Source organism: Pseudomonas sp. GW822-FHT02G04 (assembly GCF_058802085.1).
The window spans coordinates 112,855-224,228 of the sequence record NZ_JBXANU010000001.1 but is presented as its reverse complement, the minus strand read 5'-3'; the positions used below and the strand labels follow the sequence as shown (position 1 = coordinate 224,228).

Sequence of the window (111,374 nt, the reverse complement as noted above, 5' to 3'; positions counted from 1 at the left end):
ACGTCGCAACGCCCGGTCATCGGCCTTGTGCGGCCAGCACAACACCGCCCCGCAACTGCCCGAACGCAGGCATTGTTCCGCCGCCCACAGCGCATCGCGCTCGCTGGCCTGGATGATCGACAACTGGCGCAGATCGACCCCGGCGTTCTGCCAGGCCTGGGGATACGGCACGTAAGGCGGCGCCACCAGCACGATGCGCTCGCCCGCCGCCGACAGCCGTGCCAGCGTCGGCCACACCAGTTGCAACTCACCCACGCCCTGCCCGGCCAGGAGGATTTCGCTCAGCGCCGCTTCCGGCCAGCCACCGCTCGGCAACGCCGCATCCAGCGCCGCATGCCCCGTGGGTTGCGGGCTGACGGTCGGTGGCGCAGGCCGGCCCTTCCAGACCTGGCCGCCATTGAACAGCGTATCCAGCGCAACGACGGCGCCCATCACCCTTGCCTCACCAGACCACAGAACACGCCTTCGATGGCCAGCTCCTGATCGGCTCGAACAATGATCGGCTGGTAGGCCGGATTGCGCGGCAACAGGCGAACGGCATCGCCGACCCGTTCGAAACGCTTGATGGTGACTTCGCCGTCGAGCCGCGCCACCACGATCTGCCCGTTGAGCGCTTCAGGATTGCGCCGCACGCCCACCAGATCGCCGTCGAGAATGCCGTCCTCGATCATCGAATCGCCTTGGACCCGCAGCAGGTAATCCGGCACCCGCGAGAAGATCGACGGATCGAGCAACAAACGGCTGTGGACCTCGGCATCGGCACCGATCGGCGCACCGGCCGCCACGCGGCCCAGTACCGGAACGTCCAGCAGCTCGGGCCGCGGCGGCTGGTTCAACAAGCGGATGCCGCGCGCCTGATGCGGATTGACCTCGATGAAACCCGCCTCGGTCAGCGCCAGCACGTGCTTGCGCGCCACGCTGCGGGAGGCGAAACCGAAGGCCTCGCTGATTTCAGCGAGGCTCGGGGGCTGACCGTGTTCGGCGATGCGATCGCGGATGAAGGTCAGGATGGCGGTACGGCGGGGAGTTAAAGTCGTCATGGAGTACATTTGTACTCTTTCGGCTTTTTCCTGGCAAGGACCGCCAGTCAGCTCAACCCGACGGGGGCAGAAAAGTTAGGCGATGCACACGACTTTGCGCACTTCCGTGTCGCCGTCGTCTTGCGTCGCCTGCAATGGCGGGATGGCATCTTTATCGTTCAATTCGCCGAGGGCCAGGGTGGCTGCCTTGCGCAAATTGCTGATGCGGTGGCCGAGGGCTTCGATCAATCTTCGAAGGCCGGAGCGTAGCGCAAACGGCAAAGGCTTCGGGTGGCGCGCAGGCGGACTTGCCAGTAATCGTCGCTCAAGGCTTCGACCAGGGCTGAACCTGCGTCGGCGTGTCCGACTTTGCCCAAGGAAACTTTGTGGCGAGGGAGCTTGCTCCCGCTCGGCTGCGCAGCAGTCGTAAAAAAATGTGCACGCGGTGTGTCTGATGAAATTCGGCCGCACAGTAATGGGTCCGCTTCGCGCCCCAGCGGGAGCAAGCTCCCTCGCCACAAAAGCAGATCAGCAGGTGCGCTTGAGGATCTGGTCCATCACCCAATCGGTTTTCAACGCCTGCTCGGCCACCGCCGGGTGTTGCGCTTCGCCACGGATGTGGGCGTTCATGCCCAGCACGTGGTGCCACTGGATGTGTTCGTGATGCTCGATGTGCAGGTTGAGGTGTTCATCGGCCTCAAGCTGCACCGGGTGTTCGTCGAACACCGAAAAGCTGATCCGGCCTTGACTGCCGATCAACTCGACCCGGTCCTCGCGACGGTCCGCCACGAAGCTCCAGCAGCCCATGCCCAACGCCCCGGACGCAAAGCGCCAACTGGCGCTGACGGCGTCCTCAGCAGCGTAAAGGCCAGCCTGGTGCGCGGTGAAACCGGCGACCTCGACGATGTCGCCCAGCAGGTACTGAAACAGGTCGAAGCCATGACTGGCGAGGTCGGCGAAGTAACCGCCGCCGGCAATCGCCGGGTCGGTGCGCCAGTTGTCTGTGCCACCAAGATCGTTCGGCGAAGGCGCTTTGGTCAGCGTCCAGCTCAGGTGCCGGACGTCGCCGATCCGCCCCTCGGCCAGCCATTGCCGCACTTGCTGGAAACGCGGCAATGAACGTCGGTAGTAGGCAACGAACAGGTGCAATCCCGCATTGGCAAAGACCTTTTGCATCTCACGGCTTTGCCCGGCATTCAGCGACATCGGTTTTTCGACGCAGCAATGTTTGCCGGCGGCGGCCACTTGCAGGCTGTAAGCGTGATGGCTATCGGGTGGCGTGGCGATGTACACCGCGTCCACTTCGGGATCATTGATCAGAGCGTCGGCGTCGGTGTAGACCCGGGCAATGCCGTGGCGCGCGCCGTAATCGGTCACCGCCTCCAGACGCCGCCCCATCACCGCCACCAGCGCCGAGCCGGGAGCCTTGTAGAAGGCCGGCCCGCTCTTGCGCTCGGCCACACTGCCACACCCAATCATGCCCCAGCGCACCACGTTCATCGTCACTCCCCGCTATTTAGCCAACGCGCAATGCGCGCAGGTCGAGGCGACCGTCCTTGAGCGGCGGGCACCAGTAGTAGCCGCCAGTGATCGGTCGGCTGATGCGGTACAAACCGTCGGTGATGCCGTCTTCCAGACCGCTCATGCGCCGCAGCTGGGCTTCGAATGCATCGAGGGAAAAACCGAACGCCAGGAACATCAGGCCGGCGCGATCGCCTTCGATCCACGGCATCGAGCGACGGACCACGAAGGCTTCAGGTGCGAAGCTTTCCTGGGCGGTGCGTTTGACGTGGGCAGAGATTGGCGCATCGTCGAGTTCTTCGTTGTCGCTCAGGCGCCGCCCCATGATGTTGTCCTGCTCATGGGACGGCATCGCGCGGAAGCCTTTCAAGTCATGCTGCCATTGCTGGATCGCGGCGAAGCTGCCACCGACCAGCCCCTCAGCGCCCTCGCTCAGCAGCGCGGCGGCTACAGCGGCCTCATCATGAGGGTTTTCGGTTCCGTCTTCGTAACCGGTCAGGTCGTTACCGGTCATGTGGCGGAAGGTTTCGTTCATCTGCACCAGACGCAGGGCCGGTGCCAGCGCGGCTTCGATCGCGTGGCTGCGATTGAGCAATTCGCCACGGTCAACACCGTGCAGCCAGCACCAGAGCGCGTGTTGGGTCGACGGGTTGTCGACGCCGACACCAACCAGCGCAGGAAAGGCGCGCAAGCCGTCGATCTGCGTGTGCAGCGCCTTGACCAGGGACTCACCGAAACCGACCACCGCCGACTTCCCGTCCACCAGGCGCATCAGGTTATCCAGCGCTGCCGGCAGTGCCTCGGCGGATTCGAGGGCGAAGAACATATGACGAGCTTGAGGCGGAACTGGGGTGGCGAGAATGCCCGGCTGGTAGTAACTCATATGAACTCCTTTAGAAAGAGCGTGAAGTTTAACCGGGGGATCATTACTTGTGTGCTTTCAAGGACAAAAGATCGCAGTTGCTACGGGCACTTTCATGCGCAGATGGCCGACAGATTCACGATCCACAACGCCGAGCAAAAAAAACCATAAGATGAGTCATGACAAGCAAGGTAGAGGTCTGCTAAAACGATTCATCAGTGCATCACCCAATCCAGACGGGGTAGCGACATGACCACAGCATCGATCCTTGGCAACCTGTTTCCCACCGCCGACAGCATCCCGGAAAAGTACCGCCTCAACGGCCAGACCGAACAGCGCGAATACCTGGTCGACGGCGAACTGAAAACCTGGTCCGGCCCCCTCGCCCAGGTGCGCAGCCCGGTGTACCTGAGCGGCGCGAATGGCGATGAACAAGTGATCCTCGGCAGCACGCCGCTGCTCGATGCCGACACCGCACTGACCGCGCTCGATGCGGCTGTCCGCGCCTATGATCGGGGCCAGGGCCTGTGGCCGACCATGCGCGTGGCCGAGCGCATTCAGCACGTCGAAACCTTCCTCGGTCGCATGCGTCAGCAGCGCGATGCGGTGGTCAAGTTGCTGATGTGGGAAATCGGCAAGAACCTCAAGGACTCGGAGAAAGAGTTCGACCGCACCTGCGACTACATCGTCGACACCATCAACGCCCTCAAGGAACTCGACCGCCGCTCCAGCCGCTTCGAACTGGAACAGGACACCCTCGGCCAGATCCGCCGCGTTCCGCTGGGCGTGGCGTTGTGCATGGGGCCTTACAACTATCCGCTGAACGAGACCTTCACCACGCTGATTCCGGCGCTGATCATGGGCAACACCGTGGTGTTCAAGCCGGCCAAGCTGGGGGTGCTGTTGATTCGTCCGCTGTTGGAAGCCTTTCGCGACAGTTTCCCGGCCGGGGTGATCAACGTCATTTACGGCAGTGGTCGCGAGACCGTCAGCGCGCTGATGGCCAGCGGCAAGATCGATATCTTTGCGTTTATCGGCACCAACAAGGCCGCCAGCGACCTGAAGAAACTCCACCCAAGGCCTCACCGCTTGCGTGCGGCGCTGGGCCTGGATGCGAAGAACCCCGGCATTGTGTTGCCTGAGGTGGATCTGGACAACGCGGTCAGCGAAGCCGTCACCGGCTCCCTGTCGTTCAACGGTCAGCGTTGCACCGCGCTGAAAATCCTCTTCGTCCATGAAGACGTGGTCGAGGCGTTCATCGAGAAATTCAACGCCAGGCTCGCCTCACTGAAACCCGGCATGCCGTGGGACAGCGGCGTGGCCCTGACACCGCTACCGGAGGCGAGCAAAGTCGATTATCTGCATTCGCTGGTGGCAGACGCGGTCAGCAAAGGCGCCGCTGTGGTCAACCCCAACGGCGGTGAAGCCCGCGCGTCGTTCTTCTACCCGGCCGTGTTGTACCCGGTGACACCGCAGATGCGCGTCTATCAGGAAGAACAGTTCGGCCCGGTCGTGCCGATCGTGCCTTACCGTCATCTGGACACCGTGATCGATTACGTCCTGGAATCCGACTTCGGCCAGCAACTGAGCATCTTCGGCACCAACCCGGTGGCGGTCGGCAGGCTGGTGGACACCTTCGCCAACCAGGTCGGCCGGATCAACCTCAACGCACAGTGCCAGCGCGGCCCGGACACCTACCCGTTCAACGGCCGCAAGAACTCCGCCGAGGGCACGTTGTCGGTGCACGATGCGCTGCGGGTGTTTTCGATCCGGACCCTGGTAGCGACCAAGTTCCAGGAAAGTAGCAAAGAGCTCATCAGCGAGATTATCAGCGGCCGGAACTCGAGCTTCCTGACCACCGACTATATTTTCTGAGGACACCAAAATTTTCTGAGGACACCAGACCTGAGCATCATCAAAGGCCTTCGACTGCCACCGCTGTTGCGCCGAATACTGCGTCCATTGCTGGACCCGTACCGGCGCTACCGCCACGCCAAACTGATCCATGCGGTGCGGGTTTCGTTGGGATTGCTGGCGACGATTCTGCTGACCACCGGCATCCATCTGCCCCACGGCGAATGGGCGTCGGTGACCATGCTGGTGGTGATCGGCGGCTTGCAGCACCACGGTAATATCGGCAAAAAAGCCGCCGAGCGAGCCATCGGCACCTTGATCGGGGCCGGTGTCGGCTTGTTGCTGGTGGCGCAACAGGCCTGGCTCGGGATGCCGTGGCTGACCTATTTCGCAATGTCGGTGGTGTGCGGATTTTTCTCGTACCACGCCATCGGCAAGGGTGGTTATACGGCGCTGCTGTCGGCGATCACCGTGTTTATCGTTGCGGGGCACGGTGACAACCCGGTCACCGATGGCCTGTGGCGCGGGGTGGATATTCTGATCGGCATCGCCCTGGCACTGGCTTTCTCCTTCGCCCTGCCGCTGTACGCGGTGTACTCCTGGCGCTACAACCTGGCCGATGCGTTGCGCGACTGCGCGGCAATCTACGGCCGCATTATCAACGGCGAGTCCGTCACAGCTGACGAACACCTCAAGCTCATGAATCGCTTGAATGCAGTCATGGTGCAACTGCGCTCACTGATGCCCTCGGTGTCCAAGGAAGTGCGCGTTTCCATGACCGAACTCGATGCGATTCAACGCAATCTGCGGATGTGCGTCAGCATCCTGGAAATCCTCGGCAATAGCCGGCCGAATGCCGATGACCCTGAGGCAATGGTCCATCTGCAATCGGCATTGAAAACCGAGCACCGACAGATCCGGGTGCAACTGATCGGTATGGCTCGGGCATTGAAATCGGGCGCTTCACAACGGCTCAGCCGGCCAGCCGAACCGCCATTGGACTCAACGCTCGATGTGCCGGTCTACAGTCCGCTGGATGGCTACCGATTGCTGACCCGACAATTAACCGCGAACATCGGCGAGATGCGCCAGCGTCTGGCGAAAACCGCACCGCGCTGGAACATCTGAGAGGCTGTTTATTGTGTAGCCACCCGCCGAAGCTTCAGGCCCCAACCCTGTTGCATCCCGGCGGCAGCCAGCAAAATCGCGGCGACACCGATCCATTGCAGCGGCTCCAGGCGATGGCCGAAGGCGAACCAGTCCACGAAAATCGCCGCAATCGGATAGATGAACGACAACGCGCCGGTCAGGGCGGTCGGCAGCTTTTGAATCGCCCCGTAGAGCAGCACATACATCAAACCGGTATGCACGATGCCCAGCGTCACCAGGCTGGCCCAGGCACTGGGCGCTTGCGGCATCGCCGAGAAGTGCGCAAAAGGCGCTAGCAACAACACGCCGGTGCAGACCTGGATCAACGCGATCAGATGCGGTGGCGTGCCGGTCAGGCGTTTGATGATCAACGCGGCAATCGCGTACAGGAAGGCAGCACCCAAGGCCAGGGCGATCCCCATCAGGTAATCGTTGCCACCCTCGCCTTGCTCGCCATGTGCGCTGACAATCGCCAGCATCCCGAGAAACGAAATGCCCAGCCAGAACAGTTTTTGCAGGGTGATTTTCTCCCCGAGAAACAGCGCGGCCAGCCCCACCAACATGAACGGCTGGACGTTATAAACCGCCGTGCCGATGGCAATCGAGGCGCGAGAATAGGACGCGAACAACAGCACCCAGTTACCGACAATCGCCACACCACTCAGTACGGCCAACAAGAAAGTGGTGGACGTCAAAATGCCAGGGCGCAGAAAGCCGAACGCCGCGCAGATCAGCAACAAGGTGGCGGCACCGAACACGCAGCGCCAGAACACCACGTCCAGCACCGGTTGCCCGGACACCAGCACGAACCAGCCAATGGTTCCGGAAATCAGCATGGCGGCGGTCATCTCGAATGAGCCGCGACGTAGTGTTCTGTCCATCTTCAACCTCCTGTGTTTGAAGCCAAAGTATGCCAATCCGCCGGTGGGCTTCTCCAGCGCAAAAAGCAGGCTAAACTCGGTATCTGCCTTTTTTATCAAGGCTTATCCAGCCGATTGCCTAACAGGGGATTCGCCATGACCGACGACATCGACCAAGTGCTGATCAGCGCATTGATGGAAGACTCCCGCCGCTCGCTCAAGGCCCTGGCACAGATCAGCGGCCTGTCCTCGCCCAGCGTTGCCGAGCGTCTGCGCCGCCTCGAAGAACGCGGCGTACTCAAGGGCTATACCGTCGAAATCGACCCTAAATGCTTCGGCTATCAACTCCAGGCCATCGTCCGCATCCGCCCGTTGCCGGGCCAGTTGCAGGAAGTGGAGCGGCAGATTCAGGCGATCCCCGAATTCACCGAGTGCGACAAAGTCACCGGTGACGACTGCTTCATCGCCCGCTTGCATGTGCGCTCGATGGAACAACTGGACACCCTCCTCGACCGCCTCAACACCCACGCCGAAACCAACACCGCCATCGTCAAGAAAACCCCGATCAAGCGCCGGCTGCCACCGATGGCGTGAGTGCATTTTGTTCGCAAAGGCGTAGATTGGTGTTTTTCCGGCGAAGGATTGGCGGTATGAAAACTCAGGCCATGTTACTGGCGGCGGTGATGCTTGCAGGCTGCGGTACATTCCAGACAGTGGTGCGTAGTGACGAAGCAGCGGCAAAGAGCCTCAAGGAACAGAAAACCTACTGCGGCGCGGTTCCACGGATCTATAGCGGCGTGACGTATGACTTTTGCCGCCTGCATGCGACTCCAGGCCCAGGCATCGATGAGTACCAGTACAACAATGGCACACCCTTTGTACTGATCGACGTAGTCATTTCCGGCGCTCTCGACACCATGCTCCTGCCCTACACCATTTATCGGCAGCAGGCTGATGGCAGTATTGTCATTACCGAATAACCTTGAGCGTCCGATTCCCAGACAATAAAAAACCCGCCGAAGCGGGTTTTTTACTCAAGGCTGGCGATCAATCATCGCGGCCCATGATGCCGAACAGCTGCAGCAAGCTGACGAACAGGTTGTAGATCGATACATACAGGCTGATGGTCGCCATGATGTAGTTGCGCTCGCCGCCGTGAATGATGGCGCTGGTCTGGAACAGAATGCAGACCGAGGAGAACAGCACGAAACCTGCGCTGATCGCCAGTTGCAGACCGCTGATCTTGAAGAAGAAGCTCGCCAGCGTCGCACCCAGCAGCACGAAGAAACCGGCCGTGATGAAACCGCCGAGGAAACTCATGTCCTTACGGGTGATCAGCACATAAGCCGACAGGCCGCCGAACACCAGCGCGGTCATCGCGAAGGCCGAACTGACCACTTCCGCGCCGCCCTGCATGCCCAGGTAACGGTTGAGGATCGGGCCGAGCAGGAAACCCATGAAACCGGTCAGCGCGAACGCAGAAACCAGGCCCCACGCCGAGTCACGGAGTTTGTTGGTGAGGAAGAAAAGGCCGTAGAAGCCGATCAGCACGACGAAGATGTTCGGGTAGCCGACACGCATCTGCTGCGCGACAAACGCCATCACGCCGCTGAATGCGAGGGTGAGGGCAAGTAGGCCGTAAGTGTTGCGCAGGACGCGGCTAACCTCTAGCTGCTCAGCCTGCACGCTGTTATTAACTGCGTAATCCTGTTCGCGCATGGCGACACTCCTGTTGGTTTGAAACGTTCAGTCGCAAAGATCATAACAGACGCTCTGTAACAAGCTATGCAGAGAGTTTGACAGTGTGTTTCATTCAGGTATTATGGCGCCCGCAACGCAAACGGAGGTGTGGCCGAGTGGTTTAAGGCAACGGTCTTGAAAACCGTCGACTGTAACAGGTCCATGAGTTCGAATCCCATCGCCTCCGCCATCTTATGTACGACAAAGCCCTGATTATTCAGGGCTTTGTCGTTTCTGGGGCACGCGACTTCTGTTGCACCATTTCTATATCGTTTCCGCATCTTTTCGGTCATTTCCGCAACTCCTACCTTACGAAGCCACCTCTGCGCCCAAATCAAGCAGCTCGATGAAAATGTGAAGGATGCAGCTGATGTTACTTCGATAGGCGCGGTTTTCGACCAAAAAGCAGACTGTCAGATTCGCATAGAAAATCCGGGGCCGTATCAGGTCGGGATCAATAGTGACCGCGGAAATCATTCGGCCATCACCAGCCGTTCGTCCGCGTGAATTCGCGTACAGCGTGCTCACCCGCTCCGCCCCCAACTCGTAGGCGTAGAACCCTCCGCTGACTTCCCGGGGCTTCGCCCGCCACTCTGCCGAGCTCTCGGCCGCAGCATCTCCACCCTGCGATACGGAAGCGTCACTGAAGGCTTGATGCACCCGTTTCTGGGTCAGTTTTCAATCAGCGCCAACAATCCAATTGCCCTTGCGCACGACTGCTGAAGATCGTCAGCAGCTCGCTCAGTGTATGCGGCAGCGGTTCGGCAGTGCGGGTCACCGCGTACAGGGTGATCGGCAGCGCTGGGGCCAGGGGACGAATGGCGGTGGCCCCAGGCGACGCGCCAAGGGCGGTGAAGGGGTCGATCACCGCCAGCCCTGCACCGGATTCGACCATCGCCCTGGCCAGTGAATAGGTTTGCACCGCGATGCTCACCCGTGGCGGCGGCTCTACCGCCTTGAGGTAGCTGTCGAGGCGGGCCGAAAGCGGGTCGGCGCTGGACAGTCCGATCAAGGGCGCATCGGCCAGGGCCATCAACGGCAGCGGCTTGCCTTCATCTTCCAGCGGCCAATAACCTGCCGGTGCCAACGCCACCAACACCCCGCTGGCCAGCGCCTGGGCCTTGAGCGCGGGGTGATCAGGCTGTTGCAGGGTCAGGGCAACATCAATTTCACGCATCAGCAGGTTCTGTACCAGTTCGCGACTGTGGGCGCTGGACAGCTCGCAAGCGATGTCCGGATAACGCTGGGTCCACTCATGAATGGCCGGCGGCAGCAGCGACAGGGCCAGTGCCGGGGTCGCACCGATCCGCAGGCTGTGGCCCGGCTCACGGCGCAGGCTTTCCGCCAGGCGTCGCACCCCTTGCAGGCTCTCCGTGACCTTGTCGACCTCGCGCTCCAGCTCCAGCGCTTCGGGCGTGGCCTGCAGTTTACCGCGCACCCGCAGAAACAACGGGAAGCCCAATTGCTGCTCGGCGTGTTGCAGCACCTTGGTCACGGCAGGCTGGGAAACGTGCAGCAACTGCGCGGCACCGCTGACCGAGCCGGTCTGGCGGATGGCCTGGAAAATCTCGATATGGCGAAGGCGCATGGCAAGTCCATAACCTTTGTTTATGGGTTAGCTATCTTTATTCATTGTTCGACGCCTGTCACCTGGCTCTAACCTCGGGCTCGTCTCAACAACGATTAAGGACTGACATGGCTCAGCATGTATGCATCATCGGCGGTGGCGTCATTGGCCTGGCAACGGCTTACGCACTGGTGCGCGATGGCGTTGACGTGACTCTGGTCGAGGCTCGCGAGTCGCTGGGCAGTGAAACCAGCTTCGCCAACGGCGGCCAGTTGTCCTATCGCTACGTGGCGCCCCTGGCCGACGCCGGTGTGCCATTGCAGGCCATTGGCTGGATGCTGCGCGGTGACTCCCCGCTGAAACTGCGCCCGCGCTTCGATCCTGCGCAGTGGCGGTGGATGGCATCTTTCCTCGGTGCTTGCCGCTCCTCGGTCAACCGCGCCAACGCGGCCCATCTGTTGCGCCTCGCGCTGTTGAGCCAGTCCACTTTGCAAACCTGGCGTGAAGAGGATGCCTTGGGCGGTTTCCACTGGCGGCGCAACGGCAAGCTGGTGACCTTTCGCCAGGCCAGCAGCTTCGAACATGCCCGCAACAGCCTTGCCGCCCCCCGGCAACAACAGGTGCTGTCGCACGCCGACTGCGCCCGTCTGGACCCGGCGCTGGCGGAGGCGCCCTTTGTCGGCGCCATTTATACCCCGGATGAAGAAGTCGGTGATTGCCACGGCTTTTGCCAGCAACTGGCGGCGCGTTTGCAGGCGTCGGGACGTTGCGAGTTCCGCCTGGGCCAGGCCGTGACCGGAATTCGCCATGCCCATGGCGCGGTGAGTGCGATTGAACTGGGCGACGAAGTGCTGCCGGTGGAGCAGTTGGTCATCGCGGCCGGCCATCGCAGTCCGTTGCTGGCACTGCCCGGAATCAACCTGCCGCTGTATCCCCTCAAGGGTTATAGCCTGACGGTACCGATCGGCGCCCAGCACCGGGCGCCGGACCTGAGCATCACCGACTACGACCGCAAGATCGTCTATGCCCGGATCGGTGAGCAGTTGCGGGTGGCGGCGATGGTCGACATTGTCGGTTTCGATCCGTCGCTGGACCCCAAGCGCCTGGCCCTGATCAAACGCCAGGCGCGCGATACTTTCGCCAATGCCGGCGACTACGACCAGGCCATTGAATGGGCCGGCATGCGTCCGGCGACCCCCAGCGGCGTGCCGCTGCTGGGCGCAACGGTATATCGCAACCTGTGGCTGAACCTCGGCCATGGCGCACTGGGTTTCACCCTGGCCTGCGCCAGCGCTCGATTACTCAGTGAACTGATCGGCCAGCGCCGCCCCTCCATCGACCTGCAGGGTTTTACGCCCCGTGCGGCTTGAACGCTTACTCCTTAGAAGGACCACCCGATGACCATTAACCGTATCCAGCCCAATCCACGCTTGTCCGGCGCCGTGACCTTTGGCGACCTGGTGTTTCTCTCCGGCCAGGTGCCGGGCGACGCCACCGATGCCGGCGGCCAGACTAGCCAAGTACTGGAAAAAATCGACGCATTGTTGGCCGAGGCGGGCAGCGACAAGGATCATCTGCTCAGCGCGACCATTTACCTGAAGGACATCGGCGAAGATTTCGCAGCGATGAATGACGTCTGGTCTGCCTGGTTGTCGCCCGGCCAGGCACCAAGTCGCACCACCTTGCAGGCCGAACTGGCGCGTCCGCAAGTGCGGGTGGAAATAACCGTTATCGCGGCACGCCGCTAAACCACCCCTCACCCACAACGGAGAATAACAATGCAAAAAATCACGTTGATCGGCTGCACCCTGGGCCTGTTGCTAGGTACTCAGACTCATGCTGACGAAGCATCGCTGGGTCCTACCTTGAGCAAGATTGCCAGCGCCAATAGCATCACCCTGGGCTATCGCGATGCTTCAGTGCCGTTCTCCTACGTGGGCGATCACTCGGGACAACCCATGGGCTACTCGGTAGACCTGGCGAGCAAGATCGTCGAGCGGGTGCAGCAGAAGCTGGCGTTGCCCCAGCTCAAGGTGAAGTACAACCTGGTGACATCGCAAACCCGCATTCCGCTGGTGCAGAACGGTACCGTTGACCTGGAGTGCGGCTCGACCGGCGTTACCGCAGAGCGACAAAAGCAGGTGGCGTTTTCCTATGGGTTTATCTATGTCAAAGGTCAATTGCTGACGGCCAATGACAGCGGGATCAAGAGTTTCGCCGATCTGCGCGGCAAGAATGTGGTAACCACCGCCGGCACCACCAACGAACGCTATCTGAAAAGCTACAACGTCGATCACAAGATCGACATGTTCGTGATCAGCGCCAAGGACCACGGTGAAGCCTTCCAGATGTTGCAGTCCGGTCGGGCGGCGGCGTTCTACATGGACGATGCGCTGCTCTACGGCGAACGCGCCAAGGCCCGCGATCCGCACAAGTGGGTGGTGGTCGGGGAAGAGCAGTCGCGGGAAATCTACAGCTGCATGGTACGCAACGATGATCCGCAGTTCCTCGCGCTGGTGAACTCGACGCTGGGCGAGCTATACAGCTCCGGGGAAATCAACGGGATCTACCAGCGCTGGTTCGAACAGCCGATTCCGCCTAAAGGCTTGAACCTGGAGTTCCCGATGACCAGCGAACTCAAGGCCATCATTGCCAAGCCGGTGAGTGATCCGGTGCAGTAGCTTCAGCGCAGCGTCCATCCCCGTAAAGTCGGGTTGTGCAGCCCTATCAAATTGACCTGTTTGGTCGCCTTGGCTGCTTCAAGGCTCTGGAGCATAAAAACAGCCTTGAACGTCAGCACCGTTTTAGTAGTCACGGGTCGGCAGTGACCAGCGAGCGTCACTGCCAAAAGTCGTTACTGTGTGAGCGTTACCACCGCAGTAGCGACTAGCACCCTCACTGGTTAGTCGGAGGCTTTATCCGCCACCAGGGCTTTGGGATTGCTACTCCCCCAAACGGTAGCAAGGTCCACCAGCAATGTCCCACTGAGTTCTTCAAGTTCACTCTGGGCGATCTCACTGTCGCCTTGTTTACCGAAGAGCACCACTTGATCACCAGCGCGCACAGCAGGGATATCTGTCACGTCCACCATGAGTGTATTCATGGAGACCTTCCCTACTACTGGAGCACGCTGCCCATCTATAAGGACAACGCCTTTATTGGTAAACGCTCGACGATAGCCATCAGAATAGCCCACTGGAATATTCGCAAGCTTTGAATCACGACTCAGTGTCACTGTTCGGTCATACCCCACTGTATTGCCTTTAGGGTATTGATTAACAGACGCCACGTATGACTTGACCTGCATGACCGGTTTGTACTCGGCATGCGAAGGTTCCATCATCCCATACAAGGCGCCTCCGGCACGTACCATGTCCAAATGCGACTCTGGCACTTCTAACGTCGCGTAAGAGTTCGCCGCATGAAGGGTGATTTTACTTCTATCAATTCCGGCGGCCTTTATCAGCCAAGCCGTTTGCTCATTGAAAGCCTTGAGCCCTTGCCGAACATCATCCTTATCCTGCACCGCGAAGTGAGTCATGATTCCGACCAGCTCCAGAGGAGCCAAACGATTGATCGCCAAGGCTTCTTGCCGACCGTGTTCAGTGCTCATTTCCAGGCCGTTACGACTCATACCACCTGCGTTCAACGCCAAGTGAACCTTCAGGCGACTCCCATGCTTTTCAGCAATAGCGGCCGTTTCTCGAGCATAATCGAGGCTACTGACTAACTCCTCTATCTTGTACGGCAATGCTCCTTCCACCTCGGCCAACGTCGCTGTACGCACTCGTACAAGTTCCCCCTTGAATCCACTTTCACGTACAACTCGAGCCTCTTCATTGCTGGCAACGCCTACGCAGGGCACTTCCATTTTCATGACAGATGGCATTAATAACGCGACACCATGACCATAGGCATCCGCCTTGAGGATGGCGCAAAGCCGTGATTTATTCGTCAAGGTGTTCTGGAGCGTGCGAATATTATTTTCAAACGCCGCCTGGTTAATTTCAACCCATGCATTACTGGTTGCCACGGCCCGTTCAGACTGACCATTATCCAAAGAAAGCAGCGGTGCAGCCTGAACATACCCCTGCCCTATAATCAAGCCTAAAGAAAGAGCAATAACAGTCCGTGTGAAAGGCATACAATACATCTCCTGATACAGAACGTTGTTGATGACAACTAACGATTTGACGACATACATGATTTTGCGCAAGCCACTACCCAACTAAGGAAATGGCCTGACTTTATTGGCGACAGGACACACCACTGAGAGCGACAAAAGCAAAACTCAGTACAGGGCGAACAACGTTATTGAAACGCCATCCTTGAAATAACCCTTCCGGTGAAATTTTTGATGACTCGCGAAATCACTGGGCAGATATATATTATATTTTTTACATGGATTTATAGCTGACACTTTCTAACCCCACTTTAACTTGGAGCGCTGGCAGGGTGATATCCAGGGATATATCAAGCAGTCATATCCATCACGCAACCGCGTTGTCCGCCAGCTCCCAGCCCTCAGGCCTTAGCGTGTGCCAATCGCTGACCTGTTGATAGGCATGGCCGATGCGCAGAATCAGCGGTTCGGCGAATGCCCGACCCACAATCTGCATCGAGACCGGCATGCACTTTTCATCGAGCCCGATGGGCAGCGCCACCGAACACAGGTTCAGCAAGTTGGCGAACCGCCCCAACAAGGCCAGTGGCGTGCCATATTCATCGACCTCATCCAACGGTACACTGCCAATAGCGTTGGTCGGGAAAGCGCAGGCGTCTATGTTGGTCATGGCCTCCTGCATGGCGTGCCGGGCCGCGCGGCGCTGATTGTGCAACTGGATATACGACGCTGCGTCGATGGCGCGACCACTGAGTACGCGACGTTGAACATGGGGGTCGAAACGCAGATCGTCGCGCTCGAACAAGCTACCCAGGCTGGCATAACCTTCTGCGCTCATCAGCCCACCAGCGATGCGCATGCACTGCTCCAACGACGTGGGTAGCGGTTGCTCGATCAGTTGCATGCCCAACGCGGCCAACTGCTTGAGCCCCAAATCGTAAGCCTTCAGCACCCCGGGAGCGACATGCGCTCGTTCGGCCTGTGGCAACACCCAGATGCGCAAACCGGCTACCGGCTGATTGAGACCGGCAGCGGCGCTGAATACAGGTGCCTGGGCCGAAACCGGATCCAGCGGGTCCGGGCCCAGCAGTGCATCCAACATCCACGCCGCATCTTCAACGGTGTGGGTGATAGGCCCTACCGAATCCAGCGAAGGACACAGTTCGATCAAGCCATGGCGACTGATAAGCCCACGCGTGGTTTTCAGCCCGACCAAGCCGCACATGCCCGCCGGAATCCGCACCGAGCCGCCGGTATCGGTGCCCAACGCAGCGCTCGCCAACCCGCTGGCCACGGCCACTGCCGAGCCGCTGCTTGAGCCACCCGGAGCGCGATGCACGTTACGGTCCCACGGGTTCCACGGCGTGCCCATCACCGCGTTAGTGCCCCAGCCACCGAAAGCGAATTCGACGGTGTGGGTCTTGCCAAGAATGATTGCACCGGCACGCTCCAGGCGTTGCACTGCAGTGGCGGTCAACCTCGAAACACGCGGTGCCTGTGCCAATGATCCACCCGTGATGGCCTGGCCATCGATCTCGAACAAGTCCTTGATCGCCAGAGGAATGCCATGCAGCGGTCCCAGGTGTATACCGGACGCACGCTGGCGATCAGCGGCGATGGCCGCGTTCAAAGCACGCGAGGGATAGGCCTCGACATAGGCATTGAGCTGCTCGTCAAAGCGCTCGATGCGCGCCAGTTGCGCACGAACCAGCGCTTCGCTAGTCAGCGATCCCGCCTGCAGCGCCTGCTGCAACTGGGCAATGCTGTGGGAAGTAACTCGATCTATGGTGCTCATATGTTCAACCTCGCACGGTTTTGCGCCCGCGTGAAAAGTGCTTTTCAAGCACACGCGACAGCATGGAAAGAGGGAAAGCGATAACAAAATAGAACAGCCCTACCAGCAGGAAGACATGCATTGGCAGGAAGGTTTCCGAAGCGATGGCCCGCGCCGCCAGCATCAACTCATCGGTGGCAATCAAAGCGCACAACGAGCTGTCCTTGAGGATCGACACGTAGGCGTTAAGCAGTGGCGGCAACATGCCACGAATCGCTTGCGGCAGGATGACGGTGGTAAACGCTTTCAGCGGCGTCAGTCCGATGGCGATAGCGGCTTCGCGCTGGCCGCGATGCAGCGAATCCAGGCCGCCACGGAGGATTTCCGCAACGTAAGCGGCACCCTGCAAACCCAGACCGATGACCCCGGCCCAATAGCCGGACAACGTCAACCCCAGGCTGGGCAACGCGAAATACAGGGCCAGCAGCAACGCCAGAAGAGGTACAGCGCGCATGCTCTGAATAAAGAACGCTGCCAACCGTTTCAGGATGACACTTGGACTTCTCATCGCCCAGACCAACAACGCCCCCAGCACGACCGCCAGAGCGAACCCCATCAGGGACAATTCGGCAGTGATCCGTGCACCGAGCAACAGGCGAGCGATCCAGTCGCTCCAATACTCCGGGTATTGCTGAAAAAAACTGATCATCGCGCGCTCCCAAAATGACGTTCGAGCCGAATGAATCCCACGCCAATCGGTAAAATCATCGCAGCGTAGATGCACATCACAGCCAAATAGATCAGTGAAGTCTGGAAGGTGGAGGTCACCAGATTGCGCGCCAGGAACATTATTTCCGGCACGGCGATGGCCGAGGCGATGGACGTGTCCTTGACCAATTGCGTGACGTAGTTGGCGAACGCAGGCAACGTCACGCGCAGGGCCTGGGGCAAGAGAATGCAGTGCAAAATCTGCATCCGGCTCAGACCGACAGCCAACCCGGCTTCATGCTGACCGACATGCAGCGACTTCAAGCCGCTACGGAAAATATCGGCCAACACCGCGCTGCCCACCAGACTCAAGCCAACGATGGCGGCCAGCCACGCGGGCAAGTTGATGCCAAGGTAGGAGAGACCGAAATAGATCAGGAACAGATGCGCCAGCGCGGGAACATTGCGCATCCACTCAATGAAACAGCCGATCACCCCATGCAACACCCGTGACCGACTGAACGTCAGCAACACCGCCAGTACTACCCCTCCGGCACTCGCCAGCAGCAAGGTACACAGCGCGATTTCCAGGGCGGTGAGCGCGCCTTTCAACAACAGAGGCAGTAGCCCGAGAAAGACCTCGAAGTTCGCCATCAAGCGCCCTCCATGGCCATGCGCCCAAGAAAACTGCGGGTGCGCTCATGGCTTGGGTTGTCGATTACCTGCGCCGAAGGCCCTTGCTCGACAATGTGTCCGCCGTCCATGAAGATCACCCGATCCGCCACATCTCGAGCGAAGCGCACTTCATGGGTCACCATGATCATGGTGCGGCCCTCTTGCGCCAGCTCACGAATCACGGCCAGTACTTCACCTACCAGCTCGGGGTCCAGCGCCGAGGTCGGCTCGTCGAACAGGATGACTTTAGGTTGTTGGGCCAGCGCGCGGGCGATAGCGACCCGCTGTTGCTGTCCGCCGGACAACTGCTCGGGATAGACCTCGGCCTTGTGCCGCAGATGGACTTTTTCCAACATGGCATCAGCCAGCTCGTAGGCCTGCTTGCGCGGCATACCCTGTGCCTTGATCGGCCCCAGTGCGACGTTGTCGCGTACGCTCAAATGTGGCCAGAGATAGAAGAGCTGGAACACCATCGCGATCTCGCGTCGCTGCGGAGCCATTTCCCGATCACTCATCAGACGTATGCGTTTACCGTCCTTGATCTGCCCGATCAACTCGTCGCCCAGCCAGATATCGCCTCGAGTGGGTTTTTCCAGGTAATTGATGCAACGCAGGCAAGTGGACTTTCCCGACCCACTGGGGCCGATCAACGACAGGGTTTCACCGGCTTTCAACTCCAGGTTGATACCCTTGAGCACTTCCAGATCACCATAACTTTTGTGCAGGTCATGCACTCGCAGCAATGCAGGTTCGGACGGGGTCGACATCTTGGTTAACCTCTTTTTGTTATAGACATGGCGATGAATCGGCACGGGCCATCAGGCCGATTCATCCGCTCAAGCGCTTACTTGCAGCCGGGCAGTTTCCAGTCCGCCGGGCGGTCGACACCCAGCCTCAGGTCCTTGCCTTCCGGCACATACCAGACATCCTGAGTCAGACCGTAGCGGGCACCGATCTTGCGCATTTCACAGCTTTTCCAGAGGGTCTGGATCTGCTCGTTCACGGCAGCCACCAGCTGCGGGCTGGCCCGTTTATTGAAGCCGTACACCACCTGACCCAGACCCGTCAGCAGTGGGAAATTCGGATCGTTGTCGGTGAAAGCGTTGAAGTGCAGGTGCCACTGCTCGTTGCGAAAAATGGCGTATTGCATGACCGGAGGATCGCCAATCACTGCATCGATGCGCCCGGCGAGGAGATCGCGCACCGCGGCATCGGAGGTGTCGTACAGCGCTACTTGCAGCCCTTCGATCTTGCGCATCTCAGGGATGAACGAAAAACCCGTGATGGTGCCGACTTTCTTGCCCTGCAAATCTTTGAGGCTGCTCCAGTTGGTCTTGTCGGTCTGGGTGATCCCGTTCTTGAAATAGTGAATCGGGTCGCTCACGGTCATGATCTTCGCGCGCTGCTCGGTCCAGCCCATGGTGCCGGCCATGACATCCACGCGTTTAGCTTGTACTGAGGCGATGGTGCCGGCCCAGTCCATCAAGGCAGGTTTAACCTTCAGCCCCAGCTTCTCAGATATTTGTTGAAGGATTTCACCGTCGTAGCCGACCATCCGGCTGTCTTGATAACCGGTCCCCGGCATATCGCCAGTGAACGCGATAGTCAGGCTTCCCGGCTCTACCGTTTCCAGTGCGAATGCCGGTACCGAGGCCAGCATGGATACCAGCAGACCCGCATAGATACCGGCGAAACGTTGAACGTTGGGCTTCTTCATCACGTGCTCCTCGATTGTTTTTTTATGAACAGCATGGTGTTAGGCAGGAGCTCATCGTATGGTGATCAGCGGTATAACTTGTTGGATGGTTTGCATGAATGATTGAACATTTGCGACATTTCGGAGATGTACTGCCCAGGGCCTCCAGCGAAAGCCTCGTGGAAGGGCTTGATCATGGTCAGGCACGACATCCGCCAAGCCGACGCGGCGCCACCGAGTTGTCCATTGGTATTGTGTTGTGGCCGCGCTTCCCCTTGCTGTCACTCTCAGGGCTGACCGATGCGTTGCGACATGCTGCCGATACGGGTGATCAGAGCCGCCCGATACGATGCCAATGGAAAGTACTCGGTACCCCTGGGCAAAGAGTCATTTCCAGTTGCGGACTGGATGTACCTATCGACAGTGAACTCACCCATCCTCATCAATTTGATTACATCGTGGTGATTGGTGGACTGCTCGATTCCCTTGAGGAAGCACCAAAGACTTATCCGGCATTTCTGCATCAGGCGGCAGCCGCTGACGTGCCATTGATCGGTCTATGCACGGGCAGCTTCGTGCTCGCTCGACATGGCCTGATGGAGGGACGTACTGCTTGCGTGCATGCCTACCATTGCGACGACTGGAAACGTCTGTTCCCCAGATTGCGCTTTGTCAGCAACAGTGACTTCCTCATCGACAAGGATCGGATCACCTGCGCAGGCGGTATCTCGGTGATTGAGTTGGCCATCCATCTTATTGGGGTGCATTGCGGCCCGGATCGGGCCGGCAAAGTTGTTCATCAGATGACGGTCGCAAAAAGCAGCTCCGGCAGTTTCGTCGACCGGCGCAAGGCACTTGGCTACGCCAGCTCTTCGAACAGGCGCCTGCACGAAGCCGTGATGCTGATGGAAAAGCACATGACCGAGCCCTTGGATATTGACTCAATCGCGAACCTTGTCGGTACCAGTAAACGGCAACTGGAGCGACTGTTTGTCGCTGAAACCAGTAACACTCCAGCCCAATTCTATCGCCACGTTCGACTCAGGTTTGGCCGATGGCTTCTCATCAGCTCGGATCGACATATCGGGGAAATCGCTTTCGAATGCGGGTTCGCCGATGCGCCCCATTTCATTCGACATTTTCAGAACATGTTTGGCATGTCCCCCGGAAAATTGCGCAAAGAGTTGATGCGAAAAACGACACTCACCCAAGGGGAGAGGTTTTTTTTGTATAGACAGTGAAGCATTGATCGGTCGCGGGGCAGAATGTGAAGACCAAGTTGGAATGAGATTAACGGTTTTTCGACAGGCAGCGTTTGGCCCGTTTTCTGCCTGTCGCGACTGGCCACTAACGACCCATTGCAAGCGATCGCAGCCAATACAGTTACGGTCAGTTTTCCCGCACCGAGAGTCGCGTCGTGCAAGATCTACCCGGTTGCGCCGCACTAGAGCATCACGCTGCGTCAATGCCTGTTGCAACCGCCGAGCCACTGCTACGCCAGGACAATACGTCTGAGCTTGGCGTTCAGTGCGGCGAACGCCGCTTCGGTACTGGCCTTGTGGTTGGTGATGAGCACGTCGATGCGTTCTGGCGGGCAGAAAGCGACGCGGCTCTCCACGCCGATCTTGCTGTAGTCGGCGAGGATGACCACGCCTTCGGCATTGTCGGCCATGGCGCGCGCCACTTCGGCTTCGCGGTGGTCGTAGTTGCTGGCACCGCGCTGGGCGTCGATGCCGACGGGCGATAACAGCGCGAGGTCGGCCCGATAGCGGCCAATTTCCGCTACCGTGGTGCCGCCAACCGTAGCGGGAGCGCGGTCGCCGAGCGAACCGCCCAGTACGATCACCTCGTTGTGCTGGCCGCCTGGCACAGCGGGATTACGCAATTGCAACGCCACGTTGAACGAGTTGGTGATCACGGTCAGCCCTCCCAGCTTGGCCAGCTCTTCGGCGAGGATGACGGTGGTGGTGCCCGCGTCGATAAACACTGTCTGTCCGTGCGACAGCAGACTGACCGCTGCGCGCGCGAGGTCACGCTTGAATTTGACGTTGATGTTCGCCCGCTCGGCGATGGGCGCTTCGTCTTCAACGCGGATGGCGCCGCCATGTATCCGCTTCAACTCCCCCTGCTCTTCCAGAGCGACCAGGTCGCGTCGCACCGTCTCGCGTGAAACGTTCAGTTCCGTGACGATGCGGTCGGTGGTGACGTGCTGCAAGGTCGATAGCAGTGCGCGGATCCGCTGGTAACGCTCTTCTTGCCACATACCGGGTGTCCCTGCTGTTCGAGTCGCTGTCCGAGCGCGCATTGTGGAGGGGCGTCAGTCGCTGTCAAGTTTGGCGCGGCCTCACGATCATTGGGCTGGCGCAGCCTGCGCGTCACATTTGTGCGATGTTGAGGCATTATTGTTTTTTTGTGTATTTGGAGCTAGCCTCGTGGCCGGACGGATTCTTCCCCTCGTCCGCATTTCGAAACACGCTTTCGCCATCGCCTCGGTTGCAACCTCTCATCTAGAAGTAGGAGCTATGCCATGCAGCGTCGCCAGTTTCTGAACACCCTCGCCACCGTTTCCGTTGTCAGTCCGCTGTTGTTGTCATCCCGCATAACGCAAGCCGCCACGCCCCCGGCCACACCAAGTGCGCTGGACCCGGCGCGCTGGTCGCCGCTCAACCAAAAGCGTCTGCAGGCGGTGATCGATGAACACGGCGTCAAGAGCGCGTCCTACCGCCCTGACCAGCGCCCGTACGCGGTGTTCGACTGGGACAACACCTGCATCATGAACGACTGTGAAGAAGCGCTGCTGGTCTACCAGATCAATCATCTGCAGTACAAGCTGACGCCCGATGAGTTCGCTGAGGTGGTGCGTCAGGACGTGCCGAACGGCGCGTTCATGAAGGACTACACCACGGTGGACTCCAAGCCGGTCAAGATGGAAGACATCGCCAGCGACGTAGAAGCGGATTACCGCTGGTTGTACGCCAACTACAAGGGGCTCGCCGGCGACAAGAGCCTGGAAGAGATTCAGGCCAGCGAGCAGTACAAGGATTTTCTCGCCAAGCTCTACTTCATGTACGACGCGATCTGCGACAGTTACCCGGTGGAGATCGGCTATAAGTGGATTCTGTATTTCTACAAGAACATGACCACGACTGAGTTGCAGGCGATGGCCGAGGCTTCCAACAACTACGCCATCGGCGACGCGCTGCGCAAGGTCAAGTACGAGAGCTCACGCACTTTGCCGGGCAAGGCCGGGGTGGTGGCGGATACGCACTTTCATGGCATCCGCATCCATGAGGAAATCCGCGGCCTGATGCACACGCTGCGCGCCAACGGCATCGACGTCTATGTCAGCACCGCCTCGATCGACGATGTGGTACGCGTGTTCGCGGGCAATCCTCATTACGGATACGGCGTGCCGCCTGAGAACGTGATCGGCCTGCGCATGGCGATGGAAGGCGGCAAGTACACCACTCGTTATCAGCCGGACTGGCACTTCAACTACGGGCCGGGCAAGACCGTCGGCATCAAGAACGTGCTGGTTAAACAGAAGGGCTATGGCCCGGTGTTGGTGGCTGGCGACAGCGATGGCGATGCCTGGATGCTGCGCGACTTCAACGATACGGCGGTGGGGGTGATCGTCAACCGCATGAAGAAGGGCGAGATCGGCGCCGACAGCCAGCAGGCCGCTACCCAGTTGGGCACCCCGAACGCCCGCTTCATCCTGCAGGGACGCAACGAGCACACCGGCCTGATGATTCCAGACGAGAAATCGCTCAAGTACGGTAAAGACGAGCTTAAGCTGCTGGCTTGATGGCACTGGCTCGCGGGTGGCGGGTGGCGGGTGGCGGGTGGCGGGTGGCCGGCGGCCATCCGCGAGCCGCAGTGCAACTCGCGTAAGCGTCCGGCGAAGACACCTACCTTGATGCAGCATCCAGGGCAATGGTGTCCTCTGCGACATTACCTCAAAACTATTTCAGACCTATTCGAGTTGGTAATTCAACCAAATATGGTGAGTGCCATCGGTTTCGATTTTGATCCCTCCTGATCCCGATATCCCTATCAAATCACCTGTACCACTGCCTCCGACTATGCAGAAAAATTCATCTGCCCGATTAGTTCCGGTTGTGGAGGCAGAGTGGATGAAATTGAAGGTGCCTTCTTTCCCATTCACAGTACCTTTGAAGCTCTCAATTGCGATGTAACTGCCCGTCTTGGTCGTTTGGTCGAACGCCGCAGTAAAAACTGTTGAGGAAACCCCGTCGATAGCACCCGAGTAGCATTTCTCCATGGTGCTGATAGACACTGGCAAAGAGGTAGCAATCTGAGGAGTTGGACTCAGGCCTGTTGGCTTGAAATTCTTAGTAGAAAAGGTGGCTAACGCTTCCATTCACATCCGTCTCTATCCAATGAGTGAAGTTCTCATTCTACTCCACAGCGCAGCATGCAAGGAGCTAAAAGCGCGCTGCGAAGCCAAGCCTATTTCCATCTATGCGGCAGTAACTCCGCAATCTCACTCGCCCGCTGCGTCGGCAGCCGCGTCAGCACATTCTTCAGATAGGCGTACGGATCATGCCCATTCATGCGTGCCGACTGGATCAGGCTCACCGGTGAATATCCGAAGCACGTCACTGAAGCTCTCGAAAGGATCAGGGGTCAAGCGTCGAAACTCGCCGGCAAGACCTAACGTCACTGCTGGGTGAGTTTGTGAGGGTCCGCTATGGGTTGTGGCTGCCCCTTACGACAGGGGTAAAAACGCTTCGCCAACATTGAAGTGTGCGCGTCTACGTTAAATCTGAAATTTATCGGCACATCAGCAGATGTGGATTTCGCGTAGAAGCGCGATTTCCAGTCCGGCTTTGAGTACCTATCGCTCTCAAAAACGTTTTTACATAGCCTCGGCCAGAAGCGGCCTCTCAGGTGGGACTGCGATCAACCTGCTGGCTTGCGCGTCTCCCGAAGTTCCGCCCATTTCAACAGTGCATCCAGTGCCGGACAAAGCGCCTGACCCCACTCTGTCATGCGGTACTCCACCTTGGGTGGTACTTGCGGATAGGCGGTGCGGTGCACGATGCCATCCGCTTCCAACTGGCGTAACTGCTGGGCGAGCATTTTCTGGGATATCTCGGGGATTAGCTTTTCCAGCTCGGAAAAGCGTTGCACCTGGCCACCGAAGAGGTGGAACAGGATCACCAGCTTCCAACGTCCTTCGAGTTGCTTGAACACTGCTTCTACTTCACTGGCCGCAGTAGAGGGCGTATAGATTTTTCTCATATTTCCCTAGCTTACTTTTTCGTGGGTTCTTGCCATCGGGCATGGCCGAAAGCGAGTATGTGGATGAAGAAATCCTTACATCAGTGAGGTGAAATCGCCATGAAAATCGAATTGCCTGAACCGCTCGCCAGCTACCTTGCGGCCGAAAAGATTACTGACACCGAGGTGTTGGAGCGCTGCTTCGCCAAAGATGCCACCGTGCGCGACGAAGGCCAGACGTACAAGGGGTTGGAGGCTATCAAGTCCTGGAAGCAAGCCTCCCAGGCGAAGTATCAATACAGCATCGAACCATTGAGCAGCTCGCAGGAAGGACAGACCGTGACCCTGCTCGCTCGGCTTACGGGGAACTTCCCTGGCAGCCCTGTCGAGCTCACTTACACCGTTGTACTCGTCGACGACAAGATCGCATCCCTGGAGATTCGCTAATGAGCATCGCACTGGAACTCGAAGACCTCCGGGCGCTGGTCACCGGCGGAACCAAAGGCATTGGAGAAGCCGTCGTCTCCCGACTTCGCGAGGCTGGCGCAAAAGTCCTGACAGCTGCGCGCTCGCGTCCCGAACACCTGCCCGAGGACCTCTTCGTCTCAGCGGACATCACCACCACCGAGGGTTGTGCCAGCGTCTTCGATGCCGTCCATGATCGTCTCGGCGGTCTCGATATCATCGTTCATGTTGCTGGTGGCTCATCAGCTCCAGCCGGTGGCTATGCGGTGCTCGACGACCAGGAATGGCAACGGGCTCTGGACCTGAACCTGTTCTCGGTAGTTCGCCTCGACCGAGCGCTGTTGCCCATGCTGCTCAAGCAAGGCTCGGGTGTCATCATCCATGTCACCTCTATCCAGCGCCAGCTACCGCTACCTGAGTCCGCGCTTGCGTATGCCGCCGCCAAGGCCGCGCTCTCGAACTACAGCAAGGGCCTTTCCAAAGAGGTCAGCCCCAAGGGCGTGCGCGTGGTCAGGGTTTCACCAGGATGGGTGGAGACGGAGGCAGCAGTCGCCTTTGTAGAGGAGATTGCGAGGCAGAACGGCACCGATTATGAGGGTGGCCGCCAAGTCGTAATGGGCTCACTGGGAGGCATCCCGATCGGACGCCCCGCTAAACCAAGGGAAGTAGCCGATCTGATCGCATTCCTCGTCTCGCCGCTTGCAAGCTCCATTACTGGTACTGAATACGTCATCGATGGAGGAACGGTTCCCACAGTGTGATGCCTTCCTTTAGTTAGCATGAAGTATGGCAATGAGCGTGCCCCGAACCAGCTTATAGCCATCCATGGCCGTCTTGCCATCGGTACGCGAGAAGGCGCCTATCTCCAGATTTTCGTGAGCACCGCCGACGCCGACATATGCACACGCCGGCGTAACGCCGACTAGGCCGGCCGATGCTTTGTTTCATTAGAAGTCATCCTTTACGTTTTCATCCTTAACCTTGAATTCTCTGCCCTGCAGATAAACATTTCGAATAAAGCTGTATTTGTCACCGCTGATGAGTTTTTCTGATTTTAGATATTGAGCGCGACCGTCGATCATACTAATGCCGTACACGCCATTACGAGCAGGAACGTCGTCGATATAACGATTGGGCGTGATGTAGGCATCGGGCAGAATTGCTGGCGCATCGCGAAGCGTGCTTGGCCCCAGGAGAGGCAGTACAAGATAAGGGCCACTATTTACACCCCAGTAACCCAGCGTTTGACCGAAATCTTCGTCATTGCGCCGCAGACCCATAGGTGTCGCGACGTCGATTAAACCCAGCAGTCCCATTGTGCTGTTAAGTAAAAGGCGACTCGTATCAACTCCGGCGCTATGAAACTTTGCTTGAAGTAAATTGTTAGCCAGGTTTTTTACTTCCCCCATATTATTGAAGGCGTTATGTACGCCATCTTGAACAATGTGGGGAGTGACAAATTGATATCCCTGGGCGAGTGGTTTCATTGCGTAAGTATCTAATGTGTCATTGAACGAAAAGATGGATCGATTAATATCCTCCCACGGATCCTTGTCGGAATTCGCACGAGAAAGTGGTGAAATGGTTATGCAACAGACGCAGGCAAGCACCTGAGCGTAATGGCTCAGATTAGAACGATGTACACGCATATTTGATTTCTCATTGAGTCTTTGAGTTGAACTCAAACGGCTGCTTTCAAGCCTATGGGATACCGACACGAACTGCCGAGGAGCAGTGATGCAGAGTGCGATTTGAAAAATTTCAGCCCTGCATCACTGTCATGACAATCCCCTAGCCGGGGTGTTTGGGCGGTGCGATCTTGTTGATGCCGCTCCAATGTTCGGCGAGCTTTCCATCGCGGACGCGATAGGCATCGAACACGAAAAAGGGATAGGTGCGCGTCGGATCTTCCGGCTCGGGCTGGGGGAATTCACCCGCAATCACCACCATATCGCCCTCGGCAACGATGAGCGTTGGCGGCATGAAAAGGTCCGGCTGAACCGGCAGCGGCGGCAGGCCGCGAAACGTCTCGGCCACGAAAGCCTCCAGGCCGGCGCGGCCGCTGGGCAGGTGAGAACTATGCTGCTGGTAGTCCTCGGTCACGAAATCCTTTACCGCCGCGGGATTCCGAGCATCGAACACATGTCTGTAGAAATCGATCACGAGCTGGCGGTTGCGAGCTGCTTGGTCCATCGATTGGAACTGGTAGGTCATAGTCTTCACATTCCGAGTCAGAACATCACATGAACACAGCCCCCTGCTTCGCACGCAAGCCCGCAATGATCGAGCTGACGGCGCCAGCTCGATCATCGTTTGAATTTATGCGGTGCCGGGCGGCAGGGCATCGTCGACGGCCCTTCCACCTGCTGCTTCGGCGCGTCAGGATTCTAGTTGGGGAGTATGGCCGGCCGGAAAAGGAGTGCGGAAGTCACAGAGGGTCACGTCACGCCTCTTCCTGTTGATAAGGCCTAGGAAGCGTTCAGACGACCCGCGAATGAATTGAAATGTGGATGGGAGCGCAGGACATCGTAGGCGGGTGATGTGAGAAGCAGTAATTCCTGGATATGAGCGCGCGACTTGAGGGCTTGATCCAGCCAATGAAAGGCCTGCTCCACCTCTTGCAAACCAAGGTGAATCAACGTCATCGCCGCCAAATGGGCTCCTTCCGGATTAGCGCTACTGTCTTGCAAAACATTGAGCAGATACCTTGCCTTGGCTTCCTGTCCGGTTTGGGCATAAGCGAAGCCCAAATGCGCCAGGGCGACAGGATGGTCGTCCATCACACGGCAGGTTTCCTCCAGTTGAGCGATGGCGCTGTTGGGGAGTCCGGCATAAAGAAAACAGTCTCCCAGTAAAAGTTTTACCGCATCGAACTCGGGTGCCAAAGCTACGGACCTCTGGGCGAACATGATCGCACCATCGAAATCGCGCATATGCATACAGATCGCGGCAAGCGAAGATACAGCGAAGGCGGACTGCGGAGCCAGTTCGACCCCGCGCTCGGCGGCCTGGTATGCCTCCTTCAGCCGCCCGGATTGAAGATGCCCCAATCCCATCGCGGTATGGGGCAAGCCCTCTGCCGGGCTGGCCATGATCGCCTGGTTGAACATCATCGTCGCTTCGTCGGCATGGCCGGACGTGAGACGCCCCACTCCGAGGGCGACCTGTTCACCTGCCGTTCGGTCCCGGATCGCACCGCGTAAATATTCCCGCAGCAATACGTTATCGCGCATTACATATCGCGGCGCCATCTCGTCTTCGCGGATCACTTCGGTGGGCCTGGAACTGAGCCAGACGTGAACAGATTCGGCGACATTGGTCGCAACCTTGCGTTGGAAAACGATCATGTCTTCCACCTGTTGTTCATGGCGTCCCGACCAGACAGTCTCATCCCGGATCGGATCAGTGATTCGCAGATTCAAGCGATAGGTCTGCCCTTGCCGGAACAGACTTCCTTCCATGACGTAGGAGGCTTGTGACGCTCGAACGGCAACTGGCAGATCCATAGCCGTCTGGCCGAATCTCTGGCTGGTGCCCCGGGAAAGCACGGCTACGTTCGGGAGATTGGCGAGGTATAGGCTAATTTCGTCATGGAATGAGGTGACCAGGTCGGGATCTTCGATGCTCAGACCTGAAAAAGGCAAAATCAGCAGCCGTGGCCGAGGTTGCTCGCGCACAGGAGATCGCACCGCCATCGCCTCCATGCTCCTGGTCTTGAATTGAAACCTTGGCGTGAATCCGCCTTTAGGCAATGCGATCCGCACCGCATCCATCGCGCCTTCGGTCCGATAATAGAGCTCCAGCCGTGTTCTTAGCCGCCATGCTTCGGTCCGTACGCTGGTGTCGATCCGCGGGTCGAAGCCTCCATCACGACCGAACGCATCCACGGCGATATTGAATTGTTTGAGCCGATCACCGCGGCCGGCGAGCGTTTCGGACACGAGATACTGCAGCAACTCCCGCAGACGCTTCGTCCTCTGGAAGGTTTCGCTTTGCAGCACAGCATGGAGCGCCGCGATAACGCGCTCCTCTTGCAGATCGACGGTGGTGATGACACTTGGAGCCATGGTTGTGCTCGTCCATCGTGCGGCAGGTTGTCACATCCTATCTCCTTTTTGGGTTCATACCCCATAGCGTCGCGACCGCACAGGTCACAACACGTCACAAGTAGCCATCGGTCTCCAGGCCTGGATGACGTAACCCTCTGAGACTTCGTTTCTGCGCTGGGTGGGCGCCACTATCTGCATCGTGTTCAACCCCCAACGAAAACGACAATAAAATGAACCCACTCAGCAAGCTCAACACGTCGGCGGATTCCGACGCCGGATCCGGCGCGCCCCCCGTTAATGCCCCTGGCCCAAGTCCTGAAGCTGTGAAAATGCGCGATGCGATCCTGGCGCTGACGCCTCTCCTGCGCGACACCGCGTGGGACAGCGAAAAAGCGACGGCGCTCGTGCCCGAGGCACTGCGGGCGCTGGACCAGACCGGCTTTTTTCGTACCACGCTACCAGCAAAGTTCGGAGGCTCGGCCTTCGGTGCACGCGATTTGGTAGAAGTGATCGCCGCCGCCTCCTATGCCGATGGTTCAGCTGGCTGGAGCGGTTTCGCGGCATCCGGCGTCCGCCTGGTTCTCGCTTTTAGCCAGCAGGCAGTTGACGAAGTTTCGACGCAGATCGCCGATTGGGTCGGACCCGCCGCTGTGGGGGCTTCGATCTTTTCCAACATCGTCGGGCAGGCCAGACGCACCGACGAGGGGTTCCTGGTCACAGGCAAGTGGATGTACGGCAGCGGCTGCAGTTATGCCGCTTGGGCAGTCGTCGGCATCGAGTGGCAAGAGGATGGTAAGCCCGTTCGCGGCTTGGCGCTGATCTCTCGGGACCAGTACGAGATCCTCGACGACTGGCATGTCATGGGTATGGCCGCGAGCTCAAGCAACAGCATCGTGGCCCGGAACGAGATCTTCGTTCCGGCGTATCGCGTGGTCCGCCATGCCGACCTGCCTGCCGCCTTGGGCGCTCTGCCACAGAAATATGAAGGGCTCACTTATCGAATGGGCCCCTTGGCCACCATGCTCTCCACGGCGCTCGCCAATATCGCCATCACCCTCGGCATGGCAAGGGGCTGTCTTGATTGCTTCGTCGACCAGGCCAACAAGCGCGTGCCGTTCAATCTGCCTTATGAAACGGTCGCGACGATGCCGTCGACCCAGGTCGTTGCAGGACGGGCACACGCCATGATCCAGGCCGCCGAGGCGTTGATCCTGCAGACGGCCGACGAAGTCGATGCACGCACTCTGCGCACAGAGGACTTCATGCCTCGCGAGGAATCGCTCGCCACGATGAGCCTCGTCTACGCCGCGAATCTCTGCGGCGAGGCCATTGACGAGATGCAGCTTTGCATCGGCTCTTCGACCGTCAGCCTGCGCAACCCCATTCAACGTTTCGCCCGAGACGCACGGGTGATGCTGACCCACGGTGCTATCCGTCGGGATCCGGCTGCAGAAATCGCGGGACGACATGTGCTTGGTCTCCCGCCCTTCAACATGTTCGCTGGCGGCTTGGCCCAGCGCTAACAGCTTCACACAGAGAGAAAACGATATGACCAGTTTTTCCAATCGTTCATCCACTTATGCCATCGATCCGATCTTCCTGGAGCGTTGGTCTCCACGCGCTCTTGATGAGGAAGCTGTCATTTCCGAACAGGACCTGATGACCCTCTTCGAGGCGGCCCATTGGGCACCGTCCTCTTTCAATTCGCAACCATGGCGCTTCATCTATGCCCGCCGGGACACGCCGCAGTGGTCGCGTCTGTTCAATCTTCTCGTGCCCATGAACCAGGGCTGGGCCGTACGGGCCTCAGCGCTGGTGGTGCTCGTGTCCGCCAACACCGCGCAGCCACCGGGCGCCCCCGGACCGGTCCCTTCCTACAGCCATTCGCTCGATGCCGGCGCGGCCTGGGCCTATCTCGCCTTGCAGGCAACGCGGCTTGGTTGGTACACACATGCGATGGCCGGGTTCGATGTCGAGCGTGCTTACGAAGTGCTTGAGGTGCCCAAGGCAACCTACCGGGTCGAAACCGTGATTGCCATTGGCAGGCCGGGAGATAAAAGCCTGTTGCCCCCGCCCTTGCAGGAGCGTGAGCAACCCAACGGACGTCGGCCGGTCGAAGAACTGGTGATGGTCGGAGGGTTGCGGCCATGAAAACGCATTCGGACAAGCCCTTCATCGTCGGAATCGGCGGTACGGCTTTCAAAGGTTCCTCCACCGAGCAGGCACTGGTCCTTGCCCTGTCAGCCGCAGAAGTGGCGGGTGGGAGGACCCAGCTATTCGGAGGCGATGCTCTCCTGGCTCTCCCGCATTATGTGCCGGGCAGCATCGCGCGCAGCAGTGAAGAACTGGCGTTGATCGAGGCTATTCGCGCCGCGGATGGTCTGATCATCGCAAGCCCCGGGTATCACGGCACCCTCTCGGGTCTGGTCAAGAACGCAATCGACTATTTCGAAGAAATGGCTAAGGACGAGAGGGTTTATCTGGATGGGCTGCCAGTCGGATTGATCGCTACCGCCTATGGCTGGCAAGCGACCGGCGGGACCCTCGGCGCGCTGCGGTCGATCGTTCACGCACTACGGGGTTGGCCGACGCCCATGGGGGCCGCAATTAACACAAGCGGAAAAATCTTCTCCGACGGCGTCTGCCAGGACCAGGCCGCAACCAACCAGCTCAATCTGGTTGGCCGTCAGGTCGTCGAATTCGCGGGCCGGTCGGCACATCACACAACACAGCCAAAGCCACTCAGAAACTTTCGCTAGGAAAATTCGATATGTCACAGTTTCCAATTGACGGGCCGCTGCCGCCCATGGTGCCAACTGGTTCCGTCGAATCACCCTGGATCACCGACATTGGCCGCACCATCGCCGCCAAGGTACGGGCGCTGATACCGCTCATCCGTGAACAGGCTCAAGAAGGCGAAAAGATCGGAGCACTCACACCAGACGTACTCCAGGCCGTTACAGATGCCGGCATCTTCAAGATGGGAATGCCCCTCGAATGGGGTGGCTATGCGCTCGGCGCGCGCGATCTCGTCGAGATCATCAGTATCCTTGGTGAGGGCGACGGCTCAGCCGGATGGGCCGGTTTCGTCGGTGTGGGAATGAAGAACCTCCTGGCGCTCCAACCTCAAGTCATCGAAGAAGTCCGCCGCGACACCGAGGGCTGGGCTGGGCCAGTGATTGTTGGCGCCTCCGTCTATGCGACGAAGGTCGGCGACGCTCGCAAAGTCGACGGCGGCTGGATGGTGAAGGGCCGCTGGGCTTTTGGAAGCGGATGCAAGCACGCCAAATGGGCGTTGCTTGGCGTCGAATACAACCCGGCGTCGGCCGGGGGCTCCGGCCGTGGCGTCGTCGTGGTCCAGCGCGACCAGTATGAAATCCTCGACGACTGGCATGTCATGGGATTGTCAGGATCGGCGAGCAACAGTCTTGAGATCGTTTCCGAACAGTTCGTGCCTGACCATCGTTTCCTGGATCTTGCGGAATTTCCGTTGCGGATGCAGCTGATTCGCGACCACTTCCAGGGCGCCGGTTTCCAGCAGCGCGGTCTCGCCCAGCTGCTCACGGTGACACTCACCAACATCGCCATCGCGTTGGGCATGGCCCGCGGAGCGCTCTCGTGCTTCGCGGAGCAGTCGCAGACACGCAAACCCTTCAGCTTGCCCTACCCCACTATCGCCGACATGGCCTCGGTCCAGGTCGCCGCAGGAAAGTCCCTGGCCATGATCAAGGTCGCGGCTGCCACGATCGAGGGCTGCGCGGATCAGTTGGACGCCAGGACCGCGGCTGGACTGGATTTCACAATTGAAGAGGAATCCGAAATCAGCCTTAGCCTTGCCTATGCGGGAAACCTTTGCGAGGACGCGATCACCCTCCTGCAAAAGACCATCGGCTCTTCGTCGATGTCGCTGAAAAATCCAATCCAGCGCTTTGCACGGGACGTCCGGGTGCTGACATCCCATGGCGCGATCCGGGTCGATCCTCAGTCCGAACAGAATGGCCGCCGCATCCTGGGACGAGAACCCTTCTCGATGTTCGGCGGAGCCGTGCCGACGCGTGACAACCCAGTGCAAGACAACAAATTCAAGAAGGAGCATGTGAGCTGATGAGCGATTTCACCATTGTTGATGGCGTAGCCCAGATCCACAACCCGCAGCTGTACCAGACCTGGCTCGACCGGCCGGACTATATCGAGGCGTTGGCAGCCTCCCCCACGCCTGAGCTCACGGCGACCAAGCGGTTGCTCATCGAGTTCGAGGCAGAGCTTGCCCGCATGGTGCGCGACGGCACCGTGCAGGAGAAAGTCGAGGAAGTGATGACGCGTTTCATCGCCGATGACTATATCCAGCACGACCCGAACGCCCCGGGCAATGGCCGCGAACTGCTCATCGAGCATTTCCGCCGCGTCCCGCTCAGCGGTGTTACGCCACCACCCGTTGTGAGTGTGATAGTCGAGGGAGAGCTTGGCTGCATCATGATGAAGGAGCCGCTTGCGGATCCGACGGCACCTGGCCAGACCTATGAGTGGTACATGATCACGGTGTTCCGGGTACGCGACGGAAAACTCTCCGAACATTGGAGCACCTTCAAAAAAATGGCTGACCCGTTTCCACCGAAAAAGAGTTGAGGCCTGCCATGAACCACATAAACAAAGATTTCCGTTTTCCGGGGATAACCCCGAAATTTTCAGAATCGCCTTATCTGAGCGAAACCGGAAAAAGGATACGCGATGACGTCATAGGCAAGCTCGAACTGCTGCGCGCGCATGCCTCTGAGGGAGAGCAACTCGGGATGCTCGCACCTGCGACGCTTGCGGCCCTGCATGAAGTGGGGGTTTTCAAGATCACGCTGCCGATCGAACTGGGCGGCTATGCGCTTGGCGCACGCGACACCGCCGAGATCGTCAACGCTCTGGGCCTGGCGGATGCATCGGCCGGCTGGACAGTGATCGTCTCGAGCGCCGCCCGCAATACACTCGCCTTTCCCGAGCGGGCACGTAACGAGGTTTTCAGCGACGTGGAGACATGGGCCGGTCCGCTCATGTTCGGCGCAACGGTGCTGGCCCCCCATGTCGGCGAAGGTCGTAAAGTCGAAGGCGGCTACATGGTCAAAGGCAAATGGCCGTTCGGGAGCGGGTGCCGCATTGCGGCCTGGGGGTCGGTTGGCATCGGATACATCGACCCGGATACGGGCGTCCAGCGCCGCGCAATGGCGATACTGTCGCAAGACCAGTACCAGATCCTTGATGACTGGAAAGTCATGGGGCTGACGGCGACATCGAGCAACAGCGTGCAGACAGAGGAAGAAGTGTTTGTCCCCGACTATCGCGTCGTTCAGATGGATCAGTTGATCGGGCTCATCGACGGACTCCGTGGCAAATACCAGGGCGTCGGCTTCAAACATAGTCCCATCGGCTCAATGGTGGCGATGACCATTTCCTTTGCGGCACTCGCCAGCGGGATGGCCAAAGGTGCGCTGACCGCATTCATCGAACAAGCAAAAAAACGCGCCCCCTTCAACGTCCCGTATTCCACCATGTCCGAAATGGCCAGCATCCAGGTCGTTGCGGGTAAAGCACGCGCGGTCATCAATGCAGCCGAGGCTGTGATCTACCGCCATGCCGACGAAGTGGACCGTCGCGCCATCGCTGGAGAGGATTTCTTTCCACAGGAGGAGCCGGAAATCACTATGGATCTCGTTCACCAGATTCATGAATGTCTCGGGACAATCGATGGCCTTCAGCTTGCACTGGGTTCTTCAACGGTGAGCCTTAGCAATCCGATCCAGCGCTTCGTCCGCGATATCCACGTGCTGGCTACGCACGGCGCCTTCCGAGTGGATCCAATGGCCGAGATCAATGGTCGCGACATGTTCGGACTGAAACCATTTCCGATGATGGCCGCGTTGACACCGTCGGAGCCACCGCCAGGAGCACCGCCAGGCCCTCCGAAAGCATAACCGACACCGAGCGAAAGACCGCCGTCACACGAAAGCGTCGTGACGCGCGGTCAGGCAGATCGGTATGAACTCTATCCTCGACAAAAATAAAAATGGAGACAACCTTGTGGAACAGACTGCGGACCACTCCTCTTTTATAGGCCACCCTCCGCCCAAAGCGACGTGGCAGACTTATCTTCTCGATTTTCGGCGAGCACCTGGCCGAGCGAAAGCCGCGCTCCTGGGCTGTTTCATCATGATGACACTCAGCCCCGCGGGCCTCTCGGCGATGATGCCCTTCATCACGGCATCGTTCGCGGCTCAGACCGCAAAGCCCATGCCGGAGGCGCTTCTGCTGTTTGTGGCCATCCCGTTGTTAATTGCACCGTTTATCCTCCCGATCGCGGGTGCGTGGGTGGACCGGTGGGGGGCTAGACGGGTCTCCATCCCTGCTACGGTCTTGTACGCCGCGACGACTGCGTTGATACCGCTCAGCAGCCCCTTTCCCTGGCTTTTCGGCATCGTCATCGTGCTGGCGTCGGTGTTCGGCTTCATGGCCAGCCTCGCGGTGGTCTTCAAGGTCGTCACGGCATGGTTCCCGCGCCATCGCGGTATCGGCTTTGCCCTGATCGGCATGGTGTCGAGCCTGGCGAGTGCCGTGCTCTCCCCTGTGTTCCAATGGGCAATTGACGGCGACAACTCGGGGTTCGCTGGCCTGGGCTGGGATGGCACCTACTATGCTGTCGCCGCCTCAATTGCGATTCTCGCGATTCCGGCTGCGCTGTTCCTCCTCTCCGAACCCTCCTACATAACCATAGAGCCAGCCTTTCCCAAGACCCCGGCCGAAACCAACCTGAAAGACATTCCCGGTGTCCCGCTGCGCAAAGCACTTCGGACCCCCACCTGGATCTTCATCGCGTTGTCCTTGGCTCTGGCCGCCGCCGGCCCCATGGCGGTGCGTCAGAACGCGGTCAGTTTTTTTGCTGAACGCGGCTTCGATGCGGCGACCGTCGCGGTGTCGCAATCTGTGCTCTTTATCGCCTCGATCATCGGCTTGCTCGCTGGCGGCATGACGCTTGACCGTGCGCGCCGACCCTGGATTGTCGGCACGCTGCTGGCGGTCGTGCCCATCGGCCTGGCGCTTTCCTACTTCAATCACGGCAACGTTCCACTGCTGTTCGTGGCCACCGCTTGTCTCGGCTTCGCAACAGGAGCGGAGTCGGCTCTAGGGCCCTTTCTTATCGCACGCTATTTCGGTTTGAAGTGCTTTGCCCAGCTTCAGGGCCTCACCCTGGCCATCTCGACGCTTTCCCTCGGCCTCTCGCCATTTCTGGTGAGCGCCATGCAAACCGCCACGGGCAGCTATGCCGTTCCATTCACCGTGCTGACCGCCCTCACCGGGTTCGCCGCACTCCTCGCATTTTTCCTCCCGGAATATCCCGCCGAATGGAGTCACGCTGTCGAACAGGAGCGGTTCACGCGTCTCGCCACCGGAAAACAAAACCCTGAATAAACGGCTGCGGCAACCCAAAAGGATGGAGATGTCATAGGCACTTTGCCGTCGCTCGATCGAGCGTCGGCACAAACAAAAAACAAAAACAAAAATGAGTGGAGACGTCATGAACTTTCCTGGTGTTAGGGCTGAGGTCCGACGCGACTTCAGTGAACGTATTGTCGGTCCGGACAACAGACTGCATAAGCTGGCGCACGAAGTCGTGGCCGCGATGGAGGAAGATCTCTGCGTTCGCGGCTGGCCTGAGGGTCACCTGATCGGTTCGGTTTCAGAACTGCGGCAGCGCTTCGGGATGGGACGCAAGGCCTGCCAGGAGGCAATCGCCATCATGCAGTCACGCCGGCTCATCAATGTTCGGCGAGGCGTCGGCGGTGGCCTCTATGTCTCCCGTCCGGGATTGAACGACACAGCGCAAGCGCTCATTTTGCATCTGGTCCTCAGCCGCACCTCGTCCCGCGCCCTTAGCGATGCGCGCATCGTTGTTTGTCAGCTTGCCATCCGTTCGCTCATCAGGTGCAACACGCCCTTCGTCTATCGGGACACACCGCCCGTTGGCGGCAAGGAGTCAGGATCAAACTTTTATCGCCAATTAGCCCAGGCCTGCGGTAATCCGCCAATCGCTTTCCTGATAGATCTTCTGGAAGAACTACAGCGACGCTACGTTGCCGCCAATCCCCAGAACAAGGTCGACCAAGCCCAGATTCACACAGAGCCGTTGGACAACGCCCTTATCGAGGCCATGGGATCAGGCGACACGGAAACTGCGTGCTGCCTGATCCGGGATCGCATACAAACCCTCGACCTGTTTGGGGTGAACCTACCGACGGATCAGGTCAGCTTCGACCAGACAACGACCTTCCTCGATCTGAAAAAATCCTCCGGTCGATTGGCGGGATTGATCGTCGAGGAAATTCTTGCGCATGCGGTCACCGCGTCATTCAAGCTCGGGTCTGAATGGGATATCGGCGCTCGCTACGGCTTCACCAGCGAGATCGTACGCCCGGCCCTGCGAATGCTTGAGGATCTGGGCATCGTTGCCTGCTGCCGCGGACGCAGCGGTGGCGTGATCAGCACGCAGCCGCGGATTGGTGCGGTCGTACGCCTGATCAGTTCCGGTATCGCGAACTGCGGCATCTCACCGGAGCAAAACTTCGAGTTGTCGAGCCAGCTCGTAATAGAAGGGGTCCGCTTGGCTGCCGAACGCAACAAGGGAGCTCCTGCCTCCCCAATCAAAGATCTCCCTTCACAGATCGTCAAATTGACCGATCTCATCGACATCGAGAACACGTTGCTCGACATGATGGACAACCCGATCTTCGCCATTTTCGTGCGAAGCCTGGCCCTACAATCCTTGCTTAGCAAAAGGTTGGCGGATCTTGCCCATTTTTCGGGCACGGTAGCCTCGGCCATGCACACCTGCAGTCTGGAGATCTCGCGGGCAATCCGAATGGGTGACGCGATGGCTGCAGTCAACGCGGCCAAGCGCAAAAGCGAATTGATGAAGCGCGAAATAATGGGGGCTTCGTGAGCACCGTCGATCTCTCTCCCCGCCGTGTAGATTCCGACAGGCTGGACCCGCATCTACTACGCGTTGCGGGCGTGGTGGTGCTGGGCGCCTTTATGTCGATCCTCGACACGACAGTCGTTAATGTTGCGATCCAAGGACTGTCAAAAACCTTCCAGACCCCGCTGGAAACCACCCAGTGGATCTCGACCGGCTACATGCTGGCCCTCACCACGATCATACCCCTCGCCGGTTGGGCGGCCGACCGCTTCGGCACCAAGCGTTTGTATCTGATATCGATCCTGCTGTTTCTAATCGGGTCCGCCTTGTCAGGCGCCGCATGGTCGATGTCATCGCTGATCATATTCCGTGTGCTGCAGGGACTCGGTGGCGGCATGATCTTGCCGACCGGCATGACGCTCCTGAGCCACGTTGCCGGTCCGCAGCGCATGGGGCGCCTGATGGGAATCGTAGGGCTGCCCATTGTGCTGGGGCCCATCCTGGGTCCGACCTTGGGCGGATGGCTGGTCGATGACGTTTCCTGGCGCTGGATCTTTTTCATCAACCTCCCCGTCGGGGCGATTGCATTGTATGCAGCCTACCGCGTGCTTGCTTCTGACGAATCCAAACCCAATCACGCCCTGGACTGGACCGGCTTATTGCTCCTTTCACCGGGATTGGCGATCTTCATCTATGGTCTTACCGAAATTACGGTAGCGGGCAACTTCAACTCGCTTACGGCGGATGGCTGTGCGTTCGGTGGTCTTGCGATGATCGTCGGATTCATCCTTCACGCCTTACGTCGCGACGATGCGCTGATCGATGTCCGGTTGTTTGACCGTCGGATCGTTGGCAGCGTCGCCGTCACCACCTTTATGTTGAGTGCAGCCGCCTTCGGCCTGTCCCTTTTGTTTCCTTTATATTTTCAGATGGTGCGCGGTTATTCGGCCTTCGACACCGGCCTTCTCGTTGCCGCAGAGGGACTCGGGGCAGTGTTGTCAATGCCGATCGCGGGTTATCTGGTCGACAAAGTGGGTGCTGGAAAAGTTGTTTTGGCTGGCATCGCATGTACCGCATTTTCTGTTCTGCTCTTGAGCATGATCGAACACACAACGCCGCTCTGGGGCATTGAAGTGATGTTGTTCATTGTCGGGCTCGGCAAAGGTGCAACGATGATGCCTGCGACAAGCGCCGCGCTAAGTACGTTGCGAAAGCACGAGATCGCTCGTGCAACGAGTGGGCTGAACGTCATACAGCGTGCCGGTGGCGCACTCGGCACAGCGCTGCTTGCCGTTATCCTGACGCGCGGAATATCCAGCTTCGCTCCAGCCAGCAGTGCCGGGAGCTTGCAGCCTGGTGTCACTGCGGCCGTGCAGCCACATTTCTCGCTCGAGCCCGAACAAGTATTTAGTCACGCTTTTCTTTGGGCGCTCGGCATGATCGTGTTGGCAGGTTGCGCCGCCCTGTTCTTGTTGAGCAAAACGGCAGTCGTAGGCGATGGAAGCGAGACTTCTGCTGGCTCAGACAGTGAAGGACGATCCCGGGCAAGTACTTAGCCGTACTTCCCGGCGGTCCTCGTCAGACGTGGCGAGCGACACTCCAAGCACGCCCCAAGAGGCTGCCGTGTTGAGGAAGCACGGCAGCCCTCGGACTGGAAGAGATCGTCTTGGCCTTACTGGGCAAAAATACCGATCGGACGCTCGTCAAGAACTGTTAACCCGTACCCGGAAACGGCAACCAGACTGTGTCGATGGTTCGATAGCAGGATCATTTGCTGAACCCCGAGTTCAGCAAGAACCATGGCTCCAGTACCATAATCGCGAAGCTTCCTGATCTCCGCATCCCGATCATCCTGGTCACGAAATCGAACGGTCGCCGTAAACGCGTCGGATCGAGGCTTGTTTATGATCACCACAACACCCGCCCCTTCTTCAGCGATCATTTCCATTGACCGGGCGAGATAGCTCGACTCCTCACAGACTTCACCGAAAGCATCGGCGAAGATAGACAGGGCGTGCATTCGCACAAGAACCGGTCGGCTGGGGTCGATGACTCCCTTGACCAATGCAATTTGCTCGCTCTTGCTGGCCTTATTCCAATAGGCGTAGGCCAGCCACTCCCCTCCCCATTTGCTCTTGAATGTCGTGGTCGCCTTGCGCTCGAGCAGATGGTCGTGGCGCAACCGATAGGTGATCAGGTCCCGGATCGTAGATCCTCCGTCGGCAACTCCCTCTTGAGGAACGCTTGCCTGAAGTTCGGTAGTATCGCAAACATAAATGCTGCTCGCCGATTGAGACCGGGGAGCAGCCTATTTTTATGCGTTCAGAATGAAATAATCATTTTTTGATTGAGGATCAGTGCCGATGGGAGTTCTTCATTCGCCACCGTTCCCGGGTTAGTGACTAACGAGGCGGTCGAGATGAAATAAACACCTGGACTCACGCGATAAGAATACGAAATTGCTCCTTGAGTGGACGTTGTCGATGTGTCGTGAACTCCACCCGCGGCTACAGCATCTTGCAACTCACGACTCTCCCAAGTTTTACTGTACCCAACCGAAACCATATCGAATGGTCGGCTTTCAAACGGGCCCACATAAAACAAGTTGACCGCGATATCTTTGGCAAAAATATTGCGATCGGATGGCGCAGCATCGACTTTTATATCGAGATTCAGCCCCCCTGGGTTATTGGTATTTTTTGTGAGCTGCATCGTAAGACCCGCATAAGCGGCGTAGTTGTCGTCCGCTATTGACCCGTCGTACTTTGTATAATCGGTCGTATTGTAGATGAAGCCGGCCCTGGCCCAGATAGGCAAGCCACCACCTGGTGTCAATCCGGTTCTATAACCAACTTCGTTGATATATAACGGCCCTGTATCTTTAGTACCCCATCTCAAACCGGTAGGGTTTTCCTCCAACTCTACGATGGCACCGGAAGAGCTGATACTGCGTGCAACGGCGGAGTGGAAATAAAAATTCTTCGTCCATGGATCCCTGAATTTAATCTCGGCAGTCGGCGTTGGTGTATATACGCTCATACCCACCAGCGCTGGAATTGAACTCTGCAAACCTTGTGCGACGGATCCGGCGTTCCCGGTAAGGTTCATTCCCACAAAATCTTGAATCGTCAGCAAATAGCCGGCTTTGAGCTCAACCTTGTTATCAAACAAGGGCACATCGACACCCAAGGTGGTCACCGTCGGGTCCATATCCGGCGCCTCACCCACTCCGCCGCTGGACGTCATTTGAGAAATACTGCCGGTGAACTGAGAGCCTAATGGAAATCCGTTTCGGCCCAAATCATAGGTGACATAGACCGTGGTGATTTCATAGGCGCTAAGATTTTGCCCGGCATATTTTTGATTCTTAGTACCCTGTCTATTTTTAGCATCGTAATCTATGACAGGAGAAAACGAACCGCGTATACCCCACCCCGCGTCAGAAAACCCATCTCGAAGACCGAATAAGGTTGGAGAAACACTATCGCACGTCGATGGCAAATAGATCGTGCTCATGATGCGGGTATTGTATTGATCGTATTTTTGACAATCAGCATTTACCGGCGGAAGTTTAACTTCCATATCGGGGACCGCTGAAGGTGGCATCTGCGTTTGTGCTTCCGCCATGCAGTCGGGCGCCCCCAGGTAAGTAAACAAAGACACCAGCAAGATGACCTTCAGCGTTGACGGCACCCGTGTTGCTGCAAGGCAATTGCGGACCACCGCCTCCCGCTTACGATTGATGTAGACCACAGCATTCTCCTTATTATTATTTGAGTAGTAGTCAGTGCTACGAGTGCTCATGATCCGCTCTGTGCCCCCAAAAAATAGGTGCATCTATCCCGCCCTTTGCAGGCACGATTTCCGATCCCGATTTCACGGACAAGGCCGCCTTCTTCAGCAGTATTGATACACCTATATCTCCTCGATATTTGGACGCCTAATCGTTATTGGCTGTCGGCACCGTCATGGAATTCAGTCACAGCGAGCCAGGCAGGACCAAGCGTGGCATCTGCAACGAAAGGAGGTAGGCGTTGATTACCGTTAAAGACATCGCATTTGTGCGCTACCAGGTCACCGATCTGGAGTGCATGGAACAGTTTTTGGTCGACTTCGGACTGCATCGGGTTGCGCGGACCGAGCGTGCCCTGTACATGCGAGCCGCTGGCGCCGAGCATCATGCGCACATCAGTGAACTCGGCGACAAGAGCACTACCGTAGGCTTTGGGCTGTTGGCGCAGTCACACGACGATCTGGAACGACTCGCCACGCACCTGAATCTGACCGTCGAGGACAACCCCGAGCCCGGTGGAGGCAAACGCGTGCGCCTCACCGATCCTGCGGGGTTCGTGGTCGACGTAATTCATGGCCAGGCGCGCCATGCCCCCCTGGAGGCGCGCGATCCTCTCGCGATGAATCCGTCTGTGCGGCGGCAGCGCTTCGGCGAGAAGGTTCGCGTCGCACGCAGGCCGAGTTCGGTCATGCGCTTGGGACACGTTGCGATGCTCGTACCGAATTTTCAGGAGGTGTTTACGTTCTATCGCGACGTGCTCGGCTTCCGCGTCTCGGACACCTACTGGGCCGGCGACAAGCAAAACACTATCGCCGCATTTTTGCACTGTGGCCTCGGCGAGCAGTGGACCGATCATCACACCATCGCGCTGGTGACCGCGCAGGACGGCGTGGCGCGTTTCGACCATTGTGCGTTCGAGGTGGTGGATCTGGACGACCTGTTCCAGGGTGGCGAATACCTCAAGGCACGTGGCTACACACATTCGTGGGGCGTTGGCCGCCATGTTCAAGGCAGCCAGATCTTCGATTACTGGCGTGATCCGTTCGGCAACAAGATAGAGCACTGGACCGATGGAGACTTGGTCAATGACGACATGCCCATGGGCCACGCCGAAATATCCAACGACGAAATGAGCCAGTGGGCTCCCCCGTTGATGCCGGAATTCTACGAGTGACCGTATTGCCGGATATTCTTTTTCAGGAGACACATTCATGAAGCTTGCGCGCTATACCCACGGCAGTACCACTCACGGGAGCATCACCACCATCGGCATTGTTGTGGGTGATCGCGTCGTGCCACTCTCGGCGCTCGATCTTGCAGCGCCGGAAACGATTCGCGGCGTGCTTGCCGAAGGCCCCGCCTATATCGAGTGGCTTGCGCAGCGGCTCGAAGGCAAGACGGGCGGGGTTCCGCTCACAGAAGTCCGTCTCGAGGCGCCGATCCCTGATCCGCAGAAGTATCTCGCCATCGGCATGAACTATCACGATCACGCCGAAGAGGCGGCGCGGGCCGGCGTTGCGGTGCCAAAGAATCAGCTGTGGTTCAACAAGCAGGTCTCCTGCATCACTGGACCGTACGATCCGATCTACAAGCCACGCGTCTCGGAGAAGATGGACTACGAAGCCGAGCTGGGCGTCGTGATCGGGCGGCGCTGCCGCTATGTGTCCGTCGAAGAGGCGGCGAGCGTGGTCGGCGGCTATTTCGTCGCGAACGACGTGACCGCACGCGACTGGCAATTCAAGAGCCCAACCTTCACGCTCGGCAAGTCCTTCGACAGTCACGGGCCCATCGGTCCATGGATCACCACTGCCGATGAAATTGCGGATCCTCACGCGTTGCAGATGAACCTGTGGGTCAACGGCGAACCGCGCCAGAGCACCAGCACGGGCGGCATGATCTACAACATCTGGCAGCAGATCCACGAGCTTTCGCAAGTAATGACGCTGGAACCGGGTGACCTGATCGCAACGGGCACATGCGCGAACGTCGGCATTGCGCTGGGGAAATTCCTGCAGCCCGGGGACGTTGTGCGCGTGGAAATCGAGGGTCTGGGCCACATCGAGAACACCGTCGCCGTCGAACCGCTCAGGGCTGCGCTTAGCGAGACATACCTTGCCCCAACGCAAAGGATCCGATGATGTTCGAAGTCAAATTGCTGATAGATGGAAAGACGGTGCCTGCATCATCCGGCACCACGTTCGAGCGGCGCAACCCGCTTTCTGAGCAAGTGGTTTCGCGCGGCGCCGCGGCGACGGCGCAGGATGCTCGCGCCGCGGTCGATGCAGCGGCAAGGGCCTTTGTATCGTGGTCGCAGACGGGGCCTGGCACGCGGCGCGCGCTGCTTCTGAAAGCGGCCGATGCGGTTGATGCGCGGGTTTCGCGGTTCATCGAAGCGATGGCAGCCGAAACCGGCGCGAGCGCATCGTGGGGTGGTTTCAACGTCCAGCTTGCTGCAGCGATACTGCGCGAAGCGGCCGCGTTAACGACTCAAATCAGCGGCGAGGTGATTCCGTCGGACCAGCCGGGCAGCCTCGCGCTAGCCGTGCGACAGCCAGCTGGCGTCGTACTCGGCATGGCGCCATGGAACGCCCCCGTGATTCTCGGTATGCGCGCAATCGCCGTGCCACTCGCCTGCGGCAACACGGTAGTGTTCAAGGGTTCGGAGCTTTGTCCCCGCACCCACGGCCTGATTGTGGAGGCGTTGAACGAAGCGGGTTTCCCGCCTGGCGTGGTGAATTTCGTGATCAATGCGCCGGCAGACGCGGCGGCAGTGGTCGAAACGATGATTGCGCACCCGGCAGTGCGACGCGTGAACTTCACGGGCTCGACGCGCGTGGGGCGCATTATCGCCACCCTTTGCGCACAGTACCTCAAGCCCGCGGTACTGGAGTTGGGCGGCAAGGCGCCGCTCATTGTGCTCGACGACGCCAGTCTCGAAGCCGCTGTGGACGGGGCGATCTTCGGGGCGTTTGCCAACTCCGGGCAGATTTGCATGTCGACCGAACGCATCATTGTCGACAGGGGCATTGCCGACGATTTTGTTCTGCATCTCGCGGCCCGGGCGCGAGCGCTGCCGCTTGGCGATCCGCGCGGCAAGGATCCGGTGGTGCTTGGTTCCGTGATCGATATGAGCACCGTCGAACGCTGCAATGCCTTGATCGACGATGCGCTGGCGAAGGGCGCAACGTTGCTGTGCGGCGGCAAAACGGACACTACGTTGATGCCTGCCACCTTACTGGACCATGTGACGTCGGACATGCGGATTTATCATGAAGAATCCTTCGGTCCGGTGAAGCCGATCGTGCGTGTCAACGGTATCGAGGAGGCCATCGCCTGCGCCAACGACAACGAATTCGGGTTATCGGCGGCGGTGTTCGGCGGCGACATTGCGCGAGCGCTGGAAGTGGCGAAGCGCATCGAGTCGGGTATCTGCCATGTCAATGGCCCGACAGTGCATGACGAGCCGCAGATGCCATTCGGCGGTGTGAAAGGCAGCGGTTTCGGTCGCTTCGGCGGCCGCGCCGGCATGCACGAATTCACCGAGCTGCGTTGGCTGACGCTACAGACGACGCCACGCCACTACCCATTCTGAAAACAATAAAGACAGGAGAACGTCCCATGACGATCGAATTCAAGCCCGGCGTGCGCTATCGCATGCCCGCCGTGTTCGGACCCGCACCGGGTCCCCGCCAGAAACCCGACGGCACGCTGTGGAGCCTGGAAGAAACGGGCACGATGAACGCTCAGTGGATGACCGTGAGCTACCGCACCGAGCGTTCGAGCCTTGAGCGCATCCTGCCCCCCGGTTTCGCATTGCGCGGTGAGCCGCAAATTCATGTTTCTCTGGCCTATTTCCACAACCTCTGGTGGCTCGCAGGTCGGGGCTACGGCATCCTCAACGTGGAAGTGCCGGTCGTCTACACCGGTGCTATGGAAACGATCGAAGGCGCGTTCTGTCCGGTTCTGTTTGAGGGCATTCCAGATGCGATTATGACGGGCCGTGAGGAGCTGGGCTTTCCCAAGCTGTTTGCGGATATCCCGCTTCTAAACATCGATCACGGGGCGGGTACGGCCGGCGGCGAGGCATCGTGGTTTGGCTTCAAGTTCTTCGACATCGAACTGAACGGCCTCACCGAAATCGCGGGAGACAAGCGCCTCCCCGGACCTGGCGGTGCGACGCTGTTCTATAAATACATGCCGCGGACTGGTCCTCTGGGCAGCGGCGGCTGCGATATCGCCTATGCAACCACTTCGCAACCTTTGCCGGGTGTGACGGGCGATACCTCGCCAATCAAGTTCACCGACGCGAACTTCCGCAAGTGGAAAGGAACGGGTGGCTCGGTGAAATGGAATCGCGCAACGTTCGAACAGTTGCCGACCACGTCACATGTAATTAACGGCTTGGCGGATCTTGAAATCCTTGAGTACCTTGGTGCAGAGATGATCGAATTCTCCGCGCCGGGCATAGCCGTAAGCGCCAATGTGATTCGGCCGGCGGATTAAGGTCAGATCAATTTCTGGCCTGCTGTTCATGAAAGCTCCCGCAAAAGCGGGCACTTTCATGAACAGGACGTGATCGGCGACAGCATCACCGGGCTTCTGGACAACGCGCTGAAGAACAAACAGGAAGAAAGGCAACTCGAACACGACTTCCGCTTCTTTCAAAGAGCCAAAGACACGACCCTCCACTCTCTGCCATTAATTCCAGCCGCCGACCAACACCTTGCACAACGTCACCCGGTTGCTCTGTTCGGTCAAGCGCAGGGTGATCAGGTCCTGCTGTGCGCTGTACAGCGAACGTTGGGCGTCCAGGGCTTCGAGATAGCTTTGCGAACCGCCACGGTATAAGGCGTCGGTCAGTTCGAAGTTTTTGCGGCTGGCGTTGGTCAACGCTTACTGAGCTGTGACGCGGCGATCCAGCGTGCTGCGTACCGCCAGGGCATCGGCCACTTCCTTGAACGCGCTCAGCACCTTCTGCTGATAGGTCTGCACCTGTTTCGCGTTCGACCTTGGCCGAATCCAGCGTCGCGCGGTGACTACCGGCATCGAAGATCGGCAGGCTGATGCTCGGGGCAAACGTCCAGGCGCCGCTGCCGGACTTGAACAGACCGGACAAGGCTGCGCTTGAGGAACCGGCATTGGCCGTCAGACTGATGCTCGGAAAGAATGCCGCACGGTCCGGTCCGCGCCGATGTCGATATTGGCCGACTCGAGCGTGTGTTCGGCGGCCAACACATCCGGGCGTCGTTGCAATCAGCTCGCCGATGACTGATGCATCGTCCGGGCTGAGGATGATCGCCGCCGCCCCTCTGCCGCTCAGGCGGAGCCGAGCGATGAACCATGCTGCCCCTCCTACATCATGGCACGCTCAGTCAACTCTGGCCGTTGTGCTCAAGCATCATGACCGCCCGGGAATTAAAGTCGAAGCGTCAGGGGAAGCTACCCCGCTCACAATACCAAGAATAGAGCCGCCGCGATGAGACTGACAAAACCCCTGCCAGCATACCTGGCACTCACCTTCGCATCATTTGCCGCACATGCAGCAGATGGCCCTCCACCGCCCTCGGTGAACCAGCCCAGCGGTATCAACCTGGGCGGCACCAGTTTTTACGATGGTTTCGCGGGACCGCCCGGGTTGACACATCAGACCTATCTGAAGTTCAGCACCGCAAGCAGCATCAGGGACAGTGCAGGCAAGGATAATGGCGCCTTTGATAATCCGAAGATAAACGTCATCACGCTGATCAATCAGCTGAGCTATTACTCACCCGACACCATCGGGGGCGGTGCGCACCTGGGCTGGAGTTTGTTGGTGCCCATCGTCTCTCTGGACGGTGACTTTGGTGACAACGGTGCCAAGCTCCAGGATAACGCCACCGGCCTCGGTGACATCACGGTTGGGCCTCAGGTCCAGTTCGATCCGATCGTCGACACCCATGGCAGGCCGGTTTTTGTGCAGCGTGTGGCCTTCGACACCATCCTGCCAACGGGTAAATACGACAAACATAAAGACCTGAACCCAGGCTCCAATTACTTCTCTCTGAACCCCTACTGGGCAGCGACCTGGATGCCAGCGCCTCGTTGGGAGGTGAGTTGGAGGCTGAACTACCTGTACAACTTCAAGAACGACGATCCTGCGAGCAGTTCGGCGCAATTCTTTGAAGGGCAGTCTGTGCGCGACACCCAGTCAGGACAGTCGGCGTGGGCCAACTTCACGGCCTCGTATGAAGTGATCCCAAAGGTCTCGGTCGGCATCAACGGGTACTACTTCAGGCAGATATCGGATGACGAGGTCAACGGAGGCAGGCTGAGCAACTCTCGGGAAAAAGTATTGGGTATTGGCCCGGGCCTGTTCTGGAAAATCAGCGAAGACAAAGCCTTTTGGCTGAATACCTATAAAGAGACCGGCGTCGAAAACCGCTCCCGAGCGGATTACCAAGTGCAGGTTCGTTACGTTCACAAGTTCTGACTGACGTGTGCGCCCGCTCCTGCATAAGGAGCGGGCCCTCTTACCCGAGGTAATGCTCCATGAACGCGCTCAACTCCATCGACAGCAAAAAATCATTGGGCGCTATTTGCCTGATGATGGTCATTTCCCTAGGGACGCTGCAAATCCAGCCTATTCTGGGTGGCGCGTTGATCGATCAACTCGGCCTGCCGCTCAATGCAATAGGCGCCATTTTCGCAGCCGAACTTATTGCGATGGCCATCGCTTGCGGCGTTTGCGCCCTGTTCATGGCGAGCGTCGACCGACGCCGGTTCGCCCTGGTTGCCTTACTGATCATGGCATCAGGGAATCTGGCTAGCACGCAATTCCACAGCCAGCCCTGGCTACTCATTTGCAGAATGATCTGCGGTGCAGGCGGTGGCGCTGTCATGGCGGTTGTCTACGCCACAGCGGCGCTGCGCACGTCAAAAGATACGACCTTCGCGGTCATCAATATCGGCAATCTTCTCTGGGGCATGCTGCTGGTGACCTCCATGCCCATGATCGTGCAAATATTCGGCGTAAATGGTGCGTTTTCCCTATTGGCCATCACCAGCGTGCTCGCGGCATTGGGTTGCCGGAGAGTGCCCAAGCGCTACCCGGAAGCACATCGTTCGGCCAACATATCGACTCCGCCGTTTGGTCTCACGTCCATCCTGTTGATCATGCTGTTTGCGCTGCTGTTTTTCGGACATTCCGCCCTGTGGGTTTATCAAGAACGTATCGGCAAAAGCATTGGCCTGGAGCCGCAGCAGATTGGTGGCATTCTCGGAGGCAGCATCCTTGCCGGCGCCCTTGGAGCAGGTCTTGCCGGACTGATCGGACGTCGCCTGGGTTTGCTGTTTCCGCAACTATTGAGCTTCGGCACAGCGTTGCTGGCAACCTTGGTCATGGTCTATGGCGACAGTGCCGTTGCTTTTGCCGCTACTGCCTGCCTGATCCATATGGTGTGGTTTTTCAGCCTGCCTTACCTGCTGTCCATGGCGGCGGAACTGGACCCTTCCGGCCGACTGGCAGGCCTGGGTAACGCCGCCATTTTTATCGGCCAAGGGCTCGGCCCATTTGGTGCAGCACTTGTCGTCGGTGAGGGACACTTCCGGGCGGTCGGATGGCTGGCCGCCTCAGCCTATTTGGCAGCCTTGATTATCTCGTGTCTGGTCGTTGCACGCTTTCGTCAAGGCGTGAAGCCTTCCGGGCCGGCAATGTCCCCTCAATCGGCCTGAACGCTCACCCTGAACATGAACGAAACCGCCTATTAATGAGATTACCTGATGACTATTCCATTCCCTCAAACCCCTGAGTTTTCAGGTGCGCTCTATACGCCCAGCCGCGTAGAAGCAGAAGTGTTCGATCTCGAGATTGAAGGCGCCCTTCCCGCCTCGATCCGTGGGACGTTTTATCAGGTCGCGCCAGACCCGCAGTACCCACCTATGCTGGGCACCGATATCTTTTTCAACGGTGACGGAATGGTGAGCGGGTTCTGCTTTGCGCACGGCAAGGTATCGCTGCGACGCCGCTACGTGAAGACGGATCGGTTGCTGGCCCAGCGTCGTGAGGGTCGTTCGCTCAATGGTATCTATCGAAACGTCTACACCAATGATCCGCTCGCGGCGAAGAATAACACCACCGCGAACACAACCGTCGTGCCACACAACGGCATCTTGCTTGCACTCAAGGAAGATGCCATGCCTTGGGCAATGGATCTCGAAACGCTGGAGACCCTCGGCGAATGGAATTTTGACGGGCAGATCAAATCAGCGACGTTCACCGCACACCCCAAGCTCGACCCGGCAACAGGAAACCTCTTGGCATTCAGCTATGAAGCCAAAGGAGAAGGCACGCCTGACCTGGCCTATTTCGAACTCTCGCCAGACGGAAAGCTGCTGCATGAGATCTGGTTCCAGGCACCTTATGCGGCCATGGTTCATGATTTCGCGGTGACCGAACACTACGTCGTGTTCCCGCTCATTCCGTTAACAGTGGACATCGAACGCATGAAAAACGGGGGGCCGCACTTCCAATGGCAACCCGATTTACCTCAGCTTTTCGCTATCGTGCCACGCAACGGGTGCGCGCAAGACGTTCGTTGGTTCAAGGGGCCCAAGGAAGGTTTCCAGGGTCATACGCTCAATGCCTTCGACGAGGACGGCAAGGTTTACGTCGATATGCCGGTCACCGGCGGGAACATCTTCTACTTCTTCCCCCAGGCAGACGGTTATGTCCCACCGCCTGAAACGCTGGCCGCCAGCCTGATGCGCTGGACCTTTGACCTGAACGGTTCTCAGGACGATATTCAACCGCAGCCACTGACTGACTACCCCTGTGAGTTTCCAAGGTGTGATGACCGCTACATCGGTCGAAAGTACGAGCACGGCTTCCTGCTCGCCTTTGATCCGCAACGCCCCTACAACCCCGAAAATGGACCGATACCGTTTCAGTTTTTCAACGTGCTGGCTCACGTGAACCTGAAAACAGGAACCACCGACACCTGGTTTCCCGGTGACAGCGGATGCTTCCAGGAGCCCATTTTCATTCCGCGCTCCCCAGATGCGGAGGAAGCCGATGGCTATGTCGTTTCCCTGCTCAATCTCATCGCAGAGGGCCGTAGTGAGCTCGTCGTTCTGGACTCTCGTGACATGGAAAGTGGCCCAATTGCGCGAATCAAAGTCCCGTTCCGGATGCGTATGTCGCTGCACGGGTGCTGGGCACCAAGCTGAGCTGACGCATTCTGTGTCGCGTTGCCGAATGCAGCTTCCGCCCGCTGCTACAGATCGCTGACGGGTATTAAACCCACGCCCCTTTTTCAACCTCGCACAACATCGTTGCCATCCGCATACCGTACGGATGGCACATCCTCCTTCATCTCCCTTTTTCCCTCGATCCTGTGGTTCGCAAAAAAAAAGCCGCCAATTTTACAAATATTTCATATTTTAGGATTTTTGTATAAATCCTACTTTACAGGATTTACCTGTAAGACTAGATTGATCCTCATTGCATCCCGTGCGCATGCACCACTCTCTACCAAGGAGACTCCATGAAACTCGCTAGCTTTATTGTGCAAGGTCGTAGCACCTACGGCGTCGTCGAAGGCGATCAGGTCATTGATCTGGAATCGGTCAAGCCAACCTTTGGCACCGATCTCAAGCAAGCCATCGCCAACAATCGCCTGGGCGAGCTGACCAGCGTCGTCCTGGCGAGCCTGCCGCACATCCCTTTGGCTGAAGTGACCTTTCTGCCCGTTATCCCGAACCCGGGTAAAGTGCTCTGCATTGGCATCAACTACGCCACTCATGTGCGCGAAACCGGTCGTGAGATGCCGACCTACCCGATGATTTTTACCCGCTTCGCCGACAGCCAGACCGCCCACCTGCAACCCATCGTTCGCCCAAAGGCCTCGCACAAGCTTGATTTTGAGGGCGAGCTGGCAGTGGTGATCGGTAAACCGGCGCGTCACGTCAAGCAAGCCGATGCGCTGGACTATGTAGCCGGTTACGCCTGCTACAACGACGGCAGCGTTCGCGACTGGCAGAAGCACACCATTCAGTTCGTACCGGGCAAGAATTTCCCGAACACCGGCGGCTTTGGCCCTTGGCTGGTTACCAGCGATGAAATCGGTGACCCACAGGACCTGGAATTAACCACCCGCCTGAATGGCGAAGTGGTGCAGCACACCAGCACCAGCGACATGATTTTCGATGTACGCAAGCTGATCGAATACTGCTCCACCTTTACCGAACTGGCCCCCGGCGACGTGATAGTGAGTGGTACCACCGGTGGCGTCGGCGCGTTCCGTGAACCGCCGGTATGGATGAAGCCAGGCGATGAAGTCGAGATCGAGATCTCTCGAATCGGCATCCTGCGCAACAGCATCGCTGACGAGCAGTAAACCATGACCAAACTACACCCATCGGAACAACTGCCAGAACAGGATGCCGACACCAAAGGTTCGAGCCTGGAGCGCATGCTGCGGGTACTCGACCTGTTTACCGAAGAGAGCCCTATCTGGGCTGTCGACGACATGGGCGGTGCATTGGGTTTTACCCGTTCGACTATCTACCGCTACGTGCGCGAACTGGCCGAGGCGAACTTGTTGTTCCAGGTCGAAGCCGGGCGTTACGCGCTCGGTGCCCGGATCATTACCTGGGACCGTCAATTGCGGCTAAGCGACCCCCTGGTGCGCGCCGCACAATCACTGGAGCCGAGCTTTCCACGGTGGAGCGAGCAACAAGTCTGGCTGATCTGCCGACTGTTCAAGGACCAGGTGGTCTGTATTCATCAGCACGGCGATTTGTTCAGTGAGGTCAGCTATTCCCGCGGTTCACCCAGACCCTTGCTCCTGGGTGCGACCTCCAAGGCAATCCTCGCCAACATGACCTCGCGTCAACACAGTCAGCTATTTCTGGAGAAACCTGATGAGGTGCGCGCCAGCAACCTTGGCCAGACCTGGGAACAGTTTCGCCGTTCGCTGCAGCAATTGCGTCGTCAGGGATATGTTGCCAGCGCAGGCGAGGTCGACGCTGGTGTCTATGGCCTCGCTGCACCGATCTTCGACGGCGATGGCAAGGTCGTCGGCAGCATCAGCTGCGTTCGCCCGGTTCAAGAACGTGACAGTGCTCAGGAAGAGGGACAAGGACAGCAGATTCTCGCCCTGGCGCAGAACCTGTCGCAGCGCATGGTTGCGCTCGCCAACCGTCCCAAGCAACTGGACTGAGTCATCCGGAAGGGAATAACAATGACAACCCTCAAAAGTTTCACCACCCAGGTACTGATCATCGGTGCCGGTCCTACCGGACTGACCCTCGCTAACCTGCTTGGCCAGGCCGATGTGGACACCTTGATCATTGATCGCAAGCCCGGCACCGTGACCGAGCCACGGGCCGTATCGATCGATGACGAATCCTTGCGCACCATGCAGGCCATCGGGCTGGATGAAGCCGTGTTGCGTGATGTGGTGCCTGGCTACGGCGTGCATTATTTCACTCGACCCGGCGGCCGCTGCTTCGGCAAAGTCGAGCCTACCGGCAAGTTGTATGGGTTCCCCAAGCGCAATGCATTTCGCCAACCCCTTTTCGAGAACACCCTGAAGAAAGGCCTCGAACGCTTTGCCAGTATGAAGGCATGGTTCGGCCATGAGCTGCTGGAGTTCAGTCAAGACCACCACGGCGTGCGCGCGCTGATTCGTGACGCAGACGGCGAGATGATAGAAGTCGCCGCTACCTATCTCGTCGCCTGCGACGGCGGCCGTAGCCCGGTGCGCAAGCAACTCGGGATTGAGATGGTCGGGTCGAGCTTCTCCTCACGCTGGCTGGTGGTCGATACCGATCAAGATGACGACCCGTTCTGGCAAACACGCGTGTATTGCGATGCAAGACGTCCCGTCGTCGAAGTGCCAGGCCCTCACCGTACTCGTCGATTCGAGTTCCTGCTCAAGCCGCATGAAACGGATGAGCAAGTGCTCAGCGAAACTCGCCTGCAGGCGTTACTTCGCCCATTCAAGGGGAACGCCCCGATTTCCATCGTGCGCAAGGCTGTTTACACCTTTCACGCCCGGGTCGCCGAGCGGTGGCAGGTCGACCGCGTGTTTCTCGCCGGTGACGCCGCGCATCTGACCCCGCCGTATGCCGGACAGGGCATGAACAGCGGTGTTCGCGATGCGCACAATCTGGGCTGGAAGCTGATCGGCGTGCTGAAGGGAAAAATGGCTGAAACCGCACTACTGTCTTATGAAAGCGAGCGTCGCGATCATGCGTGGGCATTGATCAAACTGGCCTTGAACCTCGGTGTGGTCATGGCACCGGCGACCGTCCTGCGCGCTCGTTTGATAAGCGCTGCATTCGCCTTGATCGGCCTGCTGCCACCGTTGCGGGACTATTTCCTGCAAATGCGCTTCAAGCCTAAACCCCGGTTCACCAAAGGGCTGGTACTGACCGAAGGTGAAGCTGGAAAACTGTCCTGCGGACAGATGTTCCCTCAACCGATGCTCACCGACCCCCATGGCGACGAACGTCTACTCGACGAAGCCATCGGCGCCGGCTTCGCCTTGATTCAATACGGCGACCCTACCCGCCAACGTATCGATGAACTCAAGCATGGCTTCTGGAACCATCTTGAAGCCAAACGCATCCTGATCCTTCCCGAGCACGCCAAGGCCATGCCTTCGATTCCTGGCTGCACGGTGCTTCAGGACCGTGAGGGTTTGCTCAAAGGAATACTGGGCGATTCAGATAAGTTTTTGCTCTTGCGCCCTGATCGGTATGTCGCCGCCATCTTCGACAAGACCACGGAGACAACCGCTGCCGAATCGTTGCAGTCGCTGTTCGGCATCGCCACGGCCAGAAGCAGCGAAATCGAGCGGGGCATCGCCCCCGTCTTTCACTGAACCTTTCAAGCCACAGAGGTGTTTATGCAAACACTCCAGACTTCCACACCTGCACGCCTGTGCTACCTGCACCTGGCGAGTAAAGAACCGCAACGGCAAATCGATTTCTATCGGCGGATGCTGGATATGGACAGCCTGGCGCAGGCCGATGGCAGCTGGATACTCAGCGGCCCGCAACGCGCCATGATCGTGTCTCCTGCCGACCACTGTGGTCTGCTCGCGGCAGCTTTTGATCTTGGCAATCAGGCTCGATTGGGAGAGCTGCGCGTTCGCCTGATCGAGAACGGCTGTTCTGTCGAAGACATTGACTCGCCGTTGCTCGAACCGGGGGCCTTTCTGATTCGTGACCCTCAGGGCCGGGAAACGATATTTGGCGTGTCTCGCGCCGATCCCCGGGCCGATCGGCAAAGCATGCCTGGTCGCTTGCAACACGTGGTATTCCAGACCACTGAACTGGAGGCCATGATTGATTTCTACGTCAATACGGTGGGGTTTACCGTCTCGGACAATGTCGTCGATGAGCAGACCGGCCAGCTCATGACGTGTTTCCTGCGCTCGGACGATGAGCATCATACGTTGGCGTTTTTCCGCGGCTCGAAAAACGAATGGGATCACCACTGTTACGAAACCAACGAATGGAATGACATCCGTGACTGGGGTGATCGCTTCGCCAAGGAACGTATCACCCTCTTCTTCGGCCCTGGCCGACATGGGCCGGGCAACAATCTTTTTTTCATGGTGGTCGATGCCGATCGCAACCGCCTGGAGTTCTCGGCCGAGCTCGAAGTAACCGATGCCTCCCGCCAACCCGGTGTCTGGCCACAGGAGGAATACACGCTCAACTCCTGGGGACGCGCCTGGATCAGGAGTTGAGCACTTTTCACATACAGCGTTTGCACCCTCAACTTCCTTGAACGACGCGGCCACCTGCCTGCGAAGGTAAGACTATGACGACTCAACAGCTCGCCCCCTACGCCATCAATGGCGACCAATACATCAACGGCACCTGGTGTGCAGGTCGTTCCTCCCGACGCCTGGATGACCGTAACCCCTTCAATGGCGAACAGCTGCTGGAGATGCCGCTGGCATCGATTGCCGATCTCGATGATGCCTATCAGGCTGCACATCGTGCTCAAACGGCGTGGGCACAGCTGCACCCGACACAGCGCAGCTCACAACTTGAAAAACTGGCGCACGTCATCCAAAACCGCAGCGAAGAAATCATCGACTGGCTAATTCGTGAGTCCGGTAGCACCCGTATCAAGGCGAGCATGGAATGGCAGTTCACGCTGAACCTTGTTCGTGAGTGCGCAGCGTTGCCGATGCAGGTTGAAGGACGGATCCTGACGAGCTACAAGCCCGGCGAACAGAGCTTTGTCTTTCGTGAACCCTTGGGTGTGGTCGGTGTGATCAGCCCGTGGAACTTTCCCTTGTATCTGAGTATGCGTTCGGTAGTGCCCGCACTCGCGCTGGGTAATACGGTCGTGCTCAAGCCTGCCAGCGATACGGCGGTGACCGGCGGCCTTCTGATTGCCCATCTGTTCGAAGAGGCAGGCTTCCCGAATGGTTCACTCAATGTCGTGGTGGGCGCGGGTTCGGAGATTGGCGATGCCTTCGTCGAGCACCCGGTACCGAGCCTGATTTCATTCACCGGTTCCACGGATGTCGGTCGCAATGTCGGCCGCATTGCAACCGGCGGCAAACACATCAAACGCGTTGCGCTGGAGCTGGGCGGCAACGCTCCCCTGGTAGTCCTGGATGATGCGGACATTGAGATAGCGGCCCACGCCGCGGTGGTCGGCCGCTTCCTGCACCAAGGCCAGATCTGCATGAGCGTCAACCGAGTGATCGTCGACCGCTCGCTTTATGAAGACTTCTCGGCCCTGGTGGTGGAGCGCGTACGCAACCTGAAGACTGGCGACCCCGCCAAGGCCGACACCGTGATCGGGCCGGTGGTCAATCAGAACCAGCTCGATGGCCTGCTGCGTAAGATCGATGCGGCCGAGAGCGCTGGCCTGAAACGGCTTTGTGGAGGTCAGGCATCCGGGCTGGTGCTGCCCGCCCATGTATTCGGTGAGGTGGGAGCCGATCAGGAATTGGCGCGCGATGAAACGTTCGGGCCTTTGCTGCCGCTGCTGATCGCTGAAAACGAAGCCCATGCCCTGGAGTTGGCTAACGCCAGCGAGTATGGCCTTTCCAGCGCAGTGTTTACCCGGGACATGGCCCGCGGCTTGAGCTTTGCCCGTGGCATTGTGGCGGGAATGACTCATATCAACGACATCACCGTGGATGACCAGCCCAATGCACCCTTCGGTGGTGAAAAAAACTCCGGCCTCGGACGCTTCAATGGTCACTACGCCTTGGATGAGTTCACCCGTGCCCATTGGGTCACCTGGCAGCCCGGGGGCCATCACTACCCCTTCTGATCATTTGCCAACATTGACCCTGCCAGGATTGGGCAAGTTTTGACCCTTTTGCCCAATCAGTAAATAACAATAAAAAGAGGCGAAAAATGAACAACTTAGCCTGTGTGTCTACCGATCAGATCGTTCGCTCCGACCGACTGATGAAGTGGAAAGAGTTCATGAGTGACCACCTGGGCCGCACGCCAGAGTATATAAAGCGCCTGGAGTCGACGTTCATCGACCCGTTGCATGACAGCAACTTTCAGGGACGACTGGAGTATGGAGATTTGGGTCAGCTGCGCTTCTGTCGAATGACCGCCAGTGCCCATCGATATTCACGCCATCTGAGCAAAGCGGTCGACTCGCTCGACACCCCACGCATGTTGATACTGCAGATTGCTGGCGTCAGTCATTTCGAGCAAGGTCAACAAAGCAGCGTATTGGCACCTGACGAAATGCTCCTGGTCGACTGTGGCAAACCTTTCAGCGTTACCAGTACTCAAGGCTGCGAACACTTCATCCTGCTGTTTCAGGGGACGCCCGGACAACCCGCGCGAACAGACGATGTGCATCTTAACGGTCGCAATGGACTGGGCCGCATGCTGACGCATTTGATCAGTGATGCTTACAACCAATACCCCTTGCTCAACAGCAACTCGGCCGGGCTGATCGGCGACAGTATCGCCGGGCTTCTGGATAACGTTCTGAAGAATAAGCAGGAAGAAAAGCAACTCGAACACGACTTCCGCTTCTTCAAGCAAAACCGCCTCAAGGCGTATATCGAGCGCCACCTGGCCGACCGCGACCTGACCATCGAACGCATCGCCAACGCCGAACAGTGCTCGGTGCGTAGCTTGCATCGAGCGTTCCAGGATGAGCTGGGTTGCAGTGTCAGCGAATACATCTGGCAACGGCGTTTGTCGCGCTGCGCCGAAGATCTGCGCAACCGGGAACACGCCCATCGCTCGCTCACCGAAATTGCCTATGCCTGGGGCTACGGCAGCAGTTCTCACTTCAGCAGGCATTTCAAATCGATGTTCGGCATGTCACCTCGGCTATTCCGTGATACCGCGAGCGACATCAGAATCAAATCGACTGCCGCATAATCAATTCCACCCGCCGCCTATCACCTTGTACAACGTCACGCGGTTGCTCTGTTCGGTCAGACGCAGGGTGATCAAGTCCTGCTGCGCGCTGTACAGCGAACGCTGGGCGTCCAGGGCTTCGAGATAACTTTGCGAACCGCCACGGTATAAGGCGTCGGACAGTTCGAAGCTTTTGCGGCTGGCGTCGGTCAACGCTTGCTGGGCCGCGATGCGTCGATCCAGCGTGCTGCGCACCGCCAGGGCATCGGCCACTTCCTTGAAGGCGCTCTGCACCGTCTGCTGGTAGGTCTGTACCTGAATCTCGCGCTCGGTCTTGGCCGAGTCCAGCGTCGCGCGGTTACTGCCGGCATCGAAGATCGGCAGGCTGACGCTCGGGGCAAACGTCCAGGCGCCGCTGCCGGACTTGAACAGACCAGACAAGGCTGAGCTTGAGGACCCCGCACTGGCCGTCAGGCTGATACTCGGGAAGAACGCCGCACGGGCCGCGCCGATGTCGATATTGGCCGACTTGAGCGTGTGTTCGGCGGCCAACACATCCGGGCGTCGTTGCAACAGGCTGGACGGAAGTTCCGCCGGTACTTGAACCAGCGCCGCAGCCGATTCCAGGTTCGCGTCCGGCAGCAACTCATCGGGGAAATCGCTGCCCACCAACAGACGCAAGGCATTGCGGTCCTGGAGAATCTGGCTTTCATAGACCGCCGCGTCGCCTCGGGCCGACTCCACAGTGGTTTGCGCCTGCGCCTCAGACAGACCGGAAGAACCACCCAATGCGTGGCTACGCTGAGTCAATTCGTAGGTCGCCTGCTGACTGCGCAAGGTCTCCTGGGCCAGGTGCAGCCGCTCGTTGTCCGCCGCCAGGGTCAACCAGGCCGTGGCCACTTCGGCCACCACGCTGATCTGCGTGCTGCGCCGGGTTTCGGTCAGGGCCAGATAGTCTTCCAGCGCTTCATCCTGAAGGTTCTGTACCCGCCCAAACATATCCACTTCATAACTGCTCAGCCCCAGTTGCGCGCTGTAGTCATGGGTGGTGGCCGCCGAGCCGGTGTTGGACACCGAACCGGGTGTGCGGCTGTGTGTGCCGCTGACGCTGGCATCGATCGAAGGCAAAGAATCGGCGCGCTGGATGCGGTATTGCGCCTGCGCTTTTTCGACGTTCAGGACGGCCAGGCGAAGATCGCGATTGTTGGTCAGCGCCAGGGACTGCAGGCGCGCCAGACGGCTGTCAGTGAAAAAGTGTTGCCACTCGATATCGGCGGCCACCTCCCCCTTGGGCGTGCTGGCGGACGGCAGCCACTGTTCGGAGACAGGCGCTTCAGGACGCTCGTACTGCGGCGCCAGATTGATACAGCCACCGAGCAGCGCGAGGATGGCCAGCAGTGGCCAGCGAAACTTGATCATGCGTCACCTGACTGGGCGGATTGGACGGAGGTCGAAGCCGTGGATACGCGGCCAAAGCGACGGCGAATCTGCACGAAGAAAAGCGGCACGAAGAAGATCCCCAGCACCGTGGCGGTGAACATACCGCCCAGCACGCCAGTGCCGATGGCCTGGCGCCCGGCGGAACCGGCGCCAGAACTCAGGGCCAGAGGCAGCACGCCGAACATGAACGCCAGGGACGTCATGAGAATGGGCCGCAGGCGTTGCCGCACGGCGATCAGCGTCGCCTCCCGCAGGCTGTTGCCCTGCTCCTGCAGGTGCTTGGCGAATTCGACGATCAGAATCGCGTTCTTGGCCGCCAACCCCACGGTTGTCAACAACCCGACCTGGAAGTACACGTCGTTGCTCAAACCACTGAAACGGGTGGCCAACACCGCGCCAACCACACCCAGCGGCACCACCAGCATCACCGAAAATGGCACCGACCAACTCTCATAAAGCGCAGCCAGACAGAGGAACACGAACAGCACTGATATCCCGTAAAGCAATGGTGCTTGCGAACCGGAAAGGCGCAGCTGATAGGACTGCCCGGTCCACTCGTAACCGATGCCTTCCGGCAATTGTTTGATAATCGCTTCCACAGCATCCATGGCGACCCCGGAACTGACCCCCGGAGCAGGATCGCCGACCACCTCCAGCGAAGCGTTGCCGTTGTAGCGTTCCAGTAACGGTGAGCCATAGCTCCACGAACTGCTGGCGAACGAGGAAAAGGGCACCATCTCATTGTTGCTGTTGCGCACGAACCAGTGCTCCAGGTCGGCGGCCTGCATTCGCGACGACGCCTCGCCCTGCACGTAGACCTTCTTCACCCGGCCCTGGTTGAGGAAGTCGTTGACGTAAGTGCCGCCCAACGCCGTGGACAAGGTGCTGTTGATGTCGCTGGTGCTCAGGTTCAAGGCCCCGGCCTTGCGATCGTCGATGCTGACCTTAAGCTGCGGTGAGTCATCCAGGCCATTGCTGCGTACCCCCAGCAGGCGCGGGTCTTTTTTCGCCAGCTCGATGAACTGCTCCCGTGCCGCGACCAGAGCGTCATGCCCCAGACCACCAAGGTCTTTGAGTTGCAGGTCGAAGCCCGAACTTTGCCCCAGGCCGCGCACGGCCGGCGGCTGCATGACAAACACGTTGGCATCGCTAATGCTCGCCAACGCCAGGGTCGCGCGTTGGGCAATAGAGGCTGCGTCCTGCCCTTTCCCCGATCGCTCGCTCCAGTCCTTGAGCTTGATGAAAGCCCGGCCGGTATTCTGGCTGTTGCCACCCATGCCCAGGCCGCTGATGCTGATCAGCGCCTCGACTTCCGATTGTTCGAGCATGTAGCTATCGAACTGCTTCATCACCGCCTGAGTGCGGCTATCGGTGGCGCCCACCGGCAACTGGATCTGCGCCATGAGGATGCCTTGGTCTTCATCCGGCAAGAACGAAGTCGGCAGGCTCGCATAACCAGCGCCCATTGCCAGCAAAATCACCCCGTACACCAGCAGGCTCCGACGCCCGCGCTGCAAGATACCGCCGACCCATTGTTGATAACGCAAGGCGCTACGTTCAAAACTGCGATTGAACCAGCCGAAGAAACCGCTTTGCGCACCATGGCCCTGGGCATCGGATGGCTTGAGCAAGGTCGCACACAACGCCGGCGTCAGAGTCATCGCCACCAGCACCGACAGGAGCATGGCCGAGACGATGGTCACCGAAAACTGCCGATAAATAATCCCGGTTGAGCCGCCGAAAAACGCCATGGGAATAAACACGGCGCTGAGAACCAGGGCGATGCCGATCAGCGCGCTGGTGATTTCCGCCATGGACTGGCGCGTCGCCGCCAGCGCCGAAAGCCCCTTCTCACTCATCACCCTTTCGACGTTTTCCACCACCACAATGGCATCGTCCACCAACAAACCGATGGCCAGGACCATAGCGAACATGGTCAGGGTGTTGATTGAATAACCTAACAGCGCCAGCACGCCGAAGGTTCCCAGCAACACCACCGGCACCGTGATCGCCGGGATCAGCGTGGCGCGCAGATTCTGCAGGAACAGGAACATGATCAGCACCACCAGGACGATGGCCTCCCCCAGGGACTTGACCACCTCTTCGATGGACAGGCTGACAAAGGGTGTCGTGTCGTAAGCGATCACGTTCTTGAGCTGCATTTGCGCAGGGTAGAAAGGCTCCAGTTCCTTGAGTTTGGCCTTCACCGCTTCACCCACGCTCAGGGCATTGGCCCCGGCGGCGAGCTGCACGCCCATGGCGGCGGCGGGTTTTCCGTTGAGGGCAGAACTCACGTCGTAGCTTTCACTACCCAGCTCGACTCGCGCCACATCCCCCAGCAGCACCACAGCCCCATCGCTAGTGGACTTGACCACGACATCGCGAAACTCTTCGGCGGTTTGCAGCTTGCTGCGGGCACTGATGGTAGCGTTCAGTTGCTGCCCGGCCATCGCTGGCAAGGCACCGAGCTGGCCGGCGGACACTTCGGTGTTCTGTGCTTCCAGAGCGCTACTGATGTCCGAGGGCATCAACGCGTACTTTTCCAGCAGGGCCGGGTCCAGCCAGATGCGCATGGCGTAGCCCGAACCGAGGGTCTGCACATCGCCGACGCCATCAATACGACTGATCTGGTCGAGCAAGGTGCTGGAAATGTAGTCGCCGATCTGGGTACCGGTGACGTTCGGATTGTCGGAAGTCAGGGCGGCAATCATCAGAAAATCTGACCCGCCCTTGGTCACGGTCAGACCTTCGCTCTGCACCGATTGCGGCAATCTCGACTCAGCCTGTTGGAGTTTGTTCTGCACCTGCATCTGTGCCACATCCGGGTTTGTACCGGCGGTGAAGGTCAGGTCGATGCTGGCACTGCCGGCCGAGCTGCTGGAGGCCGACATGTAGGTCAGGTTATCCAGGCCTTTCATCTGCTGCTCGATGACCTGGGTCACCGAGTCTTCCACGGTCTTGGCCGAGGCGCCGGTGTAGGTGGCGGAAATACGAACCGTCGGCGGCGCGATGTCCGGGTACTGCTCCAGGGGCAACTGACTGATCGACAAGGCCCCGGCAAGCATGATGACGATGGCGATGACCCAGGCAAAAATCGGCCGATCGATAAAGAAACGCGCCATGCTCAGCCCTCCTGCGCAATGGCAACAGGTGCCGATTTCAATGTGCGGCTGCGAGTACCGGGGCTCTGTGCCACAACTGATTCACCGACCCGGGCTTTCTGCCCGCCCTCGACAATCACCTGGTCACCCGCCTTCAGACCAGCCGTGACCCACCACTCATTGCCCACGGCTCGGTCGATGGTCAGCACGCGCTGCTCGACCTTACCGTTGACCACCAGCAATACCGAGGTCACGCCACTGGCGCTGCGGTTCACCGCCTGTTGCGGAATCAAAATCGCCTGATCATCACGAGCCTGCTCCAGCACTGCCCGCACGTACATACCCGGCAACAATAGCCGGTCAGGATTGGCGATTTCTGCCCGCAAGGTCACCGTGCCAGTGCCCTCATTGACACTGACCCCGCTGAACTTCAAGCGACCTTCATGGGCGTAAGTGCTGCCGTCATCAAGCTTGAGGCTGATCCGCGCCTCGCCCTCGCCGTTGCTTTGCAGCACGCCGCTGGCCAGGTCGCGCTTGAGGCGCAACAGCTCGGTGGTCGATTGGGTGACATCAACGTAGATCGGGTCCAACTGCTGCACCGTGGTCAGCGCACTGTCCTGATTGGCCACCACCAGCGCCCCGGGAGTAACCGTCGAGGTTTCGATGCGCCCGCTGACGGGCGAACTGATGCGGGTATACGCCAGGTTGATGCGCGCGGTATCCACCCCGGCCTGCGCCACTTGCAGCTCGGCCTCCGCGGTCAGCAGACTGGCCTGGGCATCCTCGTTGTCCTGCTGGCTGATGGCATCGATCTTCGCCAACTGTGCATCACGCCTGGCCGTGGCCTGGGCCGATTTCAACGTGGCGCGAGCCTTGGCCAAGCTCGCCTGTGCTTCAGCCAACGAGGCCTTGTAAGAGGACGCGTCCAGCTGATACAGCGCCTGCCCGGCCTTGACCTCGGCACCTTCGACAAACAGCCGCTGCTGGACGATACCGCCGACCTGCGGGCGGATCTCGGCGACCATGAACGCTTGAGTGCGCCCGGCCAGTTCGGTGGTCAACGCCTGGCTTTTGGGCTGCACAGTTATCACTGAAACCTTGGGCGGTTCGATAACCGGCGCGGATTCACCGGGAGAGCATCCGCTCAATACGAGCAGCACGATCAAGGAAAGAAGAACCGCGGCGGTCACCAGGGATTTGGCGAAAAGTTTGGTCGACATAAATGCCTCTGCAAGACGGGATGGCTGAAGCCTGGCGCCATACTGCGAGGCAAATGTGCAGGAAAATTGAAGATTGCCCGCCGCCCTTGAATCTTCGTCGCGCCAGGGCCTAAATGGGCGGGCCATTCACCGACCTGCCCGAGCCCATGAAACTGAGTATCTCCACCAAGCTGTTTATTGCGGTACTGGCCAGCGTGCTGTTTGTCATCCTGAGCATGGGGCTGGCCAACGGCTGGAGCTTTGGCAAAGGCTTTCTCGACTACCTCAACGAGCAGGCTCTGTTGCGCATGACCCCGGTGCTGCCACGCCTGGCCGGCGCCTATGAGCGCGAAGGCAGTTGGGAATTTCTGCGCGACCAGCCGGATCGCTGGTTCGACCTCATGCGTCCGGAGCCGGGCGAGGATCTTTCCAACCAACAGCGGCCGACCCTGCCCACTTCCGATCTGACTGGCGCGGTGTTTCGCCTAGCCCTGCTGGACCAACAAAAGCAGCTGGTCATGGGCTACTCGGCGATTGCCGACGACGCCCTGATGCGTCCGATCGAGGTCGCCGGTAAAACCGTCGGCTGGCTGGCGGTGACGCCGTTCCAGAACGTGACCGAAGCCGGCGGCGAACGCTTTCGCCTGTACCTGTTGCGCACCAGCCTGGCCGTGGGCGTGCTCTCGTTGCTGCTGGCGATGCTGATCGCCTGGTGGATCGCCCGCACCTTGCTTGACCCGGTCAAGCGAGTGGCCGCCGCCACGCACCGGCTGGCCGCCGGGGAATACAGCAACCGGGTGGCGGTGTCTTCCAATGACGAAGTCGGTCAACTGGCTCGCGACTTCAATCAGCTCGCGTATACGCTCGAACGTAACGAAAAAATGCGCCGGGAGTTCATGGCCGATGTTTCCCATGAACTGCGCACCCCGCTGTCGGTGTTGCGCGGTGAGCTGGAGGCGATCGAGGACGGTGTGCGCACCCTCGATCAATCCTCGATGAAATCGCTGCAAGGCGAAGTCGGCATGCTCAGCAAACTGGTGGATGACCTGTACGAACTGTCCCTGGCCGATGTGGGCGCACTGACTTACCGCAAGAGCGAATGCGATCTCAACGAGCTGCTGGACAGTTGTGTGGCGATGTTCCAGGAACGCTGCAATGCCCGGCATTTGCGCCTGGAGCTGGAGCTACCGACCTCGCCGCTGCGGTTGGAGGCCGACCCCAAGCGCTTGCAGCAGCTGTTCGGCAATCTGCTGGAAAACGCCGTGCGCTATACCGATGAAGGCGGCGAGCTACGCATTCGCGCAGCCAGCGATGGCGACGTCGTACGCATCGATTTCCTTGATTCCGGCCCCGGGGTCGACGCGGATCAGTTGCCGCGGCTGTTCGAGCGTTTTTACCGCGGCGAAACCTCACGCAATCGCGCCAGTGGCGGCGCCGGTCTGGGGCTCGCTATTTGTCACAGCATCGCCCTGGCCCATGGCGGCATCCTCAGTGCCGATCACTCTCCTTTGGGTGGCCTTTGGCTGACCCTGCGCCTGCCACGGAACACCTGAACAATGGTCAACGACAGCCCGATTCTCATCGTCGAAGACGAACCCAAACTGGCCGCGTTGATGCGCGACTATTTGATTGCCGCTGGCTATGCGACCCAGTGCCTGGACAACGGGCTGGCGGTGGTGCCGGCAGTACGGACCAGTGAGCCGCGACTGATCCTTCTCGACCTGATGCTACCTGGGTGTGATGGCCTGCAAGTGTGCAAGGAACTGCGCAGTTTCAGCGCCGTGCCTATCATTATGATCACCGCACGCGTCGAGGAAGTGGATCGCCTGCTCGGGCTGGATCTGGGCGCCGACGACTATATCTGCAAACCCTTCAGCCCCCGCGAAGTGGTGGCCAGGGTCAAAGCGATCCTGCGGCGCAGCCCGCATTTTCTGTTGTCTGCAACTGTGCGCCTGCAAATTGACGAAGAGCATTACCTGGCGTCCCTCGACGGCATCGCACTGGACCTGACACCCTTGGAACTGCGCCTGCTCAGCACCCTCGCCCGCTCTCCGGGACGTGTGTTTTCCCGGGATCAGTTGCTCGACAGGATCTATTCTGATCACCGGGTGGTCACCGACCGCACGGTCGACAGCCATATCCGTAATCTGCGACGCAAGCTCGAACAGGCCTGCCCGGGAGAGCATCCGATCGAATCGTTGTATGGGGTAGGCTATCGGTTTCAGCTCGCCGAAGCCTGAGCGTCGTCGAGATTACCGTTATTGATCCGCCGCATAGATGATGGTTTGCGCGCTGTCGGATGTAGCAAGGCGGCGGGTGAAGTAGGTGTCGCCTTCATCTGTCTGGATCTCGTAGTCGACCTTGCTGGCGACACGGCCCGATGCACCGCAATGCTTGATGATTTTCAGCACCCGCTGAAACTTCACACTCTGAGTACCGTTCTGGGCAGGGCCAGTGAGTACATTGACCGTTTGAAACCAGCCTTCATTCTTCTTGTTCGACACGAGGGTGCCAGTCAGTGCCTCAAAGCGCTCCAAACGGGTGAAGCCCCAGAGTGTCTGTTCCTCGACCGCTTTGCCTTGGGCGGTGGAGCCAGTGAATACAAACAGATTGATGGCCGGATTGTCTTCGCAAAAGAAGTCATAGGGCACAAGCCCGTCGACCATTTTCTTGCCGGGAACGAAACCCTTTTTATGAACCAGAAACATGACCACCTCCACTCTAAAACATCAGTAAACGCTGAGTAAGTTTGAGCGGGAAGTCTACTGAGGCGGGGCGTACAGAGCCGTCAAGCCAATGTAATATCGTGTAAAGATCACGCCCGATGGGGCAAGCTGATTTCCACCATCAACCCACCGGATGGCTCGTTGCACGCCATGATCGTGCCGCCGTGTATTTCCACAGCCCTTGAAGCGATCGCCAGGCCCAGCCCGAAACCGGCACTGGCCTCATTCAAGCCGCGCTCGAACGGGTGGAAAATGTCCTGCAGTCGCTCGTTTTCAACACCCGGCCCCCGATCGGTAATCTGCACCGTCAGGTAGTCTGCGTCGAGATTGACCACAGCCACTACAACAACAGCCGTGTTCGGCTTGGTATAGCGTACCGCGTTTCGAATGACGTTCTCGAAACACCGATACAGCAGTTCACCGCTGACACGACTGACAAAGGCCGGACACGCCTGCAGGCTCACCCGGCAACCTTTCATTTGCGCCTCGAATTGAGCGTCCTCGACGATCACCGACAGCAACTCGACGATATCGATTGGCTCGCGCTCGATACTCTCGGGCCGACCCTGCATGCGCGCCAGGGTCAACAGCGCCTCGATCAACGTATCCATGCGCACCGACTCGCGATCGATGCGCTCCACCATTTCCAGACGTGCCGGATCTTGCTGCAACAGCCCGATGGCCGCTTGCATGCGCGTCAATGGTGAACGTAGTTCGTGAGAGATGTCGTGCAACAGATGTTGCTGAGCCTCCACCAGCAGTTTCAGCTGATTGGCCATTCGGTCGCAGTCCTCGGCCAGATCGACGATTTCATCGCGACGCCCGCCCATCATCGGCTTGACCCGTGTTTCGAAGCGCCCCTGAGCCACGTCGCTCATTGCCCGCCGAAGATAGGCCAACGGCCATGCCAGGTAGTACGCCAGATACCCGCTGAACAGCGCACTCATCACCGTGCCAATGATCAACGGAGTCCAGTGACTCGGTCCTTTGTCACCTTTTTTACCAGGGGAATGTGTAGACCTGAGTGACAGCGCAACACCCTCCTTGCTGATGATTGACAGCTCAAAGGCTGGTTGCGGAACCAGCCCCCCCGCCAGCAGTTGGCCGGCACTGTCATACACGCCAATGGCCTGGTCATCGGGATGACCCCACACGGTCAGTAGCTGACGACCAGACTCGACACCAAACTGTCGCAGCAGCTGTTCTTCGCTGGCAAGGATCGTTTCCAGATGAGGATCTCCGGGTCTGGAACTGCCCAGCACCAGAAGGCCCAACCCGACCAGAAACGTCAGGCTGGTGGCCAGCCAAAACGCCAGGAACAGCTTCCAGAACAGCCGGCTGGGCTTGGTCATTCGGCGATCAACAAGTAACCGAGGCCACGCACGCTCTGAATCCAGGCCTTGGTGTCGGGGCGCGGGCCCAGCTTCTGGCGAATGCTGCTGATGTGCACGTCGATGCGCCGGTCGTAGCGGGTCAACGGACACCCCAAGGCATTGAGCGACAGATCCTGTTTGCTCACCACCTGCCCGGCACAACGGCCCAGCTCTTCGAGCAAGCTGAACTCGGTACTGGTCAACCCCGGGTCGCGCCCCTGCCAGAGGGCCTGGCGCTTACCGGGCCACAAGACCAGCGGGCCGGTCTTGATCACTTCGGTGGTGGGCTGATCCACCGGCTGCACCCGACGCATGATTGCCCGCAAACGCGCCACCAGCTCCCCCGGCGAGCTGGGCTTGGGTACATAGTCATCGGCGCCCAGTTCCAGGCCGGTGATCTTGTCTATGTTGTCGCCTCGGGCGGTGAGCAACACTACCGGCACCTGGCTTGCAGCCCGAATGCGCCTGAGCACCTCGATACCCGACAACCGCGGCAACATCACGTCCAGCACCACAATGCTGTAGCGCCCGGACAGCGCTTGAATCTCGCCCTCCTCGCCCGTATGCACGGCAGTCGCCTCGAAGCCTTCACGCTCCAGGTATTGGCTGAGCATTCCTGTCAGTTCCTGGTCATCGTCGACGAGCAATACGGAGATCATTGGCGAGCTCTTGAGTGGGGGCCCGCGCATTATCGCCCTTGCACGGCACAGCGTCATCGCCCCCGGTCAACCTTTACCTAACTTGACACTTGGTTAACCGCACCAAACGCACCGAGCTTTTATGCTTCACCTCCACCAGCCTGCTCGCTCCGCGGTAACTCGTCTTGCTGTGAGATATCCGCGCCCGCCTACGCTGCTTGTCGATGTGTTCTGGATAAGATCTTGATGAATTTTTCGCGCCTGCTCTGCTCGGCTGCACTACTGCTCAACGCCACACTTGCGCACGCCCAAGGCTTCAAAATTTCCGATATTCGCATCAACGGCCTTCAGCGGGTTTCCGCAGGGAGTGTGTTCGGTGCCTTGCCGTTGAACGTCGGTGATGACGCGGATGAGCGCCGCTTGGTGGAGTCCACCCGTGCGCTGTTCAAGACCGGTTTCTTTCAAGATATCCAACTGGGGCACGAGGGTGATGTCCTGGTCATCACGGTGGTCGAGCGCCCCTCGGTCGCCAGTATCGAGATCGAAGGCAACAAGGCGATCTCCACTGAAGACCTGATGAAGGGCCTCAAACAATCCGGTCTGGCCGAAGGCGAGATCTTCCAGCGCGCCACCCTCGAAGGTGTGCGTAACGAGCTGCAGCGTCAATACGTCGCTCAGGGCCGTTACTCGGCGTCGGTCGATGCCGAGGTGATCGCGCAACCGCGCAATCGTGTGAGCCTGAAAATCAAGATAGACGAAGGCACCGTTGCGGCCATCCAGCACATCAACGTGGTGGGCAATACCGTCTTCACCGAAGAACAATTGACTGATCAATTCACCCTCAAGACCAGCAACTGGCTGTCGTTCTTCAAGAACGATGACAAGTACGCTCGTGAAAAACTCTCCGGTGACCTGGAGCGTCTGCGCTCCTATTACCTGGATCGCGGCTATATCAATATGGATATCGCTTCGACCCAGGTGTCCATCACCCCGGACAAGAAACACGTCTACATCACCGTCAACGTCAACGAAGGCGAGAAGTACACCATTCGTGACGTGAAACTCAGCGGCGACCTGAAAGTGCCTGAAGACCAGGTCAAGTCCCTGCTGCTGGTTCAGAAAGGCCAGGTGTTCTCGCGCAAGCTGATGACCACCACCTCCGAACTGATCACCCGTCGCCTGGGTAACGAGGGGTACACCTTCGCCAACGTCAACGGCGTGCCTCAGCCTCACGATGACGACCACACGGTCGATATCACGTTCGCCGTGGACCCGGGCAAGCGTGCCTACGTCAACCGCATCAACTTCCGGGGCAACACCAAGACCGACGACAAAGTACTGCGCCGTGAGATGCGTCAGATAGAAGGTGGCTGGGCTTCGACCTACCTGATCGACCAGTCCAAGACGCGTCTGGAGCGTCTGGGTTTCTTCAAGGAAGTCAACGTCGAGACACCGGCCGTACCGGGTGTCGATGACCAGGTTGACGTGAACTACAGCGTTGAAGAGCAGGCGTCCGGTTCGATCACCGCCAGCGTCGGCTTCTCCCAGAGCTCCGGTCTGATCCTCGGTGGTTCGATCACCCAAAACAACTTTCTCGGCACCGGCAACTATGCCAGCCTGGGCCTGACTCGCTCGTCTTACCAAAGCAAGTACAACGTCGGCTTCACCGACCCCTACTTCACGCCGGACGGCGTGAGTCTAGGCTACAACCTGTTCTACAACGCCACTGACTACAACAAATATTACGATGACGATTATTCGTACTATTCCATCAATAGCTATGGCGCCGGAACAACAGTCGGCTACCCGATCAATGAAACCTCACGGCTGAGCTTCGGCGTGACGGTGCAACATGACAGCATCGAACCAGGCACCTACAGCGCCGATGAGATCTATGACTTCATCGAACGTGAAGGCAAAGAATTCAACAACCTCAAGGCTAACCTCGGTTGGTCAGAGTCGACCCTGAACCGCAGCGTACTGGCCACCCGCGGCCATTCGCAAAACCTGAACCTGATGATGACAGTGCCCGGCAGCGACCTGAATTTCTACAAGCTCGACTACACCGGGCAAGCCTTCTTCTCGGTCACCGACGCCACCTCGCTGCGGTTCCATACCAAGCTCGGCTACGGCAACAGCTACGGCTCGACAGACGGCCTGCCGTTCTATGAAAACTACACCGCCGGAGGCGAAGGTTCGGTGCGCGGCTTCAAAAGCGGCACCCTCGGCCCGCGCAACACTCCGGCCACTGGCACCTATGCCAGCGCCGGGCAGGCGTACTATTCCGACCGGGACACCGAATCGCTGGGCGGTAACATCCTCATCACCGGCGGCGTTGAATACCTGTTTCCGATGCCCTTCATCAAAGACAACAAATCCGTGCGCACTTCGGTGTTCTGGGACGTTGGCAGCGTCTACTCCAACAAATGCCACCTTAGCACCACCCAGGGTTGCGACGGGGTCGACCTCGACCAGATGGCCAGTTCGGTAGGGGTTGGGGTTACTTGGTATAGCCCGTTGGGGCCATTGAGCGCTAACGTGGCATTCCCGGTACGCACACCCGAAAATGCTGATACACAGGTGTTTCAGTTTTCCTTGGGACAGACATTTTGAGCTCAGCAATGCAGGCATGGGTGGATGCATCTCAACGCATGCAGTTGAGGTATGGCCGTTGGGGTTCCATTTTGCGTAGGTGCGCCTTCGCCCGGCTGTAGATCGCTACCAGCTCGCCGGCGTCGCGGCCGGTGCGCATGTCATGGAAACGGCCGTGCGGGCCAGGCTCCAGGCAGACCAGCGCGGTGCCGCCGAGGATCGTGACGTACTCGCCCATGTCGATCAGACCGCGCGCCAGCAGGTCGGCGGCGAATGCCCGAAAACCTGTCTTTAAAATAGCCAACAGTTGACTGTTCTATGTGCAGGCTCAAGGGACAAGCTTTCTTCTCTCGATAGGGACAGACAAGACAATGCTTGTACGTGTCTCACCGTACGCGTTGATCTTCGCAATGATATTTTCTATATCGGCCATTGACCTGGCATAGATCCTGATCAGGTAGGAGTCGTTACCCGTGACGTGCAGGCACTCAACGACTTCGGGTATGTCGTTGAGCGTCGCTATCAATTTGGATTTCGCAGGCTTGAGGGTGGTCATGCCGACGACAGCAGATATGCCGAACCCTAGCTTGGTTGGATCTAGCTGAGCGCTATATCCCTTGATGACCCCAGAGTCTTCGAGCTTTCGCAACCGATCAGTGGTGGCGGGAATAGAAAGACCTGCGTGCTTGGACAGCTCCGTGATGGAAATGCGACCAAAGTCCTGCACCTTCCCCAAGATTTTGATGTCTATACGATCCATGTAAGCTCCCACAGCAAAAAGTATAAATTTTAATGAAAAGCACCCGGTTTTCATTAAAAAATAATGCACCAAAATAAAGCAGAGTGCTAGTCTATTTGCAGCCCGGTAAAGCCTAACAAGAACCCGGGCAATCAATAGCTCTGAATCCTTAGCATTACGCACTGCATAATAAAATATTCTCCTCCAAGGATGGTGTTCGTATGGAAGATGAAAAAATAAAGTGTGAAAAAAAATCCTATCCATCATTTTCGAATTATATTGGAACGCAAGTCCTAAGTTTTCGTGATTTCAAGATGGATCAGATTTTTATGTATTTGGCTGGAGTCGCCCTTTTCTCGGTAGGGGCTAAGTTTTTCATAGTCAGTCAACTGGGGACTGACCCCTTAGATGTCCTGATCATCTCGATAAATAAAATACTCATGCTCGGAATGGGCGTTTGTTCGGGTATCGTTTCTCTATTCTTTCTGCTGTGGTGGATGCTCTGGAACAAGAGATATCCTCCGATAAGCCCATTCATTACAACCACGCTTACAGGCTTATTGATTGACCTCTGGTCAATGCTGGGGCTTGGAGAGTATTTGATTGTCAGAGTAAATGAATACACGATGTTGGTGATGGGTCTGGTGCTGTGTGCTTATTCGTCTGCACTGATTATCATGAGCGGTATTGGTATCAGAATCATGGACCTTGTGGTGCTTACCATGGTGTCCAAATGGGCGTGGTCATTCACCAAAGCCAAAATGATAATTGAAATTGGCATCTTTTCAACCGGATGGCTTCTAGGCGGGCCCTTCGGTGTGGGAACCATTGCATTCTTGTTGGTCATAGGTCCTCTTATACAGCCATTCATGAATATAAACGCCAGGCGTTTTTCACTTAAGAATTATGGATTGACCAGCGCTTCTTCCGCCTACCAATAACTACGAGGAGATTGCTGCCACTGTGGCGGCGGGATTGTTTCGCCTCGACTATTTCAACCGATGATATTGACAGCAACTTCCGTGAGATGAGGAGTGAGAGATGGACACTACAAAAAATAAAAACTGGACCTTGGAAAGCACGCCTGCAAAGTTGGAAGAAATACTCCCGAACGGCGTTGTAAAGTGTCATCTTTCTCCCCGAAACTGTGTCATACAGGAGGGTAAAGTAGGTTTTTGCAAGGTGCGCGGAAACAGAGGCGGCCGGTTAGTTACATTGAATTATGGCAAAGGCGTTCACAGCACCGAAGAGACCATCGAAACCGAGGCGGTATTCCACTTTGCTCCCGGAGAGCGGATCCTTTCCCTAGGCAATATCGGCTGCATGCTTAACTGCGGCTACTGCCACAACTGGAAGACCTCTCAGGCCAAGTATGTAACAGATAAAGATGTTTACTACTATACGCCTGAGCAGGTTGTAGAAACTGCCTTGAAGCATGGTATACGCGTTATCTCCTGGACGTATAACGACCCTGTTGTCTGGCATGAATTCATCCTCGACACGGCAAAGCTGGCAAAGGAAGCGGGCTTAATCAATTTATATAAATCAGCTTTTTTTATCAGTGAAGAAGCCATTGATGAACTATTGCCAGTCATTGACATATTCTCGATTTCGCTAAAATCCATCTCCCCCGAATACTATCGAAAAGTCACAACAGGCTGGGTAGAGCCCGTTCTGGCTGGCATCAAGAAAGTATACGATGCTGGTAAATATGTTGAAGTCAGCACCTTGATGGTTACCGATATCAGTGACGATGAGGATACCGCCAGGAAAATTAGCCAGTGGGTGCTGGATGAACTGGGCCCGAATGTACCGCTCCACTTTGTAAGGTTTCACCCTGATTATAAAATGAGTAATAGCATCAGGACACCCGTGGATAGACTCCTGAAAGCTCGGGACATTGCCCGGAGCATGGGGGTTGAGCATGTTTATCTGGGTAACGTAAATGATGTCGAGGGCACCAATACCAGCTGCAATAATTGCAACGCTCTACTCGTTACCCGCTACGGTTTGAATGCTGAAATAATCGGATTGGATAGCAACGGTTGCTGTGCCCGGTGTGGGCACGACGCACACTTCAAGTTACTGGGCGAACACAAAGCGAACACACCTGTTGAACTGCGAGAGGCTGCATTGACCTCTTACGAGAAGCGAAAGTTCGAGTGGCATGGAGATATCGTATCACTGCACGCCCAAGTGCTGAATACTGAAGACTTTGAACAGACCGTCTACCTGCGGCGCAACTATACCGACGGGCTCAACAGTGATTGGAAGTCACTGACATTGCGGCCGTATGAAAGCTATCGATTCATTATTGCCAAGGCACGAATTGATGAATCAGGCCCTGAAGTCTGGCTTCCCAAGGGGGTGAACTCAAATCTTCATGAAGTATTCGACAGGGCTCACTTCCCAACCGAGTCGATTGAAGAGATTGGTATTTCGCAAAACGACATCACGCCGACCATTGGGTATGAGGGCAAGCAGAACATGTATGAGCAGGTTATCAAACTGGTGAGCAAATCATGAATGTGTCTACTGAAATACTCCATATCAGGGTCGATGACCGGGAAGCCCATCCATCCGTGACGCCTATTTATCAGTGCAGCGCTTTTAGCGCTGACTCGGCGTTCTTCTACTCGAGAAAAGCCAATCCCAATGTGACTGAGCTGGAACAGGTTGTCGCTGCACTGGAAGGAAGCGAATACGCCTTGGCCTACAGCACCGGAATGAGTGCCATCTACATGGTTCTGGAGCTGCTGAAACCCGGTGGGTCGCTGGTGATCAACAAATATATCTATGGCTGTTCTTATAAGCTGTTTCAGCGATATGCGGCACGTATCGGTGCGAAACTGACGATTCTGGATCTCACCACGGAAAGTGGATTGAAAGAGTTGCCGTCGGACGTGGACATGGTCATTTTTGAAACGCCGACCAACCCCTTCCTGAAAGATATTGATATTCATGCAGTCAGCAAGGCGGTTAAGCAAAACAACCCACACGCCCTGGTGGTCGTTGACAATACGTGGGCCACTCCGATATTTCAAAAGCCTCTGAACTTTGGCGCCGATATTTCTCTGTACAGCGCAACGAAGTATTTCTCCGGGCATAGCGATGTCATGGGCGGCCTGGTACTCGTCAACAATGAAATGATTTATACGCGCCTCCTCGAAGGCCGCTTTTATTCAGGCTCAATATTAACGCCTAATAGTGCATGGCTACTTCGCAGAAGCATGCAGACGTTTAACCTGCGCATGGAGAAACACAGCCACACAACTTCCAGCATGCTCAACTATCTGCGGGAACTGCCCTTTATCGAGCATGTTTATTATCCGCGAGTCGATGGCAAACAATTGACCGGCTATGGTGGCATTGTGTTTGTTGATATTCGGCCCGATCTGGTCCCCTTTTACAAAACCTTCACCAGCGCCCTCAAATGGTTTGGAACGGGTACGGGAATGGCCTGTGTCACGTCGATGGTTGCGCAACCCTTTAGTGGAAGCCATGCCTCGATGACTGAGCAGGAAAAAGCGGATATGGGAATTGAAAAGGGTTTGGTTCGATTATGTTTTGGTTTAGAGGCCCTTGAGGATCTTAAAGAGGATCTGCTTCAGGCATTTGTAGCCATGGAAAATATGGTCGATCAAAAAAGTGTACTTAAACCTGCGTAACAGATGTTAATCATGAGCAACGAGTCTTCAACGGCTCGTTGCGTTTTTATGGAGAAGCGAGATTGCCCAGCGTACTCGAAAAAACGATATTCGAAGACCCTACTCTGAATGTTATCCATCTTCTAAATTCCATTTCCAGTGAAAATCCAGAGGCAATCTCTCTGGCTTCCGGTCGACCTGACGACGAGCAATGCGATCTGTCCCTCATTGATAAAGGGCTGGCCAGCTATACACGACACATCGCTGATACGAAACACTCACTTGCGACACTACTTTGCCAATATGGAAAAACCACCGGGATTATCAATGGGATAATAGCCGAACACTTGCAGATGGATGAAGGCATAAAGATTCTCAACCCTGAAAGTATTGTCGTGTGTATGGGATTTCAGGAAGCTGCGACCTTGACACTGCTATCAATTTTTGAAGGAAGTGGTGTTTTATTAGTACCTGACCCTGTGTTTTCCGGAATAACGGGTATTGCGAAATTATTAAGAATAAAAATTGTACCCATTCCCGTGGACACCTTCCTCGATCTATCTGCCCTGCGTAAGGTCGTTGAAGATCTTGAGTCCAGGGGGGAAAAGGTAAAAGCGCTGTACGCGATTTCAGATTTTAGTAACCCTACTGCTGACAGCCTTTCCTATGAAGACAGGAAGGCCATGCTCTCCTTGGCCAATGAAATGAATTTTTTTATTCTGGAGGATAATGCCTACAGCTACTTCAGGTACGAGGGAGATAAAATCCCCTTGATGAAGTCGATCGACAGTAGTCGAGTATTCCTTCTTGGCTCTTTTGCAAAGTCGATTTTTCCGGGATTACGTATGGGCTATATAGCCGCTCCGGAGAGCGCTGGGGTGATTTCCTTTAGCGCCAGATTATGTAAAGCCAAAAGCTTGATCACAGTCAATACACCTGCCCTGTGCCAAGCAGTTGTCGGAGGCTTGCTGATAGAGAACAATTACTCTTTAAAAGAGCTTAATCAACCAAGAGTATTGTCTTACAGGCAAAAAAGAAACTATATGATTGAATGCCTTGAACGTGAATTCCCGATCAAGGCTGATTCTCGAAGAAGTGTCACCTGGAACCATCCGGCGGGAGGCTTTTTCATCAATGTACAGTTGCCTTTCACCTTTGAATATTTTGAAATGTGCGAGTGCGCCAGGAACTTCAAGGTTATTGTCTTTCCCACTTCCTTGTTTTCGCTGATGAATGAGGCTGTCACTCAGGTCAGGTTGTCGTTTAGCAATGCGACAGAATCAGAAATCAAACAAGCGATAGGCGGCTTCAGGGCGTACATTGAATCCAGAATGCGGTAAAGCATTCTCCCGTTAGACCATAGGGGATTGATGCCAAGGCTTACTCATCAGCCAATGAGAAATAAGCCTTGTCTCATTTCCCGCTTAAGCTCCTGTGGCCAGCATAACACCAGTTGCTACTTGGTAGGCACCCAGAATGGTTATGGTTGACCCGGAAAAATAGTTGATCAACCTGAGCTTTGATTGGGAAATTCTGGTCTTGAATATGGAGGAGAATCCGCTCAATCCCAGCCACCAGACAGCCGAGCCTAGAAATATACCTGTCACCATAGGCAGCACTGAATGCTGACCACTTTGATCATTAGCCATGCCATCACTCATGGCGGCAAATATCGCGATAAACGACAGGATGGTCATTGGGTTCGACAGTGTCAAAAACAGAGTACTCAAGTAGGCTTTTAACAGGTTGGCCCGTTCACCCGACAGGGCTGTTGAGCTCGCTTTCGATTTTATTGTTTGATAACCAATGTACGCGAGGAACATCCCCCCCAAAATACACAACCATGGCTTAAAGCTAATGAGTGTCGCTATGATGACTGTGACCCCCAGCGCACCGACAAATCCATAGATCGAATCGGCTGTGGCCGCCCCTAATCCTGTCGCGAAACCTGCCCTCCATCCAAGCGCAAGGCTCCTCTGTATGCACAACAGCCCAATGGGTCCCACAGGGGCTGCAATACAAAGCCCAATGATCATCGACTTAATGAAAATCAACATGAATGCACCTCCGCAATTGATACTTAAAGGTTAGGGGAAGTGCCTTTTTTTATGAATTAATTATTAATTCCAACACAGGCTTTTTCGATAATTTTGTACAAAGTATTCTGATTTTTCCTTCATTATTAAGGTGCATTCTGTGATGAGCCTTACTAAACCCGGCCGGCATGCCATTCGCCCTCGACGATGACTTGCCCAGGCCTTCAACCTGAACATACCCAGACAGCACCGCAGGGTGCTGCCTGGCTACAACCATTTTTCCAGCCTGCCCTTCGGGCAACCGACCCAACCTCAAAAGCAGGAATAGCAGGCCGAGTCGCCTTTGTTTTCAGCTCCCCGTTACCAAACAGCAATATGGGAATCGGCCCGCGGCTCGGTGCCGCCGCACAGCACACCGGTGTTCGGGTCACGGATGATGATCTGCCCTCGCCCATAGTTGATCAGGTCGCAGTCGACCTGAACCTTATGTCCGCGTCGTGCCAGCGAAGCGGCCAAGTCCCGAGACGCCCCCTGCTCGATGCCGACCTTCATATCCCCCAGCCATTGCCAACGCGGTGCGTCCAGCGCGGCTTGGGGGTTGAGACCAAAATCCACCAGATTCATGACCATCTGCACATGGCCTTGGGGCTGCATGTAGCCACCCATGACGCCGAACGGTCCTACCGGCGCGTCACCTTTACTGATGAAACCGGGAATGATGGTGTGAAAGGTTTTTTTGCCCGGTGCCAGGCAGTTGGCGTGGTCAGGGTCGAGACTGAATTCCTGTCCGCGGTTCTGCAAGGCGATGCCGCTGTCTGGCAGCACCACGCCAGAACCGAAGCCGTGGTAGTTACTCTGGATGAAGGACGCCATATTGCCCTGCGCATCTGCCGTGGCCAGGTACACCGTACCGCTGGCGTGAGGATCGCCGGGATCAGGTTGCTGAGCCTGATCAACGATCTGTTCACGGCGTTGGCGGCTATAGGTGTCGCTGAGAAGATCAGCCACCGCCACACGCATGTGCAGCGGATCGGTGATGTAATGCAGGCCATCGCTGTAGGCCAGCTTCATGGCTTCCAATTGACGATGCCAGGTCTGCTGGCTGTCGCGATGATCGAAGTCGAAACCCTGGAGGATTTTCAGGGTCATCAGGGCCACCAATCCTTGCCCGCTTGGGGGGATTTCCCACACATCGTAGCCGCGGTAGTTGATGCTGATCGGATCCACCCATTGGGCGCGATAGTCCTGCAGGTCGCTGGCTCGCAGGTAGCCGCCGGTGGCGCGGGAATGGGCATCCAGACGCTGAGCCAGAGCGCCGCGATAGAGGCTTTCGCAAGCGCTGTCCGCCAGTTCTTCCAGCGTTCGGGCTTGCGCCGGGTTACGGAATAATTCACCGGCCTTTGGTGCACGACCATCAATCAGGAACGTGTCGAACCAGGCGTCGAGCACCGGGTCTCGATGGGGGCTGAATTCATCCAGAGCAGTCTGCCACTGTCGGGCGACCACCGGCGACACTGGAAAGCCCTCCCGGGCCAGACTGATGGCGGGCTGCAGCAACTCGGCAAAGGGCAGCTTGCCGAACCGTTTGGACAACTCCGTCCAGGCCGAAGGGCAACCGGGCACCGTGACCGGCGTCCAGCCATAAAGCGGCATCTGCTCGTGACCACACGCCTTGACTGCATCGATAGACAGCGCTGCCGGGGCTTGACCGTTGCCGTTCAGCCCGTGCAATTGGCCTTTGCTCCAGACCAGAGCAAAGGCGTCGCCGCCCAAGCCGCAGCCGGTGGGTTCAACTACAGTTAGCGCCGCCGCTGTAGCGATCGCGGCATCAATGGCATTGCCGCCGTTGCGCATGATTTCGATACCGGCCTCGGCGGCCAGGGGCTGTGAAGCCGCAACCATGCCACGGCGGGCAAACACACTCTGACGTTGCGACGGATAGGGATATTCGTGGGCAGAAAATTTCAACATGGCAAAAGCTCTTCCAAACAAAGATTCATTGGCCGCAGGTATCCGGTTCCATTACCGGGTAAGAAAGACCCGACTGAAAAAGTCACAGCACACGGCTGAGAAAGGCCTGGGTTCGCGGGTGTGTCGGTCGACTGAAGATCTGTTCCGGTGGACCCTGTTCGATCAATTCGCCCTGATCGAGGACCACCACGCGATCAGCGACTTCCCGGGCAAAACCCATCTCATGGGTGACCACCACCATGGTCATGCCGTCCTCGGCCAACTGCTTCATCACCTGCAGGACCTCGCCGACGGTTTCCGGATCCAGGGCGCTGGTGGGCTCGTCGAACAGCATGGCTTGAGGTTTCATCGCCAGCGCCCGGGCGATCGCCACGCGCTGCTGCTGTCCACCGGACAACATCGACGGATAATGCATGGCCTTGTCCGCCAGACCGACCCGGGCGAGCAAGGCCCGGGCCTGTTCCAACGCTTCGGCGCGTGGCACACCGAGCACCTGGATCGGTGCCTCAATGATGTTTTCCAGCGCGGTCATGTGGGGGAACAGATTGAAACGTTGAAAGACCATGCCGATGTCCCGACGCTGGCGAGCGATGTTGCGCTCCGAGTCGCGCACCAGGCTGCCGTCGGCGCGCTCGCGGTAGCCCATGGAGCGACCGTTGACGCGTATGCGCCCGCCTTGAATGTCTTCCAGCAGGTTGATGCAGCGAATGAAGGTGGTCTTGCCTGAACCCGATGCACCGATCAACACCACCACTTCACCACGCCGCACCTGCAAGGAAATCCCCTTGAGAATCTCCAGGTTGCCGAAGGACTTATGAATGTCCAGGGCCTCGATAATCAGTTCTTCACTTTTGTGCGCCATGCTTAACGCCCCCTCAGCAATTTCAGCGTTCCGCGGCCAAACATGCGACTGCCAGCCGCTGGCGGTGCGGGTCGATCGGACTGTCCGAAACGCGCTTCCAGCCAACGCTGGAAGAAGCCCCAGAGGGTGGTCAGCAGCAGGAAATAAATCGCCACCACCAGGTACAGTTCAAATACCCGGAATGTCGCCGACGTGACCATTTGCGTACTCAGCAGCAACTCCTGCACGCCAATCACGCTGACCAGCGTCGTATTCTTGAGCATCACGTTGAATTCGTTGCCCAACGGCGGAACGATGACCCGGAACGCCTGAGGCAAAACGATACGCCGCATCAGTTTGGCGAAGGTCATGCCCAGCGAACGTCCAGCCTCGTATTGCCCCTTGTCCACGGCACCGATCCCGGCACGAATGATCTCGGCCATGTAGGCGCCTTCGTTCAGGCCCAGGGCGATGATCGCTGCCTGAATATTGCCCGGCACCACCAAACCAAACAGTTCCATGTCCTCGAAACGGAAGATGCCGTCGGCCGCCAAAGCGGTATAGAGAAAAACGATCTGCACCAACAGCGGTGTGCCGCGCATCAGCCACACATAGAACCGTACCGGCAGGTTGAGCAACGGGTTGCGCGACAGACGCATCAGCGCCGCTGCCAGCCCCAGCACGCAGCCCAACGCCATTGCCAGCACACTGATCAGGCAGGTCAGCCAGAGCCCAGTGAGGTACACCCCGCTGGGCTGCAAAAGGTATTGCCAGAACACATCCCAATTGAAATTCATCGAGCGCTCGCCTCAGTCGAGTGTGTCGCTGGAAACATGCCATTTGCTCAACAACTGCACGTAACTGCCGTCACTGCGCATGTCACTGATGATCTGCTGTACTGCGGTGGTGAGCTGGGAATCATCCTTGCGGGTCCCTAAACCCGTAAGAATCCGGCTGAAGGCTGGCACCCCTTCCTCGAATAAATCGGGCGCCATTGCGGCGTAGTAACCTGCTGTTTCTACGGTGGTGCCGTAGGCGTCCACCTGACTGATACGCAGCGCCTGGAAGGCATCAGTGTCAGTGTTGTAAACCACCAGTTTCATCGGTGTCTTGCCGGCCTTGGTGAGCTTTTCGTTCTCGGCGTCCAACAAGGTTTTGATCGTGGAGCCATTGAGCACTGCCACCTTGTGTCCAGACAGTCCATCCAGGGTTTTGATGCCCTTGGGATTGCCTTTGGGAACGACCACTGACTGGCTGGAATACATGTAGTTGACGATGTCGATCACCTCACGCCGCTCGGGCTTGTCGAACAGCTGATCGACGATCATGTCGCACTGCTGGGCGAGCAATGCCGGCAGCAACCCGGAGAATGGAATGACCCGCCATTGCACCGATTTGTCTCCCAGGCGCTTGGCGATTTCCAGCCCCAGATCGACAGTCAGGCCCCTGGGTTTCTGCGCCTCATCGAAAGACACCAGAGGGGGTGAATCCATGCCCGAGCAATACGTGAGTTTTTCGGCCTTTTGCAGTCGCTCCGGCACCTGGGGCGTGGCGAACGCCCACTGTGCGCAGAGTCCCAGGGATACAGCAGCGAGCAACACACGGCGTTTATGCATGACCAGACACTCCAGTTGTTTAGTAACGGGGCAGTACTCAAAGTCAAAACACGGTCGGGCTCGAGCCCGATTCTATTTTTCCGATTGCAGGAACTGAATCAGCGCCGGCACTGTGCCTTCGATGTGCCGACGCACCACCGACTCGGCCTGGTCGGCATCGCCTGAGCGAATGGCGTCAAGGATCACCGCGTGTTCCTGGCGGGCACTCAAGGGCTTTTCACCGTGTTGCAGCCACAGGCGCATGGGCGCCTCGATCAGCGAATACAGGGCCGAGATTTGCTTCATCAAACGCGGACGGCCGCTGAGGCTGCACAGGTATTCATGGAATGCCCGATGACGGCTGACCCATTCGGCGCTTTCATCGCGGTAGTCATCCATCTCGTCCAGCATGCGTTCGAGAGCCGCCAACTGACGCTCGCCGATCTTGCCCACAGCGACGCGGATGGCCAGGCCTTCAAGGGCACTGCGCATCTCGAAGACTTCGTGCAGTTCGTCGATGTTCAGGCCGCTGACTATGGCTCCGCGGTTGGGCCGCAAGGTCACCAGGCCTTGAGCATCGAGGCGCCGGAAGGCTTCGCGCACCGGCATGCGGCTCATGCCGATCTCAGTGGCGATGTCCTCGGCGATCAACCGGTCGCCTTTGCGGTAACGGCCGCCACAGATCGCTTCCAGCAGAAAGTTGTAAGCCTCCTCCTCGGCGGTCAGGGGCTGACGTTCAACGTAAGCGGGAGCGAATTGCATAAAATCACCCTTTGCAGTTTTGTATCCAATTATCCATTGATTCAAAACAGCAGAAACCGTGCCAGGCTGCTTGGCACTGCTTCAAGCTCTTAATTGGAAAGGAGTTTCGACTCAAGAAGCGATGATCTTCAGATCAGCGTGGTGCTCGCCGCGTGCTACGAAATGGCCCAGTGCGCCCCAAATGGGTGAAAAATGGTATCCAGGTAACAAATCATTTCACCGACATCGGGCATGTGAGCCTTGAGAAACACTACTGACAGAAACTGACGGTCGTGCTTGTTACTCTTTGAGTTCATGTGAGGAAAGGCGATTCCTCAGATATTTATCAACGCAATCAGAGAAGGACTCTCTTATGACACGCGCCATTACCATCATCACCGAGAACTTTTCAGATTGGGAAACCGCCCTGATCAACTCCACTGGTCGAGCCTATTACGGCTTTGATACGCGCTTCGCTACGCCCCAAGGTACCCCTGTCACCTCCTCTGGAGGCATGATCGTCACCCCGCAGTTAGCGCTCGAGGACATCCCGCTTGATGAACTCGACCTGCTAATAATATGTGGAGGTACTATTTGGCAGACCGATCAGGCCCCCAATATCACTGCCCTGGTTAGCGCAGCCTATGAAAAACACGCCATCGTCGCAGGCATTTGCGACGGTACCCGTGTGCTAGCGCAATCGGGTGTGCTCGATAATCTCCGTCACACTTCCAACTCGGCAGAGAACCTGTCGAAACTGAATTATGGTGGAGCGGCTTACTATCAGGACGTCCCCTATGCAGTAGCTGATAAGCGCGTAGTTACAGCTCCAGGTACTGCTCCGGTCAGTTTCATGGCTAAAATCTTGTGCACCTTGGGCATCAGTGACGAAAACCTCAAAGCCTACCTGGCCATGCACGCTGCCGAGCATGCATGTCCGTGACGCGCTCTCCACTGGGCGCCTTTATTCAAAGCATCCAAGCCTATAAAGTAGCCCCCTCCAAACAAGGAGGATGGAACAGTGCTCACCAAAATTGAGCTGCTGGACGAACTGCTTCAGCGCTACGCCGGAAACCTCGGCGATGACTTCACCGGATACCGAAATCATGTGTACCGAGTCATCAACTTTTGTTGCTCGCTCAGCACGCTGGACGCTGTAAATCTGGAAAAGATAGTGTTGGCCGGGGTATTTCATGATCTTGGTATATGGACGGCCAAGACGTTTGATTATTTGCCCCCGTCGGAGCAATTGGCGGAAGACTTCCTCAAGGAAATCGACAAGCTGGATTGGGCGCAAGAAATTATCTTGATCATTCGCAACCACCATAAAATAACTCGGTCCCATAGCGATCCACAGAACCTTGCAGAGGTATTTCGCAAAGCCGATTGGATCGACGTCTCCCGCGGTGCGGTTACTTTTGGACTCTCACGACGGACGCGACGTGAGATATTCTCGGCCTTTCCTGATGCAGGATTTCACTTTCGCCTGGTTCAGCTTTCGCTCAAGCGACTGCTAACGAACCCACTGAGCCCACTGCCAATGATGCGGCTCTGAATTTAGCGAGGCTGCCCTGGCTGGACGGATGGTTTTCGGATTGGTTAATCATCGCGACCTTGAAACCGCAAACGGTATTGCCCCGGGCTCTCCCCCGTCCATTTTTTGAAGGCGCGGTGAAACGCACTCGGCTCCTGAAACCCCAACTGTCCGGCAATATCGCTGATGCTCGCCTTGCTCTGGCGCAACCGTTCAAACGCCACCCCGCGCCGCACTTCATCCTTGATCTCCTGATACGAACAGCCTTCACGTCCCAGTTTCCGGCGAAAGGTACTGGGGCTCAGGTGCTGTTCCAGGGCGAAGTCCTGCAAGGTCGGCCATTCGCTGTAATGGCTATGGCGCAGGCGCTGATGAACCTGCGATGCCAGCCCATGCTGGTTGCGGAAGCGGATCACCAGCCATTGCGGTGCGGTGCGCAAAAACACTTTCAGCGAGGCAAGGTCCTGAACCACCGGCAGCCGCAAGTAGTGACTGGCGAACTCGATTTCAGTGTGCTCGGTGCCAAAGGTCAGGTTGGGCCCCCAGAGCAAGGCGTCATCACGCAGCGACAAACGCTGATGACGAAAGTCCGCACGATCGATGGGAATTCGGCGCCCGCCCAGCCAACACAGCAGACTGATCATCAACACCAAAAACGTTTCTTCGCCCAGCCGGCTGACCTCGCTGTTCTGCGAGCGGGTCTGCAAGCTGATGACCGCACGCTTGCCACGCACACTCAACGTGCCGCGAAAATCACTCAGGAACAAGGCGAAATTGGCCAGACACTGACGCATGGCTTTTTCCAGCGTCGGCTCCTGAATCAATGCCCGACAGATCAAGGCAAAACTGCCCGGCGGCATACCATGGGAGTCCAACTGGAAAAATTCATCGTTCAACTCACGAATCTGCGCCAGCCACAACGCGGCGAAAGCCGTGGCCGGCACCCGTGCCGTCGGCTGATCCATCAGTGCCGGATCAATTCCCGCCTGTTCAAGGAGTGACCGCAGACGCTGCGGCTTCTCACGCAGCGCATGGATCATGGGATACATGAAGTAAACCGCCACCGAATCCGTTTCCCGCATTTGAATGTCTCTCTAGTCACATCTGAACATGGCAAAAAACGCCATCACCCTTGAACAGTTTTGGCATAGGCCAGTGGCGCTGCTGATTCTAGACTTGTGACCAACAAAAAAGACCTGTTCGAGAGAGCCAACATGAACCATTCCGATATTTTTGTAGTGAGCGCCGTCCGTTCTGCCATCGGCAGCTTTGGCGGTTCACTCAAGGATGTGCCGCCTATTCAGTTGGCAACCGACGTTTGCCGCGCCGCTATCGAACGATCAGGCCTGGCGCCCGAACACATCGGTCATGCGGTGATGGGACATGTGATCCCGACCGAGGCGCGCGATGCCTACATCTCCCGGGTCGTGGCGATGAATGCCGGCCTGACGAAAGAAACCCCGGCCTTCAACGTCAACCGCCTTTGCGGTTCGGGCTTGCAAGCGATTGTCAGTGCCGCGCAGAGTTTGATGCTGGGGGATGCGGGCGCTGCGCTGGCCGGTGGCGTCGAGTCCATGAGCCGAGGCGCGTACTTGTTGCCGCAGGCGCGCTGGGGTGCACGAATGGGCGACATGCAGGCCATCGACTACATGCTTGGGGCACTGCAAGACCCGTTTGCCGGTTTCCATATGGGGATCACTGCTGAAAATATCGCCGAGCACTATGGCATCACACGTCAGGTCCAGGATGAATTGGCGCTTCTCAGCCAGCAGCGTGCAGCTCGGGCGATTGCCGAGGGGCGTTTTTCCGGGCAGATCGTGCCGATTGAAATAGCGACCCGCAAAGGAACGGTTTCGTTTGCGACGGATGAGCATGTAAGGGCTGAGGTCAGTTCCGAGCAATTGAGCGGCATGAAACCCGCCTTCAAAAAGGACGGCACCGTCACCGCCGGCAACGCGTCTGGTCTCAATGATGGTGCCGGCGCACTGATCATGGCCACCGGCCAAACTGTTCAGGAACAAGGCCTCAAACCCATGGCCCGACTGGTGGGTTATGCCCACGCAGGCGTTGAGCCCTCAATGATGGGACTGGGACCGATTCCCGCCACCCGCCTGGTACTCAAGCGCGCCGGTCTGACCGTCGCCGACCTTGATGTGATCGAGTCCAACGAAGCCTTCGCTGCCCAGGCCTGTGCCGTAGCGCAAGAGCTGGGTTTCGATCCACAGAAGGTCAACCCCAACGGTTCGGGCATCTCGCTGGGCCATCCGGTGGGCGCCACTGGCGCGATCATCGCCACCAAAGCCATTCATGAACTGCACCGCTGTCAGGGCCGTTATGCCCTGGCGACCATGTGCATTGGCGGCGGCCAAGGCATCGCCGTGTTGTTCGAACGGGTTTGATCACAAGGACATGCACATGAACCTACAGAACATTGGCGTTATCGGCGCTGGCACCATGGGCAATGGCATCGCGCAAGTCTGCGCCCTGGCCGGCTTCAACGTGACCTTGATCGACATTTCCGAGAGTGCTCTGCAAAGGGCAATCGCGACCGTCGATAAAAACCTTGATCGGCAGGTCGCCAAGGACACGCTGACCCCAGAGCAAAAGCTCGCTGCCCTCGACAAGATTCGCACCAGTACCGATTACAACAGCCTGCAAAGCGTGCAACTGGTGATCGAAGCCGCCACCGAAAACCTCGATCTGAAACTGCGCGTGTTGCAGCAGATCGCCGCGCAGGTCAGCGCCGAGTGCGTGATCGCCTCCAACACGTCGTCGCTGTCTATCACCCAACTCGCCGCCAGCGTGAGCCAGCCCGAGCGCTTCATCGGCCTGCACTTTTTCAACCCGGTGCCGGTGATGGGCCTGATCGAAGTGATTCGTGGCCTGCAAACCAGCGATGCCACCCACGCCCTGGCGCTGGACATGGCAAAAACCCTCGGCAAGACCGCGATCACCGCGGGCAACCGTCCGGGATTCGTGGTCAACCGGATTCTGGTGCCGATGATCAATGAAGCGATCCTGGTGTTTCAGGAAGGCCTGGCCAGCGCCGAAGACATCGACGCCGGCATGCGCCTGGGCTGCAACCAACCCATCGGTCCGCTGGCCCTGGCGGATCTGATCGGCCTGGACACCGTGCTGGCGATTCTTGAAGCCTTCTACGACGGCTTCAACGACAGCAAATACCGCCCCGCCCCGCTGCTCAAGGAAATGGTCGCCGCCGGTTACCTGGGACGCAAAACGGGGCGCGGCTTCCATGCCTATGCATGAGCGCTGCTCACGCTTCGCCGAGTACCGGGACAAAGTCCTGGAACTGTTCGCCAGCAAGGGTTTCGGGCAGGTCGGCATGCGGGAACTGTCGACCTGCCTGGGGCTCGCTCCCGGCTCGTTGTATTACCATTACCCGAGCAAACAGCACTTGTTGCTTGACCTGATCGAGGAGTTCTACGAAGAACTGTTGGCAACCTTGGGGCGCATTGAGCAACAGGCGCCGGCAAAACGCGACAGGCTCAACAGCCTGATCCGCGCCCACCTGAATCTGCACCAGGAAATGCCCTGGCATTTTCGACTGGCGGAGCGCGACAGCGGCTGCCTGAACGAGGAGCAGCAGGAACAGATTCGCCACTTGCGCGAGCAATACGAACTCAAATTGCTGCTGATGCTCGGAGCCAAACCCCGCGCGAGCGAACCGGCGCAACGGGCCGCGGGTCGAGCCATTGCAGCCTTGCTCAACAGCGCGCCCAGTTGGCTGATGCAATATTCGCTGGATGAACAAGAGCGCGATAATCTGATGGAAAACATGCTGAGTGGCGCCATCGAGCGACTATTGGCGCCAAAGACGCGTAATTGGGTGACGACTGCCAACGCGGGCGACAGTACGCAGCAGCCAACTACAAAATAATAAGCCTGAGCGGCTCTTCCTCAAACTGCGTCGCCAGCAGATTCTGTACGACAAAGCCCCGATTATTCGGGGCTTTGTCGTTTCTGGGGATACCTGCTGAGTGAGCCGGCAGACGTCGGAACTGTCGAAGGCTGCGGTCTTTATACCTTCCAGCGCCCTTCTGTTTACTGGGTGACCACAATCTTCCCGATCATCTGCGGGTGCAGCGCACAAAAATACTCGAACTCTCCCGGCGTATTGAACACCCAGGAAAAACTGTCATTCGTATCCAGCGCCCCCGAGCGAAACACCTTGTGGGTTTCTGCCACCGTGTGCGGAATCTGGTCGTCATTCACCCACGTCACTTTGGTGCCCACGGCCACGGTCAAATCCTTGGGTGCAAACATGAACTCCTTGATATCGATCTTCACCTCCTGAGCCCACGCCGGCATCGACAGCATCACGCACACCACCGCCAACAGTCGCGTTTTCATCTGACCGCCCTCCCCTAGACCAGTGTCGAATCAATCAGCGCCAGCGGATGATCGCCCTGTGTCGCTCGCACATCGGTGATCCCCAGATAATTGCGCAACTGATCGGCAGCCACTGTCATCGGCCCCGGTGCCGGCGCCGCACCCGGTGCAGGTTGCGGATAAGCCGTGCCACGGGCGGTGTGGAAGGTGATGTTGCCTTCGACCTTCTGGATGACCTGATGGATGTGCCCGTTCAATACCGTCACTGAACCGTACTTGCGCAGCATCGCAATCGCCTGATCACCATCCTCGGTGCCCCAGCCCCAAGGCTGATAAATCGTCCACAGCGGAATGTGGGTAAACACGACAATGGGTGTACTGGTCGTCACCGCCCGCAAATCATCGGCCAGCCAGGCCAGTTGATCGGCGCCAAGGGTGGCTTCATGGCCGGCCTGGAAGTTGAAGACGTTTACCAGCGCGATGAAATGCACGCCGTGGTCATCGAAGCTGTACCAGCCATTGCCTTTGGTGCCCTTGCCGTAACGCTCCAGGTAAAGCTTGCCGCCGCCCTCGTCGAGGGTGTCGTGTTCACCTGGCACGTAATGCACGGTGGACGGCAGGCCCTTGAGCAATTGTGCCGCAGTGTCGAATTCCTCAGGCTTGGACAGGTGCGTGATGTCGCCGGTATGCAGAATCAGCGACGGCGGTTTTGGCAGCTTGATGACCTTGTCGATCGCCACCTGCAATGTCTTGGCCGGCTCCGGGTTGGCTTCCTTGTTGAAGCCGATGTGCGAGTCGCTGATCTGCACGAAGTGAAACGTGCTGGCCAGTGCCTTGGGGTCGGCGACGTTGCCTGCCTCATCCAGCGCAAAGGCCCGGGGAATGCCGCCGCTCAGGGCCCAGATGACCCCTGCTCCGGCCCACGCCGAGCACTTGAGCAGCGTTCGGCGGTCAGGGTTCAGCAAGCCGTCGGTGCGCACTGGGGGTTTTGATTGAATGTCCATCGGTATGTCCTCGCAAGCGGACTACAGTGATGTAGCTGACACGAGGTAAACCTTGCGGGACGAGTGTTTATTCCGCGCTGGAAAAAATTCTTTTCAGGGAATAAAAGACGACGCATCACGGTTATAGGGGTGTGACGGTGCGGAAGCCACTATGAAGCGATTTGAGGACCTGATTGCGCCCCATCTGGACGCCGCTTACAACCTCGCGCGCTGGCTCACTGGCAACGACAGCGCCGCACGCGATGTCGTGCAGGAAAGCGCCCTGCGCGCCTTCAGGTTTTTGCAGCGTTTCGCCGATGGCAACGCCAAGGCCTGGTTTCTGACCATCGTGCGCAACGAAAGCTACACCTGGCTCAAAGCCTCGGCCGGGCGCCATTGGGTTGCTTTCGATGACGACATTGGCGATGACGAAGGGGCACTGAGCCATAGCCAGACCCCGGAATTGCTGGCTATTCACACGGAAAACGCGGCGCTGATCCAGCAAGCGCTGTGCGCCCTGCCGCCGGTATTTCGTGAGGTGATTGTGCTGAAAGAACTCGAAGACATGCCTTACAAGGACATCGCTTTGGTGGTCGATATCCCCATCGGCACCGTCATGTCGAGACTGGCCCGGGGGCGCGCGATGCTCAAGCTCGAACTACTGAAGTTGCACGATCATGAATGAACTCGACTGCACGGTTTGCCAGACACGACTGCATGGCTATCTGGATCAGGAACTCGATCCTGCGGCGGCTGCGGATGTGGCTGCGCATCTGGCCGCATGCGCCGAGTGCGCGCGGCTGCATGATGAGGTGAAACTGCTGAAGGTCAGTGTGAAGCGCCAGGCGCCGTATTACCCGGCGCCGGCATCGTTGGCGGCCAGCGTGTTTGCCACTGGTGCTCCCGCGACTCGCGCCGTCGAGCGCTGGCAGAAATGGTTCGCACCGACGTTTTCCGCGGCGGCGCTGGCCTTGGCGATGGTGCTTTATGTAATGACGCCGGGCAGCGAACAACCGCTGATGGACGAGGCTGTCTCCAGCCATGTCCGCTCGTTGATGGGCGAGCATCTGAACGATGTGGTGTCCTCCGACCGTCACACCGTGAAACCCTGGTTCACCGGCAAACTCGACTTCTCGCCGCCGGTATTCGATTACTCGGCGCAGGGGTTTCCATTACTGGGCGGACGGCTGGATTATCTGCAACACCAGACCACGGCAGCCCTGAGTTACGGGAGGGCCAGGCACATCATCAATGTGTTTATCCTGCCCGTGCCGGAGGCAGACAAGCCGCGGCAGACCCAGACGATTCGTGGCTTTAACGTGGTGTCCTGGCAAGTCAACCACATGCGCTTCGTGCTGGTTTCCGATGTGGAGAAAAGTGAACTGGAGGCGTTCAGCCAGTTGCTCAGGGACGGTGCCTGAAGGGAGCACGGTTTCACGTGCGCCGTCATTCTCTCTGTCGAGAACAATCAAAAATAGGTGCTCACCCAACCAAGGCCTGGCTCTCCGTGCCTGGTAAAGAGCCGAAGTTGGGTGAGCGGTGAAAACTTTATCGAGAGTTGCGCCCTGTGTCCCGAACACAATTCTGAATAAACCTGAACAGCCTGCGTCCGGCATAATCAGGTTTTACTCACTGCCAGTGCGCGACCACTCATCATCCATGGCACCCGCTGTGCTGGCGACTATCCACGCCACTGCACAAGCCACTAACGAGAACGCGGCAAAAGCCCCCATCACATGCAAGTAAGGCAGCACGTGATTCCACGCTCGAGCCACCCCCAGGAATGCGGCAAATAACCAGCCACTCATAGAGAGCGCGCCCAACAGTGCAAGGCGAGTCCGGGCGCAGCTGTGTAACAAAACAAAGGGAGCCTTCTGCAGCAGCGGAAAACCGATCCGATGCAACAAAGCGCCGTTGAGGCTAAGCAGCACGACAACACTCACCTTGGCCCAGAGCTTTTGATTGAGCAGATACGCGGTCCCCTCATAGAGGTAACCCTGGAGCACCAGCAGCAAGCCACTTCCCCAAAGAGCCAACAGCGCGAGCGTGACGATTTTTTGAGTCTCGTCGAGATACTCACGTTGCACCTGGCTCAACACATCCTTGCGCCAGTTCCATAGCTTTTGATCTGCCTGCAGCACCCTCCCCAGAGCAATACAGGTGGCAATCAGATGACCGTACACGAGTAGCATTTTGAGCATTACCTGGACCTTATTTTTATGTGGGCAATGCACTCCCTCGCACCCTTGATTTGAAACGAAATGATACAGATTCATATTTGTATCAAGCAAGTTACAAATTCAACCATCCATCCGGAGCCGCTTTTTTCCTCGCAGGGCTGTCCGCCCTTCTCGACACCGAACATGCACATGCACTCAATCACGTCCCCCGGCTCCTGCACGCCCATGCGTTTGGTGCTGGCTCGAGCATCGTGACCTCGCCGTTACCGGTCCCCCTGTGCATGAAATTGGAGATGTATAGGTATGTTCAGGACGAACAACTACCATTTGTATAACTACAACTGTCATCAATAGAAACTCAGATTGTCAGCGCCAAAAAACCGACAAACACAAACCCTTCGATAAAATCCTCATTAACTGATTGTTAAAACGTGCAGAACAGATCTGCACTAATAGCAAGCGCAAAACAACATAAGCCACTACCTTGCCACCATACTAAAGCATGCTTAACTGTGCTGCACCTGCAGCGCCAGCCTTCATATAGTTGCGTCGGCTGCCTGAGGTTAAGCAAGCACTATTGCTAAAGTACTAATCGTTCGATCTGTGCAACTCATCAATTGGTAACATCAGGAGATTCTACATGGACGCGCAAAAGAAGTTGTTTTTCCCCTTCGCCCTGAAACCCGTACCGAACGTCACGAGTATCGCAAACTTACAGAGCTCGCCGCCTACTTTCGCTGCCGGATCCAACGACCCTTTGCCGATTGATCAACAGTTGGCCAATGCTTTCAATGCCAACAATGCTGTCATGGCGTATGTGTTAGGTATCGGCAATACGACACTACCGACTATCTCCCCTTCGCCAACGTGGTACAGCACATTCCAAACAGCTTTCAGCAACGCACAAATCCACGCCAACGGGTGGTATCCGATTGCGGCTAACTTGGTGAGCATACCCAACTCCATTGCAGGATACGGCATTGCTTTCAACGTCAGCATGTCGACCATCAATTCATTGGTCAGTGTATTGCAGTCCGATCCTACCAACGCCGCTGCGATTGCAGCGTTGAAAACACAATTCAGCCGCTTGATCTCTCAGATTCGCTCTTACACGCAAAGCGCCGTGACGGTCCAGCAGACCATTACCGAGTTCAGCAATACCTTGGCATCCGATGCAACAGTGCTTTCAACGGCTGTAAATGACTCGACTAGGGAGCAACAAGTAGATCAGCAGAAAATTGCTGAGTTCAAGGCACATATCGCTTCGCTACAGTCTGAAATCAGTCATTGGCAAACTGTTGAGACGGCAGCAGCCATTGCGGCGGGTGTTGCATTCTTTGCAGGTGCTGTTATCGCCATTTTCTCGTTCGGAATTGGGCTGGCATTCGGGATCGTTTCTGCCGCTGCCTTGATTACTACGATGGTGATCGCTTCAAACAAGGTTCAAGCGTTGAAGAGTCAGGTGGAGGCTGACAACAGCAATATGAATGCGGTTACGCGGCAGGCTGCAAGCCTGGCTGTACTGAACGATCAAATCAATGCGCTGATCGCACTTTCCCAGGCCGCAAGCACCCAGATTGCCCTCGTCCTGCAGGTCTGGCAAGAGCTGGAGTCCGAACTGAACACAGTCCTGACGGACCTGACCAACTGCAGCGGCAACGTCACTGACTTGAACCTCAGCGAGCTTCAGCTGAATCTGAACGCGGCCAATCAGGATTGGCAGACATTGGTCGGGCTCTGCAATACGATTGCCTCTATCACCTACAATCAGGCAACTCCGCCCACCGCCAATATCTAACGAACGGCCATCGATAACCGGATGAAAATGGATAGGGTCACTCACCCACGAAGTGGATGAGTGACCCTAAAAATCAAATCAACCAAACCATATCGATACGATTATTCGGTCATTATTCAGTTCAATATTGCAACGCTCCGGCCTCCAGTCCTTAGTCAGTGCATCACCTGTTTCATAGACTCGAAGAGAGTGGCCCACCAATTGAGCAATTGTCTGTGGTTGCGCCGAAGTGAGTGAGCCAATCAGCTGACCTATATTCAGTTCTTCCGGCGACATTGACCTTACATGGCCGTCTTCTAGCCGAAGAAACCCTTCCGTCCCACGAAAACCATGTTGCAGTATGTACCAGCCCTGAGTTGTAATTTCAAAAGCGTTGTAACCTCCGGTCGGAAAATCGCACACTTCCGGAACGACCCGACTCCCGACTTTCTCTCCGATAATGTTGTTGGAACCTATCAAGCTACTTAGCTCGGCTCTCGCTTCGGCAAGTGGAGTTCTGCGAGATTCTTTATCGCATTGAATTGTGCCATCAAGCTTATAAACCCATACGTTAGACATTGTTTTCTCCTTCCCTAAGTTTGCTCTCCTCATAAGAGCACTCACCCAATGGCACACTACTTAGGTTGCTAATCAAAATGCAAAACACCAGCATGCTATTCGGTTGATTCAGCATAGTTGAAGAAATACTGCGCAAGCTCCTGTTGGTCGGAAGGATTGGCTGTTTCCAGTTCCGATATATCAGGAAAATCGCTGTATCGGAAATTACCGACGTTGGCGAGGCGACTGTTTTGCGTGGAGTGGCACAGGCTCATTAAGTAGTTGGGTAATGGGCTGTTCAAGCGTTCATCATGATCACGCGGATATACGCAACCACAACGACCGAATACACCTGTCATCGCACGGATGTACCCAACCTCTGTAGGCGCTGACGCAGCCTGCGATCTTTTGGCGATGTTGCAGGCTCACGAAGACCAGGATCAAAAGATCGCAGCCTTCGCCAGCGCCTACGGAGGTTGAGTACGACCGGGCGGAATCTAATCCGACGTCAGCGGCTGCCTGGAGCGACTCGGCGCGATGGCCGACTTCTCCCCGGTGTCGCGATGCAACAAGGCAACGTTGTAGTCATAGCGGGATATCAACGGCACCGGCTCGTCATTGCGGGACATCTTGAGCCATTGTCTTGTGCGCTCGATGTCAAAGGATTCGTTCCTGCCCTTCATTTTTTTAATAAGGTTGGCCGAGACCCTGAAGCGTCCACAGCCAGCCGAGCATGCAATTTCTGACCAGTCTTCAGCCACATGAACAGTGTTAGAGACAGCGTGACAAATTAAGCACTTCATGTTCGATCTCCGTATCCATGAATTACCAACTGTAGACGATCCACGAACAAAGAACTCAGCGCCCAAAAAAAACCAGATCAGTCCATCGCGCCGCCTGCCCAGGTGACCTGTCAAAGGGGCGATAAGTGAAGAGCCCGGCGCACTGGCCGGGCTCCGTTTTATCTTCTGTTTTCAAGCATCTTGTCGGCGAGCGCTTTGGCCCTTTGGATCAGCAGTTTTTGCCTGTCTTCGTGGGTGGTTTCTCCTACCACCGGTGCCGTCAGATGGCTTTCGGCAATCAGCGCAGCACAGAAATATTGGTCCCAAACAGTGCTTTGCTCCGACGCCTGTCTAATCGTTTGGTCGGCGATCATATGCGGCTCCTTTTGATGAGGTAGCTTTGTCATTTTACGCCCGAATCGCGAACAACTTGCGTCGATCAAGATAGTCGGCACCTTATTGCAAGGACGATCACTGGCGACAACTCATTTCCTCGACTAGGATTTTTATCGCACAGGATTTCGCCCACTGTGGTGTCGGGCGACTCAATCAGGGAGAGATAGATGACGCCTACTCGTATTTGCGAACAAACCTATCGTGGCTGGTCCAGCCCCATCTTGCTTGAACTCAAGGAGAGAGAACATCAACTGGATCCTTCGGCACGCCAGGCCCTGCAAAACGTCCTGGTCGAGAGAAGGCTTATAAACACCGGCAATCCTTCTGGCAGTGATCGGCGCAAGGCTGATCCGGCCGGGTAACAACAGGCAGCAATAGCTCTTACCCACCTCATTACCGACGCTGCTGGCGCTCTGCCGGCAGCGTGCTTGTCAGCAATCGCCAAATTCCAGACAAAAAAAAGCCCAGGCAGCTGATGGACGCCTGGGCTTTAAAAATGCATAAACCGTGGTGGTGAACGCAGGGCAATATTACCCAATCAATTGATCTGTAACAAGATATTTTAACTCACCATCCAGTTACTAAATCTCGCAACCCATTAAATATCCACACTTTTTTTGAGTCATCTACTGAAGAAACCGTTACAAACAATCCCGGACAGCCTGGCGCAACGCTCCTGACTTGGCCCATGGCGGCCCTTGGTAAAGCGATACCCGGCTGCCATCCTTCGACTTCACGATATCCAGAATTTCGTCAGCTGTGATGACGCTCGGTGCAGTAATCCGATAGCCATTGGAAATCGCGGTTTGCGTCGTTCCAGCAATCTCCTGACGCCACAACGGCAACACACACCCGGCATATTCCTTGGGCGCCTTATCGCTGTATTTGCTGACATTGGGCTCACCGGGCACCAGGGATGTGGGCAATGAACAGCCCGCCAACGCAGCCACCGCTACTCCCGCTATCAACATCCGCATGATGCTTCCCTATCCTGAAAAACGGGAAATGTAGCCTGTACTTACGCAGACATCCAGCAAACGCTGGGGCTATGCCCCTATCATAAGAGCCTTTATACAGAAGCCTCGCCCTGCCCCGGATCGGCCCCCGAGCCGGGATCGACATACGAACTCGCATTCAGATACTTCATCCATCGCTCGTACGCTTCATGCTGCCACTTCGTAACCCGCTCCCATTCCTCGCCGCTGAGCTGATGGGCCGAAATCAGCCTCATCATTTCGGTGGTGGCCGCGTCCAGGTCAACGATCAGTTCATGCGCATGGTGTCTGAAATCATCAGTCGCCGTCATTTGAGATACCTCGCCCCAGCGAATAGATCACTACCTCAATACGACAGCAGAGCTGTTCGCTTCCGTTGATTTTCCCGACCAGTGGAAGCACTTTCCATCCCTATCCCTATCCCTTCACGCACACCACCTGCCGCAAGGTGTGGAGCACTTCCACCAGATCACGCTGGGCGTACATGACTTTGTCGATGTCCTTGTAGGCCATCGGAATCTCGTCGATAACTGCAGCGTCCTTACGGCATTCCACATGAGCGGTCGCGCGGATCTGGTCGGCGACGGTGAAGGTGTTTTTGGCTTTGGTACGGCTCATGGTGCGACCGGCGCCGTGGCTGCAGGAACAGAACGATTGCTCGTTGCCCAGGCCGCGAACGATGAAGCTTTTGGCCCCCATGGAACCGGGAATGATCCCCAGTTCGCCCTTCTGCGCCGAGACCGCGCCCTTGCGAGTGACCAGGATGTCCTCGCCGAAGTGCCGCTCTTTCTGTACGTAATTGTGGTGGCAGTTCACGGCCTCCAGCGCGACCTCGAAGGGTTTGCGGATCACTTGCCGCGACGCGTGAATCACCGCTTGCATCATCAAGGCACGGTTCTGCCGAGCAAAGTCCTGAGCCCAACCCACCGCTTCGACGTAGTCATCAAAGTGCCGGCTGCCCTCCTTGAAATAGGCCAGGTCGCGATCCGGCAGGTTGGCGATGTGCTGACGCATGTCAGCCTGGGCCAATTGAATGAACAGGGTGCCGATGGCATTGCCCACGCCGCGAGAACCGCTGTGCAGCATGAACCAGACACGATTGGCCTCGTCCAGGCAGACCTCGATGAAGTGATTACCGGTACCGAGGGTGCCCAGATGATGGCGGTTGTTGGTGCTGGCGAGTTTCGGGTACTTGTCGATGATCGCCTTGAACCGTGGGTTCAGCGCCGCCCAGGCCTGATCGGCCTGCTGAGGAACGCGCTCCCAGGCGCCTTCGTCACGGCGACCACGGCTCAACGTGCGGCCATGGGGCACGGCCTTTTCAATGGCAGTGCGCAGACCGTGCAGGTTGTCCGGCAAATCGGCGGCGGTCAGCGAGGTGCGCGCGGCGATCATGCCGCAGCCGATGTCCACGCCCACGGCCGCCGGAATGATCGCGCCCACGGTGGGGATCACGCTGCCGATGGTGGACCCCTTGCCCAGATGCACGTCCGGCATCACCGCCAGGTGCTTGAAGATGAACGGCATCTTCGCGGTATTGATCAGTTGCTGCCGGGCTTCGCTTTCAACTGGCACGCCTTCGGTCCAGAGTTTGATCGGCTTGCCGTTGGCGACCTCCAGCAGTTGGTAGACAGGTTGTTGCATGATTTTGACTCTCTTCGGATCAGACGAACATAACGCTCCATCGAGGTAAATGGGATTACTATTTCGTAGCGGGGAATTGCAGGAGGTCATCATGTGGCTTAACGAATATGAACAGCAACTTCGGCGTGACCTGCAAGGCGTGGCGTCGGATCTGCGGTGGTCGGCGGTAGAGCTTTTGCGCATCGCCGAGCAGTTGCGCCAGGCCGGCAATGATGTGGACGCAGAGGCAACGCTAAGGCTGTGTGCGTTGTTCCAGGGCGATGAAGAACGCCTGTCGGGCTATGCTGAAGAAGTGAAAGCTAAAACCATCACCCGAATGAAAGCTCATTAGAGAGCACTGTCATGAACAAGCCTCTATGCGCGCTGATCGCCGTGCTGGCGGCGACAGGTGGCTGCAACACCGAATCACATATCTACCGGGACCAACCGCTGGTCGCCAAGGTCGAAACCGGCATGACCAAGGATCAGGTCGAGAAGATTGGCGGCAAACCGCTATCAATCACGGACCGCACGGTGGAACCTGGCACCTGCTTTGATTACAAACTGACCCAGGCCGGCCATCAGCAGCCGTACAACGTCAGCTTCGACGGCAGGGGCCAGGTCGACCATAAAAGCTTCATGACCTGCGCGGAATGGAGCCGTGTCCAACAAAAAGCCAGAGAGTACTCCCCCTCCACGGGCGGGATGGGCGGCGGCAGCGGTGGTTACTGACCGACGATCTTACAGCGCTGAAAAGCCCCGGCGTACCGCGGCTCACTTAAGCGTACTCTTGGGTCATGCCTACCTTTGTGGCGAGCGAGCTTGCTCGCGCTGGGCTGCGTAGCGGCCCCAAAAATCTGACAACCATACCGATTTTTGTGAGTGCTACGCACTCAAGCGGGAGCAAGCTCCCTCGCCACAGGGTTCTCTGATTCAAGACTCTCTTAAGTGCACAGCATTGCCGGGGCTTCAAGCGCACTATTTGTCTGATTTGTGGCTACGTGACGATCTGACCGATCGGGCTCTGTAGGCAGGAAGTGCAGCCGCATAGGCCAGTGCTTCCTCTCGGCTGCCAAAGGATCCAAGCCGGTCACCTTTGGTGCACACCCGCCAGGGGCCACTGTTCACGCTGAGTACGTCATAGCCGTTCATGTGCATTTTGGTCAGCATCGGAACGCTCATTAGTCACCTCCATTTCGGCAGTGATAGTCCAGGGTCCACTCAGTTACCTTACACCCGACTTTCACTGAAGTGCCGACCAGACGTCGCGTCAGGATTCCGGCAGTTAAATGCACTTTCAACCGCACTGTCGACTCTAACCCTTGAAGCAGACACGTCTGCGGATTGCGGTCTGAATATTGCATTTTTATGACTGTTTTATGACAACCGGCAGTCAGGTAATCCATGAAAGTACGCGCAACCGTCATTTGCGAGCAGGACCGGCATATTCTCCTGGTGCGCAAACTCAGGGGGCGCTGGACCCTGCCGGGCGGAAAAATCGAGCCCGGCGAAACCATCGCGGGCGCGGCCACAAGAGAGCTCTATGAAGAAACCGGGCTCGTGGTCGACGGCCTGCTGTACTTGATGGAGCTGGACACGGCCAGCACCCGCCACCATGTCTACGAAGCGTCGGTCGTAAACCTGGCCGAGGCTCGGCCACAGAATGAAATCATCGAGTGCATCTGGCATCCGCTGAACGCCGTCCAGAACCTGAACACCAGCGACGCCACGCTCAGAATCGTCAGAGCATTTCAGCGTCGCTTGTAAGTCTCAGGCTTTGGCCAGAGCCGTCGCGGCCTTGTCAATGAACCCGGCAATCTCGGCCGGCATCGAGGCCAGCGACGCATGGCTGGCGTTCAGGGTCAGAATCTCCCGGGCGTTCAGCCGCGTCGCCATCCATTGCTGGTTTTGCGGCGCGATCATCCGGTCGTAGGCAGAGACCTGATACCACGACGGTTTGTTCTTCCACGCCACCGTGTTGATGGTGTCGCCAAAAGTGCTGGCCAACGGTGCTTTCTGGGTGATGCCCATGACCAACCCGTCGATGGCCGGCAGATCCTGACAGAAGCTTTCGTGGTAAAGCTCAGGCTTCACCCACAAATAGCCATCGCTGTCGGGGGCCAGGTTCGCGGCCGCTGCCGGTGGGTGCTGTTGGGTAATGCTGCCGGGGCTTTCACCGACGTCCGGGGCAAACGCGGCGATGTACACCAGCCCCACGACATTCGGCTGATCGCCGGCCTCGGTAATCACCGCACCGCCATAGGAATGCCCCACCAGCAGCACCGGCCCCGGCACTTGAGCGACCATTTTGCGGGTGCGCATCGCGTCGTCGGCCAGGGAGGTCAGCGGTATCTCGACCGCGCGGATGTTGGTGTGGCCCTTGTGGATCAGTTCAGCGATGACCTTGTTCCAGTGGGCGGCTCCGCCCCAAAAACCATGGACCAGGACAATGGTGGGTTTATCGCTCATCAGGATGACTCCCGTTCATGGAGGGTGTGTTGCAAACCTGTCAGCCCAAATCGCCGCCACCGACCGGCATGACCATGCCGGTGATGTAGGAGGCTTCGTCGCTGGCCAGAAACAGGATAGCGCTTGCTTGCTCATCCAGCGTGCCGTAGCGCTTCATCAAACTGCTGTCGAGGGTCTGGTCGACGATCTGCTGATACCACAGCTTTTCCTGAGCGCTTTGTTCCGCGGTGTTGCGCGGAATCAGCCGTGGCGGCGCTTCGGTGCCACCGGGGGCAGTCGCATTGACCCGCACGCCACGGCCGGCGGTTTCGAACGCCAGGCATGCGGTCAACGCATTGACCCCGCCCTTCGCCGCACCGTAAGGCACACGATTGACGCTGCGGGTGGCGATCGATGAAACGTTGACGATGGCGCCGTTGCCTTGTTCAAGCATGAACGGCAGCGCGGCATGGCAACACCACAGCGTCGGGAACAATGAGCGGCGCACTTCGGCCTCGATCTGCGACTCTTCATAGTGCTCGAAAGGCTTGGCCCAGATCGTGCCGCCGACGTTGTTGACCAACACATCGAGACGCCCGAAGCGCTCGACGGCGGTGCGCACCACGCGGCTGCATTCGCTGTATTGCTCAAGGTCGGCGGTCAGCGCGAGTACCTGGCTGCCCTGCCCCAGTTCTTTCTGGAGTTCAAACACCAGATCAGAGCGATCGACCAGGATCAACCGCGCACCTTCGGCGGCCATGCGTTCCGCCACACACCGGCCGATGCCTTGGGCGGCACCGGTAATCAGTGCGATTTTTTCGTGGAATCTGTTCATGTATCTCTCCCACAACAGCGCGGATCAGGCCGCGCTGGCGGCAAATTTCTCGAAGTAGAAGTTCGCAGGCGCAATGCCTTGCTCGCGAATGAACTGGCTGACCGCTTCGACCATCGGCGGCGGGCCGCACAGGTAGACATCGACGTCGCCATCGTTCAGATGCCGTGGCTCGATGTGCTGGGTCACGTAGCCCTTGAGCGGGTGCCGGCTGTCTGGGTTGGCCACGCAGGCGCTGAAGCTGAAGTTCGGGATTCGCGCGGCGAAGGCTTCCAGTCGATCCATTTCCACCAGGTCGAAATCGTTGGTCACGCCGTAGATCAAATGCAGCGGATGCTCGCTGCCCTGCTCGGCGATTTTTTCCAGCATCGCGGTAAACGGCGCCAGACCGGTGCCACCAGCCAGCAGCAACAACGGCCGGCGAATATCGCGCAGATAGAAGCTGCCCAACGGTCCGGCCAGGCTCATGCTGTCGCCGGCCTTGGCCATGCCGGTCAGGAAACTGCTCATCAAACCGCCGGGCACGTTGCGAATCAGAAAGCTGACTTCGCCATCACGCTGCAACGAACTGAACGAGTACGCGCGGGTCTGCTCGCTGCCAGGAACCCCGAGGTTCACATACTGCCCCGGCAGAAACGCCAGTTTGCTCAGGGCCTCGCCCTTGATCGACAGCGCGATGGTGCTGTTGGACAGCTGCCGCACGGCGCTGATGGTCGCGTCGTAGCTGGCCTGCCGGGTACGGCAGACATCCGATGAAACCGGCACCCGCACCACGCAATCGCTCTGCGCACGCATCTGGCAGGTCAGGACAAAACCCTGCTGCGCTTCGTCGGCGCTGAGGGCGTCTTCGATGTAGTCCTCGCCCAGGTCGTAGCGCCCGGCTTCGGCGAAACACTTGCAGGTGCCGCAAGCACCGTCGCGGCAGTCCAGCGGAATATTGATGCCCTGGCGGTACGCGGCATCGGCCACGGTTTCACCAGCGTTGGCGTCGATGAACCGGGTGACGCCGTCTTCGAAATTGAACGCAATGGAATGAGTCATGACGGCCGCCTCAGAGGTGGTAAACATCGATGACCTGGCGAACGTAGTCGTTCTTCAGGATCACTTTCTTGGCCTTGATCAGCGGATTTTCACCGCGCACATCCAGGGTGTAGAAACTGCTGCCGAAGTAGCTGTCGACGGTCTTGTAGCGAAAGCTCAGGGTGTGCCAGTTGAAGCGCACCTTGCACAGGCCGTCGGCCTGTTCGATCAGCTCGATGTTGCTCAAGTTGTGCGAGGTGCGGGTGTCCGGCACGCTGGCGCTGGAACGCTCGGTCTTGATGCGGAAGACGCGGTCTTCAAGGCCCGTGCGGTTGCCGTACCAGATCAGCGAGATTTCCCGCTGCGGATCGATGGTCAGTTCGTCGTTGTCATCCCAGGACGGCATCCAGAAAGTTGCGTCCGGCGCGTACAACTCCAGCCAGTCATCCCATTGCTTGTCGTCGAGGTAGCGCGCTTCGCGGTAGAGAAAGTCGCGCACCGCGTCATGGGTAATAGTCATTGCACGGCCTCCACTGCAATCAGTTCGGACTGTTCGGCGGCCAGGGCCTTGAGCATGGTCTGCTGCCAATATTTGTGTTGCAGCACGAACAGGCCTTCGTCTTCGGTGCGCACGCCGCTGAGCAACGGGTGCAGGTCGATTTCCCTAGCCGCGTCATCGGCGCCTTCAATCCAGTGTTCGGCGCCACGGGACATGTCGTTCCAGGTGGTGACGCTGCCCTGATAACCCGTCTGGCAGGAGCGAAACTCTTCCAGATCGTCCGGAGTCGCCATGCCGCTGACGTTGAAAAAGTCTTCGTACTGACGAATTCGGCTCGAACGGGCGTGATCGCTTTCACCTTTGGGCGCGATGCAGTAAATGGTGATTTCGGTGCGGTTGACCGAGATCGGCCGGGCGATGCGAATCTGCGAGCTGAACTGGTCCATCAGGTACACGTTCGGGTACAGGCACAGGTTGCGCGAGTTCTCGATCATCCAGTCGGCGCGGGCCTGGCCAAAGTCCCGGGCCAACTCGTCGCGACGCTCGTACAGCGGGCGGTCCTCAGGGTTGGACCAACGGGTCCAGAGCAGCATGTGGCCCTTGTCGAAGGAATAGAAACCACCGCCCTGCTTGGCCCAGGTGCCGGCACTCATGGTGCGGATGTCTTCGCCGGCTTCGCGTTGTTTGCGCTGGTTCTGGGTGGCGGCGTAGTTCCAGTGCACGGAGCTGACGTGATAGCCGTCGGCACCGTTTTCGGCGGTGAGTTTCCAGTTGCCTTCGTAAATGTAACTGGAGGAACCGCGCAGCACTTCCAGGCCATCGGCGGACTGATCGACGATCATGTCGATGATCTTCGCCGACTCGCCCAGGTGCTCCACCAGCGGCACCACGTCGGCCTTGAGGCTGCCGAACAGGAAACCGCGATAGGACTCGAAACGCGCGACTTTGGTCAGGTCGTGGGAACCTTCGCAATTGAAACTCGCCGGGTAGCCGGCCGCCGCCGGGTCCTTGACCTTGAGCAGCTGGCCGGAGTTGTTGAAGGTCCAGCCATGGAAGGGACAGGTGTACGAACTCTTGTTGCCGGTCTTGTGCCGGCAGAGCATCGCCCCGCGGTGGCTGCACGCATTGATAAAGGCGTTCAATTCACCGTCCTTGTTGCGCGCGATGAAGATCGACTGGCGCCCCATGGTGGTGGTGTAGAAGTCGTTTTTGTTGGGGATCTGGCTCTCGTGCGCCAGGTACAGCCAGTTGCCTTCGAAGATGTGTTCCATCTCGAGGTCGAACAGCCGCGGATCAGTGAACATCTCGCGCTTGCAGCGATAGATACCCTGTTCAGGGTCTTCTTCAAGCAGGGAGTGAAGGTATTCGGGTCGCAGGGACATGGCCGCCGCCTCCATTGTTTTTATTCAGGCAGGGCCATGCTAGGACGTGGGGATGGGGCGGACTATCCGCCGGGTGCAGACCTGTATCCGTTTTGTGCAAAGGACGGTCGGTGGTTGACTGATCGTTCCCACGCTCTGCGTGGGAATGCAGCCCGGGACGCTCTGCGTCCCAAAAGCGGACGCGGAGCGTCCGTTGAGGCGTTCCCACGCGGGAGCGTGGGAACGATCGGTGGGTGGTGTTTGCGAGTTTCAGTGGCGGCGCTTGAGGGTGTCCGAAGGCAACTCGCCGAACTGTTTACGGTAGCTGTCGGAGAACCGGCCCAGGTGCAGAAAGCCGTAATCCATGGCCACTTCCGTGACGTTGCGTACGTTGCAGGTCGGGTCGCTCAGGTTGGCGTGAATGCGTTCGAGCTTCTTCTGCCGGATGTAGTTTTTCGGCGTGTCCCCCGCATTGCGTTCGAACAGCCCATACAGCGAACGCAAGCTCATCCGCGCCTGGCGCGCCAGTTCTTCGCTGTCGATGTCTTGCTTGAGGTTGCAGGCGATGTAATCGACCAGCGCCTCGAACGTGGCCGAGGCTGAACCAGGGTCGGTGCGCATGACGTTGGTTTTCATCAGGCCGAGCATCTTGCTGACCACGATTTGCGCATAGTGCTCCTGCACGCGAGGAATCGGCTCGGCGGCTTCCGCCTCTTGGCAAATCATCGCCAGCAGGCCGACGAAACCTTCCAGTTGATTGAGCTGATAACGGTTCTCCAGAAACCGCACGCCCTGCCCCGGATACCGCCAGCGCTGCTCCTCGCACACCGATTCCAGCAGCCGGGTGGGGACTTTCAGGATGAATTTTTCGCAATCACTGGAATAGGTCAGATCCACCGGATCATCCGGGTTGATCAGCAGCAACTCGCCGGGCGCGAAGTAATGTTCCTGACCGTGGCCACGCCACAGGCAATTGCCGCGCAGCAGCACCTGCAAGTGATAGATGCTGTCCAGCGCGCCGGAGGTAACCCGCACGCTGGCGCCATAACTGATGCGGCACAGATCAAGGCTGGCGAACTTGCGATGATCGAGGCTGGCCAGCGGCCGGCCGGCCCTGGGCATCTGCAGGCAATGGTTGCCGACGTGCTGATTGACATAGCCCGACACCGCATACGGGTCTGCATGGTCGAAGACTCTGCTGCGATGACTCAACAATTGCGCTTGCATCATCGGTTCACTCTCATTGTTGTTATCGGTGGCGCCGCCATTCTAGGGCCGAAACACAGAAGGCCACGAGATAAACGGTCGGTTATCTCGTGGCCCGGTTCGGCTGGTCGAGGGTATCAGTCCTCGAGTGCGCGGACCCGTTCGTGGCGTTGCTGCTCCTCAGGCTGGGCGGACGACTGCAGGGTGAAGTCGAAATCGATTTCGGCAAAGCGCCCGCTCACGCCATGCGCCGCCGCACGCTGCGGATCGTCGCTGAAGGTGATTTTGGCGATCAGTTCGTCACGGGTGGCGTAGGCAAAATCGTCATGCAGGTACTGATCACCGTCGAGGTTGATCTGGGTGGTCAGATGACGATGATCCGGTGCCGAAATGAAGAAGTGAATGTGCGCCGGCCGCTGGCCATGACGGCCCAGTTGATTGAGCAGTTGCTGGGTCGGACCATCCGGCGGGCAGCCGTAGCCCGACGGCACGATGCTACGGAAGCGATAACGGCCCTCAGCATCGGTGACGATCCGGCGACGCAGGTTGAACTCGGACTGGGTAGTGTCGAAGTACGAATAGGTACCGCCGGTGTTGGCGTGCCAGACATCCACCACCGCGCCGGCCAGCGGTTCGCCAGCGGTATTGAACACCCGGCCCTGCATGAACAGAGTCACACCCGGATCGACGCCGTCATCGAGACGCGCTTCGCCTTGCGACAGCGGTGCACCGGCCACATACAGCGGCCCCTCGATGGTCCGCGGAGTGCCGCCAGATTTGCCAGCCTGCTCGTCTTCGGCGTCCATCAACAGGTCGAGGTAATGCTCAAGACCGAGCCCGGCCACCAACAGACCGGCCTCCTGCCGCGCGCCCAGCACGTTGAGGTAATTGACGGCTTTCCAGAATTCTTCCGGGGTCACGGCCAGGTCTTCGATGATGTTCACCGAATCGCGCAGGATGCGGTAAACCAGCGCTTTGACCCGCGGATCGCCGGCCTCGTTGAGCAGGCCGCTGGCCTCTTCGAGAAACTTCTGGACACTGGCGGTGTGGGAAATCTTGACGTTCATGGTGGATCCTCATCTTGTAATTATTAGCGTAGCGAACTGAACAGGCTGGGTTCAGCGGTCATCCTCGCGAATGGAAGAAGGATGCCGGCACAGCGCGTTGACCTCGATGGCCATGTACGGGTAAAGCGGCAATTGCATCAGCAAGTCGTGCAGTTCCTGAACGCTGTCGACATCGAACACGCTGTAATTGGCATAGAGCCCGGCGATGCGCCACAGATGACGCCACTTGCCTTGCTCTTGCAGGCGCTGGGCCAGGGCTTTCTCGTCGGCCTTGAGCTGAGCGGCGCGCTCCGGGTTCATGTCGACCGGTAAATTCACGGTCATTTTTACGTGAAACAGCATGATGCCCTCCTCAGGCTTGATGAACGACAGTGGATGCTGCAGTGGAAACTTTGTCCCGACGGAAAAACGCCAGGCGTTCTTCATCCAGAACCAGGCCCAGCCCCGGTGTTGACGGGACGTGCAGTTGGAAATCGCGGTAGACCAAGGGCTCGCTGAGGATGTCTTCGGTCAGCAGCAGCGGGCCGAACAGCTCGGTATCCCAGCTCAATGTGTTCAGCGTGACGAAGGCATGGGCCGAGGCCAGCGTGCCGATGCCGCCTTCGAGCATGGTGCCACCGTACAGGCCGATACCGGCCGCCTCGGCAATCGCGGCGGTTCGCAGCACCGCGCGCGGGCCGCCGTTCTTGGCGATTTTCAGAGCGAATACCGAAGCGGCGCCCTCCCGTGCCAGGTTAAAGGCATCTTCCACGCATTCGATGGATTCATCGGCCATGATCGGCGCCGGGCTCATGGCATTCAGGCGCACCATGCCGGCGCGGTTATTGCGCGAGATCGGTTGTTCGATCAGGTCGATGCCGTTGGTGCCTAGGATCCGGCAGGCCCGCAGAGCGACTGCTTCGTCCCAGGCCTGATTGACATCGACCCGCACGCTGGCGCGATCGCCCAAGGCCTTTTTGATCGCAATAACATGAGCCAGGTCGCGATTAACCTCGCCAGCGCCGATTTTCAGCTTGAAGATCCGGTGGCGGCGCAGGTCGAGCATTTTTTCCGCTTCAGCGATGTCCTTGGCCGTGTCGCCGCTGGCCAGGGTCCAGGCCACCGGCAATGCATCGCGAACCCGGCCGCCCAGCAGTTCACTGACCGGCAGGCCAAGACGCTTGCCCTGGGCGTCGAGCAAGGCACTTTCGATACCCGATTTGGCGAAGGTGTTGCCACGAATGCTGCGCTCCAGGCGCAACATCGCGGCATTCACGTTGCCGCTGTCCTGGCCGATCAGCAGTGGCGCGAAGTGTTTGTCGATGTTGGTCTTGACGCTGTCCGGGCTTTCGTTGCCGTAGGCCAGGCCGCCGATGGTGGTCGATTCACCAATACCTTCAATGCCATCGGCGCAGCGCAACCGAATGATCACCAGGGTCTGGTTCTGCATGGTGTGCATCGCCAGCTTGTGCGGGCGAATGGTCGGCAGATCGACGATGATCGTCTCGATCGATTCAATGGCTGTTGCAAGCATGTCGCGATACCCGTCAGGTTCTTAAAGTTCTGGAACCGATTCTGGTACGGCTTTTTTCGGGAAGCCAATATAGAATTGGTCTGACTCGATACCTTAAAGGTATTCAACAGATCGGCGTCCGGAGGCCCCATGGAACTGCGTCACCTGCGGTATTTTCAGGTGTTGGCTCAAACCCTCAATTTCACCCGCGCCGCCGAACTGCTGCACATCGCCCAACCGCCGCTGAGCCGGCAGATCCAACAGCTGGAAGACGAACTCGGGGTTCTACTGCTGGAGCGCGGCCGACCGTTGAAGCTGACCGACGCCGGGCGGTTTTTCCATGAACACTCCACCGCCCTGCTCGAACAACTGGGCAAGGTTTGCGACAACACGCGGCGGATCGGCCTGGGCGAAAAAACCTGGCTGGGCATCGGCTTTGCGCCCTCGACACTCTATGGCGTGCTGCCGGAACTGATTCGCCGGTTGCGCAGCGGCGAGCCTCTGGCGCTGGAGTTGGGGCTCTCGGAAATGACCACGTTGCAACAGGTGCAGGCGCTCAAGGCCGGGCGCATCGATGTCGGCTTCGGGCGCATCCGCATCGACGACCCGGCCATTCTGCAGACCGTGCTCACCGAAGATCGACTGGTCGCCGCCCTGCCCGCCGGCCACCCGCTCCTCGCCAGGCCCATCAGCCTTAGGGAACTGGCGAAAGAACCTTTTGTGCTCTACCCCGGCAACCCGCGCCCGAGTTACGCCGACCACGTGATCGCGTTGTTCGAAGCCAGTGGCGTGCACATCAAGGTGGCGCAATGGACCAACGAGCTGCAAACGGCAATTGGTCTGGTGGGGGCGGGAATCGGGGTGACGCTGGTACCGGCCTCGGTGCAGTTGCTGCACCGCGACGATATTGGCTTCACCCCGGTGCTGGAAGACAACGCGACCTCGCCGATCATCCTCAGCAGGCGCGTGGGCGATGTGTCGCCGGGGTTGAATCATTGCTTGCAGATGATCGATGAACTGCTGCCGCGCGACAGTTGAGCCGTAAATGCAATCCGTAGCAGCTGTCGAGCCCCAGCGAGGCTGCGTTCGGCTGCGTAGCGGTCGTGAATCCGGCTAATGCGGTCTGCCTGATGTATCGCGATCTCCGATATTACGACTGCTACGCAGCCTCGCAGGCTCGGCAGCTGCTACACAGTCAATAGCCCCGACGTCGTTCAGTGAGCATCCCCATCCCATATCCAGTTCCAGATCCCCGGCAAACGAACAGGCTCGGAACTCTGCTTGACGGTGCGCGCCATGGCCGCCCGCTGTAGCGCTGCCGTGTCGTCGTAAAACGGTTTCTGCGCCGTGGCCAGACCTGTGGCGCTGGCACTGTCGAGGAGGATTTGCAGGTATTCGCGGGTATGCCGGGCGGTGTAGCGGTTGAGGTCGTGAAAGGTCACCACCACCGGAATCACCCCGTCCACCGTCGGCAACTCGCCAAGGGCGATGCGCTCGCGGACTTCGGACAGCTGCCGCAGCATATTGGCCCGCCGCCGAGGGCTGGCGTTGAAGCCCCAGATCTTGCCGTCATTGGCGCTCAGGTCGGTCAGCAGTACGTGCATGCCATGCTGTTGGTAGGCAGCAAAGGTGCGCTTGTCGTAGTTCCAGAACGGCGGACGCACCAGGATCGGCGAGGCGCCAGTGATCGCAGCAATGTCTGCGCTGCCATTGGTCAGCGACTGTTCCAGTTGTTCCGGGTCCAGGGAGCGATGGTTGGTGTGGTGGGGCGTGGCCGTGTGGAAGCCCAGCAGATGCCCTTCGGCCTGTTCGCGCCGCATGATCTGGCGGCCCACGTCACTGCCGCCGGCGCCCGAGGCACGGGTCTGCACGAAGAACACGGCTTTAATGTCCGGTTGCAGCGGGTTACGCGCGAGGCTGTCGAGCACGGTGACGGTGGGGTTGTAAAAACCGGAGGCGCTGGGCCCGTCGTCGAAGGTCAGCAGAAAACGGATCGGCGCTTGCGCGCGCAGTCGCTGTTGCGTTTGCGGCGTCATTTCGATGGGCGCGGCGATGCAGCCAAACAGGCCGACTGCAATGGCGAACGCGGATAGAACCTTGATCAACTGCTTCATGTTTTGCCTTGGGCCTGACCTTGCGGCCGTCACGTTTAATGGCAAAAACCCCTCGCCCATTCATCCTTCGATCGGCCCGCCAATCGCTGCGAGCCGAGGTTGGATAAGGGTACACAGTGTTTGGTTCCAGCGCCCGCTCCTGCGGCTGCGTTATGCCCTCGGTTTTCGTTTATTTGGCCAGCACCTGCTGAAACGAGTTGTCGATTATCGGCGCCGTGGCCAGAGCGGTCGGCAGTGCCTTGACCTTGAACAGGAAGTCCGCGGTGCTTTGCAGATCCGCTGCGGCCTGCTGATCCACCGGGCCGACGGTCATGTGCGCCTGGCGCAGCCAATGACGTGACACGTTCTGGTCAAGGTTGGCCTTTTTCGCCCACAGGTCGGCGTACTCGTCGGTGTGGTTGTCGACCCAGGCGCGGGCCTTTTTCAGGCGCACCAGGAAGTCGGCAATGGCTTCGCGTTTGCTGTCGATCGAAGGCGTTGACGCGGCGATGGCGCTGAGGCCGGGCATCAGGTTTTTCGCAGTGAGAATCGGCCGGGCGCCGGAGAACAGAATCTGTTGGGAAATGTACGGTTCCCAGACCGGGAACGCGTCGATGCTGCCCTGGGGCAACGCGGCAGCTGCGTCGATCGGCATCAACTTGATGAAGTCGACGTAGTTGTCCGGCAAATCGGCTTGCTCCAGGGCCCGCAGGGTCAGCTGCTGGCTCCAGGCGCCGGGCCAGTACGCGACTTTCTTGCCCTTGAGATCGGCGATGGATTTGACCGGCGAATCCTTGGGCACCAGCAAGGCGATGGTGTCCGGGTTCTGCCGCGACACGCCAATCAGCTTCACTGGTGCCTGCTTGGCGGCCAGAAACAGAAACCCCGAATCGCCGAGAAAGCCCAGGTCCAACGCGCCGGTGTTCAGCGCTTCGGCCAGCGGCGCGGCGGCCTGGAAGTGCTTCCAGTCGACGGTATAGGGCGCCCCTTGCAACACCCCCGAGGCCTCCACCGACGCACGAATGTTGTAGTAATTCTGATCGCCGACGTGCAACACCACGGGGTCGGCGCCGTAGCTCAATGGCGCGGCAAAAAGGGCGCTGGTCAACAGACCGCGCAGGAATCGGG

Annotated in this window: 110 protein-coding genes, 1 tRNA gene and 3 pseudogenes (2 of these 114 only partly in view); 54 read left to right on the top strand and 60 right to left on the bottom strand. The window is 58.0% G+C overall.

Going from position 1 to position 111,374, the window contains the following annotated elements; all coding sequences use genetic code 11:
* The 5 genes and pseudogenes from imuA to AC1RO5_RS01090 form a co-directional block, all read right to left on the bottom strand.
* On the bottom strand, nt 1–432 hold the 5' portion of the coding sequence (gene imuA / locus AC1RO5_RS01110) for a translesion DNA synthesis-associated protein ImuA (RefSeq protein WP_205887918.1). The gene continues 186 nt to the left of window position 1, outside the view; only the first 432 of its 618 coding nucleotides appear in the window; the start codon lies at nt 430–432; its stop codon lies off the left edge, out of view.
* Nucleotides 432–1,049, bottom strand: a complete 618-nt coding sequence (lexA, locus tag AC1RO5_RS01105; protein ID WP_007941781.1) for a transcriptional repressor LexA — start codon at nt 1,047–1,049, stop codon at nt 432–434. The genes imuA and lexA overlap by 1 nt, the downstream gene beginning before the upstream one ends.
* Nucleotides 1,050–1,115: 66 nt before the next feature.
* Nucleotides 1,116–1,399: pseudogene (locus tag AC1RO5_RS01100) on the bottom strand (HEAT repeat domain-containing protein); the annotation flags it as partial.
* Between the two features lie 148 nt (nt 1,400–1,547).
* Nucleotides 1,548–2,519 carry a Gfo/Idh/MocA family protein gene (locus AC1RO5_RS01095; RefSeq protein ID WP_493171976.1) on the bottom strand — a complete coding sequence of 324 codons (972 nt, stop codon included), beginning with the start codon at nt 2,517–2,519 and terminating at the stop codon, nt 1,548–1,550.
* 16 nt (nt 2,520–2,535) lie between these two features.
* On the bottom strand, nt 2,536–3,423 hold the full coding sequence (locus tag AC1RO5_RS01090; protein ID WP_493171974.1) for a Dyp-type peroxidase: 888 nt from the start codon (nt 3,421–3,423) through the stop codon (nt 2,536–2,538).
* Nucleotides 3,424–3,651: 228 nt separating this feature from the next.
* Between AC1RO5_RS01090 and AC1RO5_RS01085 the strand changes: the two genes are divergently transcribed.
* Both AC1RO5_RS01085 and AC1RO5_RS01080 read left to right on the top strand, forming a co-directional pair.
* Nucleotides 3,652–5,277: an NADP-dependent glyceraldehyde-3-phosphate dehydrogenase gene (locus AC1RO5_RS01085; RefSeq protein WP_493171972.1), complete on the top strand. Its 1,626-nt coding sequence runs from the start codon at nt 3,652–3,654 to the stop codon at nt 5,275–5,277.
* Nucleotides 5,278–5,364: 87 nt separating this feature from the next.
* Nucleotides 5,365–6,384, top strand: coding sequence for an FUSC family protein (locus tag AC1RO5_RS01080; RefSeq protein WP_493172419.1), 1,020 nt, complete (start codon nt 5,365–5,367; stop codon nt 6,382–6,384).
* Nucleotides 6,385–6,392: 8 nt separating this feature from the next.
* Here the strand turns inward: AC1RO5_RS01080 and AC1RO5_RS01075 are convergent, their stop codons facing one another.
* Entirely contained in the window at nt 6,393–7,286 is an 894-nt protein-coding gene (locus AC1RO5_RS01075; protein WP_018927617.1) for a DMT family transporter, read from the bottom strand.
* Between the two features lie 135 nt (nt 7,287–7,421).
* Between AC1RO5_RS01075 and AC1RO5_RS01070 the strand changes: the two genes are divergently transcribed.
* Both AC1RO5_RS01070 and AC1RO5_RS01065 read left to right on the top strand, forming a co-directional pair.
* Nucleotides 7,422–7,859 (top strand): Lrp/AsnC family transcriptional regulator, encoded by a 438-nt coding sequence (locus AC1RO5_RS01070; RefSeq protein WP_007941786.1) that lies wholly within the window; start codon nt 7,422–7,424, stop codon nt 7,857–7,859.
* A gap of 56 nt (nt 7,860–7,915) precedes the next feature.
* Nucleotides 7,916–8,245, top strand: a complete 330-nt coding sequence (locus AC1RO5_RS01065; RefSeq protein ID WP_493171969.1) for a YceK/YidQ family lipoprotein — start codon at nt 7,916–7,918, stop codon at nt 8,243–8,245.
* Nucleotides 8,246–8,312: 67 nt separating this feature from the next.
* Here the strand turns inward: AC1RO5_RS01065 and AC1RO5_RS01060 are convergent, their stop codons facing one another.
* The gene (locus tag AC1RO5_RS01060) at nt 8,313–8,984 is read right to left on the bottom strand and encodes a Bax inhibitor-1/YccA family protein (RefSeq protein ID WP_493171967.1); all 672 of its coding nucleotides are present in this window, start codon (nt 8,982–8,984) and stop codon (nt 8,313–8,315) included.
* Nucleotides 8,985–9,107: 123 nt separating this feature from the next.
* On the opposite strand from AC1RO5_RS01060, the gene AC1RO5_RS01055 reads away from it, so the two are divergent.
* A tRNA-Ser gene (locus tag AC1RO5_RS01055) sits at nt 9,108–9,195 on the top strand.
* Nucleotides 9,196–9,687: 492 nt separating this feature from the next.
* Here the strand turns inward: AC1RO5_RS01055 and AC1RO5_RS01050 are convergent.
* Nucleotides 9,688–10,593 carry a LysR family transcriptional regulator gene (locus AC1RO5_RS01050; RefSeq protein ID WP_493171965.1) on the bottom strand — a complete coding sequence of 302 codons (906 nt, stop codon included), beginning with the start codon at nt 10,591–10,593 and terminating at the stop codon, nt 9,688–9,690.
* Nucleotides 10,594–10,700: 107 nt separating this feature from the next.
* Here AC1RO5_RS01050 and AC1RO5_RS01045 point away from each other — a divergent pair, with 107 nt between their 5' ends.
* From AC1RO5_RS01045 to AC1RO5_RS01035, 3 genes are read left to right on the top strand one after another with little or no spacing between them, the layout of a single operon-like run.
* Entirely contained in the window at nt 10,701–11,942 is a 1,242-nt protein-coding gene (locus AC1RO5_RS01045; protein ID WP_493171963.1) for a D-amino acid dehydrogenase, read from the top strand.
* Nucleotides 11,943–11,969: 27 nt separating this feature from the next.
* Complete coding sequence (locus AC1RO5_RS01040; RefSeq protein WP_254284890.1) at nt 11,970–12,320, top strand: RidA family protein; 351 nt, start codon at nt 11,970–11,972, stop codon at nt 12,318–12,320.
* 30 nt (nt 12,321–12,350) lie between these two features.
* On the top strand, nt 12,351–13,253 hold the full coding sequence (locus AC1RO5_RS01035; RefSeq protein WP_493171960.1) for a transporter substrate-binding domain-containing protein: 903 nt from the start codon (nt 12,351–12,353) through the stop codon (nt 13,251–13,253).
* Nucleotides 13,254–13,474: 221 nt separating this feature from the next.
* Here the strand turns inward: AC1RO5_RS01035 and alr are convergent, their stop codons facing one another.
* The 6 genes from alr to AC1RO5_RS01005 all read right to left on the bottom strand — a co-directional run bounded on the left by alr (nt 13,475) and on the right by AC1RO5_RS01005 (nt 19,569).
* Nucleotides 13,475–14,716, bottom strand: a complete 1,242-nt coding sequence (gene alr, locus AC1RO5_RS01030; RefSeq protein WP_493172417.1) for an alanine racemase — start codon at nt 14,714–14,716, stop codon at nt 13,475–13,477.
* A gap of 346 nt (nt 14,717–15,062) precedes the next feature.
* A complete protein-coding gene (locus AC1RO5_RS01025; protein ID WP_493171958.1) occupies nt 15,063–16,490 on the bottom strand; it encodes an amidase in 1,428 nt (475 codons plus the stop codon).
* Between the two features lie 4 nt (nt 16,491–16,494).
* Nucleotides 16,495–17,178, bottom strand: a complete 684-nt coding sequence (locus AC1RO5_RS01020) for an amino acid ABC transporter permease (protein ID WP_493171956.1) — start codon at nt 17,176–17,178, stop codon at nt 16,495–16,497.
* Nucleotides 17,175–17,831 carry an amino acid ABC transporter permease gene (locus tag AC1RO5_RS01015; protein ID WP_493171954.1) on the bottom strand — a complete coding sequence of 219 codons (657 nt, stop codon included), beginning with the start codon at nt 17,829–17,831 and terminating at the stop codon, nt 17,175–17,177. Before AC1RO5_RS01015 ends, AC1RO5_RS01020 begins: the two co-directional genes overlap by 4 nt.
* Nucleotides 17,831–18,619: an amino acid ABC transporter ATP-binding protein gene (locus AC1RO5_RS01010; RefSeq protein ID WP_086945812.1), complete on the bottom strand. Its 789-nt coding sequence runs from the start codon at nt 18,617–18,619 to the stop codon at nt 17,831–17,833. Before AC1RO5_RS01010 ends, AC1RO5_RS01015 begins: the two co-directional genes overlap by 1 nt.
* Before the next feature lie 77 nt (nt 18,620–18,696).
* Complete coding sequence (locus AC1RO5_RS01005) at nt 18,697–19,569, bottom strand: substrate-binding periplasmic protein (protein WP_493171951.1); 873 nt, start codon at nt 19,567–19,569, stop codon at nt 18,697–18,699.
* Between the two features lie 98 nt (nt 19,570–19,667).
* Between AC1RO5_RS01005 and AC1RO5_RS01000 the strand changes: the two genes are divergently transcribed.
* Complete coding sequence (locus AC1RO5_RS01000) at nt 19,668–20,789, top strand: GlxA family transcriptional regulator (protein ID WP_493171949.1); 1,122 nt, start codon at nt 19,668–19,670, stop codon at nt 20,787–20,789.
* Between the two features lie 251 nt (nt 20,790–21,040).
* Here AC1RO5_RS01000 and AC1RO5_RS00995 read toward each other — a convergent pair whose 3' ends face one another.
* A complete protein-coding gene (locus AC1RO5_RS00995) occupies nt 21,041–21,853 on the bottom strand; it encodes a DeoR/GlpR family DNA-binding transcription regulator (RefSeq protein WP_493171947.1) in 813 nt (270 codons plus the stop codon).
* A 222-nt stretch (nt 21,854–22,075) separates the two neighbouring features.
* Between AC1RO5_RS00995 and AC1RO5_RS00990 the strand changes: the two genes are divergently transcribed.
* Nucleotides 22,076–23,356: a haloacid dehalogenase-like hydrolase gene (locus tag AC1RO5_RS00990; RefSeq protein WP_493171945.1), complete on the top strand. Its 1,281-nt coding sequence runs from the start codon at nt 22,076–22,078 to the stop codon at nt 23,354–23,356.
* Between the two features lie 168 nt (nt 23,357–23,524).
* Here the strand turns inward: AC1RO5_RS00990 and AC1RO5_RS00985 are convergent, their stop codons facing one another.
* The 3 genes and pseudogenes from AC1RO5_RS00985 to AC1RO5_RS00975 form a co-directional block, all read right to left on the bottom strand.
* The gene (locus tag AC1RO5_RS00985) at nt 23,525–23,932 is read right to left on the bottom strand and encodes a DUF3224 domain-containing protein (RefSeq protein ID WP_493171943.1); all 408 of its coding nucleotides are present in this window, start codon (nt 23,930–23,932) and stop codon (nt 23,525–23,527) included.
* Between the two features lie 89 nt (nt 23,933–24,021).
* A pseudogene (locus AC1RO5_RS00980) lies at nt 24,022–24,150 on the bottom strand (transposase domain-containing protein); the annotation flags it as partial.
* Between the two features lie 324 nt (nt 24,151–24,474).
* Nucleotides 24,475–24,816, bottom strand: coding sequence for a winged helix-turn-helix transcriptional regulator (locus tag AC1RO5_RS00975; protein WP_493171941.1), 342 nt, complete (start codon nt 24,814–24,816; stop codon nt 24,475–24,477).
* 99 nt (nt 24,817–24,915) lie between these two features.
* Here AC1RO5_RS00975 and AC1RO5_RS00970 point away from each other — a divergent pair, with 99 nt between their 5' ends.
* Together AC1RO5_RS00970 and AC1RO5_RS00965 are read left to right on the top strand one after the other, a co-directional pair.
* Nucleotides 24,916–25,242: a nuclear transport factor 2 family protein gene (locus tag AC1RO5_RS00970; RefSeq protein WP_442099348.1), complete on the top strand. Its 327-nt coding sequence runs from the start codon at nt 24,916–24,918 to the stop codon at nt 25,240–25,242.
* A complete protein-coding gene (locus AC1RO5_RS00965) occupies nt 25,242–26,021 on the top strand; it encodes an SDR family oxidoreductase (protein WP_493171940.1) in 780 nt (259 codons plus the stop codon). The genes AC1RO5_RS00970 and AC1RO5_RS00965 overlap by 1 nt, the downstream gene beginning before the upstream one ends.
* 186 nt (nt 26,022–26,207) lie before the next feature.
* Here AC1RO5_RS00965 and AC1RO5_RS00960 read toward each other — a convergent pair whose 3' ends face one another.
* The 3 genes from AC1RO5_RS00960 to AC1RO5_RS00950 all read right to left on the bottom strand — a co-directional run bounded on the left by AC1RO5_RS00960 (nt 26,208) and on the right by AC1RO5_RS00950 (nt 29,327).
* On the bottom strand, nt 26,208–26,909 hold the full coding sequence (locus AC1RO5_RS00960) for an MlaA family lipoprotein (protein ID WP_493171938.1): 702 nt from the start codon (nt 26,907–26,909) through the stop codon (nt 26,208–26,210).
* A gap of 142 nt (nt 26,910–27,051) precedes the next feature.
* Nucleotides 27,052–27,474, bottom strand: coding sequence for a nuclear transport factor 2 family protein (locus tag AC1RO5_RS00955; protein WP_493171936.1), 423 nt, complete (start codon nt 27,472–27,474; stop codon nt 27,052–27,054).
* 254 nt (nt 27,475–27,728) lie between these two features.
* The gene (locus tag AC1RO5_RS00950; RefSeq protein ID WP_493171934.1) at nt 27,729–29,327 is read right to left on the bottom strand and encodes a hypothetical protein; all 1,599 of its coding nucleotides are present in this window, start codon (nt 29,325–29,327) and stop codon (nt 27,729–27,731) included.
* A 212-nt stretch (nt 29,328–29,539) separates the two neighbouring features.
* Here AC1RO5_RS00950 and AC1RO5_RS00945 point away from each other — a divergent pair, with 212 nt between their 5' ends.
* The 9 genes from AC1RO5_RS00945 (at nt 29,540) to AC1RO5_RS00905 (ending at nt 39,818) form a co-directional block, all read left to right on the top strand.
* On the top strand, nt 29,540–30,832 hold the full coding sequence (locus tag AC1RO5_RS00945) for an acyl-CoA dehydrogenase family protein (RefSeq protein WP_493171932.1): 1,293 nt from the start codon (nt 29,540–29,542) through the stop codon (nt 30,830–30,832).
* Nucleotides 30,833–30,857: 25 nt separating this feature from the next.
* A complete protein-coding gene (locus AC1RO5_RS00940) occupies nt 30,858–31,460 on the top strand; it encodes a nitroreductase family protein (protein ID WP_493171930.1) in 603 nt (200 codons plus the stop codon).
* Nucleotides 31,457–32,068 (top strand): NADPH-dependent FMN reductase, encoded by a 612-nt coding sequence (locus AC1RO5_RS00935; protein ID WP_493171928.1) that lies wholly within the window; start codon nt 31,457–31,459, stop codon nt 32,066–32,068. Before AC1RO5_RS00940 ends, AC1RO5_RS00935 begins: the two co-directional genes overlap by 4 nt.
* A gap of 11 nt (nt 32,069–32,079) precedes the next feature.
* Nucleotides 32,080–33,414 (top strand): acyl-CoA dehydrogenase family protein, encoded by a 1,335-nt coding sequence (locus AC1RO5_RS00930; protein ID WP_493171926.1) that lies wholly within the window; start codon nt 32,080–32,082, stop codon nt 33,412–33,414.
* Complete coding sequence (locus tag AC1RO5_RS00925) at nt 33,414–33,935, top strand: nuclear transport factor 2 family protein (protein WP_493171924.1); 522 nt, start codon at nt 33,414–33,416, stop codon at nt 33,933–33,935. The genes AC1RO5_RS00930 and AC1RO5_RS00925 overlap by 1 nt, the downstream gene beginning before the upstream one ends.
* Nucleotides 33,936–33,943: 8 nt before the next feature.
* On the top strand, nt 33,944–35,266 hold the full coding sequence (locus AC1RO5_RS00920; protein WP_493171922.1) for an acyl-CoA dehydrogenase family protein: 1,323 nt from the start codon (nt 33,944–33,946) through the stop codon (nt 35,264–35,266).
* A gap of 64 nt (nt 35,267–35,330) precedes the next feature.
* Nucleotides 35,331–36,758 (top strand): MFS transporter, encoded by a 1,428-nt coding sequence (locus AC1RO5_RS00915; RefSeq protein ID WP_493171920.1) that lies wholly within the window; start codon nt 35,331–35,333, stop codon nt 36,756–36,758.
* A 106-nt stretch (nt 36,759–36,864) separates the two neighbouring features.
* Nucleotides 36,865–38,286 carry an FCD domain-containing protein gene (locus AC1RO5_RS00910; protein WP_493171919.1) on the top strand — a complete coding sequence of 474 codons (1,422 nt, stop codon included), beginning with the start codon at nt 36,865–36,867 and terminating at the stop codon, nt 38,284–38,286.
* On the top strand, nt 38,283–39,818 hold the full coding sequence (locus AC1RO5_RS00905; protein ID WP_493171918.1) for a DHA2 family efflux MFS transporter permease subunit: 1,536 nt from the start codon (nt 38,283–38,285) through the stop codon (nt 39,816–39,818). The genes AC1RO5_RS00910 and AC1RO5_RS00905 overlap by 4 nt, the downstream gene beginning before the upstream one ends.
* A 116-nt stretch (nt 39,819–39,934) precedes the next feature.
* On the opposite strand, the gene AC1RO5_RS00900 is transcribed toward AC1RO5_RS00905, so the two are convergent.
* Nucleotides 39,935–40,444 (bottom strand): hypothetical protein, encoded by a 510-nt coding sequence (locus AC1RO5_RS00900; protein WP_493171917.1) that lies wholly within the window; start codon nt 40,442–40,444, stop codon nt 39,935–39,937.
* A gap of 140 nt (nt 40,445–40,584) precedes the next feature.
* Nucleotides 40,585–42,066 carry a carbohydrate porin gene (locus AC1RO5_RS00895; protein WP_493171916.1) on the bottom strand — a complete coding sequence of 494 codons (1,482 nt, stop codon included), beginning with the start codon at nt 42,064–42,066 and terminating at the stop codon, nt 40,585–40,587.
* A 230-nt stretch (nt 42,067–42,296) separates the two neighbouring features.
* Between AC1RO5_RS00895 and AC1RO5_RS00890 the strand changes: the two genes are divergently transcribed.
* From AC1RO5_RS00890 to AC1RO5_RS00875, 4 genes are read left to right on the top strand one after another with little or no spacing between them, the layout of a single operon-like run.
* Entirely contained in the window at nt 42,297–43,229 is a 933-nt protein-coding gene (locus tag AC1RO5_RS00890) for a VOC family protein (RefSeq protein WP_493171915.1), read from the top strand.
* 37 nt (nt 43,230–43,266) lie between these two features.
* Nucleotides 43,267–44,193, top strand: coding sequence for a fumarylacetoacetate hydrolase family protein (locus AC1RO5_RS00885; RefSeq protein WP_493171913.1), 927 nt, complete (start codon nt 43,267–43,269; stop codon nt 44,191–44,193).
* A complete protein-coding gene (locus AC1RO5_RS00880; RefSeq protein ID WP_493171911.1) occupies nt 44,193–45,647 on the top strand; it encodes an aldehyde dehydrogenase in 1,455 nt (484 codons plus the stop codon). The genes AC1RO5_RS00885 and AC1RO5_RS00880 overlap by 1 nt, the downstream gene beginning before the upstream one ends.
* Before the next feature lie 26 nt (nt 45,648–45,673).
* Entirely contained in the window at nt 45,674–46,558 is an 885-nt protein-coding gene (locus AC1RO5_RS00875) for an acetoacetate decarboxylase family protein (protein ID WP_493171909.1), read from the top strand.
* A gap of 195 nt (nt 46,559–46,753) precedes the next feature.
* On the opposite strand, the pseudogene AC1RO5_RS00870 reads toward AC1RO5_RS00875, so the two are convergent.
* A pseudogene (locus AC1RO5_RS00870) lies at nt 46,754–47,308 on the bottom strand (TolC family protein); the annotation flags it as partial.
* Nucleotides 47,309–47,531: 223 nt separating this feature from the next.
* On the opposite strand from AC1RO5_RS00870, the gene AC1RO5_RS00865 reads away from it, so the two are divergent.
* From AC1RO5_RS00865 to AC1RO5_RS00825, 9 genes are all read left to right on the top strand, one after another.
* Nucleotides 47,532–48,524, top strand: a complete 993-nt coding sequence (locus AC1RO5_RS00865; RefSeq protein WP_493171907.1) for a SphA family protein — start codon at nt 47,532–47,534, stop codon at nt 48,522–48,524.
* Between the two features lie 59 nt (nt 48,525–48,583).
* A complete protein-coding gene (locus AC1RO5_RS00860) occupies nt 48,584–49,765 on the top strand; it encodes an MFS transporter (protein ID WP_493171905.1) in 1,182 nt (393 codons plus the stop codon).
* 48 nt (nt 49,766–49,813) lie between these two features.
* Complete coding sequence (locus tag AC1RO5_RS00855; RefSeq protein ID WP_493171903.1) at nt 49,814–51,259, top strand: carotenoid oxygenase family protein; 1,446 nt, start codon at nt 49,814–49,816, stop codon at nt 51,257–51,259.
* A 317-nt stretch (nt 51,260–51,576) separates the two neighbouring features.
* Nucleotides 51,577–52,428 (top strand): fumarylacetoacetate hydrolase family protein, encoded by an 852-nt coding sequence (locus AC1RO5_RS00850; protein WP_493171901.1) that lies wholly within the window; start codon nt 51,577–51,579, stop codon nt 52,426–52,428.
* Nucleotides 52,429–52,431: 3 nt separating this feature from the next.
* Nucleotides 52,432–53,253, top strand: coding sequence for an IclR family transcriptional regulator (locus AC1RO5_RS00845; protein ID WP_493171899.1), 822 nt, complete (start codon nt 52,432–52,434; stop codon nt 53,251–53,253).
* Between the two features lie 21 nt (nt 53,254–53,274).
* Nucleotides 53,275–54,921, top strand: coding sequence for a bifunctional 3-(3-hydroxy-phenyl)propionate/3-hydroxycinnamic acid hydroxylase (locus AC1RO5_RS00840; protein ID WP_493171897.1), 1,647 nt, complete (start codon nt 53,275–53,277; stop codon nt 54,919–54,921).
* A 24-nt stretch (nt 54,922–54,945) separates the two neighbouring features.
* Complete coding sequence (locus AC1RO5_RS00835) at nt 54,946–55,794, top strand: VOC family protein (protein WP_493171895.1); 849 nt, start codon at nt 54,946–54,948, stop codon at nt 55,792–55,794.
* A 74-nt stretch (nt 55,795–55,868) separates the two neighbouring features.
* Complete coding sequence (locus AC1RO5_RS00830) at nt 55,869–57,347, top strand: aldehyde dehydrogenase family protein (protein WP_493171893.1); 1,479 nt, start codon at nt 55,869–55,871, stop codon at nt 57,345–57,347.
* 86 nt (nt 57,348–57,433) lie between these two features.
* Nucleotides 57,434–58,432 carry a helix-turn-helix domain-containing protein gene (locus AC1RO5_RS00825; RefSeq protein ID WP_493171891.1) on the top strand — a complete coding sequence of 333 codons (999 nt, stop codon included), beginning with the start codon at nt 57,434–57,436 and terminating at the stop codon, nt 58,430–58,432.
* Here the strand turns inward: AC1RO5_RS00825 and AC1RO5_RS00820 are convergent, their stop codons facing one another.
* Genes AC1RO5_RS00820 through AC1RO5_RS00810 form a run of 3 tightly spaced genes read right to left on the bottom strand, consistent with a single transcriptional unit; the run spans nt 58,433 to nt 64,172 of the window.
* Nucleotides 58,433–59,830 (bottom strand): efflux transporter outer membrane subunit, encoded by a 1,398-nt coding sequence (locus tag AC1RO5_RS00820; protein ID WP_493171889.1) that lies wholly within the window; start codon nt 59,828–59,830, stop codon nt 58,433–58,435.
* The gene (locus tag AC1RO5_RS00815; RefSeq protein ID WP_493171887.1) at nt 59,827–62,973 is read right to left on the bottom strand and encodes an efflux RND transporter permease subunit; all 3,147 of its coding nucleotides are present in this window, start codon (nt 62,971–62,973) and stop codon (nt 59,827–59,829) included. Before AC1RO5_RS00815 ends, AC1RO5_RS00820 begins: the two co-directional genes overlap by 4 nt.
* Before the next feature lie 2 nt (nt 62,974–62,975).
* On the bottom strand, nt 62,976–64,172 hold the full coding sequence (locus tag AC1RO5_RS00810) for an efflux RND transporter periplasmic adaptor subunit (RefSeq protein ID WP_493171885.1): 1,197 nt from the start codon (nt 64,170–64,172) through the stop codon (nt 62,976–62,978).
* Between the two features lie 113 nt (nt 64,173–64,285).
* Here AC1RO5_RS00810 and baeS point away from each other — a divergent pair, with 113 nt between their 5' ends.
* Both baeS and AC1RO5_RS00800 read left to right on the top strand, forming a co-directional pair.
* On the top strand, nt 64,286–65,704 hold the full coding sequence (gene baeS / locus AC1RO5_RS00805; protein WP_493171883.1) for a sensor histidine kinase efflux regulator BaeS: 1,419 nt from the start codon (nt 64,286–64,288) through the stop codon (nt 65,702–65,704).
* A 3-nt stretch (nt 65,705–65,707) separates the two neighbouring features.
* Complete coding sequence (locus AC1RO5_RS00800) at nt 65,708–66,391, top strand: response regulator (protein ID WP_493171881.1); 684 nt, start codon at nt 65,708–65,710, stop codon at nt 66,389–66,391.
* 18 nt (nt 66,392–66,409) lie between these two features.
* On the opposite strand, the gene AC1RO5_RS00795 is transcribed toward AC1RO5_RS00800, so the two are convergent.
* From AC1RO5_RS00795 to AC1RO5_RS00785, 3 genes are all read right to left on the bottom strand, one after another.
* Nucleotides 66,410–66,859 (bottom strand): hypothetical protein, encoded by a 450-nt coding sequence (locus AC1RO5_RS00795; RefSeq protein WP_007896291.1) that lies wholly within the window; start codon nt 66,857–66,859, stop codon nt 66,410–66,412.
* 107 nt (nt 66,860–66,966) lie between these two features.
* Nucleotides 66,967–68,229, bottom strand: a complete 1,263-nt coding sequence (locus AC1RO5_RS00790; RefSeq protein WP_493171879.1) for an ATP-binding protein — start codon at nt 68,227–68,229, stop codon at nt 66,967–66,969.
* Nucleotides 68,226–68,909: a response regulator gene (locus AC1RO5_RS00785; protein WP_493171877.1), complete on the bottom strand. Its 684-nt coding sequence runs from the start codon at nt 68,907–68,909 to the stop codon at nt 68,226–68,228. The genes AC1RO5_RS00790 and AC1RO5_RS00785 overlap by 4 nt, the downstream gene beginning before the upstream one ends.
* Nucleotides 68,910–69,134: 225 nt before the next feature.
* Here AC1RO5_RS00785 and bamA point away from each other — a divergent pair, with 225 nt between their 5' ends.
* The gene (gene bamA, locus AC1RO5_RS00780; protein ID WP_493171875.1) at nt 69,135–71,501 is read left to right on the top strand and encodes an outer membrane protein assembly factor BamA; all 2,367 of its coding nucleotides are present in this window, start codon (nt 69,135–69,137) and stop codon (nt 71,499–71,501) included.
* Nucleotides 71,502–71,532: 31 nt separating this feature from the next.
* On the opposite strand, the gene AC1RO5_RS00775 is transcribed toward bamA, so the two are convergent.
* Together AC1RO5_RS00775 and AC1RO5_RS00770 are read right to left on the bottom strand one after the other, a co-directional pair.
* Entirely contained in the window at nt 71,533–71,784 is a 252-nt protein-coding gene (locus AC1RO5_RS00775) for a hypothetical protein (RefSeq protein WP_493171873.1), read from the bottom strand.
* A gap of 24 nt (nt 71,785–71,808) precedes the next feature.
* On the bottom strand, nt 71,809–72,240 hold the full coding sequence (locus AC1RO5_RS00770) for an Lrp/AsnC family transcriptional regulator (RefSeq protein WP_019578517.1): 432 nt from the start codon (nt 72,238–72,240) through the stop codon (nt 71,809–71,811).
* Between the two features lie 200 nt (nt 72,241–72,440).
* On the opposite strand from AC1RO5_RS00770, the gene AC1RO5_RS00765 reads away from it, so the two are divergent.
* From AC1RO5_RS00765 to AC1RO5_RS00750, 4 genes are all read left to right on the top strand, one after another.
* Nucleotides 72,441–73,160: a YczE/YyaS/YitT family protein gene (locus tag AC1RO5_RS00765; RefSeq protein ID WP_493171871.1), complete on the top strand. Its 720-nt coding sequence runs from the start codon at nt 72,441–72,443 to the stop codon at nt 73,158–73,160.
* A gap of 100 nt (nt 73,161–73,260) precedes the next feature.
* Nucleotides 73,261–74,745 carry an AmmeMemoRadiSam system radical SAM enzyme gene (amrS, locus tag AC1RO5_RS00760; protein ID WP_493171869.1) on the top strand — a complete coding sequence of 495 codons (1,485 nt, stop codon included), beginning with the start codon at nt 73,261–73,263 and terminating at the stop codon, nt 74,743–74,745.
* Nucleotides 74,742–75,887 carry a trans-sulfuration enzyme family protein gene (locus tag AC1RO5_RS00755; RefSeq protein ID WP_493171867.1) on the top strand — a complete coding sequence of 382 codons (1,146 nt, stop codon included), beginning with the start codon at nt 74,742–74,744 and terminating at the stop codon, nt 75,885–75,887. The genes amrS and AC1RO5_RS00755 overlap by 4 nt, the downstream gene beginning before the upstream one ends.
* A gap of 62 nt (nt 75,888–75,949) precedes the next feature.
* Nucleotides 75,950–77,206: an aminotransferase-like domain-containing protein gene (locus AC1RO5_RS00750; RefSeq protein WP_493171865.1), complete on the top strand. Its 1,257-nt coding sequence runs from the start codon at nt 75,950–75,952 to the stop codon at nt 77,204–77,206.
* An 84-nt stretch (nt 77,207–77,290) separates the two neighbouring features.
* Here the strand turns inward: AC1RO5_RS00750 and AC1RO5_RS00745 are convergent, their stop codons facing one another.
* The 6 genes from AC1RO5_RS00745 to AC1RO5_RS00720 form a co-directional block, all read right to left on the bottom strand.
* Nucleotides 77,291–77,923, bottom strand: coding sequence for a LysE family translocator (locus AC1RO5_RS00745; RefSeq protein WP_493171863.1), 633 nt, complete (start codon nt 77,921–77,923; stop codon nt 77,291–77,293).
* Between the two features lie 339 nt (nt 77,924–78,262).
* Nucleotides 78,263–79,873: a gamma-glutamyltransferase family protein gene (locus AC1RO5_RS00740; protein ID WP_493171861.1), complete on the bottom strand. Its 1,611-nt coding sequence runs from the start codon at nt 79,871–79,873 to the stop codon at nt 78,263–78,265.
* An 82-nt stretch (nt 79,874–79,955) separates the two neighbouring features.
* The gene (locus AC1RO5_RS00735; RefSeq protein WP_493171859.1) at nt 79,956–80,735 is read right to left on the bottom strand and encodes an amino acid ABC transporter ATP-binding protein; all 780 of its coding nucleotides are present in this window, start codon (nt 80,733–80,735) and stop codon (nt 79,956–79,958) included.
* Between the two features lie 2 nt (nt 80,736–80,737).
* The gene (locus tag AC1RO5_RS00730) at nt 80,738–81,511 is read right to left on the bottom strand and encodes an amino acid ABC transporter permease (protein WP_493171858.1); all 774 of its coding nucleotides are present in this window, start codon (nt 81,509–81,511) and stop codon (nt 80,738–80,740) included.
* 12 nt (nt 81,512–81,523) lie between these two features.
* Complete coding sequence (locus tag AC1RO5_RS00725; RefSeq protein ID WP_493171856.1) at nt 81,524–82,330, bottom strand: ABC transporter substrate-binding protein; 807 nt, start codon at nt 82,328–82,330, stop codon at nt 81,524–81,526.
* A 72-nt stretch (nt 82,331–82,402) separates the two neighbouring features.
* Nucleotides 82,403–83,071: a GntR family transcriptional regulator gene (locus AC1RO5_RS00720; RefSeq protein WP_493171854.1), complete on the bottom strand. Its 669-nt coding sequence runs from the start codon at nt 83,069–83,071 to the stop codon at nt 82,403–82,405.
* A 352-nt stretch (nt 83,072–83,423) separates the two neighbouring features.
* Between AC1RO5_RS00720 and AC1RO5_RS00715 the strand changes: the two genes are divergently transcribed.
* Complete coding sequence (locus AC1RO5_RS00715) at nt 83,424–83,993, top strand: type 1 glutamine amidotransferase family protein (protein ID WP_493171852.1); 570 nt, start codon at nt 83,424–83,426, stop codon at nt 83,991–83,993.
* Between the two features lie 78 nt (nt 83,994–84,071).
* Nucleotides 84,072–84,605: an HD domain-containing protein gene (locus AC1RO5_RS00710; RefSeq protein ID WP_493171850.1), complete on the top strand. Its 534-nt coding sequence runs from the start codon at nt 84,072–84,074 to the stop codon at nt 84,603–84,605.
* Between the two features lie 44 nt (nt 84,606–84,649).
* Here the strand turns inward: AC1RO5_RS00710 and AC1RO5_RS00705 are convergent, their stop codons facing one another.
* Nucleotides 84,650–85,666 carry an AraC family transcriptional regulator gene (locus AC1RO5_RS00705; protein WP_493171848.1) on the bottom strand — a complete coding sequence of 339 codons (1,017 nt, stop codon included), beginning with the start codon at nt 85,664–85,666 and terminating at the stop codon, nt 84,650–84,652.
* Nucleotides 85,667–85,798: 132 nt separating this feature from the next.
* Between AC1RO5_RS00705 and AC1RO5_RS00700 the strand changes: the two genes are divergently transcribed.
* Genes AC1RO5_RS00700 through AC1RO5_RS00690 form a run of 3 tightly spaced genes read left to right on the top strand, consistent with a single transcriptional unit; the run spans nt 85,799 to nt 88,482 of the window.
* Nucleotides 85,799–86,983, top strand: coding sequence for an acetyl-CoA C-acyltransferase family protein (locus AC1RO5_RS00700; RefSeq protein ID WP_019649225.1), 1,185 nt, complete (start codon nt 85,799–85,801; stop codon nt 86,981–86,983).
* A 16-nt stretch (nt 86,984–86,999) separates the two neighbouring features.
* Nucleotides 87,000–87,851, top strand: coding sequence for a 3-hydroxybutyryl-CoA dehydrogenase (locus tag AC1RO5_RS00695; RefSeq protein WP_493171846.1), 852 nt, complete (start codon nt 87,000–87,002; stop codon nt 87,849–87,851).
* Entirely contained in the window at nt 87,838–88,482 is a 645-nt protein-coding gene (locus AC1RO5_RS00690; RefSeq protein ID WP_493171844.1) for a TetR/AcrR family transcriptional regulator, read from the top strand. The genes AC1RO5_RS00695 and AC1RO5_RS00690 overlap by 14 nt, the downstream gene beginning before the upstream one ends.
* Nucleotides 88,483–88,646: 164 nt before the next feature.
* Here the strand turns inward: AC1RO5_RS00690 and AC1RO5_RS00685 are convergent, their stop codons facing one another.
* Nucleotides 88,647–88,955, bottom strand: a complete 309-nt coding sequence (locus AC1RO5_RS00685; RefSeq protein ID WP_493171842.1) for a cupredoxin domain-containing protein — start codon at nt 88,953–88,955, stop codon at nt 88,647–88,649.
* A gap of 14 nt (nt 88,956–88,969) precedes the next feature.
* Complete coding sequence (locus tag AC1RO5_RS00680; RefSeq protein WP_493171841.1) at nt 88,970–89,938, bottom strand: metallophosphoesterase family protein; 969 nt, start codon at nt 89,936–89,938, stop codon at nt 88,970–88,972.
* 151 nt (nt 89,939–90,089) lie between these two features.
* On the opposite strand from AC1RO5_RS00680, the gene AC1RO5_RS00675 reads away from it, so the two are divergent.
* Together AC1RO5_RS00675 and AC1RO5_RS00670 are read left to right on the top strand one after the other, a co-directional pair.
* Nucleotides 90,090–90,602: a sigma-70 family RNA polymerase sigma factor gene (locus AC1RO5_RS00675; RefSeq protein WP_493171839.1), complete on the top strand. Its 513-nt coding sequence runs from the start codon at nt 90,090–90,092 to the stop codon at nt 90,600–90,602.
* Nucleotides 90,595–91,338 (top strand): anti-sigma factor family protein, encoded by a 744-nt coding sequence (locus AC1RO5_RS00670; protein WP_493171837.1) that lies wholly within the window; start codon nt 90,595–90,597, stop codon nt 91,336–91,338. Before AC1RO5_RS00675 ends, AC1RO5_RS00670 begins: the two co-directional genes overlap by 8 nt.
* 204 nt (nt 91,339–91,542) lie before the next feature.
* Here the strand turns inward: AC1RO5_RS00670 and AC1RO5_RS00665 are convergent, their stop codons facing one another.
* The gene (locus AC1RO5_RS00665; RefSeq protein ID WP_493171835.1) at nt 91,543–92,118 is read right to left on the bottom strand and encodes a hypothetical protein; all 576 of its coding nucleotides are present in this window, start codon (nt 92,116–92,118) and stop codon (nt 91,543–91,545) included.
* 619 nt (nt 92,119–92,737) lie between these two features.
* Here AC1RO5_RS00665 and AC1RO5_RS00660 point away from each other — a divergent pair.
* On the top strand, nt 92,738–93,895 hold the full coding sequence (locus AC1RO5_RS00660; RefSeq protein WP_493171833.1) for an HBL/NHE enterotoxin family protein: 1,158 nt from the start codon (nt 92,738–92,740) through the stop codon (nt 93,893–93,895).
* Between the two features lie 78 nt (nt 93,896–93,973).
* Here the strand turns inward: AC1RO5_RS00660 and AC1RO5_RS00655 are convergent, their stop codons facing one another.
* The 3 genes from AC1RO5_RS00655 to AC1RO5_RS00645 all read right to left on the bottom strand — a co-directional run bounded on the left by AC1RO5_RS00655 (nt 93,974) and on the right by AC1RO5_RS00645 (nt 95,588).
* Complete coding sequence (locus AC1RO5_RS00655; RefSeq protein ID WP_493171831.1) at nt 93,974–94,453, bottom strand: hypothetical protein; 480 nt, start codon at nt 94,451–94,453, stop codon at nt 93,974–93,976.
* Nucleotides 94,454–94,929: 476 nt separating this feature from the next.
* On the bottom strand, nt 94,930–95,235 hold the full coding sequence (locus AC1RO5_RS00650; protein WP_493171829.1) for a hypothetical protein: 306 nt from the start codon (nt 95,233–95,235) through the stop codon (nt 94,930–94,932).
* 158 nt (nt 95,236–95,393) lie between these two features.
* Nucleotides 95,394–95,588, bottom strand: coding sequence for a hypothetical protein (locus tag AC1RO5_RS00645; RefSeq protein ID WP_019649233.1), 195 nt, complete (start codon nt 95,586–95,588; stop codon nt 95,394–95,396).
* A gap of 189 nt (nt 95,589–95,777) precedes the next feature.
* On the opposite strand from AC1RO5_RS00645, the gene AC1RO5_RS00640 reads away from it, so the two are divergent.
* Complete coding sequence (locus AC1RO5_RS00640) at nt 95,778–95,972, top strand: hypothetical protein (RefSeq protein ID WP_493171826.1); 195 nt, start codon at nt 95,778–95,780, stop codon at nt 95,970–95,972.
* A 279-nt stretch (nt 95,973–96,251) separates the two neighbouring features.
* On the opposite strand, the gene AC1RO5_RS00635 is transcribed toward AC1RO5_RS00640, so the two are convergent.
* The 3 genes from AC1RO5_RS00635 to AC1RO5_RS00625 all read right to left on the bottom strand — a co-directional run bounded on the left by AC1RO5_RS00635 (nt 96,252) and on the right by AC1RO5_RS00625 (nt 98,249).
* Complete coding sequence (locus AC1RO5_RS00635) at nt 96,252–96,587, bottom strand: hypothetical protein (RefSeq protein ID WP_493171824.1); 336 nt, start codon at nt 96,585–96,587, stop codon at nt 96,252–96,254.
* 92 nt (nt 96,588–96,679) lie between these two features.
* Complete coding sequence (locus AC1RO5_RS00630; protein WP_493171822.1) at nt 96,680–96,916, bottom strand: hypothetical protein; 237 nt, start codon at nt 96,914–96,916, stop codon at nt 96,680–96,682.
* A gap of 106 nt (nt 96,917–97,022) precedes the next feature.
* On the bottom strand, nt 97,023–98,249 hold the full coding sequence (locus AC1RO5_RS00625) for an RtcB family protein (protein WP_493171820.1): 1,227 nt from the start codon (nt 98,247–98,249) through the stop codon (nt 97,023–97,025).
* Nucleotides 98,250–98,340: 91 nt separating this feature from the next.
* Between AC1RO5_RS00625 and AC1RO5_RS00620 the strand changes: the two genes are divergently transcribed.
* Together AC1RO5_RS00620 and osmE are read left to right on the top strand one after the other, a co-directional pair.
* The gene (locus AC1RO5_RS00620; protein ID WP_007941947.1) at nt 98,341–98,580 is read left to right on the top strand and encodes a hypothetical protein; all 240 of its coding nucleotides are present in this window, start codon (nt 98,341–98,343) and stop codon (nt 98,578–98,580) included.
* 11 nt (nt 98,581–98,591) lie between these two features.
* Nucleotides 98,592–98,960, top strand: coding sequence for an osmotically-inducible lipoprotein OsmE (gene osmE, locus AC1RO5_RS00615; RefSeq protein ID WP_493171818.1), 369 nt, complete (start codon nt 98,592–98,594; stop codon nt 98,958–98,960).
* A gap of 246 nt (nt 98,961–99,206) precedes the next feature.
* Here the strand turns inward: osmE and AC1RO5_RS00610 are convergent, their stop codons facing one another.
* Nucleotides 99,207–99,410 (bottom strand): DUF2188 domain-containing protein, encoded by a 204-nt coding sequence (locus AC1RO5_RS00610; protein WP_493171816.1) that lies wholly within the window; start codon nt 99,408–99,410, stop codon nt 99,207–99,209.
* Between the two features lie 222 nt (nt 99,411–99,632).
* On the opposite strand from AC1RO5_RS00610, the gene AC1RO5_RS00605 reads away from it, so the two are divergent.
* On the top strand, nt 99,633–99,995 hold the full coding sequence (locus tag AC1RO5_RS00605) for an NUDIX hydrolase (protein WP_493171814.1): 363 nt from the start codon (nt 99,633–99,635) through the stop codon (nt 99,993–99,995).
* 3 nt (nt 99,996–99,998) lie between these two features.
* On the opposite strand, the gene AC1RO5_RS00600 is transcribed toward AC1RO5_RS00605, so the two are convergent.
* The 9 genes from AC1RO5_RS00600 to AC1RO5_RS00560 form a co-directional block, all read right to left on the bottom strand.
* The gene (locus AC1RO5_RS00600; protein ID WP_493171812.1) at nt 99,999–100,697 is read right to left on the bottom strand and encodes an alpha/beta hydrolase; all 699 of its coding nucleotides are present in this window, start codon (nt 100,695–100,697) and stop codon (nt 99,999–100,001) included.
* Nucleotides 100,698–100,737: 40 nt separating this feature from the next.
* Nucleotides 100,738–101,511, bottom strand: coding sequence for a 1,6-dihydroxycyclohexa-2,4-diene-1-carboxylate dehydrogenase (locus AC1RO5_RS00595; protein WP_493171810.1), 774 nt, complete (start codon nt 101,509–101,511; stop codon nt 100,738–100,740).
* A 24-nt stretch (nt 101,512–101,535) separates the two neighbouring features.
* Complete coding sequence (gene benC / locus AC1RO5_RS00590) at nt 101,536–102,549, bottom strand: benzoate 1,2-dioxygenase electron transfer component BenC (RefSeq protein ID WP_493171808.1); 1,014 nt, start codon at nt 102,547–102,549, stop codon at nt 101,536–101,538.
* 10 nt (nt 102,550–102,559) lie between these two features.
* Complete coding sequence (gene benB, locus AC1RO5_RS00585; RefSeq protein WP_493171806.1) at nt 102,560–103,048, bottom strand: benzoate 1,2-dioxygenase small subunit; 489 nt, start codon at nt 103,046–103,048, stop codon at nt 102,560–102,562.
* Nucleotides 103,045–104,409 (bottom strand): benzoate 1,2-dioxygenase large subunit, encoded by a 1,365-nt coding sequence (gene benA, locus AC1RO5_RS00580; RefSeq protein ID WP_493171804.1) that lies wholly within the window; start codon nt 104,407–104,409, stop codon nt 103,045–103,047. The genes benB and benA overlap by 4 nt, the downstream gene beginning before the upstream one ends.
* A gap of 249 nt (nt 104,410–104,658) precedes the next feature.
* Nucleotides 104,659–105,618, bottom strand: a complete 960-nt coding sequence (locus AC1RO5_RS00575; RefSeq protein WP_493171802.1) for an AraC family transcriptional regulator — start codon at nt 105,616–105,618, stop codon at nt 104,659–104,661.
* Between the two features lie 113 nt (nt 105,619–105,731).
* Nucleotides 105,732–106,661 (bottom strand): catechol 1,2-dioxygenase, encoded by a 930-nt coding sequence (gene catA, locus AC1RO5_RS00570; protein ID WP_018927994.1) that lies wholly within the window; start codon nt 106,659–106,661, stop codon nt 105,732–105,734.
* Between the two features lie 51 nt (nt 106,662–106,712).
* Nucleotides 106,713–107,003: a muconolactone Delta-isomerase gene (catC, locus tag AC1RO5_RS00565; RefSeq protein ID WP_007936026.1), complete on the bottom strand. Its 291-nt coding sequence runs from the start codon at nt 107,001–107,003 to the stop codon at nt 106,713–106,715.
* Between the two features lie 10 nt (nt 107,004–107,013).
* Entirely contained in the window at nt 107,014–108,174 is a 1,161-nt protein-coding gene (locus tag AC1RO5_RS00560; protein ID WP_493171799.1) for a muconate cycloisomerase family protein, read from the bottom strand.
* 129 nt (nt 108,175–108,303) lie between these two features.
* Between AC1RO5_RS00560 and AC1RO5_RS00555 the strand changes: the two genes are divergently transcribed.
* Entirely contained in the window at nt 108,304–109,191 is an 888-nt protein-coding gene (locus AC1RO5_RS00555; RefSeq protein WP_493171797.1) for a LysR family transcriptional regulator, read from the top strand.
* Nucleotides 109,192–109,367: 176 nt separating this feature from the next.
* Here the strand turns inward: AC1RO5_RS00555 and AC1RO5_RS00550 are convergent, their stop codons facing one another.
* Together AC1RO5_RS00550 and AC1RO5_RS00545 are read right to left on the bottom strand one after the other, a co-directional pair.
* Nucleotides 109,368–110,267 (bottom strand): polysaccharide deacetylase family protein, encoded by a 900-nt coding sequence (locus tag AC1RO5_RS00550; protein ID WP_493171795.1) that lies wholly within the window; start codon nt 110,265–110,267, stop codon nt 109,368–109,370.
* A 169-nt stretch (nt 110,268–110,436) separates the two neighbouring features.
* A protein-coding gene (locus AC1RO5_RS00545) for an ABC transporter substrate-binding protein (RefSeq protein WP_493171793.1) crosses the window boundary here: on the bottom strand, nt 110,437–111,374 show its 3' portion. 10 nt of this gene lie beyond the right edge of the window; the window shows 938 of its 948 coding nt (coding positions 11–948); its start codon lies beyond the right edge, outside the window — the gene reads right to left on this strand; the stop codon is at nt 110,437–110,439.

What these genes read in the sequence shown, in the direction of transcription:
- lexA (WP_007941781.1), bottom strand. Translation starts at nt 1,049, where the DNA reads ATGTACTCCATGACGACTTTAACTCCCCGCCGTACCGCCATCCTGACC.
- AC1RO5_RS01095 (WP_493171976.1), bottom strand. Translation starts at nt 2,519, where the DNA reads ATGAACGTGGTGCGCTGGGGCATGATTGGGTGTGGCAGTGTGGCCGAG.
- AC1RO5_RS01090 (WP_493171974.1), bottom strand. Translation starts at nt 3,423, where the DNA reads ATGAGTTACTACCAGCCGGGCATTCTCGCCACCCCAGTTCCGCCTCAA.
- AC1RO5_RS01085 (WP_493171972.1), top strand. Translation starts at nt 3,652, where the DNA reads ATGACCACAGCATCGATCCTTGGCAACCTGTTTCCCACCGCCGACAGC.
- AC1RO5_RS01075 (WP_018927617.1), bottom strand. Translation starts at nt 7,286, where the DNA reads ATGGACAGAACACTACGTCGCGGCTCATTCGAGATGACCGCCGCCATG.
- AC1RO5_RS01070 (WP_007941786.1), top strand. Translation starts at nt 7,422, where the DNA reads ATGACCGACGACATCGACCAAGTGCTGATCAGCGCATTGATGGAAGAC.
- AC1RO5_RS01065 (WP_493171969.1), top strand. Translation starts at nt 7,916, where the DNA reads ATGAAAACTCAGGCCATGTTACTGGCGGCGGTGATGCTTGCAGGCTGC.
- AC1RO5_RS01060 (WP_493171967.1), bottom strand. Translation starts at nt 8,984, where the DNA reads ATGCGCGAACAGGATTACGCAGTTAATAACAGCGTGCAGGCTGAGCAG.
- AC1RO5_RS01050 (WP_493171965.1), bottom strand. Translation starts at nt 10,593, where the DNA reads ATGCGCCTTCGCCATATCGAGATTTTCCAGGCCATCCGCCAGACCGGC.
- AC1RO5_RS01045 (WP_493171963.1), top strand. Translation starts at nt 10,701, where the DNA reads ATGGCTCAGCATGTATGCATCATCGGCGGTGGCGTCATTGGCCTGGCA.
- AC1RO5_RS01040 (WP_254284890.1), top strand. Translation starts at nt 11,970, where the DNA reads ATGACCATTAACCGTATCCAGCCCAATCCACGCTTGTCCGGCGCCGTG.
- AC1RO5_RS01035 (WP_493171960.1), top strand. Translation starts at nt 12,351, where the DNA reads ATGCAAAAAATCACGTTGATCGGCTGCACCCTGGGCCTGTTGCTAGGT.
- alr (WP_493172417.1), bottom strand. Translation starts at nt 14,716, where the DNA reads ATGCCTTTCACACGGACTGTTATTGCTCTTTCTTTAGGCTTGATTATA.
- AC1RO5_RS01025 (WP_493171958.1), bottom strand. Translation starts at nt 16,490, where the DNA reads ATGAGCACCATAGATCGAGTTACTTCCCACAGCATTGCCCAGTTGCAG.
- AC1RO5_RS01020 (WP_493171956.1), bottom strand. Translation starts at nt 17,178, where the DNA reads ATGATCAGTTTTTTTCAGCAATACCCGGAGTATTGGAGCGACTGGATC.
- AC1RO5_RS01015 (WP_493171954.1), bottom strand. Translation starts at nt 17,831, where the DNA reads ATGGCGAACTTCGAGGTCTTTCTCGGGCTACTGCCTCTGTTGTTGAAA.
- AC1RO5_RS01010 (WP_086945812.1), bottom strand. Translation starts at nt 18,619, where the DNA reads ATGTCGACCCCGTCCGAACCTGCATTGCTGCGAGTGCATGACCTGCAC.
- AC1RO5_RS01005 (WP_493171951.1), bottom strand. Translation starts at nt 19,569, where the DNA reads ATGAAGAAGCCCAACGTTCAACGTTTCGCCGGTATCTATGCGGGTCTG.
- AC1RO5_RS01000 (WP_493171949.1), top strand. Translation starts at nt 19,668, where the DNA reads ATGATTGAACATTTGCGACATTTCGGAGATGTACTGCCCAGGGCCTCC.
- AC1RO5_RS00995 (WP_493171947.1), bottom strand. Translation starts at nt 21,853, where the DNA reads ATGCGCGCTCGGACAGCGACTCGAACAGCAGGGACACCCGGTATGTGG.
- AC1RO5_RS00990 (WP_493171945.1), top strand. Translation starts at nt 22,076, where the DNA reads ATGCAGCGTCGCCAGTTTCTGAACACCCTCGCCACCGTTTCCGTTGTC.
- AC1RO5_RS00985 (WP_493171943.1), bottom strand. Translation starts at nt 23,932, where the DNA reads ATGGAAGCGTTAGCCACCTTTTCTACTAAGAATTTCAAGCCAACAGGC.
- AC1RO5_RS00975 (WP_493171941.1), bottom strand. Translation starts at nt 24,816, where the DNA reads ATGAGAAAAATCTATACGCCCTCTACTGCGGCCAGTGAAGTAGAAGCA.
- AC1RO5_RS00970 (WP_442099348.1), top strand. Translation starts at nt 24,916, where the DNA reads ATGAAAATCGAATTGCCTGAACCGCTCGCCAGCTACCTTGCGGCCGAA.
- AC1RO5_RS00965 (WP_493171940.1), top strand. Translation starts at nt 25,242, where the DNA reads ATGAGCATCGCACTGGAACTCGAAGACCTCCGGGCGCTGGTCACCGGC.
- AC1RO5_RS00960 (WP_493171938.1), bottom strand. Translation starts at nt 26,909, where the DNA reads ATGCGTGTACATCGTTCTAATCTGAGCCATTACGCTCAGGTGCTTGCC.
- AC1RO5_RS00955 (WP_493171936.1), bottom strand. Translation starts at nt 27,474, where the DNA reads ATGACCTACCAGTTCCAATCGATGGACCAAGCAGCTCGCAACCGCCAG.
- AC1RO5_RS00950 (WP_493171934.1), bottom strand. Translation starts at nt 29,327, where the DNA reads ATGGCTCCAAGTGTCATCACCACCGTCGATCTGCAAGAGGAGCGCGTT.
- AC1RO5_RS00945 (WP_493171932.1), top strand. Translation starts at nt 29,540, where the DNA reads ATGAACCCACTCAGCAAGCTCAACACGTCGGCGGATTCCGACGCCGGA.
- AC1RO5_RS00940 (WP_493171930.1), top strand. Translation starts at nt 30,858, where the DNA reads ATGACCAGTTTTTCCAATCGTTCATCCACTTATGCCATCGATCCGATC.
- AC1RO5_RS00935 (WP_493171928.1), top strand. Translation starts at nt 31,457, where the DNA reads ATGAAAACGCATTCGGACAAGCCCTTCATCGTCGGAATCGGCGGTACG.
- AC1RO5_RS00930 (WP_493171926.1), top strand. Translation starts at nt 32,080, where the DNA reads ATGTCACAGTTTCCAATTGACGGGCCGCTGCCGCCCATGGTGCCAACT.
- AC1RO5_RS00925 (WP_493171924.1), top strand. Translation starts at nt 33,414, where the DNA reads ATGAGCGATTTCACCATTGTTGATGGCGTAGCCCAGATCCACAACCCG.
- AC1RO5_RS00920 (WP_493171922.1), top strand. Translation starts at nt 33,944, where the DNA reads ATGAACCACATAAACAAAGATTTCCGTTTTCCGGGGATAACCCCGAAA.
- AC1RO5_RS00915 (WP_493171920.1), top strand. Translation starts at nt 35,331, where the DNA reads ATGAACTCTATCCTCGACAAAAATAAAAATGGAGACAACCTTGTGGAA.
- AC1RO5_RS00910 (WP_493171919.1), top strand. Translation starts at nt 36,865, where the DNA reads ATGAACTTTCCTGGTGTTAGGGCTGAGGTCCGACGCGACTTCAGTGAA.
- AC1RO5_RS00895 (WP_493171916.1), bottom strand. Translation starts at nt 42,066, where the DNA reads ATGAGCACTCGTAGCACTGACTACTACTCAAATAATAATAAGGAGAAT.
- AC1RO5_RS00885 (WP_493171913.1), top strand. Translation starts at nt 43,267, where the DNA reads ATGAAGCTTGCGCGCTATACCCACGGCAGTACCACTCACGGGAGCATC.
- AC1RO5_RS00880 (WP_493171911.1), top strand. Translation starts at nt 44,193, where the DNA reads ATGTTCGAAGTCAAATTGCTGATAGATGGAAAGACGGTGCCTGCATCA.
- AC1RO5_RS00875 (WP_493171909.1), top strand. Translation starts at nt 45,674, where the DNA reads ATGACGATCGAATTCAAGCCCGGCGTGCGCTATCGCATGCCCGCCGTG.
- AC1RO5_RS00865 (WP_493171907.1), top strand. Translation starts at nt 47,532, where the DNA reads ATGAGACTGACAAAACCCCTGCCAGCATACCTGGCACTCACCTTCGCA.
- AC1RO5_RS00860 (WP_493171905.1), top strand. Translation starts at nt 48,584, where the DNA reads ATGAACGCGCTCAACTCCATCGACAGCAAAAAATCATTGGGCGCTATT.
- AC1RO5_RS00855 (WP_493171903.1), top strand. Translation starts at nt 49,814, where the DNA reads ATGACTATTCCATTCCCTCAAACCCCTGAGTTTTCAGGTGCGCTCTAT.
- AC1RO5_RS00850 (WP_493171901.1), top strand. Translation starts at nt 51,577, where the DNA reads ATGAAACTCGCTAGCTTTATTGTGCAAGGTCGTAGCACCTACGGCGTC.
- AC1RO5_RS00845 (WP_493171899.1), top strand. Translation starts at nt 52,432, where the DNA reads ATGACCAAACTACACCCATCGGAACAACTGCCAGAACAGGATGCCGAC.
- AC1RO5_RS00840 (WP_493171897.1), top strand. Translation starts at nt 53,275, where the DNA reads ATGACAACCCTCAAAAGTTTCACCACCCAGGTACTGATCATCGGTGCC.
- AC1RO5_RS00835 (WP_493171895.1), top strand. Translation starts at nt 54,946, where the DNA reads ATGCAAACACTCCAGACTTCCACACCTGCACGCCTGTGCTACCTGCAC.
- AC1RO5_RS00830 (WP_493171893.1), top strand. Translation starts at nt 55,869, where the DNA reads ATGACGACTCAACAGCTCGCCCCCTACGCCATCAATGGCGACCAATAC.
- AC1RO5_RS00825 (WP_493171891.1), top strand. Translation starts at nt 57,434, where the DNA reads ATGAACAACTTAGCCTGTGTGTCTACCGATCAGATCGTTCGCTCCGAC.
- AC1RO5_RS00820 (WP_493171889.1), bottom strand. Translation starts at nt 59,830, where the DNA reads ATGATCAAGTTTCGCTGGCCACTGCTGGCCATCCTCGCGCTGCTCGGT.
- AC1RO5_RS00815 (WP_493171887.1), bottom strand. Translation starts at nt 62,973, where the DNA reads ATGGCGCGTTTCTTTATCGATCGGCCGATTTTTGCCTGGGTCATCGCC.
- AC1RO5_RS00810 (WP_493171885.1), bottom strand. Translation starts at nt 64,172, where the DNA reads ATGTCGACCAAACTTTTCGCCAAATCCCTGGTGACCGCCGCGGTTCTT.
- baeS (WP_493171883.1), top strand. Translation starts at nt 64,286, where the DNA reads ATGGGCGGGCCATTCACCGACCTGCCCGAGCCCATGAAACTGAGTATC.
- AC1RO5_RS00800 (WP_493171881.1), top strand. Translation starts at nt 65,708, where the DNA reads ATGGTCAACGACAGCCCGATTCTCATCGTCGAAGACGAACCCAAACTG.
- AC1RO5_RS00795 (WP_007896291.1), bottom strand. Translation starts at nt 66,859, where the DNA reads ATGTTTCTGGTTCATAAAAAGGGTTTCGTTCCCGGCAAGAAAATGGTC.
- AC1RO5_RS00790 (WP_493171879.1), bottom strand. Translation starts at nt 68,229, where the DNA reads ATGACCAAGCCCAGCCGGCTGTTCTGGAAGCTGTTCCTGGCGTTTTGG.
- AC1RO5_RS00785 (WP_493171877.1), bottom strand. Translation starts at nt 68,909, where the DNA reads ATGATCTCCGTATTGCTCGTCGACGATGACCAGGAACTGACAGGAATG.
- bamA (WP_493171875.1), top strand. Translation starts at nt 69,135, where the DNA reads ATGAATTTTTCGCGCCTGCTCTGCTCGGCTGCACTACTGCTCAACGCC.
- AC1RO5_RS00770 (WP_019578517.1), bottom strand. Translation starts at nt 72,240, where the DNA reads ATGGATCGTATAGACATCAAAATCTTGGGGAAGGTGCAGGACTTTGGT.
- AC1RO5_RS00765 (WP_493171871.1), top strand. Translation starts at nt 72,441, where the DNA reads ATGGAAGATGAAAAAATAAAGTGTGAAAAAAAATCCTATCCATCATTT.
- amrS (WP_493171869.1), top strand. Translation starts at nt 73,261, where the DNA reads ATGGACACTACAAAAAATAAAAACTGGACCTTGGAAAGCACGCCTGCA.
- AC1RO5_RS00755 (WP_493171867.1), top strand. Translation starts at nt 74,742, where the DNA reads ATGAATGTGTCTACTGAAATACTCCATATCAGGGTCGATGACCGGGAA.
- AC1RO5_RS00745 (WP_493171863.1), bottom strand. Translation starts at nt 77,923, where the DNA reads ATGTTGATTTTCATTAAGTCGATGATCATTGGGCTTTGTATTGCAGCC.
- AC1RO5_RS00740 (WP_493171861.1), bottom strand. Translation starts at nt 79,873, where the DNA reads ATGTTGAAATTTTCTGCCCACGAATATCCCTATCCGTCGCAACGTCAG.
- AC1RO5_RS00735 (WP_493171859.1), bottom strand. Translation starts at nt 80,735, where the DNA reads ATGGCGCACAAAAGTGAAGAACTGATTATCGAGGCCCTGGACATTCAT.
- AC1RO5_RS00730 (WP_493171858.1), bottom strand. Translation starts at nt 81,511, where the DNA reads ATGAATTTCAATTGGGATGTGTTCTGGCAATACCTTTTGCAGCCCAGC.
- AC1RO5_RS00725 (WP_493171856.1), bottom strand. Translation starts at nt 82,330, where the DNA reads ATGCATAAACGCCGTGTGTTGCTCGCTGCTGTATCCCTGGGACTCTGC.
- AC1RO5_RS00720 (WP_493171854.1), bottom strand. Translation starts at nt 83,071, where the DNA reads ATGCAATTCGCTCCCGCTTACGTTGAACGTCAGCCCCTGACCGCCGAG.
- AC1RO5_RS00715 (WP_493171852.1), top strand. Translation starts at nt 83,424, where the DNA reads ATGACACGCGCCATTACCATCATCACCGAGAACTTTTCAGATTGGGAA.
- AC1RO5_RS00705 (WP_493171848.1), bottom strand. Translation starts at nt 85,666, where the DNA reads ATGCGGGAAACGGATTCGGTGGCGGTTTACTTCATGTATCCCATGATC.
- AC1RO5_RS00700 (WP_019649225.1), top strand. Translation starts at nt 85,799, where the DNA reads ATGAACCATTCCGATATTTTTGTAGTGAGCGCCGTCCGTTCTGCCATC.
- AC1RO5_RS00695 (WP_493171846.1), top strand. Translation starts at nt 87,000, where the DNA reads ATGAACCTACAGAACATTGGCGTTATCGGCGCTGGCACCATGGGCAAT.
- AC1RO5_RS00690 (WP_493171844.1), top strand. Translation starts at nt 87,838, where the DNA reads ATGCCTATGCATGAGCGCTGCTCACGCTTCGCCGAGTACCGGGACAAA.
- AC1RO5_RS00685 (WP_493171842.1), bottom strand. Translation starts at nt 88,955, where the DNA reads ATGAAAACGCGACTGTTGGCGGTGGTGTGCGTGATGCTGTCGATGCCG.
- AC1RO5_RS00680 (WP_493171841.1), bottom strand. Translation starts at nt 89,938, where the DNA reads ATGGACATTCAATCAAAACCCCCAGTGCGCACCGACGGCTTGCTGAAC.
- AC1RO5_RS00675 (WP_493171839.1), top strand. Translation starts at nt 90,090, where the DNA reads ATGAAGCGATTTGAGGACCTGATTGCGCCCCATCTGGACGCCGCTTAC.
- AC1RO5_RS00670 (WP_493171837.1), top strand. Translation starts at nt 90,595, where the DNA reads ATGAATGAACTCGACTGCACGGTTTGCCAGACACGACTGCATGGCTAT.
- AC1RO5_RS00665 (WP_493171835.1), bottom strand. Translation starts at nt 92,118, where the DNA reads ATGCTCAAAATGCTACTCGTGTACGGTCATCTGATTGCCACCTGTATT.
- AC1RO5_RS00660 (WP_493171833.1), top strand. Translation starts at nt 92,738, where the DNA reads ATGGACGCGCAAAAGAAGTTGTTTTTCCCCTTCGCCCTGAAACCCGTA.
- AC1RO5_RS00655 (WP_493171831.1), bottom strand. Translation starts at nt 94,453, where the DNA reads ATGTCTAACGTATGGGTTTATAAGCTTGATGGCACAATTCAATGCGAT.
- AC1RO5_RS00650 (WP_493171829.1), bottom strand. Translation starts at nt 95,235, where the DNA reads ATGAAGTGCTTAATTTGTCACGCTGTCTCTAACACTGTTCATGTGGCT.
- AC1RO5_RS00645 (WP_019649233.1), bottom strand. Translation starts at nt 95,588, where the DNA reads ATGATCGCCGACCAAACGATTAGACAGGCGTCGGAGCAAAGCACTGTT.
- AC1RO5_RS00640 (WP_493171826.1), top strand. Translation starts at nt 95,778, where the DNA reads ATGACGCCTACTCGTATTTGCGAACAAACCTATCGTGGCTGGTCCAGC.
- AC1RO5_RS00635 (WP_493171824.1), bottom strand. Translation starts at nt 96,587, where the DNA reads ATGCGGATGTTGATAGCGGGAGTAGCGGTGGCTGCGTTGGCGGGCTGT.
- AC1RO5_RS00630 (WP_493171822.1), bottom strand. Translation starts at nt 96,916, where the DNA reads ATGACGGCGACTGATGATTTCAGACACCATGCGCATGAACTGATCGTT.
- AC1RO5_RS00625 (WP_493171820.1), bottom strand. Translation starts at nt 98,249, where the DNA reads ATGCAACAACCTGTCTACCAACTGCTGGAGGTCGCCAACGGCAAGCCG.
- AC1RO5_RS00620 (WP_007941947.1), top strand. Translation starts at nt 98,341, where the DNA reads ATGTGGCTTAACGAATATGAACAGCAACTTCGGCGTGACCTGCAAGGC.
- osmE (WP_493171818.1), top strand. Translation starts at nt 98,592, where the DNA reads ATGAACAAGCCTCTATGCGCGCTGATCGCCGTGCTGGCGGCGACAGGT.
- AC1RO5_RS00610 (WP_493171816.1), bottom strand. Translation starts at nt 99,410, where the DNA reads ATGAGCGTTCCGATGCTGACCAAAATGCACATGAACGGCTATGACGTA.
- AC1RO5_RS00605 (WP_493171814.1), top strand. Translation starts at nt 99,633, where the DNA reads ATGAAAGTACGCGCAACCGTCATTTGCGAGCAGGACCGGCATATTCTC.
- AC1RO5_RS00600 (WP_493171812.1), bottom strand. Translation starts at nt 100,697, where the DNA reads ATGAGCGATAAACCCACCATTGTCCTGGTCCATGGTTTTTGGGGCGGA.
- AC1RO5_RS00595 (WP_493171810.1), bottom strand. Translation starts at nt 101,511, where the DNA reads ATGAACAGATTCCACGAAAAAATCGCACTGATTACCGGTGCCGCCCAA.
- benC (WP_493171808.1), bottom strand. Translation starts at nt 102,549, where the DNA reads ATGACTCATTCCATTGCGTTCAATTTCGAAGACGGCGTCACCCGGTTC.
- benB (WP_493171806.1), bottom strand. Translation starts at nt 103,048, where the DNA reads ATGACTATTACCCATGACGCGGTGCGCGACTTTCTCTACCGCGAAGCG.
- benA (WP_493171804.1), bottom strand. Translation starts at nt 104,409, where the DNA reads ATGTCCCTGCGACCCGAATACCTTCACTCCCTGCTTGAAGAAGACCCT.
- AC1RO5_RS00575 (WP_493171802.1), bottom strand. Translation starts at nt 105,618, where the DNA reads ATGATGCAAGCGCAATTGTTGAGTCATCGCAGCAGAGTCTTCGACCAT.
- catA (WP_018927994.1), bottom strand. Translation starts at nt 106,661, where the DNA reads ATGAACGTCAAGATTTCCCACACCGCCAGTGTCCAGAAGTTTCTCGAA.
- catC (WP_007936026.1), bottom strand. Translation starts at nt 107,003, where the DNA reads ATGCTGTTTCACGTAAAAATGACCGTGAATTTACCGGTCGACATGAAC.
- AC1RO5_RS00560 (WP_493171799.1), bottom strand. Translation starts at nt 108,174, where the DNA reads ATGCTTGCAACAGCCATTGAATCGATCGAGACGATCATCGTCGATCTG.
- AC1RO5_RS00555 (WP_493171797.1), top strand. Translation starts at nt 108,304, where the DNA reads ATGGAACTGCGTCACCTGCGGTATTTTCAGGTGTTGGCTCAAACCCTC.
- AC1RO5_RS00550 (WP_493171795.1), bottom strand. Translation starts at nt 110,267, where the DNA reads ATGAAGCAGTTGATCAAGGTTCTATCCGCGTTCGCCATTGCAGTCGGC.